This window comes from Achromobacter sp. 1L-A-4-B-C2 (assembly GCF_057291955.1).
Map to the genome: position 1 here is coordinate 570,130 of NZ_JBXAWP010000003.1, position 115,343 is coordinate 685,472.

Sequence of the window (115,343 nt, forward strand, 5' to 3'; positions counted from 1 at the left end):
GACGACACCTCGGCGCACCTGCACGGCGTATACGGGCTAGGGCCGCGCGTGCCGATGTACGTGCTGTCGCCGTGGACCAAGGGCGGCTGGGTCAACTCGCAGGTGTTCGACCACACCTCGGTGCTGCGCTTTGTTGAACAGCGCTTTGGCGTGGCCGAGCCGAACATTTCCGCATGGCGCCGGGCCGTGTGCGGCGACCTGACGTCCATTTTCGATTTCGCCACACCTAACAACAACGACGAGCTGCTGCGCGCCTTGCCGCCCACCGCCGAGCGCGCGGGGCAGGCATCCGCGCTTGCCGGCACGGTGGTCCCACCGGCGCCTGCGCAGCCCTCGCCGGCTCGCCAGCCGCCCGGCACGCGGCCGTCGCGCGCCCTGCCCTATGCGCTTCAGACCCACGCGCGTATCGATGGCGAAAGCGTCACCCTGGAATTCGACAATATCGGGATGGCGGGCGCGGTGCTGCACGTCTATGACCGCCTGCGCCTGGACGACGGGCCGCGTCGGTACACGGTGCAAGCGGGCAAGCGCCTGCAAGGTCGATGGCTGGCGGCGGAAGGCGACCGCCGCTACGACTTGTGGGTGTTGGGGCCTAACGGTTTCCACCGCCACTGCACGGGCCGCGCCGCGCCGGATGCGCCGCCCCCGCTGGAGGTCACGGCTGCCTACGCGGCAGCGGGTGCCGTGTTGCAGCTATCAGTGCGCAACGCGGGCGCCGCGCCACGGGCATTTCGCATCGAAGCGAATGCCTATGATTTCCCGCGCAAGACGAGCGCCAACTTGGCGGCAGGCGAATCGGTCAGCCTGTCCTGGGACATGGGGGCGAGCGGGGGCTGGTACGACATTACCGTGCATGACGAAGACGATCCGTCTTTTACGCGCCGATTGGCGGGCCGCATCGAAAGGGGTGCCCCGTCCACATCCGATCCCGCCATGGGACAGGCGTTGATTCTGCATTGGAAGCCGGCGGCCTGACGGCGCGGTGCGGGACAAGCCCGCGCGCAAAAAAAACCGGGCGCCAGCCTGAGCCGGCGCCCGCTTTCATGTCGGCACAGGCGGCCTATTCTTTCTCGGCGCCCTTGCCCAGGCCCAGATAGCTTTCAATGACCTTCGGGTCGCCCGCCAGTTCACGAGCCGGGCCGTGCAGAATGACCTCGCCCGTTTCCAGCACGTAACCGTAGTCGGCCACTTGCAGCGCCGCGCGGGCATTTTGTTCGACCAGCAAAATCGCCACGCCCGTTTCCCGCAAGCGCGCGATGATGTGGAAGATCTCGCGCACGATACGGGGCGCCAGGCCCAGGCTGGGTTCGTCCAGCATCAGCAGGTTGGGTTTGGCCATCAGTGCGCGGCCCACGGCCAGCATCTGACGCTCACCGCCCGACAGGGTGCCGGCCTGCTGGCCACGCCGCTCGCGCAGACGCGGAAACAGGTCGAACACTTCGTTCAGCGTGTCGCGCCAACCGGCTTCGCGGGCGCGGTAACGACGGAAGCCGCCCAGCAGCAGGTTGTCTTCAACAGACATGGTGCCGAATAGTTCGCGGCGCTCGGGCACCAGCGACATGCCGGCCGCCACGCGCTTTTCGACTTGCCAGCCGGACACATCGGCGCCCGCATAGTGCACGGTGCCGGCGGCATGGCCGGTGTGCGGCAGCGACCCCATCATCGCGTTCAGCATGGTGGATTTACCCGCGCCGTTGGCGCCGATCACGGTCACGATGCTGCCGGCGGGCACGGTCAGCGACGCGCCGACCAATGCGCCGACCTTGCCATAACGGGCCGACAGATTGCTGACTTCCAGCACGGGCGATTGCGTCGCGCTCATTGCACACCTCCTGCCGAAACCGGCTTGGCCTGATCCGCTTCGGGCAGGTCGTCATCGATGCCGCCCAGATAGGCTTCAAGCACCGCCGGGTTCTTTTGCACGTCGGCCGGCACGCCTTCGGCCAGCTTGGTGCCGAAATCCATCACCACCAGGTGGTTGGTCAGGCGCATCACAAAATCCATATCGTGTTCGACCAGCAAAATGCTCATGCCTTCCGAGCGCAGTTGCTCCAGCACGCGCGCCAGGTCTTGTTTTTCCTTGTAGCGCAGGCCGGCGGCCGGCTCGTCCAGCAGCAGCAAGACCGGGTCGGACGCCAGCGCCCGCGCAATTTCCAGAATGCGTTGCTGGCCCAGCGCCAGGTTGCCCGCCTGTTCGTACAAGTATTCGCCCAGGCCCACGCGCTTGATCTGTTCGGCGGCTTCGTGCAGCAGCTGCGCTTCGCGGGCACGGTCCGAATGCAAGGCGCCGGCCAGCACGCCCACGTCAGAGCGCAGGTGCGCGCCCAAGGCCACGTTCTCCAGCACCGTCATGCCCGGCAGCAATTGCACGTGCTGGAACGTGCGCCCCACGCCCAGCTTGGCGATCTCGCGCGCGGAACGATTGTCGATGCGCTGGCCCATGAACGTGACCTTGCCACGGGTCACGGGCAGCACGCCGCTGATGAGGTTGAACGTGGTGCTCTTGCCGGCGCCGTTGGGGCCGATCAGACCCATGATTTCGCCGGAACGGACCTTGAACGTAATGTCATTGACGGCAACCAGACCACCGAATTCCTTGCGGATGGCATCCACTTCCAACACCACCTGCCCGGCTTCAGGACGCATGCGTGTCGGCAGCGCGGGCGCCGGCGCGGGCGGCGCCAGATTGCGGCGCGAACCGTCCGCGCCGGTGATGCGGCTCCACCAGGTAGCCAGGATGGGCCAGAGGCCGTTGCGGGCGTATTGCAGCATCAGGATCAGCAGCACGCCAAAGACGATCATTTCAAAGTTGGCGTTGGTGTCCAGCAGCTTGGGCAGCCAATTTTGCAATTGGTCCTTCAGCACCAGGATGACGCCCGAGCCCAGCAAGGCGCCCCACACGTAGCCCGCACCACCGACCACCGCCATGAACAGGTATTCAATGCCGTAGTTCACGCCGAACGGGCTGGGGCTGACGGCGCGCTGCATGTGCGCGTAGAGCCAGCCCGAAATGCAGGCCAGCAAGGCCGCCCAGACGAAGATCACGACCTTGTACGCCGCCGTGTTCACGCCCATGGATTCGGCCATGCCCGCGCCGCTTTTCAGCGCCCGGATGGCACGGCCCGGCCGCGAATTGAGCAGGTTGCGGGTAGCCCACAACGCCAGCAGCACGAAGATCCAGATCAGGTAATAGATGTTGCGACCGCTGGCCAGCGACACGCCGAAGATGCTGATGGGTTCGATGCCGGCAATGCCGTCATGCTTGCCCAGCCAGTCGATATTGCCGAACAGGAAATACAGCGACAGGCCCCACGCGATGGTGCCCAGCGGCAGGTAGTGCCCCGACAGGCGCAACGTGATCGCGCCCAGCAGGTAGGCCACCACGGCGGTCAGCACCAGGCCTGCGGGCAGGGCCAGCCACGGCGACACGTCGTACTGCGTCGTCAGGAAAGCAGTGGTGTAGGCGCCCAGGCCCACGAACGCGGCCTGGCCGAACGAGGTCAGCCCGCCCACGCCGGTCAGCAGCACCAGGCCCAGCACGACCAGGCTGGCAAGACCGATGTAGTTAAGTTGCGTCACCCAGAATTCGGGCGTGACCGGCACCAAGGGCAGGCCCGCCAGGACGACGATGAAGACGGCAAGCAAAATGCGGTTCATGGCGTTTATTCCTCTTCGTCCACGTGATGGGTGCTGAACGAACGCCAGACCAGAACCGGGATAATCAAGGTAAAGACAATCACTTCTTTATAGGCGCTGGCCCAGAAGGACGAGAAAGATTCCAGCACGCCGACCAGCAGTGATCCGGCGGCGGCCACGGGGTAGCTGGCCAGGCCGCCGATGATGGCGCCCACGAAGCCCTTCAGTCCGATCAGGAAGCCGGTGTCGTAATAAACGGTGGTGATCGGCGCGATCAACATGCCGGACATGGCGCCGATGGCCGTGGCCAACGTGAAGGTCAGGCTGCCGGACATGGTGGTGCTGATGCCGACCAGGCGCGCGCCGCGGCGGTTCACGGCGGTGGCGCGCAACGCGCGGCCGTACAAGGTCTTGCCGAAGAACAACCACAGGGCGGCGATCAGCAATGCGCAGGTGGCGACAACGAACAGGCTTTGCGCGGACCAGGTCATGAAGCCCAGGTCGACTTGCCCGCTGACGAACGCCGGGGTGCGCCAGCCTTCGGCGCCAAAGAACACCAGCGCCAGGCCGGTCAGCGCGAAGTGCACGGCGACAGAGACGATCAGCAGCACCAGCACGGTGGCTTCGGCCAAGGGTTGATAGACGATGCGATAGACCATGGGACCCATCGGGATCACCAGCAGCAGCGTCAGCAGCATGTTCAGCCACAACGAGTTGTCGGGGCCGATGTAGCGTTGGGTCACCCAGAACAGCGCCAGCGGCAGGACGATGCAGGTGACCAGCGTTTTGGGCAGGCCAGCGAAACTGCGGGTGCGCAAGGCGCGCACCAGTTCCATCGCCAGGCACAGGGCGCCCAGCAGCGGCAGCAGGTAGGCGGTGCCCGGCATCTTGCCGTCGACCACCATGGCCAGGGTCAAGGCGCCGAACGCCACGAACTCACCCTGGGGAATGAAAATGACGCGCGTAACGGCAAACACCAGCACCAGCGCCATGCCCAGCAGGGCATAGATGGCGCCGTTGACGATACCGTCTTGCAGCAGGATCAGCGCAATTGAGGAATCCATCTAACAACCTTATTGATTCTTGGTGTTCCGGCCCCGCCCGGGACACTGATACGACACACCGGCCGGAAAGGCCGGTGCGAAGCATTGCTCGGGTGCCGCAAGACACACGCCAGCGGTTGGCGCGGCCTTGCAAGACACATCCGTGGATCGGGCAATCCGAAGGGAATTACAGGCCGGGCTGATAGACCCACTTGCCGCCTTCAACCTTGACGATGACGCGCGAACGCTCGTCAAAGCCGGCGTGGTCGGTGGGCGACATGTTGAACACGCCTTGCGAGGCGGCCAGGTCCTTCACGTTTTCCAGCGCATCGCGCATGGCGGCGCGGAATTCCGGCGTGCCGGGCTTGGCGCCCGTCTTCAGCGCCACGGGCACCGCGGCCACGACCAATTGGCCGGCGTCCCACATGTGGCCGCCAAACGTGTTGGTCGAGTTGGCGCCGTTGGCCTTCTCGTAGGTTTCAACATAAGCCAGGGCCGACTTCTTGACCGGGTTGGAATCGGGCAACTGGGCGGCGACCAGCAGCGGGCCGGCCGGCAGGAACATGCCGTCGCAGTCCTTGCCGCAAACGCGCAGCACGTCGTTGTTGGCGGCGCCGTGAGTTTGGTAGATGGTGCCGCCGTAGTTGCGGGCCTTCAGTTCCTTTTGCGGCAGCGCAGACGGGGTGCCGGCGCCGGCGATCAGGATGGCGTCCGGCTTGGCGCCGACCAGCTTGAGCACCTGACCCGTCACGCTGGTGTCGGTACGGCTGTATTTTTCGATGGCGACGATTTCAATGCCCTTGGCCTTGGCGGCCTTTTGCATCACGTCCAGCCAGCCGTCGCCGTAGGCGTCGGCAAAGCCGATGAAGCCCAGGGTCTTGACCTTGGACTTGGCCATGGCGTCGGCCAGGGCGCCGGCCATCAGCGCGTCGTTTTGCGGGGTCTTGAACACCCAGCGGCGCTTGTCGTCCACGGGTTCCACGATCTTGGCGCTGGCGGCCACGCTGATCATCGGCACCTTGGCTTCAGCGGCCACGTCGACCATGGCCAACGAGCCCGGCGTGACCGACGTGCCGATCAGCACGTCGACCTTGTCGTCGGTGGCCAGCTTGCGCGAGTTCTTGACGGCTTGCGTGGTGTCGGTGGCGTCATCCAGCACGATCCATTCGATCTTCTGGCCGGCCACTTCCTTGGGCAGCAATGCCACGGTATTGCGTTCGGGGATACCCAGCGACGCAGCGGGGCCGGTGCTGGACACCGTGACGCCGACCTTGACCTGCGCGCTTGCCAGGAGCGGCACGGCCAGGGCGAAAGCGGCAGCCGCCGCGGACAAGCCGAAGTGCTTGCGCATATTTTTTGTCTCCTGTGGTGGCTCTTATGTGCCTCGATCGAGGCGAAGCGAGCCTAGTTAAAGTTATACAGAAAAAAATATTATAGGGTTAAAACAGTATCAGATGACGTCACGCAACTACGGTAAATCCCTGATGTGCTATGGAAACCTTGTTTCAGCAAACGCATTCGTTAATGGCGAACTTGATGGCGAACTTGTACTAGAAAATCTTTCGGCGCGTCAGTTGGGGGATTCCCTTGTAATGGGCAGCATGCCCCAAAGCGCATCGCCAGCTGGTTACCTTACTGTCACGGAGCACTGACAAATCTGTCAGCGGCCCAACATCGGCCACACCCTTTCCACGCGCGAAGCCACCCAGGCGGCGATCACGACTTTGATCAGGTCGCCCGGCAGGAACACCGCCACGGCGGCGGCCGCCTTGGGCAGACCCATCTTGGTCACCGAGGCCAGCCACGGCACGCCAAACGCATAGACGACCACGATGCCGCCCACCCCGCAGGCCACGACATACGCGCCCAGCTTCGCCCAGTCGCGGTGGGCCCGGCCCACCAGCGTGCGGGTCAGCCAGCCGATGACAAATGCGCCCACCACCATGCCCACCAGAAAGCCGCCCGTGGGCCCCATGAACGCGCCCAATCCGCCACGACCGCCCGGCAGCACCGGCAGGCCGATCGCCGCCAGCAGCAGGTAAAGCAGGCAGGCCAGCGCGCCACGCACGGGGCCCAGCATGGCGCCCGCCAGCATGACGCCCAGCGTCTGCAAGGTGATCGGCACCGGAATGCCGGGCAGAGGTATCGGCGGGATCAGGCTCAGGACGACGATCAGCGCGGCAAACAGCGCAATCAGCACGGTGTTATGGGATTTCATGGCATTACCTATTGGGTGGGGTGGAGGGTGCCCGGCTGAGGGGCGCCCGGCTGAGGGGCGCCCGGCTGAGGGGCGCCCGGCTCAGGGGCTGCGCGCGTCGATGGCTTCGGCCACTTCCTGGGCGCGCTTTAATGTCAGCACGATCAAGGGCACGATCAGGGCAACCGGATGGGCGCCCAGCCCGCGCGCCGCCTGGGCCTCGCGGATGTCTTGGAAATTGCGCCAGATTTCAGGCACGAACCGCAAGGTCAGCGCCAGTGCCAGCGCCACTTTGCCGGCGTCGACCAGCCCGATCCGCTCAAACGGCGTCAAGGCCCGTTCGCAGACGGCGATCAAGTCCGACGTACGCGTGGCCAGCGTGACGGCCAGCGCCAGCCCCACCATCGCGCCCACTCGCAGCACGACGGCCAGGGCGTCGATCAGCCCCTGGAATACGCCCGTGAACAGCGCCACGGCCAGCAGCACCCACAGCAGCCCGCGCACCTGGCGCCAGACGGCGGCGGCCGACACGCCCGTGGACCAGACCAGAATGGCCGAAACGGTAAACGCCGCGCCCAGCCACCTCGGGTCGCGCAGCATGAACAGCCCCGCCCCGGCGGCCACCAGCGCCACCAGCTTTACCCAGGCAGGCAGCCGGTGCAGCGGACTGCGGCCGGCGACGTAAAGAGGTTCGATCATGCGCAGTGCTCCCGGTACCAGCGCAAGGCCGGCGCGGGCGCGTCGTCGGCGGCAATGACACCATCGCGCACGACCAGCACCCGGTCAAAATCCTCCAGCAGGTCCAGGTCGTGGCTGACGACCACGGCATCATGGGGCAGCGCGGCAATCGCGTCTCGGACCCGGTTGCGGTTGCGCAGGTCCAGCTGTGTAGTGGGTTCGTCAAAGACGACCAGCGCCGGCGCCATGACCAGCACGGCCGCCAACGCCACCAGTTGGCGTTCGCCGCCCGACAGCGTGTGGCTGCTGCGGTCGGCCAGATGCCCGACCCCCAGCGCATTCAATTGGGCGTCGATGCGCGATTCACGCAGCGCCTTGTCCGGTTCCAGCCGCTTCAGCCCAAAGGCCAGGTCTTCGCGCACGATCGGGAAAACAATCTGGTTTTCGGGGTTTTGAAACACAAAGCCCACAAGGCGGCGCACGGCTTTCAAATCGTGCCGAGTGTCCAGCCCATCCACCCGAACACTGCCCGACGATGGCAGCACCAGCCCGTTCAGCAGGCGCGCAAGCGTGCTCTTGCCGGCGCCGTTGGGCCCGACGATGCCGATGCGGCGCTCGGCCAGCGTCGCGCTCACCCCGCGCAACACTTCCGCCTGGGGCGTGGCCACTACCGCCTGGTCAAACTCGATTAACATGGGGCGGGATTATGCCCGAACCATTTCGGGCATCGGGACTCCAAGAGCTGATATGGAAAAAGTACGCAAATCCGACGCCGAATGGCGCGCACAACTTTCCCCCGAAGAATACGTGGTCACCCGCGAAAAGGGTACCGAACGCGCATTCACCGGGCGTTACTGGAATACGACCACGCCGGGCATTTACCGCTGTGTGGGCTGTGGCACGGCCCTGTTCGCATCCGACACCAAATTCGACGCCGGCTGTGGCTGGCCCAGCTACTTCCAGCCGCTGGACCCCGAACTGGTGCGCGAAGAGCGCGACGTCAGCCACGGCATGGTCCGCACCGAAGTCCTGTGCAACGTATGCGATTCGCACCTGGGCCACGTCTTCCCCGACGGCCCGCCGCCCACCGGGCTGCGCTATTGCATCAATTCCCTGTCGATGACGTTTGAACCCATAGAAGACTGAATGAAGAAGTTTCTGTTCGACCTGTTTCCGCTGTTCCTGTTCTTCATTGCCTATCGGTACACGGACATCTTCATCGCCACGGGCGTCGCCATGGCGGCGGCCGTGCTGCAGATCGTGTGGCTCAAGCTCACGGGCCGCGCCACCGAGGCCATGCACTGGATCAACCTGACGGTCATCCTGGTCTTCGGCGGCGCCACCATCTGGTTGCACAGCGATGTCTTCATCAAGTGGAAGCCCACCGTGCTGTATTGGCTGTTTGGCGGTGCGCTGCTGATTTCCCGCTGGGTGTTCGGGCGCAACCTGATTCGTCGGCTGATGGAAAAGCAGATTCAACTGCCCGACGCCGCCTGGGACAAGCTGAACCTGGTCTGGGCAGCCTTCTTCCTGGTCGCCGGCGCGCTGAACCTGTATGTGGCGTTCTCGGGTCATTTCACCGAATCGCAATGGGTCAGCTTCAAGGCATTCGGCCTGATGGGCTTGATGGTCGTCTTCGTGATCGGCCAGTCGGTATGGCTGGGCAAGCATATCCAGACCGACGACACCGCCGGTTCCGGCACGCCGCCGGGCAAGCCCTGACGCGCCAGCCGGCCCGACCACACGGTCCAATCATAGGCGCGCCCACCCTCGTGGGCGCGCCGGAACTTTCATCTAGCCGCCATGTCCGACAACACCGATCGCATCACCCTGATCCGAGAGCGCCTGGCCGCCCTGGAACCTGTAACGCTGGACATCCTGGACGACTCGCATTTGCATGCCGGCCACGAAGGCAGTAAAAACGGCGCCGGCCACTATCGCGTCCATATCGTAGCGCCTTGCTTCACGGGGCTCTCCGCCGTGGCGCGACATAGGCTGGTGTATCATCATTTGCAAGATTTGATCCCCTATCCGATTCATGCGCTTGCGCTAGATGCCCAGGCTCCCAAATAGAAAGTAAAAGGATATTCATGAAACGCATCGTCATGCTGGCTGCGGCCTGCGTCATCGCCGTGCCCGCTTTCGCGCAAAACGTGGCCACCGTCAACGGTAAGGCCATTCCGCAAAAGAATTTGGATCAATTCGTCAAGCTGCTGGTCAGCCAGGGCGCGACCGATTCGCCGCAATTGCGCGAACAGGTCAAGCAAGAAATGATTAACCGCCAGATCTTCGTGCAAGCCGCCGAATCCAGCGGCATCGCCAAGCAAGCCGACGTTCAAACCGAAATCGAACTGGCCCGCCAAGGCATCCTGGTGCGCGCCCTGATGGCCGACTACCTGGCCAAGAACCCGGTTTCGGACGCCAAGGTCACCGCCGAATACGAGAAGATCAAGAAGGAACAAGCCGGCAAGATGGAATACAAGGTCCGTCATATCCTCGTCGAAGACGAGAAGACGGCCAATGACCTGCTGGCCCAGATCAAGAGCAACAAGAGCAAGTTCGACGACCTGGCCAAGAAGAACTCGAAGGACCCCGGCAGCGCCGAAAAGGGTGGCGATCTGGGTTGGGCTCCCCCGACCAACTACGTCCAGCCGTTCGCGCAAGCCGTGACTCAGTTGAAGAAGGGCGAACTGGTCGACAAGCCGGTCCAAACCCAATTCGGCTGGCACATCATCAAGGTTGAGGACACCCGCCCGGTGGAATTCCCGCCGCTGGATCAAGTGCGTCCGCAACTGGAAGAAATGCTGCGCCAGCAAACCCTGGCCGACTACCAGAAGCAACTGCGCGACAAGGCCAAGATTCAGTAAGCCTGCCCTGCGCCAAAATCAAAACTGCCCGCTATCGCGGGCAGTTTTTTTTGGGGCAGGACATTCCCTTTGGGCTAGGACATTCCCAATAGCGCTTTCAACGCATCTTCATCCAACACGGTCACGCCCAGTTCCTGCGCCTTGGTGAGTTTGCTGCCAGCCTCTTCGCCGGCCACCAGATAAGCGGTTTTCTTGGAGACCGAACCGCTGACCTTGCCGCCCGCGGCCTGGATGTGCATTGATGCTTCCTCGCGCGTCCAGTTGGGCAGGGTGCCGGTCAACACGAAAGTCTTGCCCGCCAGCGTCGTGCCTTGCGGCGCGGCGTCGGCCACGGGGTTCACCCCCTGCGCCTTCAATTGCTCGATGACGTCCCGGTTGTGCTGCTCGGCAAAGAAGCGGCGGATGGACGCCGCCACCACGGGACCCACGTCCGGCACGGACGACAAGGCGTCTTCATCAGCGTCCATGATGGCGTCGATGCTGCCGAAATGCCGTGCCACGTCGCGCGCGGTGGTTTCACCCACGTGACGAATACCCAGCGCAAACAACAGGCGGTTCAAGCCCGGGGCGCGCGCCTTGTCGATGGCCGCCACCAGGTTATCGGCCGACTTCTGGCCCATGCGATCCAGGCCCACCAGCTCGAGCGGGCGCAGGCTGTACAGATCGGCCAAAGTCTTGACCCGGCCGCTGTCGACCAACTGGTCCACCAACTTTTCGCCCAGCCCTTCGATGTCCAGCGCCTTGCGGCTGGCCGCATGCCACAGCGTCTGCTTGCGCTGCGCGGCGCAGAACAGGCCGCCCGTACAGCGCGCAATGGTCTCGTCTTCCAGCCGTTCAATGGCCGAGCCGCAGACCGGGCAGGCCGTGGGCATGACGAATTCCTGGGCGTCGTCGGGCCGCTTTTCAAGCACAGGGCCCAGCACTTCGGGGATCACATCGCCCGCGCGGCGCACGATGACGGTGTCACCCTTGCGCACGTCCTTGCGGCGGATTTCGTCTTCGTTGTGCAGCGTCGCGTTGGTGACGGTCACGCCACCCACGAACACGGGCTTCAGGCGTGCCACGGGCGTGATCGCGCCCGTGCGCCCAACCTGGACTTCAATATCCAGCAGCGTGGTGGTGGCTTCTTCGGCGGCAAATTTGTGCGCCAGCGCGAAGCGCGGCGCGCGCGCCACGAAGCCCAGCACTTTCTGCGCGGGCAGCGAATCTACTTTGTAGACCACGCCGTCGATGTCGTAAGGCAGGCTGGCACGCAGCTCGCCCACCTTGGCATAAAAGGCCATCAAGCCTTCGGCGCCCGTCGCGCGATGGTTGTGCTTCAAGTTGACCGGCAGGCCCAGCTCGTGCAGCCACGCCAGCATGGCGCCATGCGACGCTTCGGGCAGTTGCGAGGCCTGACCGGCGCCGGCCGTGGCCTCGTCGAACAAGCCGCTTTGCTTGCCGGGCAGGCCCAGCACCTCGCCCCAGCCATACGCAAAGAAGCGCAGCGGCCGCTTGGCGGTGATGCGCGGGTCCAGCTGACGCAGGCTGCCGGCGGCGGCATTACGCGGGTTGACGAAGATCTTTTCGTCACGCTTGGCCTGCGCCGCGTTCAACTTTTCAAAGTCGGCGCGATTCATCAACACCTCGCCGCGCACTTCCAGCACTTTCGGGGCGGACCCTTTTAGTTGTAGCGGAATGGCCTTGATGGTGCGGATGTTGGAGGTGACATCTTCGCCCGTCTGGCCGTCGCCGCGCGTGGCGGCCTGCACCAGACGGCCGTCCTCGTAACGCAGGCTGATCGCCAGCCCGTCCAACTTGAGCTCACAGAAATAATCGGCTTGCTGCGCCGGCCCCAGCAGGCCCGCGCCGCGCAACGTGTCCGTGACACGGCGGTCGAACGCCACCACTTCTTCTTCGGCAAAGGCGTTGTTCAGCGACAGCATCGGCACGGCATGACGCACGCTGCCAAAGGCGGAGACAGGCGCCGCGCCCACGCGTTGCGTGGGCGATTCCGGGGTGATCAGTTCGGGATGTTCGGCCTCAAGGGCTTCAAGCTGCCGCATCAGCCCGTCGTACTCGGCATCCGAGACGGAGGGCTCGTCGTAGACGTAATAGCGGACGTTGTGCTGTTCCAGCTCGGCGCGCAGGCGCGCCGCGGTTTCCGCCGGGTTGACTTCACCAGACGCGCGGCTCATTTACGCAAACACCCGTTGAGCACGCTCGCTTCCGGCGGGCAGGCCCGCTTGTTCAAGCTGTTCGAACAGCACTTGGAGGCGTTCGTCGATAACCGTTTCGGAACCATCCGCCAGCGGCTTGCCCTGGTCGTCGACCAGCTCGGCGCGCAGGCGCGCGGCCAGGTCGCGGCCCACGTCCACCATGCGGCCAAAGGCACGCGTATCGGCCGGCGCACAAGGTACGTCAAGCAGCAGGTACAGGCGTTCGACGCCACCCATGCCGGCGTCGAAGGCGGCGCCATCGGCGCGCGACAGCGTGAAGCGGGTCACACCGTTTTCGGCGGGCCACGCCAGGCGATTGCCATCCGCCACGAAGCCCGTGTCGCGGGCCACGGACAGCACTTCGGCGGCAGGCTGGGCCGCGCCCAGCAGCAGCGTCAGGCCAACCTGGGTATCCAGCGCGGCGCAGGTGTCGTCCAGGCGGGCGCCCTGCTCCAGCACGGCTTGCTGGTCGGGGCCTTCGATGGTGGCGTCGAAACGTTCGGCCATGTCCTGGGCGCGAGCCCAGGCTTGCGACCATTCAATGGCAGTCAGGGGGCCGCTGCGATTGGCCAGCAGCACCGCCAGTTGCATCGACGCATACGACTCACCGGCATGCACGCGGGCACGATGGCGGCGCTGGTCGGTTTCGGCGAATACGCGCATCGGCTTGCGGCCCACGTGGCGCAGGCTTTGCATGTAAGGCAGCAGGTCGGCGCCACGCACGGGTTCGGCGAAATTGATTTCGATGACCACTTCGCAGGCGGGGTCGGGTTCTTCCGTGTCGTCGGCATCGCTACCCGGGTCCACCGGCGCGGGCTGGCCGGGGTGCGCGCGCGGCGCATCGCCGCCCATGCCGGGCTCGCGACGGCTCGCGCCCGCGGCAGTCGCCGAAGCGGCTGCGCCGGCAGCGCCGGCGCCCAGCAACGGATCCTGTTCAGACGTGGGGAAATGGCTTTGCATCTTGCGCCGGACGCGCCGGTCCTGCCACCAGTTGAATCCCAACACCAGCAGTATCAGCAAGACGCCCAGGGCTATCAGCCCGATCTGCAAATCACTCATGTGTACATCCCGCGCCAGGAGGGCGGCGCCTTTCTAAATATGGGGTTTATGCCGCTTCGGAGGCCATCATTTGCACGGCCGAATCTATGTCTACCGCAACGATACGCGAAACCCCTTGCTCTTGCATGGTTACGCCGATCAGCTGCTTGGCCATCTGCATGGCGATCTTGTTGTGCGAAATAAATAGGAATTGGGTTTGCTCGCTCATGTTGGCGACCAGGTTTGCGTAGCGTTCGGTGTTGGCGTCGTCCAGCGGCGCGTCCACCTCGTCCAGCAGGCAGAAAGGCGCCGGATTCAGCTTGAACAACGCGAACACCAGCGCGGTCGCGGTCAGCGCTTTTTCGCCGCCGGACAAGAGGTGAATCGTGCTGTTGCGCTTGCCGGGCGGCTGGGCCATGACCTGCACGCCCGCGTCGAGAATTTCCTCGCCCGTCATGCTGAGCTTGGCTTCGCCCCCACCAAACAGCTTGGGGAACAGTTCGCCAAAGTGGCCGTTCACGATGTTGAAGGTTTCTTGCAGCAGCTCGCGCGTTTCGCGGTCGATCTTGCGGATCGCGTCTTCCAGGGTTTCGATGGCGGTCATCAAATCCTGGTGCTGGGAATCCAGGAAACCCTTGCGTTCGCGCGACGTGTTCAATTCGTCCAGCGCCGCCAGGTTGACCGAGCCCAACGATTCAATCTGGCGCGAGATCCGGCCCACTTCCTGTTGCAGCCAGCTGGCGCGGCGCCACTCTTCGGGGCGGGTGGCCAGGTCCTGGGCCAGCGCCTCGCGGTCGACTTCGCGGGCGTTCAGCTGTTCGGTGAATTGCTCTTCAGCCAGGCGCGCGGCCTGCTCTTGCAGCTGCAATTCCATGATGCGCGCACGGCGCGGTTCCAGCGTCTGTTCCTGCTGTTGCCGGTCTTCATCGGCGCCGCGCAACAGAGCGGCCAGGTTTTCCATTTCCTGGCGCGCGCGCGACAGCGCTTCTTCGCGCTCGGCACGGGCTTCCAGGGCATCTTGCAACCCGGCCTGCGACGCGGACGCGTCCAGCTCGGCCAGATCGCCCATCAGTTGTTCAAGCTCGACCGTGCCGCGCTGGCTTTGGTCGGCGGCCAATTGCTGGTTGCGTTGCAGGTCGGTAATGCGGACCTGAATGCCGCGTTCGGCAAATTCGGCTTCTTGCGCGGCACGCTCAAGCTCGCGCAGGCGCGTACGGGCGGCCTCGGCCTGGGCGGCCAGCGTTTCGCCGTCCATTTCGGCATCGGCAAAGCGGGATTGGTGCTCGGCCAGTTCTTCGTCCAGCGTCTCGAAGCGGGCTTCGGCTTCTTCGCGGGTGGCGCACAGGTCTTCTTCCTGGACCTTGATTTCTTCCAGATCCTGGCGCAGGCGCGAGGCCCGTTCGCCGGATTGCTCGGCCTGCTGTTGCAGCCGGGAATGTTCAAGCTGGATGTCGTGCACGCGGCGCGTGACCTCGGCCACGCGCGTGCGCGCCGGGGCGATGGCCTGCGAGACCTGCTGCCAGGCCGCTTCGGCGCGGGCAACCGCGGCACGCGCCTGGTCGGCGATCAGCTGCTGGGCCTTGATCTCGCGTTGCAGGTTTTCAATTTCCTGCTGGCGGGCCAGCAGGCCGGCCTGCTCGGAATCCGGCGCGTAAAAGCGGACGCTATGGGCATCGATCAGGTGGCCGGCCTTGACCACGCAGGCGCTGCCGGCGGGCAAGGTCGCGCGCATGGCCAGAGCCTGCGTCACGTCGGTCGCGGTGTAGATGCCGGCCAGCCAGTCGTTCAGCAGCGTGCGCAGGTCCGGGTCGGTGATGCGCAGCAGGCTGGCCAGCGGCGTCAGGCCGGCCGGGGCGGCCGGCGCGGGCGCCGCGACGGGCAATTGATAGAAAGCCAGCCGGGCGGGCGGCGCGTCTTCGGCGAACGCGCGGGCCCAATCCAGATTGCGCACTTCCATGGACGCCATGCGCTCGCGCAGGGCGGATTCCAGGGCGGTTTCCCAGCCCGGCTCCACGTGCAGCTTTTGCCACAGACGCGACAGCCCGGCCAATTCGTGCTTGGCCAGCCAGGGTTCCAGCGCGCCCTGCTTCTGCACGTCTTCCTGCAGCTTCACCAGCGCGGACAGGCGGGCTTCCAGACGGGCCAGGTTCTGGGCGTCGGTCTGGGCGGCGGCCTGGGCGCGGCTGCGCTCGGCATCCGCTTCCGGCACGCGGCCTTCCAGCGTGGCCAGTTCTTCCTGGGCTTCTTGCAGCTGGTCTTCGCCGGCTACCCGGTCGCCGGCCAGTTGCTCCAGGCGGACGGGGTCTGGCGCATGCAGCTCGCGTAGCTCTTGTTGCAGGCGTTCGCGGCGCTGCTCCAGCACCTGCATCTGGCGGTCGGCGTCGCGCTGGGTCTGGGCGACCAGCGCCAGGTTCTGTTCGACCCGGGCCAGGGCGGCGCGCATTTCGTCGCGGCCCGAGGCGGCCTCGCGCACACGCTGCTCGACGGCGGGCAACCCCGCCTGAGCGTCTTCGGCGGCGGCCCGCGCCTCTTCGGTGCGGGCGGCGGCGGTGGCCAGGTCGTCTTCGGCCTGGGCGATTTGCTCAGTGCAGTGCTCGCGCTGGCTGGTCCATTCCGCGATCTGCTGCTGCAACTGGTCGCGGCGCGATTGCAGACGGTTGCGCGAATCCACCACGTGGCGGATCTCGGCTTCCAGGCGGCTGACCTGCGCGTTGGCTTCGTACAGCGCGCCCTGGGCGGTGTGCACGGCGTCGCTGGCCGCGTAGTGGGCCTGACGGCGCGATTCCAGCGCCGCTTCGCCCGCACGCAGGCCGGCGATGGCGGCTTCCAGCTCGTTTTGCGCCTGCGCCATTTCCTGGGCTTTCTTGGCGCGCTCTTCGCGAGCCCCGGTTTCCTTCAGGAACCACAGGGAATGCTGTTTCTTTTCGCCGTCGGCCTGAAGCCCGCGGTATCGCGTGGCGACTTCGGCCTGGGCTTCCAGCTTTTCAAGCTGGCTGTTCAGTTCGCGCAGAATGTCTTCCACGCGAGTCAGGTTTTCGCGCGTGTCCGACAGGCGGTTTTCGGTCTCGCGGCGGCGTTCCTTGTAGCGCGACACGCCGGCCGCTTCTTCCAGGAATACCCGCAGTTCTTCAGGGCGCGCCTCGATCAGGCGGTTGATCATGCCCTGCCCGATGATGGCGTAGCCACGCGCGCCCAGGCCGGTGCCCAGGAAGATGTCGTGGATGTCGCGGCGCCGGACCTGCTGGTTATTGACGAAATAGCTGCTGGTGCCGTCCCGGGTCAGAACCCGGCGCACGGCGATTTCGGCGTAGGTGCTCCATTGGCCCGCAGCCCGCCCTTCGCTGTTGTCGAACACCATTTCCACCGACGCACGGGCCGCTGGCTTGCGGTTGCCCGAGCCGTTGAAAATGACGTCCTGCATGGACTCGCCGCGCAGTTCCGAGGCCTTGGCCTCGCCCAGCACCCAGCGCACCGCATCGATGATGTTCGATTTCCCGCAGCCGTTCGGACCCACCACGCCAACCAGTTGACTGGGCACGGGAATCACGGTGGGATCGACGAAGGACTTGAAGCCGGCGAGTTTTAGCTGAGTAAGACGCACAGTACGATGACGACGGGGTGGGTTGACGAAAGGCGTTAACGGACCTGCCGCACAGATTGCAAACCGGCCCACGAAGGGCCGGCTCACATATGGGTCGTATGATACCGCAGGCAGTCTGTCGCTAAACGTCAGTAATGGTCAACCCACGGGCAAACGCTCAATGGTGCGCCTTCGGGCACCGGCTATACTCCCTGACACTTTTTGGCACGACACATAATTTTCACGCGGACTGGCCGGGCTCAGGCCAAAGAACGGGGACATTCTTGAAACGTGGTTTCTATCTGGTCATGGCCGCGCAGGCCTTCTCGTCATTGGCGGACAATGCGCTGTTCATCGCAGCCATCGCCTTGATACAGGAGCTGCACGGCCCCGACTGGTTGGCGCCCATGATGAAATGGTCGTTCGCGCTGGCCTACGTGGTGCTGGCGGCCTTTGTCGGCGCCCTGGCGGACTCTTTCCCCAAGGGCCGTGTGATGTTCTCCACCAACGCGCTGAAGGTGGCCGGCTGTCTGCTGATGTTCTCGTACGCCAGCATCGGCGTTGCCCCCGAATACCAGACCTACCTGGTCTGCGCCGCCTATGCCGTGGTCGGGATCGGCGCGGCGGCCTATTCGCCCGCCAAGTACGGCATCGTCACCGAAATGCTGCCGCCGCACATGCTGGTCAAGGGCAACAGCTGGATCGAAGGGCTGACGGTGTTTTCCATCATTTTGGGCACGGTGCTGGGCGGCCTGTTGATTTCGTCCTCGGTGTCGACCGCCCTGTTGAGCCATTCGTTCATCGGCAGCCTGGTGCACACCCCCGCCGAAGCCGCCATCCTGGTCATTGCGTTCGTCTACCTGCTGGCGGCGCTGTGCAACCTGATGATTCCGCGCACCCATGTGCGCTACCCGCCGCAGCAGAAAAACCCGGTGCGCCTGATCCGCACGTTCTGGGGCTACGTCTGTGTGCTGTGGAAAGACAAGCTGGGCCAGATTTCACTGGCGGTCACCACCCTGTTCTGGGGCGCGGGCGCCACGCTGCAACTGATCGTTATCGAATGGGGCCGCAGCCACCTGGGCTATCAGCTGGACAAGGCGTCGATGCTGATGGGCGTGGCGGCGCTGGGTACCGTGGTCGGCTCGATCCTGGCCGGCCGCATCCCGCTGCGCCGCGCGCTGGCCGTGCTGCCGGTAGGCGCCGCCATGGGGCTGGTCGTGTTGCTGATGCCGCTGGTCTATTCGCCCTGGAGCGTCTACCTGCTGCTGCTGATCACGGGCGGGCTGGCCGGTTTCTTCGTGGTGCCGATGAATGCGCTGCTGCAACATCGCGGCCACGTGCTGCTGTCGGCGGGCCATTCCATCGCGGTGCAGAACTTCAATGAACAGCTCAACATCCTGCTGATGGTGGCGATGTACACGCTGCTGCTGTGGCTGCAACTGCCGATCAACATCATCATCGTGATTTTTGGCTCGGTGGTGGCGGTGCTGATGGTGGTGTTCATGCGCTGGAGCAAGCGCAACATGCAGGCCAACCCCGATCTGCACGACCAGATCGGGCAGGAAGGCCATGGGCGTGCGCTGGATTCGAACACCCACTAAGACGCCAAGCCGTTGATCGGAAACGAAAAACGGACGATAAAGGCGGGCAATACAAGATGCGCAATACAGGACGCGCAATACAAGACGCGCAATAAAAAAAGCCGGGCCCAAGCCCGGCTTTTTATCGTCCGCCGCCAGCGGCAAGCCAGCGCGGTCAGATCTGGCGGGACGCCAGCTTAAGGTCTTGCCAGGCCCGCGCCTTTTCGGACGGGCTGCGCAGCAGGTACGCCGGGTGATAGCTGACGATCAGCGGAATCTGGCTGCCGTCCTCCGTCTTGAGCGTATGCACGCGGCCACGCAGGCTGCCGATGGTGGCGTCCGTACCCAGCAACGTCTGCGCGGCAAACCGGCCCAGGACCAGGATGCGCTCCGGCTTCAGCAAGGCGATCTGGCGCATCAGATACGGGCTGCAAGCGGCAATTTCCTCGGGCTTGGGATTGCGGTTGCCCGGCGGGCGGCACTTGATGACGTTGGTGATGAAGACGTCGGTGTCGCGGCTCATGCCCACGGCGGCCAGCATGGCGTCCAGCAGTTGGCCGGAGCGGCCGACAAACGGGTGGCCCTGCCGGTCTTCTTGCTCGCCCGGGGCCTCTCCCACGACCAGCCAGCGGGTAGGCGTTGCCCCATGGCCAAAGACCGCGTGGCGGCGCCCCTGGCACAGCCCGCACGCCGTACACGCCACCACCTGCTCGCGCAGTTCGTCCAGATTGGCGTTTTTCACCGCCTCGGCCACGGGGATGCGAGGCGCTTCGACGGCTTCTTCTTCGGCCGTCTTGGGAACCGGACGCGGCGGCGGGCCGGTGCGGTTCAGGATGGAAGCGGGAATGCCCGGGCGTCCAGAACTGCGTTCGCTTGCGACGGCGGCCGGAGCAGCGACCGGCGCGGCAGTCGACGCAGCAGACGAAGCAGACGAAGCAGTAGCCGATGCGGCAGCCGGCATCGGGGCGGAAGCCGGCACCGCGGCGGGCGGCAGGGCCGCCACCGGGGCCTGCACAGCGGCAGGCTGACCGGACACGTTGACATGCCCGACGGGGGCATTCGGGGCACGGGCCGCCACCCCGGAATCCAACAAAACCGGTTTTGAAACAGGGGCTTGCGGCGCAACGGGCGCACGAGCATCGGCCGGAGCCGGGCGCAGCCACAGCCTTTCCATGCCAATTTCGCGCAGCCAGATGCGCTGAAGCGGATTGACGCGGGGCGCCACGGCGGGCGTCGGCACGGTCATGCGAGCACCTCCGGCGTGGCGTCAAAGCGTTTTTGCATGACCAGAGCGTCTTCGCGCGTGCCTTTTTCAGCGGGGTAGTACCCACGGCGCACACCGATCTGCAAATAACCGTGGTCGCGGTAAAAGCTGACGGCGGAGACGTTGGACGGGCGCACTTCCAGCAGCACGCCCTCCAGCCCCCGTTCCCGCGCCTGCGCCTCGCACCATTGCAGCAGGATGCCGCCCAGCCCTTGCCGATGCAGGTGTTTGGACACGGCAATGACGAGCAAGTGCGCGACGTCCGGCGCAAACATCAAAATGCAGAAGGCAGCGACTTTGCCGTCGCGGCGAAGTACCCAAGCGCCGTAGCCCGCCGCCAGTGCGTCGACGAAGTTGCCGCGCGTCCAGGGAAACGCCTGCACGTGGGCCTCCAGCGCGGCCACCTCGTCCAGGTCGTCGTGCGTCAAGGGCTGGGGTTGTTCGGCGGGCGCAAGGTGCCCGGAACGTTCCGCCACGCGGCCCTGCTGCGGCCGATCGGCGGGCTCTGGCTGTGCACCACGCTGCGATGAGTCGGTGAGCTGGGATGGGTCGTTGCGCGGTGATTGCTTGGCCTCCGACGCCAGGGACGGCGCGGCTTTCGGGTTGCCGCCTTCGCCCCGCATGCGCTCGGCGGTGGTAAAGGCAACCTTGTCGCGCACATAAAGCGGCGCGGCCTCTTCCGGAGGCAGCGCTTCACCGCGCAGCCAGCCTTGTCGCGCCAGACGCGCCACGCTGGCGGCCTCGGGGCGTAACGCATCGGCGGCGCGCGCCCACCCATCCGGCGCAATCATGTCGGACGCGTAGGCATCCCAGGCGTCGCCCGCCAGCAGCGGGCGCAAAGCCTGGCCCGCGGAATCCGACCATTGGGCAAGGTGATGCGCCGTCCAGGGCACGACCTCGGCAGCCGCGATCAACAGCGGGGCTTGCAGGACCTGCCAGGCGGACTCTTCGGCCCCCTGCGCACCCAACGGGCGATAAACCGCCAGATAGACCTCGTTCATGCGCGCGTCCAGCGCCACCACGATGGCGTTGGCGGGCGTGGCCCCTGCCACCTGCGCGGCGACCGCCTGGTGGGACACCACAGGCAGCACCGGAATCCCCAGCCCCAGGCCCATGCCCTGGGCCACGCCACAAGCGACACGCAGGCCGGTAAAGCCGCCCGGCCCCTGGCCAAACGCCACGGCGTGCAGGGCCGTGGGCGCAATGCCGGACTCGGCAAGCAGCTCGTTCGCCATCGGCAAGAGTCGTTCCGCATGCTCTTGGGACCCCTCGTGCTCGCGGGTAATCACCTGCAATCGGCCATCGACCGTTCGCAGTAAAGCCACCCCGCAACGGGACGAAGACGTTTCCAAAGCCAGCAGGTTTAGTTCCATAGGTGCAGATTGTACGAAATACGCGGCTCCGCCCCCGGTTGTAAGGGGGATTTCAACCATGGTTCGCAATGTGTAATATCTTGTGAACGCCCACTAGCCGCTGGTTCTTGTCACTGTTACATTTCCGGCCATGAATACGCAAAACACCACCCCCACCCGAAAAATCCTCGTCGTTGACGATGATCCGCGCTTGCGCGATTTGCTGCGCCGGTATTTGTCCGAGCAGGGATTCAACGTTTTCGTCGCCGAAGACGCCAAAGAGATGGGCAAACTCTGGCAACGCGAGCATTTTGACCTGCTCGTGCTGGATCTGATGCTGCCCGGCGAAGATGGTCTGTCCATCTGTCGCCGGCTGCGCGGTGGCCACGACAATACGCCCATCATCATGCTCACGGCCAAGGCGGAAGAAATCGACCGCATCGTGGGCCTTGAAATGGGCGCGGACGACTACCTGTCCAAACCGTTCAACCCCCGGGAACTGCTGGCACGGATCAACGCGATCCTACGCCGTCGCGGCACGGAAGAACATCCGGGCGCTCCCAGCCAGGAAAACGAGTCGATCGCTTTCGGCCCCTACGTGCTGAACTTGTCCACCCGTACGCTGACGCGCAACGGCGAACAAGTGCCGATCACCACCGGCGAATTCTCGGTGCTCAAGGTGTTTGCGCGCCATCCGAAGATTCCCCTGTCCCGCGACAAGCTCATGGAACTGGCTCGCGGCCGCGAATACGAAGCTTTCGATCGCAGCCTCGACGTGCAGATCTCGCGCCTGCGCAAACTGATCGAACCCAATCCGTCCAAGCCCGTGTTCATCCAGACCGTTTGGGGTCTCGGATACGTGTTTGTGCCGGACGGTGGTAGCTGATCGGCTCGCCCGCCCTGGGCAGGAGCGCAGCCTCGTGCCCCGCTTGCGCAGAACCTTCAGGAACCTGACTTCACGTTTGCGGCTCGGCTTGTTCGGCCGCACGTTCCTGCTGCTCGCAGCGCTGATGCTGGTCAGCCTGGGCGCGTGGCTACAAGTATTTTTCAGCATGGAGCTGGGACCGCGCGCCAATCAAATGGCGCAGCGGGTGATCACGGCCGTCAATATCACGCGCACGGCCCTGATCTACTCTCATAACGGCGAACGCAGCAAGCTGCTGCTGGACCTGGCCACCAACGAAGGCATTCAGGTCTACCCGCGCGAAGTCACCGACTTTGCCGAAGCCCTTCCCGACGACGACTACTGGCAGCGTGTGGCGCAGCATATCCGCACGCGCTTTGGCCCGGAAACGCAGATCGCCTGGGGCGTCAACCAGGTGCCCGGCTTCTGGGTCAGCTTCCAGATCGAAAAAGATCTGTACTGGCTGGTGTTCGAGCGAGAACAGATTGGCTTGACGGGTGGTATCGAATGGCTGGGATGGGGCGCCACGGCGTTGCTGCTTTCCCTTGTCGGTGCGGCGGTCAGCGTGGGGTTCGTGAACCGGCCCCTGTCCCGGCTTGCCCGCGCCGCGCAGGTGTTGTCGCGCGGCGAGACGCCCGCGCCACTACCCGAACAGGGTCCTTTGGAAATCCGCGACCTGAACGCCTCGTTCAACCGCATGGCCAAAGACCTGCGGCAGGCCGAGGCCGACCGAGAGCTGATGCTGGCCGGGATCTCGCACGACCTGCGCACCCCGCTGGCCCGCATGCGCCTGGAAATCGAGCTTAGCGGCGTGTCGGAAGACGCCCGCCAGGCCATCGACGAAGACCTGGGCCAGATCGACCACAGCATCGGCCAACTGATGGAATATGCGCGGCCCGCCGGCACCCTGCCGCAGCTGGCCACCGACATTTCCGCGGTACTGGCCGAGCTCTATGAACGTGAACGCAGCCACACCGCGTCGTTGGGCGGCGAGCTGGAAGCGTCGCTGGAACCTGGGCTGCGTGCCCGGATCACGGCGCTGGACCTGAAGCGGGTGGTCAGCAACCTGATCGAAAACGCGCGGCGCTATGGTCGGTCCAGCGACGGCATGGCGCACCTTGTCATGACGCTGCAAGCCGAAGGCGGCATGATCGTGATCGAAGTGTGCGACCGCGGACCGGGCATCGCGCCCGAAGACGTCGACCGGCTGCTGCGGCCTTTCTCGCGTGGCGAAGCGGCGCGTACCGGTGTCAGCGGCGCGGGCCTGGGTCTGGCCATTGTCGAACGCCTGCTCAAGCACGTGGGCGGCACGCTGCGCATGCTGCCTCGCGAAGGCGGCGGGCTGACCGCGCGCATAGAGTTGCCCAAAGCCAAGTTTAGGAATTATCAATTAGACAACGATAATCCATAGCGTAGAATTTATGGTTTAAGGCACTGCCTTATCTCCACCAACAACTACTGGGAGTAAACATGAAAACTGTTGGCGACAAACTCGAGCCCTTCAAGGTCACCGGCGTCAAGCCCGGCTTCAACCAGCACGAAGAGAATGGCGTGTCGGCGTTTGAAGACATCACCGAAAGCTCGTTCCCCGGCAAGTGGAAGGTGATCTACTTCTACCCGAAAGACTTCACGTTTGTGTGCCCGACCGAAATCGTCGGCTTCAACAAGCTGGCCAAGGATTTCGAAGACCGCGACGCCGTTCTGCTGGGCGGCTCCACCGACAACGAATTCGTCAAGCTGGCATGGCGCCGTGAGCACCCGGACCTGAACAAGCTGGGCCACTACCAATTCGGCGACACCACCGGTGCCCTGATCGACCAACTGGGCGTCCGCGAAAAGGGTGCTGGCGTTGCTCTGCGCGCCACGTTCATCGTTGACCCGGACAACACGATCCAGCACGTTTCGGTGAACAACCTGAACGTCGGCCGTAACCCGGAAGAAGTTCTGCGCTTGCTCGACGGTCTGCAAACCGACGAGCTCTGCCCGTGCAACCGTACGGTTGGCGGCGCTACGCTGTAATTTCCAGCCCGGCCCAGGGCCTGTACGCAGGCCCGGCGCCGGGCTTTACTTGCTCTAGATTATAGGTAAAAACTATGGAATTTCTTACGACCATTAAGGAACAGCTGCCGGATTGGGCCAAGGACATCCGCCTGAATCTGGACGCCGTCATCGCCCGTTCCACGCTGGCGCCTGAACATGCCGTTGGCGCCGCCCTGTCCGCCGCTTACGCCGCGCGCAGCCCGGTGCTGGTCGAAGCCTTCAAGAGCGGCCTGTCGGAAGGCGACGCCAATGCCGCCCTGACGGCTTCCGCACTGATGGGCATGAACAACACCTGGTATCCCTACGTCGAAATGACGGGCGACGCCAACCTGAAGAGCCTGCCCGCGCAGCTGCGCATGAACGCCTACGCCACCCATGGCGGCGTCGAGAAAAAGCGCTTTGAACTGTTCGCGCTGGTTGCTTCGATCATCGGCAAGTGCCATTTCTGCGTGGCCTCGCACTATGAAAACCTGAAGAACGACGGCCTGTCGACCGAACAGCTGCGCGACGCCGGCCGTATCGCCGCCGTCGTCAACGCCGCCGCTCTGGCGCTGGCCGCCCAAGGCAAGTAAGCCTCGGTCTGAAGACGGAAAAAAGCCCGCCTGTGCAAACAGGCGGGCTTTTTATTGCCGCGCGCCAAGGTGATGGCGCCGACGGGGACTGCTCGATTAGTTCTGCGCCGGCTTCACGGGCGAGGTCGGCAAGCCGTTGGCCACCCAGGCTTCCAGGCCGCCGCGATACCAATAGGCGTCCCAGCCCAAAGTGCCGACGCGCAACGCCGCGTTGTACGACGAACGGTCGTTCATGCCGGCGCCCATCAATACGATCGGCACGCCCCGGTTGCCGCCCGACTTCTTCATCAGCCAATCGTCCAGCGGACCTTGCAGGCTGTCCTTGACGCTGCCGTCCGATCCCGCGTCGGCCAGCGGATAGGCGATGGGCAAGGTGTCGCGCAGCCCGCTGCTGTCCACGATGATCAGATTCTTGTTGTTCTTGATCAGCTGAACCAAATCGCCGGTGGTGATGACCTTGGCGCGGTAGTGCTGGACCGGCGTGGGTCCCTTGTACGGCGCCGAGAACAGCAAGGTCGTGGCCGGCACGCCGCTGTCCTTCAATTCATCGAAGCCGCCGGTCGGGGCGGCGGCGCCCTGCCCTTGTCCCGCCGGCGCCTGCTGCTGGCGGGCAGGCGGCGCCGAGCCGTCCTTGGCCACGATTTCACCGCCCACCGTGCCCATTTCGATGTCCGAAATCATCACGGCAATGTTCTCGATCAGCTCATAGCACATGGTGATCGAGCCTTCGCGCGGGCTGTACCAGGCGTTGAGCTTGCCGCAGTCCTTGAAGACCACGTTCACCGGCCGGGGCAACACATACGTCTTGCCCAGCAGCTTGATGTTTTCGCCGATGGCGGCGGACAGGTTGTTCGCGAACAGGTTGCCGATCTTGCGCTTGGACGGTTCGAACACCACGTTCACCGGCGCGCCGGGCGCGTTGGCCGGTTGCTCGCCGTCCGGCGTCCAGGTACCGACGCGCGTGTACGGCGCCAGAATCTTGCGCCACGCGCGGTTCTGCTTGTTGAATTCGTCCGTGCAACGGGCCTTGGTGCGGTCTTCGAATCCGGTTTGTTGAACCACCGTTTCGAACACAGCGGGGTTGCCGCCGTACATGATGCAAAGCATGTTGCGGAAGCGCTTCAGGTCGCCCGTGTGTTCGTCCTGCCATGCCGAGGGCGCCTGGCCGCGGCTTTCCGACAGCTTGCCGCTGTAATACCACTGCAGCGCGGCGTAGGTGGCCGCTTCGCGCGCCATGCGGTCCACGTCCTTGCTGCCCGACGGGTACATCGTGGGCTCCACGATCTGCAACGCCGCGTAGATATCCACCGCATCCTCTTCGGCGCCGGTGGACGGCAATTGCAGTTCGCCGATCAGCGCGTGGCCGAACTCGTGCATGAAGATGCTTTTCATCAAGCCGATATACACGGCGACGATGCGTTCGGTATCGCCACCGAAACGGGGATACGGACCCGAGCCCGGCAAGCCGGAATTATTGCCGCCCGGCGACGGCGCAGCCTGCGGCGTATTGACGCGCGGCTGTGTGTTCTGCGGGCTGGCGCCCGTGGCGCCCCCGCGCGGGGGCAGGCCCGCGGGCGGCGGGCTGGTCGCGCCACCGCCACGAGGCGGCAAGCCGGTGGACGGCGGTGCCGCCGGCGGCTGCTTGGACCCTTGATTGGTCGTGATGGAAAAATCCGCGATGCCGAACGTGCCGACGTCATACGCCATGATGCCGATATCCGCGCCCAGCGCCGACACGTCCGCCACGTCGCCGATCTTCTGGCCGTTCACGATGAAGCGCGCTGCGCCCGGCACCTCGACCACCTTGATGCGGTCCGACCCGTCCAGCTTGGCGACATTCGGCACAGAGCCGAAATCACGGCGGTTCTGCCCTTCCAGGCAAAACAGCTTCGTGTTTTTGTCGGCCATGATTTCAAGCAGGCACAGGCTCTTGGTGGCGCGGTTGTTCATCACAACGCCGATGGACGCCTTGGGATTCTGCGAATTGACGACCACATTGACGTCGGTGATGCGGCCGGCGTCCGGCGCGGGGCCTGCCGTGACGTACAGCGTTTGCTCACTGCCCGGCGTGCCCTTGTTCTGCAAGGTGAACCAGCCGTCTTGCAGGCCCGCCGTCCACCCCTGCAACAGCTGCTGTCGGACCCCGCCAGCCAGCGGACCCAACTGCTGTTCAAACTCCGCGTGCGCGGGCGCACATACTGCGGCAAGGGCTAAAAGCAGGGCTGCGCCACGTAGATGCATCCGAATATCTCATGTGATCCGATTTAGATAGCGCGCAGAATATTCCGAATCATATGGACCCGCTTATTTATTTGTTAAAGATGTATGCCAAAGTAAATGACGCCCTTGCAAGGGGCCGGCACACGCCTCAACTGTCGACACGCGCCAACAACGTCACCACGGTCGCCGCGATGCCTTCCTTGCGGCCCAGGTAGCCCAGGCCCTCGTTGGTCTTGGCCTTGATGTTCACGTCGGCTTCGGGCAGACCGGTGTCGGCGGCAATGTTCTTCACCATGGCAGGCGCGTGCGGGCCGATCTTGGGCGCCTGCGCGTGCAACGTCGCATCGATATTGACGGGCGCCCAGCCTGCCGCGCGCACACGCGCCATCGCTTCGCGCAGCAGCACGCGGCTATCCGCGCCCTTGAAGGCCGGGTCCGTATCCGGAAAATGCCGGCCGATATCGCCCAAGCCCGCCGCGCCCAGCAGCGCATCGGTGATGGCGTGCAACAGCACGTCCGCATCGGAATGGCCCAGCAGGCCGTGCGTGTGCGGGATCGTCACGCCGCCGATGATCAGCGGCCGGCCGGCCACCAGCGCGTGCACGTCAAAGCCCTGCCCGACGCGAAAAGGAATGCTCATAGCCATTTTTCCATCAGTTCAAAATCATCCGGCCAGGTCACCTTGAAGTTGCGCAGGGCACCGGGGACCAGCAGCGGCGCATAGCCGGCGGCCTCCAGGGCCGAGGCCTCGTCGGTGACCGTGACGCCATTTACAGAGGCCGCCGTCAGCGCATCGCGCAGCACGCCGGCCCGAAACATTTGCGGGGTCTGCGCCAGCCACAGCCCATTGCGATCCAGCGTGCGTTCGACCCGGTCGCGCCCGCCCTTGACGGTGTCGGCGACCGGTAACGCCAACAAGCCGCCCACGGGGTCGGCCAGGCAGGCGTCAATCAGGCGGCGCAAGGCGGCCTGGGGCAGCCCGGGCCGCGCCGCATCGTGCACCAGCACCCAGGTGTCGTCGGCCACGCCGCTTTCGGCCAAGGCGCCCGCCACGGTGTCGGCTCGCGTAGCGCCGCCGCAGGCCCGCCACACCGTGCGCGGCAAGCCGGCCAGCGCCGCGTCGACCCAGCCGTCGCCGGGCGTCACGGCCACGCGTACCTGCGATACGCGCTCATCGGCCAGCAGCGCACTCACCGCATGGCGCAACATGGGCTGTCCGGCCAATGGACGGTATTGCTTGGGAACGGGTTCGACGCCGGGCTGGCTGGCGCGGGCGCCAACGCCCGCTGCGGGAACGATCGCAATGATTGAGTCAGACATGGTGCGGTGATTTTATAATCTTCCGCTTGATGCCTGCTTCCACCCTGATGCCCACCGCCACTTCCCCCGTCACCGCCGCGCCGCCCGTCCCCGCGACCGCCCCTACTTTGTCCGCGCTGAAACCCGGCGCGCGCTATGCGCAGCCCCGGCCGCCCGGCTCCGGCGACGCCTGGTTGCTGGCAGACCTGGCCCGGCAGGCACAGGCGCCGCTGGTCATCCTGACGGCCGAACCGGTAGAGGCCCAGCGGCTGGCCGAAGAGATCCAGCTGTTTGCCCCCGACCTGCGCGTGCGCCAGCTGCCCGACTGGGAAACCCTGCCCTACGACGCGTTTTCGCCCCACCAGGACTTGATTTCCCAGCGCTTGCATACCCTGCATTCGCTGATGATGAAAACGGTGGACGTGCTGACGGTGCCGATCACCACCGCGCTGTATCGGCTGGCGCCGCCCTCGTTCCTGGCGGCCTACACGTTTTCGTTCAAGCAGAAAGACAAGCTGAACGAAGCCGCCTTGCGCGCGCAACTGACGCTGGCCAACTACAACCACGTCACCCAGGTCACGGCGCCGGGCGAATTCTGCCTGCGCGGCGGGCTGATCGACCTGTTCCCGATGGGGTCGGTGGTGCCCTACCGGCTGGACCTGTTCGATGACGAAATCGAAACCATCCGCAGCTTCGACGTGGACACGCAGCGCAGCCTATACCCCGTGCGCGAAGTGCAGTTGCTGCCCGGGCGCGAATTCCCGATGGACGAAGATTCGCGGACCCGCTTTCGCGCGCGCTTCCGGGAAGTGTTCGAAGGCGACCCGTCGCGCGCCCTGCCCTACAAGGACATCGGCAACGGCATCCCGTTCGCCGGCGTCGAATACTACCTGCCGCTGTTCTTCGAAGAAACCGCCACGCTGTTCGACTACCTGACCACGGGCACGGTCACCGTCACCGTCGGCGATATCGATGACGCCATACAGCGCTTCAACCAGGACACGTCTAGCCGCTACGGCTTCTTGAAGAGCGATCGCGAGCGCCCCGTCCTGCCGCCTTCGGCTCTGTTCCTGGATAGCGAAACGCTGTACACGCGCTTGAAGGAATTCCGCCGCCTGTCGTTGACCGCCGGCGACCCGCACCCGGACTTTCGCGCCGTGCCCGATGTGAGCGTGGCGCGCCGTTCCGACGACCCCATCGCCAAACTTCGTGCCCTGGTGCAAACGCGTCAGACCCGGGTGCTGCTGTGCGCGGACTCCGCCGGCCGGCGCGAAACGCTGGTGCAGATGCTGAACGAGTTCGGCGTTACGCCCGATGCGCAGCCCGACACCATCGAAGCGTTCCTGGCGTCCGACGCCAACTTCGGCATCGTGGCCGCGCCGCTGGCCACGGGCTTCGGCCTGCCCCAGGCGAATCTGGCCTTCCTGACCGAAAACGACCTGTACCCGGGCCACGCCGGCACGGGGCGCCGCGGCAAGCGCGACCAGGAACGGGCCAGCAACGTCGAAGCCATGGTGCGCGACCTGTCCGAACTGCGCGCCGGCGACCCCGTCGTCCACGCCCAGCACGGCATCGGCCGCTATCACGGGCTGGTCAACATGGACATGGGCGAAGGCGAGATGGAATTCCTGCATCTTGAATACGCCAACGGCAGCACGCTGTACGTGCCCGTATCGCAGCTGCACGTGATCGCCCGCTATAGCGGCGCCGATCCCGATGCCGCGCCGCTGCATCAGCTGGGTTCGGGCCAGTGGGACAAGGCTCGCCGCAAGGCCGCCAAGCAGGTGCGCGACACGGCCGCCGAGCTGCTGGCGCTGTATGCGCAGCGCGCCGCGCGCGAGGGCTTTGCGTTCAACTTGCCGCTGAACGACTACCAGGCCTTTGCCGAAGGCTTCGGCTTTGAAGAAACCGTTGACCAGGCCGCCGCCATCGAAGCCGTGATTGCCGACATGACCTCGGGCCGCCCGATGGACCGGCTGGTGTGCGGCGACGTCGGTTTCGGCAAAACGGAAGTTGCCTTGCGCGCCGCCTTCCTGGCCGTGGCCAACGGCAAGCAGGTCGCCCTGCTCTGCCCGACCACGCTGCTGGCCGAACAGCACGCGCAGACGTTTTCCGACCGCTTCGCCGATTGGCCGGTGCGCGTCGTTGAGCTGTCGCGTTTCCGTTCCGGCAAGGAAGTGGCGGCCGCCGTCGAAGGCATCAACGACGGCCGCGTCGACATCGTGATAGGCACGCACAAGATCCTGTCCAAGGACGTGAAGTTCAAACGCCTGGGCCTGGTCATCATCGACGAAGAGCACCGTTTTGGCGTCCGGCAGAAAGAAGCGCTGAAGGCGCTGCGAGCCGAAGTCGACGTGCTGACGCTGACGGCCACGCCGATTCCGCGCACGCTGGGCATGTCGCTGGAGGGCATCCGGGACTTCTCCGTGATCGCCACCGCGCCCCAGAAGCGCCTGGCCATCAAGACGTTCGTGCGCCGGGAAGACGGCAGCACGCTGCGCGAAGCGCTGCTGCGCGAGCTCAAGCGCGGCGGCCAGTGCTACTTCCTGCATAACGAAGTGGAAACCATCCACAACCGGCGCGCCCGGCTGGAAGAACTGGTGCCCGAAGCACGCATCGCGGTCGCGCACGGGCAGATGCCCGAGCGCGAGCTGGAACAGGTAATGAAGGGCTTCTACCAGCAGCGCTACAACGTGCTGCTGTGCACCACCATCATCGAGACGGGCATTGACGTGCCCAGCGCCAACACCATCGTCATCCACCGCGCCGACCGCTTCGGGCTGGCGCAGCTGCATCAGCTGCGGGGGCGCGTGGGCCGGTCGCACCACCAGGCGTACGCCTACCTGCTGACGCCGGGCGAAGACGCCATCACCACCAATGCGAAGAAGCGCCTGGAGGCCATCCAGGCCATGGAAGAGCTGGGGTCCGGTTTCGACCTGGCCATGCACGACCTGGAAATCCGCGGCACCGGCGAAGTGCTGGGCGATTCGCAGTCGGGCAACATTCAGGAAGTGGGCTTCTCGATGTACAACGAGATGCTGAACGAAGCCGTGCGCGCGCTGCGCGTGGGCGAAGAGCCCGACCTGGACGCGCCGTTCAACCTGGCGTGCGAAGTCAACCTGCACGCCCCGGCCCTGCTGCCGTCCGACTATTGCGCCGACGTGCATGCGCGCCTGGGCATCTACAAGCGCCTGGCCCACGCGGCCGATGAAGACGACCTGATCCACATCCAGGAAGAACTGATCGACCGCTTCGGCAAGCTGCCCGAAGCCGCGCAAACGCTGCTGACGACGCATCGCCTGCGTCTGGCGGCGCAACCGCTGGGCATCGTCAAGATCGACGCCAGCGAGACGCAGGCACTGATTCAGTTCGGCCCCAAGACCAGCGTTGACCCCGCGCGCATCATTGAACTGGTGCAGCGCCAACGCAACATCAAACTGGCAGGACAGGATAAATTGCGCGTTGAGATCAAAGCCGCGCAGATCCCCGCCCGCTCAGACGCCATCCGCGCCGTGCTGCGTGCCTTGAAGTAATTCCCCGGACCCTTCCTTTTTCTTATGACCACCCATCACTTAGTCGTCCAATCCCCCGGCCTGACCGTCGAACACGCGGAACAGCTGGCCGCGTTGGCCCAGGCCCAGGGCGTGGCGCGCATCAGCAACACCGCCGCCCGCCTGCTGGACGTGCAGCACGATGCGCTGACCCGCGCCGAAGTGGTGGCCTGGGCCGACCGCAACGGTGTCGACGCGGCGTTCCTGCCCGCCGGGCTGAAACTGTCGCAGTGCAAAGTGCTGGCGATGGACATGGACTCGACGCTGATCAACATCGAATGCATCGACGAGATCGCGGGCGTGGTGGGCGTCAAAGACAAGGTGTCGGAAATTACCGAAGCCGCCATGCGCGGCGAAATCAAGGACTTCGCGGAAAGCCTGCGCCGCCGCGTCGCGCTGCTCAAGGGCGTGCCGGCCGCAGCGCTGGAACAGGTCTATGTGGAAAAGCTGCGCCTGAACCCGGGCGCCGAACGCCTGGTTTCCACCGCGCAAGCCGCGGGCATCAAGGTCCTGCTGGTTTCGGGTGGCTTCACCTTCTTCACCGATCGCCTGCGCGAACGCTTGAACCTGGACAGCGCCCACGCCAACACGCTGGAAATCGACAACGGCGTGCTGACGGGCCACGTGCTGGGCGACATCCTGGACGCCCAGGCCAAGGCTGTCTACCTGCGCGAATTCGCGCGCACGCACGGCGCCACCAAAGACCAGATCATCGCCATCGGCGATGGCGCGAACGACCTGCTGATGCTGGGCGCCGCGGGCTTCCCGGTGGCCTATCACGCCAAGCCGGTCGTGCGCGAGCAGACGCGCTTTGCCTTGAACGTCACGGGGCTGGATGGGGTGTTGAACTGGTTTGAAAGCTGATCGGGCCAGAAGCTGATCGCGCCATAGCGCCAGGCAGCAAAAAAATAGCCACCTTCCGAGGTGGCTATTTTTCATCCCAGCGTCTGATTTTCGCGTTTGATTTCGCGTCTGATCAGTAACGCATCTTCAGCGTCAGCAACGCCGCGCGCCCCGTACCCAGCGCCGCATAGTGCGCCGCGTAGGCCTTGGTGTAGTACGTTTCGTCGAACAGGTTCAGCACGTTCAGCTGCGCCGAATAGTGTTCGTTGAATTCGTACGCCGCCATGGCGTCAAAGCGCCAGTACGACGGCACCCAGCGCGCCTTGGGCGTGCCGTCCGCGTTGCGGGTGGCATCCGAATTGCCGTAGACCTTGTCCACGTAATAGGCGCCGCCGCCCACCGTCAGCTTGGGCAGGACCTTGTAGGTGGTCCACAGGCTGAAGGCGTTGCGCGGGGTGTTGGGCAGGTCCTGGCCGACGGCGCCGCTGTTGTAAGCGCCCTTGGTCATTTCGCTGTCCATGAAGGTATAGCCGCCAAACACGTTCCATCGGGGCGTGATGTTGCCCGAGAAGCCCAGTTCGATGCCGCGCACCTTGGCCTCGCCCACCTGCGCGACTTCGGTGGCCGACACGGCCACGCTGGTGTTCTTGCGGGTGTCGTGGAAAGCCGCTGCCGACAAGGTCAGCCGGTCGTCGAAGACCTGCCACTTGGTGCCCACTTCGACGGTGCGGCTCTTTTCGGGTTCAAGCGACGAATTGCTGATCGACGTGGCATCGCTGATCGCGCCGGCCGCAATGGCCGATGGCGTGGACGAGGTGCCGTAGGTGGCGTAGATGGTGCCGTTGGGCACGGGCTTGTACGCCAGGCCGACCTGATAGTTGAACAGGCTGTCGTCGCGGCTGGTGCTGTAGAAGTCCGGGGTGCCGGCCGGGTCGTTGCGGCCGGCGGCGATGTTGCTGCCGCTGGTGCGGTAGTTATCCCAGCGCGCGCCCAGGCTGGCCTGCCACTGTTCGTTGAACTTGATGGTGTCGAAGCCGTACAGGGCCAGCGTGTCGGTGTTGTAGCGGGCGGGGTTGTTGTTGCGGTTCAGCTTGCCCGGATAGTCGGTTCCCGGGTCCGGGTCCCACAACGACGCGCACAACGCCGGGTTGGCGTAGGTGTTGCGGCCATTGGTGGTGGCGGTCACGCAGTTGCTGCCGCCGGCGGGCACGCCCGACTCGGTGTAGCCGTCTTTGTTCTGCTTGATGTTGCTGTATTCGAAGCCCAGGTCGAACGAATGCTTGAGGCTGCCCGTCTCGAATTCACCCGTCAGGTCGGTCTGATTGGCGAAGCTCTTGGTGACGTAGTAACCCGACTTCAAGGCACGGTACACCAGCCCATTGGGCACATTGCCCTTGCTGTCGTCCGGGTTGGTGGCGGCGAAGTCCGTCGTGCCACGGCCATAGCGGGTCACGTTGCGCAGTTGCAGCTTGTCGGAAAAATCATGCTGGAAGTCCACGGTGGCCACGTCGTCGCGCGTCTTCATGAAGTCGCGCCCGGTCAGGCCGTAGAACGACTTGCGGCTGACGCCCATGGTCTCCGTCACCGGCTGCCCCGTCTTGGGGTCATACGGGATCGAGTAATCCGGCATGCTGTCGTCTTGATAGTGGTAGTAGCTCAGCGTGATGCGCGTCGGCGTACCCACGCCCAGCATCAAGGACGGTGCCACGCCCCAGCGTTCGAAATCCACGGCATTGTCGCGGCCGGCCACATCGCCCTTGTTGCCCATCACGTTCAAGCGGAACGCGGCCTTATCGGCCAGGCGCCAGTTGCTGTCGATGGTGGCGCGATAGTTGTTGTCGGTGCCGATCTGCGCGGTGGCTTCGGTGAAGTCCGTCACCTTGGGCGCCTTGCTGACCATGTTGATGCTGCCGCCCGCGCCGCCCCGGCCCGAATACACCGAGTCCGGGCCCTTGATGACTTCCACCTGCTCCAGGTTGAAGGTGTCGCGCACCTGCGTGCTGCTGTCGCGGATGCCGTCCAGGAACAGGCTGCCCGCGGAATTCTGACCCCGGATAATGGGCAAGTCGCCGCCCGGACGGCCGCCTTCGCCAGCGCCGAACGTGATGCCCGGCGAATTGCGCAGCACGTCTTGCAGCGTTGATGCGGCCTGGTCCTGGATCACCTGCTTGGGCACCACCTGCACGGTGCGCGGCGTGTCGAGCAGCGGCGCCGTCATTTTGGGCGACGGCACCGTGCTGGTCTGGTACGAAGACCCTTCGCCCTCCACCCGAACCGGCGAAAGCTGCGTCACCCCGGAATCCGCGGACTGCGCGGCGGCGTACGGGCTGATGAACAGGGCGGGCGCCGCAATGGCCGCGGCAAGCGAGGTAGCGAGCGTATTCAGCGAATACGAATCTTGGGGCTTCAAACCAGCTTCTCCAGAATGTGAATAGCAACGATTCTTGTTTTTTTACAGGTTGCGATTTTGATCCTGGCGGCTGAATGACACCTGAATGAAAGCTGACTGGCGCGCGAAAAGATGAAAAAACAACAGTGGCGGCCCGTAGGGGGACACGGTCGCCGCCGCCGCCATAGCCTCTCCAAGCCGCGAGGCCCGAAGTGTGATGAGTTTCAAGCACCCAAAAGAAAAACGCCCCGTAGGGCGTTTTCAAGGCACTGGCGGGGCTTTTACACCCGCAAGCGAGGGTGACGCTTGAACAAATAGCGGTACACAAAGCCTGGATAGGCCAGCACCAGATACAGGCTAAGGGTAATCGCGTAGAACTCCCACGTCTGGGCAAACCGATTGCCCAGCGTGGACTCGAAGGCGAAACCCAAGGCGCCAACCAGCGCGTAGAACACCAGCACTTCCACCAGTCGCATCCAGAACGGCTTGACCGTCACCGCCCCGCCCTGCTTGAAGGGCAAGACGGCGAACACGCGTTCGGTCAGGAACGGCAGGTTGGCGCTGACCAAAGCCAGCGCGATCAACAGCCATACCGCCAGCGTCTGGTTCATGGCCGGGTTCCGCTTACAGGCTCAGCGACGAGCGAATCGCCTGCACGCACAGCGCCATCAGACCACCAGGCAACAGGCCCAGCAGCAGCATCATGGCGCCGTTGATGGACAGCAGACCGCGCTGGCCAACCGTGGCGACGATCGGGGCAACATCAGCCACCGGCTCGTCGAAGTACACCACCTTGACGACACGCAGGTAGTAAAACGCACCGATCAGCGAGAACAGCACGGCCACCACGGCCAGCGTCACGTGGCCGGCGCTGATCAACGCTTGCAACACGGCCAGCTTGGCGTAGAAGCCCACCAGCGGCGGAATGCCGGCCAGCGAGAACATCAGCAGCAGCACGATGAAAGCGTGCCACGGGCTGCGGCGGTTCAGGCCCTTCAGGTCGTCGATGTGCTCGCACTCGAAACCCTGGCGCGACAGCAACAGCACGATGCCGAAGCTGGCCAGCGTGGTCAGCACGTAGGTCAGCATGTAGAACAGCGACGCGCCATAGGCGGCGGACGACAGTTCCGGCTTGCCCGCGACCGATCCCGACATCAGGCCCAGGAGCACGAAGCCCATGTGCGAAATGGTCGAGTAAGCCAGCATGCGCTTGAAGTTGGTCTGCACAATGGCGGTCAGGTTACCGATAGCCAGCGACAGCACCGCCAGGATCATCAGCATCGGCTGCCAGTCGGCGGCCAGGCCATGCAGGCCATCCACCAGCAGGCGCAGCGTGATGGCAAAGGCGGCCAGCTTGGGCGCACCGCCCAGGATCAGCGTGACGGCGGTCGGCGAACCTTGGTAGACGTCCGGCACCCACATGTGGAACGGCACGGCGCCCAGCTTGAAGGCCAGGCCCGACACCAGGAACACGATGCCGAACACCAGCGCCATCTTCTCGGCCTTGCCGGCGGCGATGACCTTGGACACTTCGGCCAGGTCCAGGTGACCCGTGGCGCCGTAGACCATCGACATGCCGTACAGCAGGAAGCCCGAGGCCAACGCGCCCAGCACGAAGTACTTCATGGCGGCTTCGGTGGCCACGACGTCGTCGCGACGCAGCGCGATCAACGCGTACAGCGCCAGCGACATCAGTTCCAGGCCCAGGTAGATGGAAATCAGGTTCCCGGAGGAAATCATGACCATCTGACCCAGCAGCGCAAACAACGTCAGGACGTAGAGCTCGCCGCCCTTGAGCATGTCACGCACTTGCGCATAGACGCGGCCGTACACCAGCGTGGCGCCCACGGCGATGTAGGACGCGATTTTCAGCAGGTGCGACAGTTCGTCGGTGACGTACAGGCCATTGAAGGTTGCGCCCGCAACGCCGTTCTTCCATTGCACGGCCGACACAACGGTCAGCACGCCCAATACCAGCATGGTCAGCAGGAACGTCGGCTTGCGCTCGGGGTGATTGCTGACCGCGTCGACGAGCAGGATAGCCAGGCCGGAAACCAGCAGAAGGATTTCCGGCGCCGCCAGGGCGAAATCGATTTGGGATTGCATCATTGTCTTGTCTTACAGTTTCGAGACGGCAACGTGTTGCAGCAGGGCCTCGACCGACACGTGCATGACGTCGGTAAAGGGCTTGGGATAGATCCCCATGTACAACACGGCGATCGCCATCACGCCAAGAATCACAAATTCGCGGCGGTTGATATCGGTCAGCTCGCGGACGTGGTCGTTGGCGATGTCGCCCAGGACCACACGCTTGACCATCCACAGCGAATACGAAGCACCCAGGATCAGGGCGGTAGCCGCCAACAGGCCGATCCAGAAGTTGTGTTCGACGGCGCCCATGATCACCATGAACTCGCCGACGAAACCGCTGGTGGCCGGCAGGCCGCTATTGGCCATCGAGAACAGGATGAAGAACGTCGCGAAGCGCGGCATCACGTTGACCACGCCGCCGTAATCGGCGATGCGGCGCGAGTGCATGCGGTCATAGAGCACGCCGATACACATGAACATGGCGCCCGACACGAAGCCGTGGGAGATCATCTGCACGATGGCGCCTTCGACGCCGGCCGTGTTGAAGATGAAGAAGCCCAGCGTCACGAAACCCATGTGGGCCACGGACGAATAAGCCACCAGCTTTTTCATGTCTTCCTGGATGATCGCGACCAGGCCGATGTAGATCACCGCGATGAGCGACAGCGTGATCATCAAGCCCGCCAGGCTGTGCGAGGCGTCGGGCGTGATCGGCAGCGAGAAGCGCAGGAAGCCATAGGCACCCAGCTTCAGCATGATCGCGGCCAGCACGATGGAGCCGCCCGTGGGCGCTTCCACGTGAGCATCCGGCAACCACGTGTGCACGGGCCACATCGGCACCTTCACCGCGAACGCCGCCAGCAGCGCCACGAAGATCAGGATCTGCGGGGTCTGGCCAAGCTTGACCTGGTGCCAGGTCAGGATGTCGAACGAACCGCCCGATGCGTGCCACAGGTAGATGAACGCGATCAGGGTCAGCAGCGAACCCATCAACGTGTACAGGAAAAACTTGAATGCCGCATACACGCGGTTCGGTCCGCCCCAGACGCCGATGATGATGTACATCGGGATCAGTGTGGCTTCGAAGAACACGTAGAACAGCATGCCGTCCAGCGCGGCGAACACGCCCACCATCAGACCCGACAGGATCAGGAAGGCGGCCATGTACTGCGACACGCGACTGGTGATGACTTCCCAGCCGGCCAGCACCACGATGATGGTGATGAACGCGGTCAGGAGGACGAACCACAGCGAAATGCCGTCGATGCCCAGGTGGTAATTGACGTTGAAGGCTTCGATCCACGAGGCCTTTTCCACGAACTGCATGGCGGCCGTGGTGTTGTCAAAACCGGTGTAGAGCGGAATCGTGACGAGGAAGCCGGCAAAGGCGCCGACCAGCGACAGGCCGCGCGTCAGACCGGGACGGTCGTCACGGCCCACCGCCAGCACCAGCAGGCCGAATACGATCGGGACAAAGATCGCAAGCGTGAGCCAGGGGAAAGTGTTGGATGCCATCTCGCTTGCCATCATTGGGGAATCAGCACAAAGAAAGTCACCAGCGCCATGATGCCGATGATCATCGCGAACGCGTAGTGATAGATGAAGCCGGATTGCAGGTGGCGGCTGACCGCTGCCACCCAACCCACGACGCGGGCGCTACCGTTGACCAGCAGGCCGTCGATGATGCCGCGGTCGCCGGTATTCCACAGGCCACGGCCCAGGGCGCGCAGGCCGCGAGCGATGATCTGCTCGTTGACCCAATCCACGTAGTACTTGTTTTCAAGCACTTTGTTGACGCCGGACAGGCTGGACTTGATCGCGGCCGGAACCTTGGGATTGATCAGATAGCAGTACCAGGCAATGACGAAACCGGCAACGACCAGCCAGAACGGCAGCGTCTGGAAGGCATGCAGGCCATAGGCGACCCAGCCGTGCCATTCTTCGTGCAGTTCGTGCATGGCCGGATGCTGCGGCAGCACCGTGATCACGCCGTTGAAGAACTTGCCGAACAGCATCGGGTCAACCGCCCAGGCGCCAACCAGCACCGACGGAATCGCCAGCAGGATCAGCGGCAGCGTCACCACCCAGGGCGACTCATGCGGCTTGCCGCCATGATGGCCGTGGCCATGGTCGTCGTGACCGTGGTCGTCATGCCCATGCGCGTCGTGGCCATGGCCGTGACCGTGGTCGGTGGTGTCAAAGCGTTCCTTGCCGTGGAAGACCAGGAAGTACACGCGGAACGAGTAAAGCGAGGTCACGAACACACCGATCAGCACGGCGTAGTACGCGAAGCTTGCGCCCCAGACGTTGGCGTGACCAGCGGCTTCGATGATGTTCTCCTTCGAGTAGAAACCCGAGAAGAACGGCGTGCCGACCAGGGCCAGCGTGCCCAGCAGGAACGTGATCCAGGTGATGGGCATGTACTTGCGCAGGCCGCCCATGTTGCGGATGTCCTGGTCGTGGTGCATGCCGATGATGACCGAACCGGCGCCCAGGAACAGCAGTGCCTTGAAGAACGCGTGGGTCATCAGGTGGAAAATGGCCACCGAATAGGCCGAGGCGCCCAGCGCGACGGTCATGTAGCCCAGCTGCGACAGCGTGGAATACGCGACAACGCGCTTGATGTCCGTCTGGATGATGCCCAGGATGCCCAGGAACAGCGCGCCGATGGCGCCGATCACGATGATGAACGACAGCGCCACGTCTGACAGTTCGAACAGGGGCGAGAAGCGCGCCACCATGAAGATACCGGCCGTCACCATGGTGGCGGCGTGGATCAGCGCGGAGATCGGGGTCGGGCCTTCCATCGAGTCAGGCAGCCAGGCGTGCAGCGGAACCTGGGCCGATTTGCCCATGGCGCCGATGAACAGGCAGATACACGCGACCGTCAGCAGCATCCAGTCGGAACCCGGCAGGGTCATCGTGGCCAGCTTGTCGGCTTGGGCGAAGACGTCGCCGTAGTGCATCGTGCCGGCGTACGCGAACAACAGGCCGATACCCAGCACGAAGCCGAAGTCGCCGACGCGGTTGATCAGGAATGCCTTCATGTTGGCGAAGATAGCCGTCGGGCGGGTGTACCAGAAACCGATCAGCAGGTACGACACCAGGCCCACCGCTTCCCAGCCGAAGAACAGCTGCACCATGTTGTTCGACATCACCAGCATCAGCATGGAGAACGTGAACAGCGAGATGTACGAGAAGAAGCGCTGGTAGCCGGGGTCATCGGCCATGTAGCCGATGGTGTAGATGTGCACCATCAGCGATACGGACGTGACCACGACCATCATCATGGCCGACAGCGGATCGATCAGGAAGCCGATTTCCAGCTTGGTCTGGCCGATCAGGCTCCAGGTGTAGACCGCGCCGTCAAAGCGCAGGCCGTTGAGCACGTCGCCCAACACCACCACCGAACCGATGGCGGAGATAAGTACGCCAAGAATGGTGATGACGTGGGACGCGCGGCGGCCGATGGGACGGCCCAGGAAGCCGGTGCCGAAAAGGCCCGCGAGAATTGCTCCGGCCAGCGGTGCCAGCGCGATGAGCAAGTAGAGATTGGGTGAGCTAGACATTTTCTTCCAATACCCCGTCAGCCCTTCAGGCGATCGAGTTCGTCAACGTTGATCGTGTTCAGGTTGCGGAACAGCAGCACCAAAATGGCCAGGCCGATCGCCGCTTCAGCGGCGGCCACGGTCAGGATGAAGAACACGAACACCTGGCCGGCGGTATCGCCGAACCAGCTGGAGAACGCCACGAAGTTCATGTTGACGGCCAGGAGCACGAGCTCGATGGACATCAAGAGAATGATCAGGTTGCGGCGGTTCAGGAAGATGCCGAAGATCCCGATGGCGAACAGGATCGCCCCAAGGATCAGATAGTGAGCCAGCGTCAGCGTCATTGTTTTTCTCCTTCGGGCGCAGCGGCGGCGGCGGACGTTCCGTCACGCTTGGCCTGGGCACGCTCGCTTTGGGCGGGCATGTTGACCATGCGGAAGCGGTCCTTCGAACGGACGCGCACGGCGGCTACCGGGTCGTTGTACTTCACGTCGCGGCGGCGGCGCAGGGTCAGCGCAATCGCGGCGACCATACCCACCAGCAGCAGCGCGGCGCCCACTTCAATGGCGTAGACGTACTGCGTGTACATGACTTCGCCAAGCGCGCGAGCGTTGTTGTAGTCGCCCGCAACCGGGGCTTGCGGACCCGAACCGTACCAGGTGGAACCCAGCACGAAGGACATTTCCAGCACCAGCACCAGACCGATCACCAGGCCCAGCGGCAGGTAGGTCTTCATGCCCTGGCGCATGGTGTCCATGCGGATGTCCAGCATCATCACGACGAACAGGAAGAGCACCATCACGGCGCCCACGTACACCAGGACCAGCAGCAACGCCAGGAACTCGGCGCCCAGCAGCATCCACAGCATGGCTGCGTTGGAGAATGCCAGGATCAGGTGAAGTACGGCGGTGACCGGGCTGCGCGCGGTGATCACGCGGAACGCCGCGATCACCAGCACGGCGGCCAGTATGTAGAAAAGGACAGTGGTAAAAGTCATGGATCAGACCCTGGGCTTCAACGGTAAGGAGCGTCGTCGGCCCGGCGGCGGGCGATGTCGGCTTCGTAGCGATCGCCCACGGCGAGCAGCATGTCTTTGGTGAAATACAGGTCGCCGCGCTTTTCACCGTGGTATTCGTGGATATGGGTTTCCACGATCGAGTCCACGGGGCAGCTTTCCTCACAGAAGCCGCAGAAAATGCACTTGGTCAGATCGATGTCGTAACGCGTGGTGCGGCGGGTGCCGTCCTCGCGCTGGTCCGATTCGATGGTGATCGCCAAGGCCGGGCACACGGCTTCACACAGCTTGCACGCAATGCAGCGCTCTTCCCCGTTGGGGTAGCGGCGCAACGCGTGCAGGCCGCGGAATCGCGCCGACGTCGGCGTTTTTTCCTGCGGATAACGCAAGGTGACCTTGCGCTTGAAAAAGTACTTGCCCGTCAGGCGCATGCCTTTGAGCAACTCGGTCAGCATCAGGCTGCCGAAGAAATCTTTGATCGCTTCCATATCCTGCCTCTGCCTGGCGGCTTAGCGCCAAATGTTCCAGGGCGTCTGCATCCAGATCGCCACCACGACCAGCCAAACGCCGGTCAGCGGGATGAAGATTTTCCAACCCAAACGCATGATCTGGTCATAGCGGTAGCGCGGGAACGAAGCGCGGAACCACACAAACAACGAGACCACAACGAACGTCTTCAGACCCAGCCAGATCCAACCCGGAATCCAGGTCAGCGGCGCGATGTCGATCGGGGAAGCCCAGCCGCCCAGGAACATGATCGACGCCATGCAGGACAGCAGGATCATGTTGGCGTATTCACCCAGGAAGAACAGGGCGAAAGCCATACCCGAGTACTCGACCATGTGGCCGGCCACGATTTCCGATTCGCCTTCGACGACGTCGAACGGGTGACGGTTGGTTTCAGCCACGATCGCCACGACGTAGATCACGAACAGCGGCAACAGCGGCAACCAGTTCCAGGACATGAACGTCAGGCCCTTGTCGGCAAACCAGCCGCGGTTCTGAACGTTGACGATCTCGGACATGTTCAGGCTGCCCGACACCAGCAGCACCGTGACAAGCACGAAGCCGATGGCCAGTTCGTAGGACAGCATCTGTGCCGAAGCGCGCAACGCGCCCAGGAACGCGTACTTGGAGTTCGATGCCCAGCCCGCCACGATCACGCCATACACGCCGATCGACGTAATAGCCATGATGTACAGCAGGCCGGCGTTGACGTTGGCCAGCACGACATCGGGACCAAAAGGAATCACGGCCCAGGCAGCCAGCGCGGGCATCAGCGTGACCACGGGGGCCACGACGAACAGCACCTTGTTGGCTTCGCTGGGGACGATGACTTCCTTGGTCAGCAGCTTGAACACGTCGGCAAACGGCTGCAACAGCCCCCTGAACCCGACACGGTTCGGACCCACGCGCACATGCATGGCGCCAATCATCTTGCGTTCCCAGTACGTCAGGTACGCAACGCACAGAATGATCGGCACGGCGATGATCACAATCTTGATGAGGGTCCAGAGGACCATCCAAACCGTCGGGCCCAGCAATTGCTGCCCGTGGCTCTCAAGAACATTAAGCCATTCCATCAGGCACGCTCCACGCTGAGTTGACCGAATGCGCCACCCAGGGCTGCGGTGTTTTCAAAGGCCGCGGAGATGCGCACGGCGCGGTCGGCCACGGCATCGTCCTGCACGGTTTCGAGTTCGACGGCGCCTTCGGCACCGGCCACACGCACCTTGACTCCGGCCGTCAGGCCGAGGCTGGCGAGCGTACGGCCGTTCATGGCGGCGGCGGGCTTGCGGGATGCGGGGGCCGCTTGCAGCGGTTCCGAGCGACGGACCATGGCGTCGGTGCGGTAGATCGGCACATCGGCCACACGTTCCAGGCCGGTCAGCGGTTGGCCCAGGCCCAGCGGCGCCTTGACGTCGTTGGACAAACGGCCTTCGATGCCGCCGGCCAGCGCGGCATCGCGCACCGATTCCGACGTTTCATCGTCAAAGCCGGCCAGATGCAGCACGTTGCCCAGCACGCGCAGGACCTTCCAGCCCGGACGCGTCTGGCCCATCGGTGCAACCGTGCCCTTGAAGCTTTGGGCCAGGCCTTGCGCGTTGACGAAGGTCCCCGACGTTTCGGTGAACGGCGACACCGGCAACATGACGTCGGCCCATTCGGCGGCTGCCGAACGGTACGGCGTCAAGGCCACGGCGAACTGCGCGCCGCGCAGCGCGGCGATGGCTTGCTGGCCGTTATCGGCGTCCAGCAGCGGTTCGGCGTGCAACACGATGTAGGCCTTGAGCGGCTCGGCCAGCATGGCGGCGGCGGTCTTGCCGCCCTTGCCCGGAACAGCGCCGGCCAGGTAACCGCCGACGGTGTTGCCGCCAGAGGTTAGGAAGCCGAACTTGCCGCCGGCCAGGTTCGCCACGGCGCGGCCGTTGGCGGCCAGCGTCGTCGCTTGCGCACTGGCCACGGCCATGTTGCCCAGCAGCACGGCGGTGTTGGCGCCGGAAGCCAGGCTGGCGGCGATGAGCTTGGCGTTTTCGCCCGGGGTGACCGAGGCGAATTCGGCCGGCACGCCTTGTTCCTTGGCTTGCGCCAGGGCAACGGCCACTTCGGCCAGCGCGCGCGGCAGCTCGGACGGCGCCACGGTGATGCGGGCGGCGACGGGCAGCAGGGGATCGTCAGCGGCGCTGTCGACCATCAGGATTTGCGTGCCGCGCTTGGCGGCCTGGCGCAGGCGTTGCGCCATCAGCGGGTGGTCCTTGCGCAGGAACGAGCCGACGACCAGGACGCGGTCCAGGTTGTCGAGTTCAGCGATGGGCATGCCCAGCCACGGTGCGCCGGTCAACGCGGCGTCAAAGGCCGGGTCGGTCTGGCGCAGGCGGAAGTCGATGTTCTCGGAACCCAGCGCGCGGACCAGGCGGCCCAGCAACGCATATTCTTCCGTGGTGGCGTATTCGGAAGCCAAGGCACCGATCTGGCCGGCGCCGAAGCTGTCGCGAACGCGCGACAGGCCTTGCGCCACGGCTTGCAGCGCGTCGGCCCACGAGGCTTCCTGCCACTTGCCGTCGGTGCCCTTGATCATCGGGGCGGTCAGGCGGTCGTCGCTGTTCAGGCCTTCGTACGAGAAGCGGTCGCGGTCGCTGATCCAGCATTCGTTGACGGCGTCGTCTTCGAAAGGAACCACGCGCATGACGCGGTCGCCCTTGACCTGAACCACCAGGTTGGCGCCCAGGCTGTCGTGCGGGCTGACCGAACGGCGGCGGGCCAATTCCCAGGTACGCGCGCTGTAGCGGAAAGGCTTGGAGGTCAGCGCGCCCACCGGACAGATGTCGATCATGTTGCCCGAGAGCTCGGACTCGATCGAGCGGCCGACGAACGTCGTGATCTCGGAGTGTTCGCCACGGCCCAGCATGCCCAATTCCATGACGCCGGCAATTTCCTGGCCGAAGCGCACGCAGCGGGTGCAGTGGATGCAGCGGGTCATTTCCTCGGCGGAAACCAGCGGACCCAGGTCCTTGTGGAACACGACGCGCTTTTCCTCTTGGTACCGCGAGGAAGAGCCACCGTAGCCCACGGCCAGATCCTGCAATTGGCATTCGCCGCCCTGATCGCAGATCGGGCAGTCGAGGGGGTGATTGATGAGCAAGAATTCCATCACCGACTTCTGAGCGGCGCGAGCCTTTTCAGAGCAGGTGTGGACGACCATGCCGTTGGTCACGGGCGTGGCGCAGGCGGGCAGCGCCTTGGGCGCTTTTTCCACTTCAACCAGGCACATCCGGCAGTTGGCCGCGATGGACAGTTTCTTGTGGTAGCAGAAATGCGGCACGTAAAGCCCGACTTTCTGAGCGGCATGCATGACCATGCTGCCTTCGGGCACTTCGACCTGATTGCCGTCGACGGTTAGTTCAACCATTGCTGTTCCTGAGACCTACAGATATTGCGGGACCACACAAGACTTATGCTCGATGTGGTGCGCGAATTCGTCGCGAAAATGCTTGAGGAAGCCACGGACGGGCATGGCGGCGGCGTCACCCAGGGCGCAGATGGTGCGGCCCATGATGTTGCCTGCCACGTTGTCCAGCAAGTCCAGATCTTCCGGACGGCCGTGACCGTTTTCGATGCGATGCACCATGCGGTAGAGCCAGCCGGTGCCTTCGCGGCACGGCGTGCACTGGCCGCAGCTTTCCTCGAAATAGAAGTACGACAGACGCAGCAGCGACTTCACCATGCAACGCGTTTCGTCCATGACGATCACCGCGCCAGAACCGAGCATCGAGCCGGCCTTGGCGATGGAGTCATAGTCCATCGTGCATTCCATGATGATGTCGGCCGGCAGCACCGGGGCGCTGGACCCGCCAGGGATCACCGCCTTCAGTTTCTTGCCGCCGCGCATGCCGCCCGCCAGTTCAAGCAGCGTCGAGAACGGGGTGCCCAGCGGGATCTCGTAGTTGCCGGGGCGTTCGACATCGCCGGTGATCGAGAACAGCTTGGTGCCGCCGTTGTTCGGCTTGCCAACTTCCAGGTAGGCCTGGCCGCTGTTACGGATGATCCACGGCACGGCCGCGAACGTTTCCGTGTTGTTGATCGTGGTGGGCTTGCCGTACAGGCCGAAGCTGGCCGGGAACGGCGGCTTGAAGCGCGGTTGGCCCTTCTTGCCTTCCAGCGATTCCAGCAGCGCGGTTTCTTCGCCACAGATGTAGGCGCCGTAACCGTGGAACGCATGCAGCTGGAAGCTGTAGTCCGAACCCAGAATCTTGTCGCCCAGGAAGCCGGCGGCGCGCGCCTCTTCCAGCGCTTCTTCAAAGCGTTCGTACACTTCGAAGATTTCGCCGTGGATGTAGTTGTAGCCGACGCTGATGCCCATGGCGTAGGCCGCGATCGCCATGCCTTCAATCACGATGTGCGGATTGAAGCGCAGGATGTCGCGGTCCTTGAACGTGCCGGGCTCGCCTTCGTCCGAGTTGCAGACCAGGTACTTCTGGCCGGGGAACGCACGCGGCATGAAGCTCCACTTCAGGCCGGTCGGGAAACCCGCGCCGCCACGGCCGCGCAAGCCCGATGCCTTGACTTCGGCGATCACGTCCTCCGGCTTCATGCCGGTGGTCAGGATCTTCTTCAGGGCTTCGTAGCCGCCGCGCTTGACGTAGTCTTCGAGGCGCCAGTTGGCGCCGTCGACGTCGGCCATGATCTGCGGCTTGATGTGCCGGCCATGCAGGCACATCGAATTGGACAGGTCGTTCAGCGGGTTGGGATCGAGCCCTTGCGCGAACTGCTTGTACAGGTCGGGCGCGTTCATGCCGACTCTCCTTGGACCTTGAGGGCCGCGACCAGCGCGTCCAGCTTCTCGTCGGTCATGCGCACGCACATATGCTTGTTGTTCACGATCAGCACGGGGGAATCGCCGCAAGCGCCCATGCATTCGCCTTCAACCAGCGTGAACTGGCCGTCGGCGGTGGTTTGACGGTAGTCGACACCCAGCTTGCGCTTGAGGTATTCGCCGGCACGGTCGCCATCGCGCAAGGCACAGGGCAGGTTCGTGCAGACGGCGATCTTGTTCTTGCCGACGGGCTTGACGTCGAACATGTTGTAGAACGTGGCGACTTCCTGCACCGCAATGGGCGGGACGCCAATGTAATTGGCCACATCTTCAATGGTTTCGGTAGCCAACCAGCCCTTCTCTTCTTGCGCGATGGCAAGCGAGGCCATGATGGCGGACTGCCGCTGGTCGGCCGGGAACTTCGCGAGTTCTCGGTCGATTTTCTGGTAGGCCTGTTCGGAAAGCAGCATAGTTTGAATCCGGGTTATGCGGGCGTGCTCGTGACTGTCTGGGCGGATCAGCGATCGATCTCGCCGAAAACGATGTCCTGCGTACCAATGATGGTGACGGCGTCGGCGATCATGTGACCGCGCGACATTTCATCCAACGATTGCAGGTGGACAAAGCCGGGGGCCCGAATCTTCAGGCGGTAAGGCTTGTTGGCGCCGTCCGACACCAGATAGATGCCGAACTCGCCCTTGGGATGCTCCACCGAGGCATACGCCTCGCCCGGGGGCACGTGGAAACCTTCGGTGAAGAGCTTGAAGTGGTGAATCAGCTCTTCCATGTTGGTCTTCATGGCGGTGCGCTTGGGCGGGGCGATCTTGTGATTCTCGATCATGACCGGGCCCGGGTTGTTGCGCAGCCACTCCACGCACTGGCGGATGATGCGGTTACTTTCACGCATTTCAGCGATGCGGACCAGATAGCGGTCGTAGCAGTCGCCGTTGACACCCACGGGGATGTCGAAATCGAGCAGATCGTAGACTTCGTAGGGCTGCGTCTTGCGCAAGTCCCAGGCGACGCCGGAGCCGCGCAGCATCGGGCCGGTAAAGCCCAGCGCCTTGGCACGGTCAGGGTCGACCACGCCGATGCCCACCAGGCGCTGCTTCCAGATACGGTTGTCCGTCAGCAGCGTTTCGTACTCGTCGACGCAGCCCGGGAAGCGGTTGGTGAAGTCTTCGATGAAGTCCAGCAGCGAGCCCGAACGCGCGTCATTCATGATGCGCATTTCTTTGTCGCCACGGTATTTGCTGGTGTCGCCGTACTGCGGCATCGTGTCCGGCAAATCGCGGTAGACGCCGCCCGGACGATAGTAGGCCGCGTGCATGCGCGCGCCCGAGACCGCTTCGTAGCAGTCCATCAGGTCTTCGCGTTCACGGAAGGCGTACAGGAACACCGCCATCGCGCCCACGTCCAGCGCGTGCGAACCCAGCGACATCAGGTGGTTCAGCAGACGGGTGATTTCGTCGAACATCACACGGATGTACTGCGCGCGCAGCGGGGCTTCAACGCCCAGCAGCTTTTCGATGGCCATGACGTAGGCGTGCTCGTTGCACATCATGGACACGTAGTCCAGGCGGTCCATGTAGGGCAGCGCCTGGATGTAGGTCTTGTGCTCGGCCAGCTTTTCAGTGGCGCGATGCAGCAGGCCGATGTGCGGGTCGGCGCGCTGGATGACTTCGCCGTCCAGCTCAAGCACCAGGCGCAACACACCGTGCGCGGCCGGATGCTGAGGACCGAAGTTAAGCGTGTAGTTCTTGATTTCTGCCATGATTTAACGCCCCAAGCCGTAGGAGTCTTCGCGGACCACGCGCGGAGTGATCTCGCGCGGATCGATCGTGACCGGCTGGTAAATGACGCGACGTTGTTCGGGGTCGTAACGCATTTCGACGGTACCCGACAGCGGGAAGTCCTTGCGGAACGGATGGCCGATGAAGCCGTAGTCGGTCAGGATGCGGCGCAGGTCGGGGTGACCTTCGAAGACGATGCCGTACAGGTCGAACGCTTCGCGCTCGAACCAGCCCACGGCCGGCCAGCATTCCATCAGCGACGCCACGATCGGGAATTCGTCATCGGCGGCCCAGGTACGTACACGCAGGCGCCAATTGTGTTCGATCGACAGCAGGTGGATCACCACGGCGAAACGCGCGCGGTGCACCTTGGCGCTGGGTTCCTCGGGCAGCTGGCGCGTGCCGTTGCCCCAGGTCAGGTAGTCGACGCCACAGAGGTCGATACAGGTTTCAAAGCGCAGGCCGGCTTCGGTGCGCAGCTTGTTGCAGACCGAGAACCATTGCTGCGCGGGCACTTCGAGCGTGAGCTCGCCCAACGCCTCGGTCAGCGCAATATCGGCGCCGAGGGTGGTCTGCAAATTGTTTTTCAGGGTTTCGAGCCTGGTCATCATCTTGTACGCTTAGGTGAACCGATACGCTGGTATCGCAGGGCCGGCGGCAAGGACTGCCGCGGACGGGGCGAGAGATCAGCGCGCAATCGTGTTGGTCAGGCGGATCTTGTTCTGCATTTGCAGCAAGCCGTAGACCAGCGCCTCGGCCGTGGGCGGGCAGCCCGGCACGTAGACGTCTACCGGTACGATGCGGTCGCAGCCACGAACCACCGAATACGAGTAGTGGTAGTAGCCGCCGCCATTGGCACAGGAGCCCATGGACACGACCCAACGCGGCTCGGGCATCTGGTCGTAAACCTTGCGCAGCGCCGGCGCCATCTTGTTGCACAGCGTGCCAGCAACGATCATCAGATCGGACTGACGCGGACTGGGACGGAAGATGATGCCGAACTGGTCCAGGTCATAACGGGCTGCGCCCGCGTGCATCATCTCAACCGCGCAACAGGCCAGACCGAAGGTCATGGGCCACATGGAGCCGGTCTTCGCCCAATTAAGGAACTTGTCGGCGCTGGTTGTGATGAACCCTTGCTTGAGAATGCCGTCTATAGCCATATTCGTCTCTGATAGCGTGCGGTGAAGAAAAACCCGTGGGGGTTTATTCCCAGTCCAGCGCGCCCTTTTTCCATTCGTAGATGAAGCCGACGGTCAACACGGCTAGGAAAACCATGACCGTCCAGAAACCGACGAGTCCGACTGTGCCTTGGGCGATGGCCCACGGGAACAGGAACGCGATTTCCAGGTCGAAAAGAATGAACAAAATCGCCACCAGGTAGTAGCGCACGTCAAACTTCATGCGGGCGTCTTCGAACGCTTCGAAGCCGCACTCATAGGGCGACAGCTTCTCAGCGTAGGGACGCCGCGGGCCAAGGAGGGAGCCGGCCGTTAGAAGCGCGAACCCGATAAGGGTGGCCACTACGATAAACAGCAGGACGGGAAAATACTGTTGCAGGTTCATTCAGGCGTCCGTCAAATGCGCAAACCTTAGGATTGTAGCATTCGCGTGGTTACTTCCGGCTGAACTCTGTAGCTTGAACAAGGGGTGAAAGACTGCATTCCTCAAATGGAACAATCGCAGTTTTCTGACCAGAAGCGCAAGCATACAGGACTCAGCTGACAAGCTCCCGAGCGTCATAAAAAATCAGAACAAAGCACGAAAAAAAAGCCACCCCGAAGGGTGGCTTTATACGAACGAGCCGCAGCCCGTTCGTTCGCTTGCGCTTTATATCCAGACAGGGCTTGCGCCCTGCATTGGATTAGAAGCGGTGACGGACGCCCACGCCGACGGCGGTCGACTTCAGATCGTCGATGAAGGCGTAGTTCTTGGCGTACGAACCGTAGGCGTACAGGTTGGTGCGCTTGGACAGGTCGTAGGTGTAGCCCAGCGAGTAGACTTGGGTCGACTCATCGCCGCCGGTCAACTTGGTGTTGCTGGGATCAACCATTTGCCACGAACCGAACAGGCTGCTTGCGCCGCCGATCGGGGCGGACAGGCCGACCATGTACGAGTTGGCCTTGAAGCCGTCAGCGAAAGCGTTAGCACCGAAGTTCACGCTGCCGATGTTGGTGTCGACGCCTTGACCAGCGAACCAGCCGTCGGTCGTGCGAGCGTAGGCCAGAGCCAGCTTCACAACTTCGAAGTCGTACGAACCGCCGATGGCGTACTGACGCGGGGTGGCGTCAACCGAAGCCGACGACAGCTTGTTCGAGGCGTTCAGTTGGTCGTACGTCAGGGCGACGTTCAGGGGGCCGTTGACGTAGCGCAGACCGGTCGTGATGGCGCGGGTGTTGTCGGCGGTCTTGAAGCCGGTTTGCGAAGCGTTGGTGTCGTTCACGTTGAACGAGTAGCCGACGCCGAACTGGAAGCCGCTGAACGACGGGGTCTGATACATGACCATGTTGTCGTAGCGGTTCGTGTTGGCGGCGCTCAGAGCCACGCCGATGTTAGCTTGACCGAAGCCAGCGCCGAACGGGTCGATCGAGCCGAAGTACTTCGACGCGATGTTGGTTTGGCGACCGAAGTCCAGTTGACCCCAGCTGTCGCTGGCCAGACCGACGGTGGCTTGACGACCGAACAGGCGGCCGCCTTGAGCGGAGTTGCCGTTACCGGAGTTGAAACCCGATTCCAGTTGGAAAACAGCGCGCAGGCCGTCACCCAGGTCTTCCGAACCACGCAGACCCCAGCGCGAACCGTTCTGGACGCCGTTGATCATGCCGAAACGGCTGCCGTTCGCCGCATCGTTCGGGGCGCCGCTGATCTTGTTGTAGCCGAGGCCCGTGTCGATGATGCCGTACAGGGTGACAGACGTTTCTGCCTGGGCGACACCGGCAAAACCGGCGAGCAGGGCGGCAGCGAGCAGAGTCTTTTTCATTTAAGAAATCTCCGTTGATTTGAGTGACAAGAGCAGCAATCCAGCAAACCAGCCTGCCGCCCCCCTAACTCCGCGAAGGGAAGTTGACGCTATTGCATCAAAAATCGAGGGGACTGGCTATGGTCGGCATCAGAAAAGTGCAGGTTTGCGACACCCCTGTTGGGATCTTGCAACATCGCGAGGATGTCGCTCCAGTGGTGTTAGGGCTAACCCGAGCCCAAACGGGTAAGCACGTATCCATGCGACTTTCAGCCCTGCCCCTAATTATTCGGGGCGTTTTCCCGGCGGTCTTTCAGGCACCTTTCGCATCCCGCTGCATCGGCTTTGTACACGGATATCGGTTTTCCCCCAATGAACGGGCGTCGTATCGACCGCTGGCACGTTCAATTCCAATAACATTGTTATTACTAAAAATCGTCGATATTGTCCCCCCACCGTCTCCCCCACCCTTTCCCGCTTTTTTTCTTCTGCCCATGCCCGTTTCCCCTTCCGATCATCCCGAACGCAATGAACGCAACGAGCGCAACGAGCGCCTGAACGCGCTGCGGCGACAGATGGTCCTGGATGCCGCGCAGCGCGTCTTCGCGCGCGACGGCCTGGAAAAGACCACGATCCGGGCAATTGCGAAGGAAGCCGGCTGCACCACCGGCGCGATCTACCCCTGGTTTGCCGGCAAGGAAGCGCTTTATGGCGAACTGCTGGACGAGTCGCTGCTGGGCCTGCACGAACATCTGGCTGACGCGGCGGCCTGGCCCGCTTCCGGGGCGGCGCGCAAGACCATTCACGCCTTTTTCGAGTACTACGCCCAGCGGCCGACGGATTTTTCGCTGGGCCTGTACCTGTTCCAGGGGCTGGGGCCGCGCGGCCTAGGCAGGGACATGGACGAAAAGCTCAACGCCCGGCTGCGCCAATGCGTGGACCATATCGGCGCCGCGCTGGCGCGTACCAAGTCCTGGGACCCTGCCACCGTGGCGGTCGAACAGATGAACGTGTTCACCTATCTGATGGGACTGCTGCTGTTGCAGCACACGCATCGCCTGAAATCCCTGGGCCAGCAGGCCGACGCCCTGCTGGACCACTATTGCCTTGCCCTGGAGCAACGATGACCGCCGCCCTACCCGCCACGGACGCCGACGCGCCGCTGATCAGCCTGGCCGACTTTCACATCCTGCTGGCCGACCAGCATCCCTTTTCGCTGCTGTTGGGCATAGACGTCGTGCGCATCGGGCGGGGCACCGCCCGCGCCGTGCTGCCGGCCCGCGAGGCGCACCAGCGGCTGGGCGGCATCGTGGCCGGGCCTATGCTGATGGGGCTGGCCGATCTGGCCATGTACGCCGCCGTGGTCGGCGCCACGGGCCAGACGCACGCGGTCACGGCAAGCCTGACCATCAATTTCCTGCGCAAAAGCCCCGCCGGCGCCATTCATGCCGATGCACGGCTGCTGAAGGTGGGCAGATTGTCCGCCGGCGAAGTCATCCTGACCGGCGAAGGCTCGGCCGAACCCGTGGCCCATATCGTCAGCACGTGGTCCGTGCCCAAGCCATGAACCTGCGTATCAGCATCGTGGGCATGGGCGACACCGGCACCCTGGCCGCCCGGCGCTTGCTGGAGGCCGAGCCCGACATCGCGCTGACCGTGTACGACCTGGACCCGGAACGCTGCGAACCTTTTCGCGGCTCGGCGACGCTGGCCACTTCCGCGCGCGAAGCCTTGGCGGAATCGGACACGATTGTGCTGGCCCTGCCGCGCGAACGGGAGATTGACCGCACGCTGGAACGCTTCAGTGATGGCGCGGTGACCGCGCCGATCCGGGGCAAGCTGATCGTAGACCTGGCGCCGCCCCCGCCGGAACGCGCGCACCGGTTGGATCGCGCGGTCGCCCTGGCCGGCGGCCGCTATACCAGCATCCCGGGGTTGGTCATCGACGATGCCGGCAGCATGGCGGGCGGTATTGCTGGCGGTATTGCTGGCGGTATTGCGGGCGGCATTGCGGGCGGCATTGCCGGCAATCCGGCAGGCAACGCGCAGCGCCGACTGCTACGCCTCTTGTTGTGCCCCGCCTGATCGGCAATAGCGTTCGGCCAGGGCTACGCACAGCGCCAGCCACGCCAGCGTGACGGCAAAGCCTGCCACCACGTCGCTGGCGAAATGCACTTGCAGCAAGATGCGGCTAAGGCCGATGGCCATGATCAGCGCACCCGCCGCCGCCACGCACGGCCAGCGCCACTGGGCCGGCGCCAAGCGCCACACCAGGTAGCAGGCGGTGCCGTAGACCGCCATCGCCGCCGACGCATGGCCGCTGGGAAAGCTCCAGCCCGCCGCTGCCGCGAAGCCGTGATCGTGCACCGGCCGCACGCGTTCAAAGCTGTGCTTGAGCACCCAATTCAGCGCGCCGCCCAAGCCCGTGGCAAGCGCGCAGAACACGGCCAGGCGCCACCACCCTGTCCATAGCAGGTAAAGCGTCATCAACACGCTGAGCACGGTCAGGAAATTGCGGTCGCCCAGATACGTGAACCACGACAGCAGCCACAGCAGCGACGCGTTCATCGACATGCTCAATGCCTCGGCCAATGCGCCATCGAAGGCCACCACATCGCCCTGGCTATGCACTGCCCACGCCAGCACTCCAAAGATGGCCAACGCCAACATCACGCCTGCCGCGATGGCGCCGCGCCGGGTGTTGGTCGGCTGGCCCGCCACGATACGGACCGTGAGCAGCGCCAAGGCGCCCGTCAATAACGGCAACGCAATAAACAATTCCAGGGCATGGGCCGCAGCCCATTGCGCGTACGAATCTGTCATGGCGCGGTCACCGCTCGACCGTGCTGACCAGCGTCTTGTCGACCGGTGCGAACACGTGGGTTGCCTCGGCATAGTCCCAGCGTTCGACATGGCACATCTGCTGGTCGCCCTCGCCTTCTCGCGTGATCACGTTGACGGAATTGGGCACGCTGCCACGCACCCGGCTTGAGCATGCCGTGCCCGCCTGCACGATCCAGCCCGCCGGCTTGCCCGCCGCCGACAGCGGCAGCACATACGGCAAGTGAATATGCCCGCCCAATACCAGATCAATACCCGACTGCGCCCAGGCCGCCAGCGCGCGTTCGCGCCCGTTAAGCAGGTTGGACAGGTCGGATTCCACCTTGGCGCGCACCGGATGATGCGCGACGACCACCCGCAATTGCCCAGGGCGCGCCTGCCGCAGCCGCTGCGCCACGCGCGCGATCTGCGCGTCGGAAATTTCGCCGTCCTTGTGGCGGCGCGGCCGCGTGGTGTTCACGCCAATGGCCAACAGGCCGGCGTTTTCGAACACTGGCTCCAGCACCGCGCCCAGCGCCCGCTTGTAGTTGCCGTAAGGATTCAGCGCGCGTGCAAACACGTTGATCAGCGGTATGTCGTGGTTGCCCGGCACTGCCAGCACGGGCAGCGACAGGCGTTCGATGAACTTGCGCGCCGCCGCGAATTGCCCGCGCCGCGCGCGCTGCGTGATATCGCCGCTTAGCACGACCAGGTCCGGGTTCAGCGAGCGCGCCAGGTCCAGCGCGGCCTCGACCACAGGTTTGCGCTCGGTGCCGAAATGCGTGTCGGACAGTTGCAATATCCGCGTCATGAGCGATCCAGGTATTGCGAGTCCGCGGGCACCACCAGCGGCAGCCTGTCGTCGGCCACCTTGAATTCCAGCGGGGTGTTCATCCAGGAAATCTCGCCGTCCATCGCGACCTTGACCCGATGGCGCCCCCGGATGCGCACCGTCATGCGATGAAAGCCGAAGCTGATGACGTGCTCGGCCTCGCCCAGGCGGCTGAAAAGGCCACGCACCAGCAGGCCGTAAAGCGCCAGCGTGCCGACCGGTTTGACCGTCATGGCCACCAGCCGGTCACGATCCAGATCCTGGGATTCGATGCCGACGTGTTCCAGCTGCAACTTGTTGTTGCCCACCACCAGCGTCGGTGTGCGCAGGTCGCTTACCTGGCCCTTTTCTTCCAGTTGCAGCCGCAATTGGCGCGGCGCTCGCAGCAGGGTCACCACGCCCGACCACAACGCCACCAGCCGGCTGCGGCCAAAGCGCTGCTTGTAGGCCTCGCGGTCTTCCAGCAGCGTGGGATACAGCCCCAGGCTGGCGTTGACAAGGAACGGCCGGCCGTTCAGCTGGCCGACGCGTACCGGCTCGATATGGCCTTGCAGAAAGCCGCGCAGCGCAACGTCGGTGTCTTGCGAGATACCGTAGGCACGGCCGAAGTAATTGAACGTGCCTTGCGGCAGGATGCCGAACGGCACGCCCTTGCCCAGCACGGTGGCGGCCACCGCGTTCAGCGTGCCGTCGCCGCCGGCCGCGATGACGACGCCTTGCTCGTCTTGCGCGCGCTTGACGGCCGACTGCGCCGTTTCGGTAAGGCGGGTGGGGTCGTCCACCGGCATCAGCGTGTAACGCCTGCCCGCTTCATCAAGAATGCCGCGGATAGTGTCTTGCAGGACCTGCGCGTCGCCGCGCCCCGATCCTGTATTGAGGACGATGAATAGCGGCTCTTGTCCCGTCAGGGATTGCGCTTCGGTGCCTGGGCGCTGGTCGGATGAAGTCATGGGAGAAAGATAGCCCATGCCGGTAAAACGCCGCAAGGCGGCATGCACGCCCGGTCCGAATCAACGGGCCTCGCGCGGCCGGGCCCGTTCCCCCAGGATCAACGGCCGATGGCGTACGCCTGCATCAGGCGCGGCGTTGCGGCTGCATGTAGCAGCCCGTCTTCATCGCGCGAGGCCGCCGTCAAGCGGCCAACCGACCACTCCGGCAATTCCTCGATTTGATGACCGCGTTGACGCAGGCCGTCGATCACGTCGGCGCCAAAGCTTGCCTCCAGCGCCAGATGGCCCGGCTTGCGATCACGCGGATAAAACGATGTCGGAAAGTGCATGGTGTGCGACATCGGCAGGTCGATGGCTTCCTGCAAATTCAGCCCGTGATGCACGTGACGCAGGAAGAACAGCAACTGCCATTGTTCCTGCTGATCCCCGCCCGGCGTGCCGAAGGCCAGGTACGGCTTGCCATCGCGCAGCGCCAAAGACGGCGTCAGCGTCGTGCGCGGGCGCTTGCCCGGCGCCAGCGTGCCCGGCAAGCCCTCTTCCAGCCAGAACATCTGCGCGCGCGTGTTCAGGCCAAAGCCCAGTTCGGGTATCACCGGCGACGACTGGAACCAGCCGCCCGACGGCGTGGCCGAAATCATGTTGCCCCAGCGATCGATCACATCCACATGCGTCGTGTCGCCGCGCTTGGCCGATGCGCGCATATCGGCCAGCGTGGGCTCGTTGGTGGCGCTGCCAGGCGCGGTCACCGGGGACAGGCGTTCCAGCGTGTCCATCACGCGCGCCACCTGCGCCTCGAAGCCAGGCACCTGGCCGGGCAAGAGATCGTGCGAGGCCGTCTCGCCGATCAATGCGCGGCGCTCGTCGTTGTAGGCGTCCGACAGCAGGTGCGCCAGCGGCACGTCGATGAAAGCCGGGTCGCCGTAATAGGCTTCGCGGTCGGCGAAAGCCAGCTTCATCGCCTCGGTAACGCGGTGGATGAATTCAACGCTGTTCGGCCCCACGCCCGCCAGGTCCATGTTCTTCAACAACGCCAGCGTTTGCAGGAATACCGGGCCCTGGCTCCAGGCGCCGGCCTTGGCGACCGTGTAGCCGTGGTAGTCGTAGGTCAGCGGCGTGTCGTAGCTGGCCGACCAGCCGGCCAGATCGTCGGCCGTGATGACGCCTCGGTGCGTCGTGCCGCTTTCGTCCATGACGTCGGTATTGCGCGCGAATCGGTCGATTTCCTCGGCGATGAAACCCCGGTAGAAGGCGTCCCGCGCCGCCTCGATCTGGCGTTCGCGGTCAGCGCCCACGCTCTCCGCCTCTTTCAGCACGCGCGTCCACGTGCGCGCCAAGGCCGGATTGCGAAACAGCTTGCGCGCTTCGGGCACCTTGCCGCCGGGCACGTAGACCGCCGCGGTAGTGGACCAATGGGTTTCAAAGAAATCCTTCAGGCCCGCGATGGTGTTGGAGATGCGCGGCATCAGCGCATGGCCGTGCTCGGCGTAATAGATGGCCGGTTCCAGCACATCGCGCACGCGCATCGTGCCGTGGTCGCGCAGCAGCAGCATCCAGGCGTCGAATGCGCCGGGGATCACGGTGGCCAACAGGCCGTTGCCCGGAATCAGCTTCAGCCCTTCGGCGCGGTATCGCTCAAGCGTGGCCGCCGCCGGCGTCGTGCCCTGCCCGCACAGCACTTCCAGCTTGCCCGTGCGCGCCGAATAGAAGATGGCCGGCACTTCGCCGGCGGGGCCGACCAGATGCGGCTCAACCACTTGCAGCACGAAGGCCGACGCCGCGCAGGCGTCGAACGCGTTGCCGCCGCGTTCCAGCAGCGACATGCCGGTCGCGCTGGCCAGCCAATGGGTAGAGGTCACGACACCAAAGGTGCCAAGGATTTCCGGGCGAGTCGTAAACATGATGCTTCCTGTAGCGGCGGCGCACGCCGCCCGCAAGTAAGAAAAACGGGATCCGATTCCGGATCCCGTCGTTGGCCGCCCGGCTTACTTCTTGGCGACGGTCACGCCCTTCAGGCGGATCAGGCCATCGGGGTAAGGCACAAAGCCTTCAACCTTCTTTTGCACGCCGAAGGTCCACGGCAGATAGAACAGGTAAACGATGGGACGCTGGTCCTGCATGCTGGTCAGCACCTGGTCGTACAGCGCGCGGCGCTTGGCCGTGTCGGCCTCGCCGCGCGCATCGTTCAGCAGCTTGTCCACGCCTGCGTCGCAGAACTTGCCGTCGTTCAGGTTGCCCTTGCAGCTGACGTATTGATGGATATTGCCGCTGGGATCGACCCGGCCCGACCAACCGCTTTGACCCACTTCAAAGTCGCCGCGCGCCAGCGACGATTGCAACGACGCGAATTCCACCGGGCGCAACGTAATGTCGAAACCGGCTTCGGCACCCATGGCCTGCACCAGTTCGAACACTTGCTGCATGGTCGTATTGTTGCCGAAGGTGATTTCGAACTTCACGCGGTCATAGCCGGCTTCCTTCAACAACGCCTGCGCCTTCTTCGGGTCGCGGCCCTTGTGTTCGAAAGCGGTGTTGTAGGCAAAGCTGGCGGGCGGGAACGGCTGGTAGGCCGGTTGGAACATGCCTTCACCGATCACCCGGTTCAGCACGTCGCGGTCAATGGCCAGGTCCAGCGCCTGACGCACGCGCTTGTCCTTGGCCAGCGGGTTGTTGGCGCGCGCGCCGTTGCCCAGGTTGACCGAGATCGACTGGAAGCCCAGGCCCGTTACCGGCGCCAGGCGCAGGTTGCCGTCGTCCTTGACCGCCTTGGCGTCGCTGGGCGCCACGCGTTCGATGATGTCCAGGTCACCGGCGCGCAGATTGTTCAGGCGCACGGTGTTGTCGGGGATCGGCGTGTAGACCAGACGGTCGAAATGGAAGTTGGCGGCGTCCCAGTACTTGGGAAATTTCTCCAGCACGATGCGGTCGTTCTGCACGCGCTCCTTGAATTGATACGGGCCGGAACACACCGGCTTGCCGCCAGGATCCTTGTCGAAACTGGCCGGCGACATCATCATGCCCGCGCGGTCCGACAGCTGCGACAGCAGCGAGGCATCCGGCTCGGACAGGGTCAGCACCACGGTGTTGGCATCGGGCGCGTCCACGCTGGCGACGGTGGCCAGTTCGCTCTTGCGGTTGCTGTCCGGCAGCGTGCGGGCGCGGTCCAGGTTGGCCTTGACGGCCGCGGCATTGACCGGCGTGCCGTCGTGGAACACGGCATCGGTACGCAGCTTGAACGTCAGCGTTTTGTTGTCCGGGCCGATCGTCCAGGACTGCGCCAACTGGGGCACGATCTTCAGGTCGGGGGTGATGTCGACCAGCTTGTCGCACAGCGAGGCAAAGACGATGCGGCCCACGAAGGTGCGCGCACGCACCGGGTCCAGCACGTCCGGGTCGTCTTGCAGACCGATACGCAGGGTGGACTGGGCTTGCGCCAGACCGCTGGCCAGCATTCCCGCCATGGCCATGGCGAGGCAAAGTTTACGCATGAGTGTTCTCCGTCGTTGCATCTGTGGAATTCTGCGCCAGGCGCGCGGCGATTGTATAGAGCGGCGGCTGTCTGGCTGGTAAACACGGCCCATGACCGGCCGCCTCGCGGACGCCGGGTGGCGGGGAAATCAAGGCAGGCGGCAGGGTGCGGAAAAGTCCACCGCCGCCGTCACGGACTCGCGCAACCGGGCAACCAGCGGCCGCGCGTCGTCGCGCCGGTACTGGAACGAATACGGCAAGGCGGCCGGTTCGGGGTCGCCTTGCAGCACGCGCAAGCTGCCTTCCGCTTGCAGGGCCTGGGCCCAGTGTTCGGGTATCAGCCCTACCCCGGTGCCTTCGATCAGCAGGCCGACAATGGCACCCCAGCTGTTGCAGCAGAGCCGTTCGCCCGCGGCATCGCGCCCGGCCAGCCAGTCATCGATGATGCGGGTCGTGCCCGCGCCGGCCGGCAACGTCACCAGCGGCAGGCGGGCCAGCAGCGCGGGCGTCATGCGGGTGTCCGAGCCCAAGGCGGCGGGCGCCGCCGCCCAGGCAAAGCGGGCCTGGCCGATCGGGGTCGACGCGATATTCGCTCGCGAAGACCGGCCGGCGATGACGGCAAAATCCAGCTCGCCATCGGCCACGCGCTGCTCCAGCACCTGCCCGATGTCCACATACGGCTCCAGCACCAGGTCGGGATAGGCGGCCCGCACCACGCCGATCAGGCGTGGCAGCCAGGTCAGGGCGGTCAATTCGCCCACGCCGAAGCGGCAGCGGCCGCGCAGCCCGGGTGTTTCCGCCATGGACGCCCGCACCTGGTCGGCGGCGGCCAGCAATTCCCGAGCCTGCGGCACAAGGCGCTGGCCGGCGTCGGTCAGCGCGGCCTTATGGCCGCTGCGGTCAAATAACGGCCGGCCCAGCGCGTCCTCAAGTTCGGTGATGCGTTTGGATAGCGACGACACCGACAGGTGCAGCCGTTCAGCGGCCACGGCAAAGCTGGCGCAGGTAGCGGCCCAGTAGAACGCTTCAAGTTGCTTGAGAGTCATGCGCGGATTGTAGGGCGGGCCCTTGCTGGCGCACGCGGTAGGCGCAGCGGCGCGCGCCGCTCAGGATATGTTCTTCGCGATCCACCTGCACGTCCGTGCCCAGCACTTTCCGAAACAGATCCAGCTCGCTGCGGCAAAAGCCCATACAGGCCTTGGCCGCCGAACAGATCGGACAGTGGTTTTCGATAAACAGGAAGTCGGCGCCGTCCTTGCGCAATTCGGCCATATAGCCTTCGGACGAGCGCACCTGCACCAGGCGGTCCAGACGGGATGGCAGGTCGTGCGCGCCCGCCATCGCGCGTTGGTAGCCTTCCAACATGGAGGCCTCGCGCGCCTGGATCAGCTTGTCCACGCCGTCCTCGCCGAACACCTGGCGCACGGCCCCGATCATCTGCACCGTCATTTCGGCGTGCGTGTCGGGAAAGCGGCCATGGCCGGCATCGGTCAGGAACCAGATCTGGGTAGGCCGACCGCGCCCGGCGCTGTGGCTTTCGGAGTCGACCAGCCCGTCTGCATGCAGCCTCGCCATTTGCTGACGCACCGCTTCGGCGGTCACATCCATGGCCTTGGCGATGACCGCAACCGACTGCGGGCCGCGCGTCTTCAAGGTCATCAACACGCGGTCCGCCGGCTGATGCGGCATCCACGTGACGGGGTGGGACAGGCTGTCGGACATGACGATAACGATACTCCGGGCGTAAGGTTCCTATGGTGCCATGAACTTGGCGGCCCATCAGCGGGTTGCGTCAGCGCCGGCCTTCAGCGCCAACGTCGGGAGGCAACCTCGGGAGCCAACCTCCGGCTCCCCCCTCCGGCGTCAAATTCAGCGCCTCAGGTCAGCGCCTCAGGTCAGCGCCTCACGTCAGCGCCTCACATCGCCGCCTCCGCCTCCCAGCCGCCTCCCAGCGCCTTGTACAGCGCCACCAGACGGGTATAGGAATCCGTTTCGGCAACCGCCACGGCGTCCTGGGCGCGCAAAAGCGTACGCTGCGCGTCCAGCACCGTCAAATACGGCGCACTCCCCTCGCGATAGCGCAGCTGCGCCAGTTCCGCCGCGCGCCGGCTGTGCGCCGCCGCCTGCGCCAGATTGCCCAAGCGCTGTTGGGTCTGGCCAAACTCGGTCAGCGCCGACTCCAGTTCTTGCACCGCTTGAAGCACCGTTTGCTGGTAGCGCGCCACCACCCCGTCGGCACGGGCGACGGCCGCGCGCTGTCTGGCCAGCGCCGTCGGCAGGTGCAAGGCCGGCCAGTTCACGCCCGATGCCACGCTGAACGCCCGGCTGGACGCCGCGCCGAAATCGGCACCACGCAACGCCACAAAACCCAGGAACCCGCCCAGGTCGATGCGGGGATAAAGCTCCGCCGTGGCCACTCCTATGTCTGCATTGGCGGCGGCCATATTGCGCTCGGCAGCGGCAACGTCCGGCCGACGCGACAGCAGCGCCGCCACGTCCCCGATCGGCAGGCGTGTCGCCAATGGGGTCAACGGCTTGCCGGCATCCAGTTCGGCCAGTTGAACCGGCCGCAGCCCAGCCAATACCGCCAGCCGATAATGCGCCAGCCGCTTGGCCGTGACTTGCACGGGCACACTGGCCTGCACGGTTTCCAGTTCGGCCCGCGCGCTGGCCAGATCCCCCTCGTCGCCCCGCCCGGCCTGCACCAGCGCCTGGGTCACACGCAGGCTGTCGCGCTGGCTTTCCAGGTTGGCGCGCGCCACGGCCAGGCGCTGCTCGGCGCCGCGCAGTTCGAAGTAATTGCGGGCAACCTCGGCCGCCACCACGATGCGCGTCTGGGCCAGATCCGCCGCCTGCGCCTGGCTGCGCGCCGCCGCGCCGGCGGCCGCTTGGCGTAGCCGCCCCCACAGGTCCAGTTCCCAGGTGGCGTCAAAACCGGCCCGATAACTTTGGGCCAGGTTGCGCTGCCCGGCCGTGCCCGCGTTGGCCTGCGACAGGCCGCGTTCATAGCGCCCGTCCAGCGTCACGGCGGGCAAGCGATCCAGTTCTTTTTCGTCCAGCACGGCGCGCGACTCCGCCAGGCGAGACTGGGCGATCCGGATGTCGTGATTACGGTTCAAGGCCAGGTCCACCAGCTGGTCCAGCTGGGGGTCTTGCAGTTGCTTCCACCAGTCGCGTTGCAGCGCGTCGGAGGAAAACAGCGCCTGCTCGGGGCTGGCCAGCACCACCGGCGCGTCCTGCGGGCGTTGGTAGTCGGGGCCCACGGCGCAGCCGGCCAACGCCAGCGCCAGTGCCAGTGTCAGCGCCAGCAGCGTTGATCGCAGCACGGCGCTCGGGCGGCGCGGACGATCGAGTCCAAAGACGAAGGCTGGGCGAATCGCGCGTTCGGGGCCGGCACCGAGGGCCGGGCGGCGCAGCGGTGCGGATGCGGAAACTTCAATCATGGTTGGCTCCTTAATGCGAGATGGCAGCGCGGCCGTCTTCGGCTTGCGCCACGGCCAGTTCCCGCGCGCGCGGCGTGTCGCTGGCGGCGCGGTGGTCACGCGCGAGCACGGTGTAGACGGTAGGCAGCACGAACAACGTGAACAACGTGCCCACCAGCAAGCCCACCACGATGACCAGGCCCAGGCTGTACCGGCTGTGCGCGCCCGCCCCCGTGGCGAACAGCAACGGGATCAGCCCCATCACCATCGCCGCCGTCGTCATCAGGATGGGACGCAAGCGGATGCGGGCGGCCTGCTCCATTGCCGCGCGCCGATCCAGCCCGTGGCTGACCTGCATTTCGTTGGCGAATTCCACCATCAGGATGCCGTGCTTGCTGATCAGGCCGATCAGCGTCACCAGCCCGATCTGCGTATAGATGTTCACGGTGGCCATGCCCAGCGCCAGCGGAATCAGCGCGCCGCAGATCGACATCGGCACGCTGACCAGGATGATGAATGGGTCGCGCAGGCTTTCGTACTGCGCGGCCAGCACCAGATAGATGACGATGATGGCGAACAGGAACGTAATCATCAGTGCCGACCCTTCCTGGCTGAACTGGCGCGCATCCGATTGCCAGTCATAGCTGAAGCCGGCGGGCAGGTTTTTTGCCTGCTCCGACAGGAATGTCACCGCGTCGCCCATGGTGACGCCGGGCATCGGGATGGCCTGGAACGTGGCGGCGTTCAACTGGTTGAACTGCGTCAGCGAATTGGGCTCCACGCCCATGGAAACCGACACCAGGTTCGACAGCGGCACCTGTGCGCCGCTGGCGCTTTTGACGTGGAACTGCGCCAAGGCCTGTGGCGACATACGCAGATCGCGACGGCTTTGCGGAATGACGTCATACGAGCGCCCGTCCATGCCGAAGCGGTTGACATAGTTTTCGCCCACCAGCACCGCCAGCGTATCGCCGATGTCTTTCATGGTGACGCCCAGGCTGTTGGCCTTGGCGCGGTCCACCGTCAGTTGCACCACCGGGTTGTTGTAGTCCAGGTCGCTGTCCACCACCATAAACAGCCCGCTGGCCCGCGCCGCCTGCTTCAAGCTTTCCATGGCCTCGTAGACGACGCGGTAATCGGCCGCGCTCATCAGCACCATCTGCACGGGCAGGCCGCCCGTGGACCCGGGCAACGACGGCAACTGGAACGCAAAGATGTTGCTGCCTTCTACCTGATTGGCCAGCGATTGCATGTCGGCCTGGATGGCATCGGCGTTGCGCTTGCGGTCTTGCCAGTCCACGAAGTCCACACCGCCGATGCTGTTGGACACGCCGTCCGACCCGTTGATCAGCCAGCGCCCTTTTTGCTCGGGCACCGTCTTCATCACGTCGTCCCACTTCTTGCCGAACTTTTCTACGTAGTCGATATTGGCGTGCTGCGGCGACTTGATGGCGGTCAGCACGGTGGATTGGTCTTCGACCGGCGCCAGCTCGCGCTGCGCGGCGTTGTACAGGAACGGCAGGCTGACGAGCACCGCCACGGCGATCAGCCCCGTCACCCAACGATGCCGCAACGACACGTCCAGCACGCGCCCATAGGCCTTGCCCAGCCGGCCGAACATCAGCTCGGCGTTGCGCGCCATCTTGCCTTCCGACACGTCGCGGTTCAGCAGGAACGAACTCATGACGGGCGACAAGGTCAGCGCAATGACGCCGGACACCACCACCGCGCCGGCCAGCGTAAAGGCAAACTCCTTGAACAGCGACCCGGTCAGCCCGCCCATCAGCCCGATGGGCGCATACACGGCAGCCAGCGTGATGGTCATGGCGATCACCGGCCCGGCAACTTCTCGCGCGCCGATCAACGCCGCGCGCACGGGCGATTTTCCTTCTTCGATGTGGCGATGCACGTTTTCCACAACCACGATGGCGTCGTCCACCACCAGCCCAATGGCCAGCACCATCGCCAGCAAGGTCAGCAGGTTCACGCTGAAGCCGAACAGCGCCATGATGGCCGCCCCGCCCAGCATGGAAAGCGGGATGGTGACCACGGGGATCAGCACCGCGCGCAACGAACCCAGGCAAAGAAAGATCACCACCACGACAATGGCGATGGCTTCCAGCAGCGTCTGCATCACGCCATCGATCGACGCGCTGATAAAGCGGGCCAGCTCGAACGGCACTTGCACGCTGGTGCCCGGCGGCAGGTTCTGCTTGATGTTGGGCAACAGTTCCTGCAAGCGCTTGACGATGACCAGCGGGTTACCCACAGGCGTGGCGTTCAGGCCGAAGTACACGGCGGGTTCGCCGTCCATCAAGCCGCTGGAATCGGTGGATGCCGCGCCCAATTCCACGGTGGCCACGTCGCCCAGCCGCACGATGGCGTCGCCGTCGCGCTTGACGACCAGGTCGCGAAATTGCGCCACATTGACCAGGTCGGTATTGACCTGGATGTTGGACACCACGTACAGGCCCTTGGCCTGGCCCGGCGCGGCCTGCACGTTGTTATCGCGCAGCGCCTGCGCCAGTTCGCCCGCCGAGATACCGCGCGCGGCCATGCGGTCCGGGTCCAGCCAGACGCGCATGGCCAGCTTTTGGCCGCCATACAGTTCCACACTGGCCACGCCGTCAATCGAGGACAGCTGCGGCTGCACCACGCGCGACAAATAATCGGTCAATGCCGCCAGCGACAGCGTCGAACTGGCAAACCCCACATAGGCGACGGCGGTCGCCTCGCCCGCCGACTTGACCAGCACGGGGTCGTACACGTCCTGCGGCAGCCGGTACTTCACCTCGTTGACCTTGGCCATCACTTCGGTCATGGCTTTGTTGGAATCGGCGTTCAACTTCATCCGCACCGTGATCACGCTGCGGCCCTGGGTGGACGAGGACGACAGGTAGTCGATGCCTTCCACCGTAGCGACTGATTGCGCGATGGGCTGCGTGACGAAACCTTGCATCAGGTCGGGCGAGGCGCCCGGGTATTGGGTGGTGATGGTGATGGTGGTGCTTTCGGTCAGCGGGTACTGCCGCACCGGCAGGCCGCTTAACGCCTTGATGCCCAGCAACAGGATCAGCGTGCTGACCACCAGCGCCAGCACGGGCCGGCGCACGAAAAGATCGGTGAATGTCATGATGCCTCCGCCGGTGCGCCCAACGCGACGGTGTCTGTGCCGGTCACGTCAACGGCCGCGCCGTTGTGCAGGCGCAGTTGGCCCGACGTCACCACCTGATCGCCCGCGTTCAGGCCTTCAGTGACAACGACCCGGCCATGCAGGCGCTCGGCCGTCTTGACGTAGGCTTGCCGCACCGTGGCCGGCGTGTCGGGCGCGGCGGCCGCGCCCGGCTTGGGCGGCGTCAGCACGTAGACGGAATCGCCGTAAGCGCTGTAGCTGATGGCCGTTTCCGGCACCGTGATCACATCGGGCCGGTCGGGCAAACGGATGCGGCCGTGCGCGAACATGCCGGCGGCCAGCGCGCCATCGGCGTTGGCCAAGGTCGCCTGCACGCGCACGGTGCGCGATCCGGCGTCCACCTGCGGTTCCACGGTAGTGACCTGACCGGGAAATTGCCGGTCGGCATACGCATCCACCGTCACCGTCACCGTCTGGCCGGCGCGCACGGCGCCCAGCGCCTGTTCGGGCAGGGTGATATTTGCGTACAGCGTGGAAGCGTCGGTCAGCGACACCAGCGGATCGCCGGCGCGGGCGAATTGGCCCAGATGCACACGGCGCACGCCCAACATGCCGTCGAACGGCGCCTTGACGCGCTTTTGCTCGATCAGCGCCTGTACGCGCCGGATATCGGCGGCGGCCTGGTCGTAATCGGCCTGCGCCTGATCCAGCTGTTCCCGCGTGGCGGCCTGTTGCGGCAGTAGCCGGCGCGTGCGTTCCAACAAGGCGCGCGCATTGCGGGCCTGCGCCTGCAGCCGCGCCAGCTCGCCGCGTTCCGGCGCGTCGTTCATCTGCACCAGCAGTTGGCCGGCCTTCACCGTTTGGCCTGCCGTGAAAAGAATCTGCGTGACCCGGCCATCCACTTCGGCGGGCACCTGCACCTGGCGCGTGGCCTCTAACGAGCCGATGCCGGTCAGCGCCATCGGAAAGTCCGCCTGCACGGCGGGCGCCACCGCAACCTTGGCCGGCGCCATCGCCCACCCGCCCTGCTGCGGCGCGCGGCCCGCCTTCCACGCCCACCCACCTGCCAACGCCCCCGCCAGCACAAGGGCCCCTACGGCCCAGGCTCCAGGTTTCGCCTTCATGATCTTCTCTTTATTTATCCAAGAATAAGCTTGGATAATCCTTGATTCGCCCCATTTCGTCAAAGTGGACATTGCAATACGCCGCATAGCGCGCCGCTATCGGCCTTCAGCGGCGGCAGATGGGCGAAAAAAAACCGCCAGGCGAGGCTGGCGGTTTTCAGGGTTGGCGTGTCGGCCGGGTAGTACGTGGCCGGCCGACGGTCAGGTGCGGACCATGTGCAGGTAATGGCGATGGCGTTCGTACTGGTCCAGGATGTCGCCGATGACGGCGTCGCGGCTCCAGCCCATGATGTCGTAGTCCTGCCCGCCTTCGCGCAGGTGGACTTCGGCGCGGAAGTACTTGCGTTCTTCTTCGTCGGCCGCTTCGTCCGGCGTCAGGCTGGGGCGCACGAACGCCTCGGGCTGCACGGCATACGAGAAGTCCAGGTGCTCGCCGTGCGAGACCTCAAGAATGGCGCTGCCGTCGGCTTCGACTTCGCGCACTTCTACCGCATAGCCCTGCTTGCGCAGTTCCTCGGCCACGTCGTCCAGCGCAGGCCGCACCACGTCGCTGATAAAACGCTGCACGTGCGAGCGGCGCGGCATCATCACCATGTTGCGCAGCCGACGTTCCCACGATTGGCCGCCACGCGCGGGGCGCGACAAGGTCAAGGACTGATAGCGAATGCCGCGCTTGGTGGCGTCCAGTTTCAGCGCCTTGAACAGCCCCCACAGGGACAGCAGCAAGATGATGGAAAACGGCAGCGCGCTGGCGATGGTGGCCGTCTGCAAGGCGGTCAGCCCGTCGGCGAGCAACAGCGCGATGGCAACCGCGCCCATCAGCACCGACCAGAAAATACGCTGCCACACAGGCGTGCGGTCCGACCCGCCCGAGGCCAGCAGGTCAACCACCAGCGCGCCCGAGTCGGCGGAGGTCACGAAAAACACCGCGACCATTGCAATGGCCACCACCGACAGCACGCTGCTCCAGGGCAGATGTTCCAGGAAGGCGAACAGGGCCAGCGACGAATCGGCTTCGACCACCTCGGCCAGGCCCTGCACCTTGTCCACCAGGATCATGTGGATGGCCGTGTCGCCAAACACCGTCATCCAGAACAGGGTGAACCCCGCCGGCACAAGCAGCACGCCGGTGACGAATTCGCGGATGGTGCGCCCGCGCGAGATGCGCGCGATGAACAGGCCCACGAACGGCGACCACGCAATCCACCAGCCCCAGTAGAACAAGGTCCAGCCACCAATCCAGTCGGTGGGCTCGTAGGCATACAGGTTGAAGGTCTTGTTGACGATGTCGGACAGGTACGCGCCCGTGTTCTGCACGAAGGTCTGGAACAGGAACACGGTGGGGCCGACCACCAGCACGAACAGCAGCAACACGGCCGCCAGCACCAGATTGGTCTCGGACAGGATGCGGATGCCCTTGTCCAGACCGCTGGCCACCGACAGCGTGGCCAGGCCGCAAGTGACGACGATGAGGATGATCTGCGTCGTCACCCCGACCGGGACGCCGAACAGGTGGTTCAGCCCGCTGTTGATCTGCGCCACGCCCAGGCCCAGCGACGTCGCCACGCCCAGCACCGTGCCGATGATGGCGAAGATGTCGACGGCATGGCCGATGGGGCCGTGGATGCGGTTGCCGATCAGCGGATACAGGGCCGAACGCAGCGTCAGCGGCAGCCCATGGCGGTAGCTGAAGAACGCCAGGATCAGCGCCACCACCGCATAGATCGCCCACGCATGCAGGCCCCAATGGAAGAACGTGATCTTCATGGCCTCGCGCGCGGCGATGGCCGTGCCGCCCTCGCCGACCGGCGGCGACACGAAGTGCATCACCGGTTCGGCAACTCCGAAGAACATCAGGCCAATGCCCATGCCCGCGGAAAATAGCATCGCAAACCAGGTGAAATTGCGGTAATCGGGTTCGCTATGGTCCGGCCCGAGCTTGATGTCGCCGTAGCGGCTCAAGGCCAGGAACACCACGGCCAGCAAGATGATGGCCACGACCAGGATGTAGAACCAGCTGACGTTGCCCAGGATCCAGCCCTGCACGGATTCAAAAAGGCTTTGCGCCCGCTCGGGCGCAAGAATCGCGAATCCGACCAACAACAGCGTGAAGATCGCCGCCGGGAAGAACACCGGGCGGTTGATGGTGGATGGTCGGGTTTCTGAAGACATGCAGCAGCTCCTTTCGCCCAGGGTTGCGAATTTCGGCGCCGGCCCCCTCAGCCCGACCGTTGCGCCGCGGTTATTACTATCACGGCCGGCATGCGGCTGACAATCTGTATCGGCGATCTGTATCGGTGATTCGTGGCCGCCATGCAGCGGCCAGGGCAAGGCTATCCGACCGAAGTTGGCGCCCCGGGCGGCAAGGCGGCGGGCGCCGCGTCGGGTTGCGAGTCACCAAACACCACCCGGCGGAAAAAACCAGCCAGCACGGCCTCGGTCATTTCCAGGCTCACGCCTTGCGGATCAAAGGCGTAGCTAAATTGCATGCCGTCCGACAGGGCCAGGAGCCCGATCGCCAATTGTTCGGCCGGCATGGGCAGCGGAGTGCCCACATGCGCGGAAAACTGGCGGACGTATTCCGTGGTGGCCGCGCGCAATTCGCGCAGGCAATCGGTAAAACCCACACGGAAATCGGGGTCGCGCGCGGCCTGGAGCTTGCCTTCCATCCAGAGCAGGAAGCAATCGTTTTCGCGGTGGTGCGTGCTGTAGTACTGCACGACGCTGGCTTCCATCTGCTGGCGCGTTTCGCCTTCTTCGAAGATGGCGCGCATGTCGGCCATCACTTTTTCGTGATCGCGTCTGAGCAATTGCAGGAAAAGTTCGGTCTTGCTGCCGAAATTGGAATAGAAGGCGCCGCGCGTGTACCCCGCCAGTTCGGCGATGTCCTCGACGCTGGCGGCCACGAAGCCCTTGGTAAGGAATACCGATTGCGCAGCGTCCAGCAGACGCTGACGCGTCTGGTCTCTGCTTTGCTCTCGGGTTAAGCGCACTTTTGACATGGCGGGAGTTTAGCACCGGCCACGATTTCAAATACAGCCTTGTATCCGAATACATATGCGCATTAGAATTCAGCCCGTATCGAGTTTGACTCGCCGATGCCTTCCCCTTTTTCGCCCCTATCGCGCCGCGAGGTATTTCGTGAATTTTCCTGGCTCCAGCCCACAACCGTCGGCGCGCCCCCTTGCCGCAACCGTGACAACGCCCGCTCCGTCCCCATGGACTCGCCGCATCACGCTGCCCGCGCTACTGGCGCTGGCGCTGGCCCTCTCGGCCTGCGGCCGCAAAGAAGAACCGGCCCCGGCGCCGCGTCCCGTGGTCGCCATGCCGACGCAGGCGGATGAACGGCTGCCGGCGTGGACGTTGCCGGGCGAAGTGCAGGCGCGCTACAGCACGCCGCTTTCCTTCCGCGTAGGCGGCAAGATCATCGAGCGGCAGGTTCGGCTGGGCGATAGCGTCGTGCCCGGCCAGGTCGTCGCCAAGCTCGACCCGGCCGACGCCACCAAGAACGCCGCGGCCGCCAAGGCCCAGTTGTCGGCCGCTCAGCATCAACTGGACTACGCCCGCCAACAGTTGGACCGCGACCGCGCCCAAGCGCGCGAAAACCTCATCGCCGCCACCCAGCTGGAACAGACCCGCAACGCCTACGCCTCGGCCCTGGCCCAACGCGATCAGGCCGCCCAGCAGGCCGCGCTGTCGGCCGACCAGCTCAAGTACACGACGCTGCAGGCCGACCATGCGGGCGTCATCACCGCCGAACAGGCCGACACCGGGCAGAACGTGGCGGCCGGCACTCCCGTCTACCAGCTGGCCTGGGCAGGCGACATCGACGCCATTTGCGACGTGCCGGAAAGCGTACTGGCCGGTTTGACGATCGGCCAACGCGCCAACGTGACGCTGGGCCCGCTGCCCGGCCAGAACTTCACGGCCACGCTGCGCGAGATCGCGCCGGCCGCCGACCCGCAAAGCCGCACTTACCGCGTGAAGCTCACGCTGGAATCGCCGTCGCCGCAAGTGCGGCTGGGCATGACGGCCAACATCAGCTTCGACAACCACGGCGCGGCCAACCAGGCCACCTACACCGTGCCCGCCACCGCGCTATTCCATGACGGCAAGGACCCTGCCGTATGGATCGTCAAACCGAAGGAAGACACGCTGGAGCTGCGCCGCGTACAGGTGTTGCGCTTTGACGCGCGCACCGTAACGCTGACCGGCGGCGTGTCGGCGGGTGAACGCGTGGTCTGGCAAGGCGTGCACACCGTGACCGCCGGTGAAAAGGTGCGCCCCGTGGCGCCCCTGCACGCCGAGGACTTCGCATCATGAGCGCACCCGCCGAAGATCCCGGCCACGACCACAAAGAAGGCAAGTTCAACCTGTCGGCCTGGGCGCTGCGCCACCAGCCGCTGGTCATTTTCCTGATCACGCTGGTCACGCTGTTTGGCGTGCTGTCGTATTCCAAGCTGGCCCAGTCCGAAGACCCCCCCTTCACGTTCCGCGTGATGGTCATCAAGACCTTATGGCCGGGCGCGACCGCCAAGCAGGTGCAGGAACAAGTCACCGACCGCATCGGCAAGAAGCTACAGGAGACCGCCAACAGGGACTTTCTCCGCAGCTATTCCCGCCCCGGTGAATCGCTGATCTTCTACACCATGAAAGACTCGGCGCCCGCCAACACGGTGGCCGACCAGTGGTATCAGGTGCGCAAGAAGGTCGGCGATATCCAGGCCACGTTGCCGCAAGGCGTGCAAGGCCCGTTCTTCAACGACGAATTCGGCGACGTCTATACCAACATCTACACGCTGCATGGCGACGGCTTTTCGCCCGCGCAACTGCACGATTACGCCGACAATCTGCGCACCGTGCTGCTGCGCGTGCCGGGCGTGGCCAAGGTCGATTACTTTGCCGACCAGGCTGAACACGTGTATGTCGAAATCTCCAATACACAGCTAAGCCGTCTGGGCGTGACGCCTCAGCAGATCGCGCAGGCCATCAACACGCAAAACGCGGTGTCCAGCGCCGGCACCCTGACCACGGCCGACGACCGCATCTTCGTGCGGCCGACCGGGCAGTTCGAAAACAGCCGCGCGCTGGCCGACACGCTGATCCGCGTCAACGACAAGTCGATCCGCCTGGGCGACATCGCCACCATCCATCGCGGCTATGACGACCCGCCCACCGAGCAGATGCGCTTTAACGGCAACCCCGTGCTGGGCATCGGCATCACCATGCAGCCGGGCCAGGACGTGGTGCGCCTGGGCGAAGCGCTGGACAAGACCTTTGACAAGCTCCAGGCGCAATTGCCCGCCGGCCTGACGCTGACGGAAGTGTCCAGCATGCCGGACGCGGTATCGGATTCCGTTGACGAATTCCTGCGTTCGGTGGCAGAAGCGGTTGCCATCGTGCTGATCGTCAGCCTGGTGTCGCTGGGCCTGCGCACCGGCATGGTCGTCGTGATTTCGATCCCGGTGGTGCTGGCCATCACCGCGCTGTTCATGGACATGTTCGGCATCGGCCTGCACAAGGTGTCGCTGGGCACCTTGGTGCTGGCGCTGGGCCTGCTGGTGGACGATGCCATCATCGCCGTGGAAATGATGGCGGTGAAGCTGGAACAGGGCTGGAGCCGCGCGCGCGCCGCCGCCTTCGCCTACACCAGCACCGCGTTTCCCATGCTGACCGGCACGCTGGTCACCGTGGCCGGCTTTCTGCCGATTGCGCTGGCCAAGTCCAGCACCGGCGAATACACGCGGTCCATTTTCCAGGTGTCGGCCATTGCGCTGATCACTTCGTGGTTTGCCGCCGTGGTGCTGATTCCGCTTCTGGGCTATCGGCTGCTGCCCGAGCGCAAGCGCGAAGCCCATCAGCCGCACGACCACGAACACGATATCTACAACACCCGCTTCTATCAGCGTCTGCGCGGTTGGGTGGCGTGGTGCGTGGACCGCCGCTTCTGGGTGCTGGCGGGCACGGTGGTGATCTTCGTCGTGGCGATGGCGGGGTTCAAGCTTGTGCCCCAGCAGTTCTTTCCCAGCTCGGACCGTACCGAGCTGATGGTGGACGTGCGGCTGCAAGAGGGTGCGTCGTTCGCGGCCACGCTGCGCCAGGTCGAACGGTTGGAAAAAGCGCTGGAAGGCCGGCCCGAGATCGACCATTCGGTCAGCTTCGTGGGCACCGGCGCGCCGCGCTTCTACCTGCCGCTGGATCAGCAACTGCCCACGCCGAACTTCGGGCAGCTTGTCATCACCGCGCACTCCGTAGAAGAGCGCGAACAGCTGGCCCAGTGGCTTGAGCCCATGCTGCGTGAAAAATTCCCCGCCATACGCACCCGCCTGTCGCGCCTGGAAAACGGCCCGCCCGTCGGCTATCAGGTGCAGTTTCGCGTCAGTGGCGACAAGATCTCGGAAGTGCGCGCGGTGGCGGAAAAGGTCGCCGCCGAAGTGCGCGCCGACACGCGCTCGGTGAACGTGCAATTTGATTGGGACGAACCCTCGGAACGCTCGGTGCGATTCGACATCGACCAGCAAAAAGCGCGCGAGCTGGGTATCAGCGCCAGCGATGTGTCCGACTTTTTGGCGATGACGCTGTCGGGCTACACCGTGACGCAATACCGCGAACGCGACAAGCTGATCAATGTCAGCCTGCGCGCGCCGAAAGAAGAACGCGTGGATCCCGCCCGCATCGCCACGTTGGCCATGCCCACGCCCAATGGCCCCGTGCCCTTGGGCAGCCTGGGCCAGGTGCACTACGACCTGGAATACGGCGTCATCTGGGAACGCGACCGCCAGCCCACCATTACGGTGCAGGCGGATGTGACCAGCGGCGCGCAAGGCATCGACGTCACCCACGCCATCGACAAGAAGCTGGACGCCATCCGCGCGGACCTGCCGGTGGGCTACCGCATTGAAGTGGGCGGCCCGGTCGAGGAAAGCGGCAAGGGTCAATCGTCCATCAACGCGCAAATGCCGCTGATGGCGGTGGCGGTGCTGACGCTGTTGATGGTGCAGCTGCAAAGCTTCTCGCGCGTGCTGATGGTGGTGTTGACCGCGCCGCTGGGGCTGATCGGCGTGGTGGCGGCGTTGCTGCTGTTCGGCAAGCCATTCGGCTTCGTGGCCATGCTGGGCGTCATTGCGATGTTCGGCATCATCATGCGCAACTCGGTGATTTTGGTGGACCAGATCGAGCAGGACATCCTGAACGGCCACAAGCGCGTGGACGCCATCGTGGGCGCCACCGCGCGGCGTTTCCGCCCCATCGTGCTGACCGCCGCCGCCGCCGTGCTGGCGTTGATTCCCCTGCTGCGCAGCAACTTCTTCGGCCCGATGGCCACGGCCTTGATGGGCGGCATTACCAGCGCCACGGTGCTGACGCTGTTCTTCCTGCCGGCCTTGTACGCGGCATGGTTCCGCGTGCGCCATGACGAGCGCGACGAGCCCGAAGGCGTGCCGCCCGGCGCCAACGCGGCCGATACGCTGCAACGAGGAGCCTGATGATGAAGTCCCATCCCACGCGTTATTCCAGGCTGCCGCTGGCGCGGCCCTTGTTCCGGCCCTTGTTGCGGCCCCTGTTGCCGGCTCTGTCGCTGGCCTTGAGCGCCTGCGCGTTCGCCCCGGACAGCAAGCCCCCGGCAACCGCCTCGCCCCCGCAATACGGCGTGGAAGCCCCGCCCCCGCAGGGCGCCACGGCCCAGGGCGTCGCACAGCAATTCGAACAGGGCGCGCGGCCCGTGCCCGAGTGGTGGAAGCGCTATGGTTCCGACGCGCTGAACGCCCTGGTGCAGGAAGGGCTGGCCAACAGCCCGAACCTTGCCGCCGCCGAACGCAACCTGGCCGGCGCGCGCGAACAACTGCGCGCGCAGGTCAATTCATCACTGCTGCCGTCGGTGGACGCGGGCGCAAGCGGCACGCGCAACCGCGCACTGACCATGCCCGATCTGCCCGAGTCCACGGCGCTCTACAACGTGTTCACCGGCCAGATCCAGGCCACTTACGACCTGGACCTGTTCGGCGCGGCGCGTTTCGCCAACGCGTCCCTGGCGGCGCAGGTTGAGCAGCAGGCGTTCCGGCTGGAATCGGCCCGGCGGTCGCTGGCCGGCAATATCGTCACCGGCGCCATCACGTCGGCCTCGCTGGCCGAACGCGTGGCGCTGACCGAAAAGCAGGTGGTGCTGCTGCGGCAAGTGGCGCGCGATACGCAGCGCCGCTACGAATTGGGCTCCGCTTCGCAAAACGATGCGCTGGACGCCGACCAGGACGCTGCCACGCTGGAAGCCTCGCTGCCCGGCCTGCGCGCGCAATGGCAGGCCACGCGCCACGCGCTGGCCGTGCTGTTGGGCCGCCGCCCGGACCAGGCGCCGGACGACCTGGCATTCAGCACGCTGGCCGTGCCACCGCAGGTGCCGGTGGTGGTGCCGTCCGAGCTATTGGCATCGCGCCCCGACATCCTGGTGGCGGACGCCGTGGTGCAGGCCGCGTCGGCCGACGTGGGCGTGGCCACCGCACAGCTGTTCCCCAGCCTGTCGTTGTCCGCGTCGATGGGCAAGGGCGGCTTCAGCTGGCCGGCCGCGCTGTCCGGCGCGGGGTCGATCTGGGCGATTGGCGCGTCCTTGACGCAGCCCATTTTCCACGGCGGCGCCTTGCTGGCCGAGCGCCGCGCCGCCAAAGAACGCTACGAAGCGGCGGTGCTGCAATACAAGCAAACGGTACTGACGGCGTTCCAGGACGTGGCCGACACCCTGGCGCGTCTGGACGCGGACGGACAGGCACTGGCCTCGGCCGAGGCCTCGCGGCGCGCGGCCGAACAGTCTTACCGCAACACGGCCAGCCGCGTGCGCCTCGGTGCGCTGGCGCCCTATACCGAATACGCGGCCGAACAGCATTACGTCGCCGCGCGCCTGCGCGAACTGGAATACGCCAACGCCCGGCTGACGGAAACAGCGGCGCTGTTCCAGGCCATGGGGTCGCCCACCCGCGCGCCGGAGGTGGCTGCCGGCCAACTCTGAACTGCTTGCTGTTGAACGGACAGCGCCGGCCCCCGCGATGGATTCGCGGGGGCTTTTTCATGCCGGTTCGCGCGAGCGTCCCTGCTGCGGCACCCGCCGTGGCACTCGCTGTGGCACCCGCTGTAGCACCCGCCGTGGCAAGCCCTTTGCCAACCGTCGCGCCGTGGGGATCTTCGCCCGCATTGGGTAAACCCTGAGCAATATTGGCGCCAAAATAAGCTAACATTTTTGCAGCTTGCTTCCCTGCCTTTTTCCCCTTCCACCTCCCCGACCCCACGGCGCGCGGCGCCGCCTCCCCGTCCATGACCCAGATTTCCCAATTTCCTTTCGTATCGGTTTCCGGCACTCCCGAGGCCCGCGGCCGTTCCTACGGCCAGCAAGCTGCCGCGCGCGTGCGCAAAAGCGCCGCCATGTATGGCCAGACGCTGGTCGACCTGGGCTACGACGCCATGGCGCGCACCGAGCTCATCGCCCATTTCGCGCGCGAGATCGAAGCCTTTGCGCCGCACTACCTGGAAGAGATGCGCGGCATCGCCGCGGGCGCCGACGTGCCGTTCGAAGACATCGTGATGGTCAACGCGCGCACGGAAGTGGTGGCCAAGGCGCGCGCCGAAAAGAAGAAGGCGGCCGAACTGGAACCCGGCGACGGCTGCACCGGCGCGTTGATCCTGCCCACGCGTTCGGCCAACGGCAACCTGATCCATGGGCAGAATTGGGACTGGCGCGCGGAATGCGCCGAGACGGCCATCGTGCTGCGCGTGCGCAGCGACAACGGCCCTGACATCCTGACGTTCGTCGAAGCCGGTGGCCTGGCCCGCAGCGGCTTGAACAGCGCGGGCGTATCCATTACGGCCAACTATCTGGAGTCCGACCGCGACTTCCGCCAACTGGGCGTGCCGCTGTCGCTAATTCGTCGCAAGGTGCTGGAGCAGCAGCATTTCGCGCTGGCGATCAAGGCCGTGGCCACAACCGCCAAGTCCTGCTCGAACAACATCATGCTGGGCATGGCGGCTGGGTTTGGCGTGGACTACGAATGCACCACCGATGAAGCCTTCCCCATCTATCCGGGCAGCGACGACCTGATCGTGCACGCCAACCACTGGGTCAGCGAAGTGGCCTTGTCCAAGCTGCGCGACACCGGCCGCGCCAGCACGCCCGAAAGCGCGTACCGCGACTGGCGCGTACGCCGCCTGCTGAACGAGAAAACGGACTTGACGCGCGAGGACCTCAAGCGCGCGCTGTTCGATGATTTTGGCGCGCCCTATTCCGTGTGCCGCCCGCCGCGCCCCGGCAGCCACGACAATCTTTCCGCCACGGTCGCCATGGTGGTCATGGAGCCGGCCGTCGGCCTGATGGAAGTGGCGCCCCTGCCCGCGCTGAATCGCACGTTTACGCGCTATAGCCTGACCGCCGAACCCGAACTGCTGGCCGCCGCCTGATCCTTGGCGCGCCGGCGCAACCGAAGGAAGTTCCAATGAAAAACCCCAATCTTGGCGCCGCGGTTGCGCTGGCGCTTGCCGGGCTGTCCGGCGCCGCCGGCCCCGTCAGCGCGCAGCCCGCCCCGCCGCTGCGCATTTCGATGACCGCCGACATCCGTTCCACCGAACCCGGCGTCAACCGCGACAGCAACAGCGACGCGGTCGTCATGCACATTGTTGAAGGGCTGGTGGCCTATGGCGAAGATGCCGAGGTGCGTCCGCTGCTGGCCAAATCGGTGGACATCAGCCCCGACGGCAAGACCTACACATTTACCTTGCGCGATGGCGTGACGTTTCACAACGGCAAGCCGATGACATCGGCCGACGTGCTCTGGAGCTGGCAGCACTACACCGCCGCGAATTCAGGCTGGCGCTGCGCCAGCGAATTCGATGGGCGCGGCGGCGTCAAGGTCACCCGCGTCGAGGCGCCCGATGCGCGCACCGTCGTCTATCACCTGGACAAGCCCACCAGCCTGTTCCTGGCATCGCTGGCGCGCATCGACTGCGGCGGCACCGGCATACTTTCGCGAGATTCAGTGGGCGCGGACGGCGCCTGGATCAAACCCATCGGCACCGGCCCTTTCGAGCTGGCCGAATGGAAGCGCGGCGAATACATCCGCCTGACCAGGTTCGCCGGCTACGCCAACCTGGACGGCAAGCGCGACGGCTACACCGGGTCCAAGCGCCCCCTGGTGGACGAAGTGCGCTTCATGATCGTGCCCGACGACTCCACCGCCAAAGCCGCCCTGCAACGCGGCAACATCGACATCATTGAAGACGTCTCCAACAACGACGTGCCGGTGCTGCAAAACACGCCGAACGTGAAGGTGGCCTATGCGCCGGTGATGAGCATGACGGCGCTGTTGTTGCAGACCAAAGACCCGGTGCTGGCCAACCCCAAGTTACGCCTGGCGCTGGCCCATGCCATCGACTACAAACAGCTGGCGGCCGCCGTCACCGAAGGCCTGGCGCAGCCCAACAATTCCATCGTGCCGCTGGTGTCGCCTTACTACGATGCCGCGCAAAAGCAGGGGTGGGACTACGATCCGGCGCGGGCGGCCAAGCTGTTGCAAGAGGCGGGCTACAAGGGGCAGCCGCTGACGATTCTGACCACCAAGCGCTATCCGCAGTCGTATAACTCGGCCGTGATCGTGCAGGCGATGCTGCAAGCCGTGGGCGTCAATGCGCAGTTGTCCGTTGTTGAATGGGCCACGCAGCTGGACCGCTATAACGCGGGCACCTACCAGATGATGACGTTCCCGTATTCGGCGCGCCTGGACGCGGCATTGAACTACGAGATGGTGACGGGCGACAAGGCCAAGCAGCCGCGCAAAGTGTGGGACAACGCTGACGCCCTGAAGCTGGTGGAAGCCGCCTCGGTGGATTCCGACCGGGCCAAGCGACAGGCTTCATTTGATCAGCTGCACAAGCTGTTCCTGGCCGATGTGCCCAGCATCCCGCTCTACAACGGCCTGGACATCGGCGCGTTTCGCAGCAACATCAAGGGCTACCAGCCTTGGGCGGTGAAAAAGCCGCGCGCGTGGGAAGTCGAACGCGTCGGGCCGTAACGCTACGCAGGGATGGGGCGGCGCAGCAAGGCCGTAGCGCCGCGCCGCCTGCCCGTTATCAGGGGCCTACGCCCTTAATGGGCGCCGGCCCCTGCCCCGCTTACTTGGCGCCGACCACCTTGGTCTCCCAGGCGCGCGGCTTGCCTTCCCATACCGAAAACCCCTCGACGCGCTTATTCGTTGCCCACGCGTCGGCGCCGTTATACAGCATCAGCATCGGCGTCTGTTCCAGCATCAACGCATGCAGCTGATCGAACAGCGCCTGCCGCTTGCCCGGGTCGGACTCCAGGAAACTTTCGTCGATCAACTTCTGCGCCGCCGGGTCATCCCAGACCTTGCGCGGCTGCTTGGTCTTGTCGCCCGAGAACTGCTCGAAGCTTAACGAGGGGTCCAACCGCGACGAAAACGAGAACGAGCTGATCTGGTATTTGCCGGTGTTGTAGCGGTCCAGCTGCGTTGCCCATTCCAGCACTTCGATCTTGGCGTTGATACCCACCGACTGCATCATCGCCTGCGCGATCACCGCCACCTGGTAGCTGGGCACGTGGGCGCGCTTGTTGGCATAGATCACCACCGGCTCGCCCTTGTAGCCCGCTTCTTTCAGCAGCTGCTGCGCCCGCGCCGGGTCGTACTTGTAGCCCTTCTTCTCGGCGTCCTTGTAGTAGGCCGAGCCCGCGTAGACCGCGGAATTGTTCAATTGGCCCAGCCCTTCCGACGCGGCCGCCACCACTTGCGGAATGTCCAGCGAAGCAGCAATCGCCTGCCGCATCTTCACGTTCTTGAGCACCGGGTCCTGTGTCTGGAACAACAACACATGCTTGACGGCGTCATGCGGGCTGAACACGGTCAGCGTCTTCACGCTTTTCAGTTCGCCGACGTCGGTGTTGGTGATCTGGCTGGCGTCAATGGCGCCGGACATCAGCCCGGCCTTGGACGTGGACGGGTCCGGCACCACCAGGAACTTCACCTCGTCCACCAGCGGGCGCTTCGATCCCACGTACCCATCCGGCTTCTCGCCCGAGGGCGACACGTAGTCCTTGAACGCGCTCAGCAGCGTGTATTCGCCGCGCTTCCATTCCTTGAACATGTACGGGCCGGTGCCGATCGGCTTGACCCACGTGCCGTCCGCCGCCACCGAGTCCCTGGAAATAATGGCGGTCATGCCGCAGTCCGTGCGCGCCAGGGAATCCAGGAACACCGCCGACTTGCGGTCCACCTTCATCACCACGGTCTTCGCATCCGGCGCGGTTACGTCGGTGACCTTCAGGCCATTGCGGCCGTCGAAGTCGCTGCGGCAGCGCCAGTCCGTCTTGGCATCCATGTAGCGCTGCCAGCTCCACAGCACATCCGCCGAGGTCAGCGGGGCGCCGTTATGGAATTTGACGCCGTCGCGCAATGTGAACGTATAGGTCAACCCGTCCGGCGACAAATCGACCGATTTGGCCAGCAAGGGGCCAACGGTGCCGTCTTCGCGGTAGCCGACCAGCCCTTCAACAATATTGAGCACCACGCCGTCGGTCGTGTTGTCGCGGTTGACACCCGGATTGGTCGAGCGGATGTCGGCCGGTTGCGCGATGGTCAACACGGCGGCGTGGACCGGAACGGCGGTGGCGCCAAGCGCCAGGGACAGCGCGAGCGCTCTGGGTACGAAATGGTGGTGCATGCAGAAGACTCCCCGGCGTGCGGCGCAGACGTCACGCGTATTTTTGGCGCCAAAATAATCTGCTAATTATGGCGGCTCTGGCTTGTGCCGCCATACGGGGTATCCCTGAAGCAAAGCCACGGGCAAAAAAAATGGCGGCCCCTTCGCAGGAAGGGCCGCCGCGATTCACGCCGCCGCAAGCAAACAGTTCAGCAGACAGCGATCAAGAAATATCCTGCCCGACGTGCTGCGAGATGATTTTCTGCAACCGCTTCACATCGCGCGCTTCCAGCGCGTCGACCATGTCGAAGTGTTCACGCGCCGAGATTTCGATGCGCGATCGCGTCACCCATTCCTTGGCCGGCGCGGCGGGGCCGCGCGCCCGCGTGTCCTGGATCAACGCGGCCAGTTCGCGGTTGCGGCACATGTCGTACATGGCCGCGTGAAACGCCAGGTTGACCTCGTACTGTTCCAACAAGGTGCCGTCTTGCAGCAGCTTGGCGAAACGTTCGGCCAGCGTGCGCAGCGCGCGCACCTTGGCGGCGGTGACGTTCGGCATCAAGTCCGCGGCCGCGCCGCTTTCCAGCAGGATGCGGATATCGCGGATCTGGTGATGCACGTCCGGGTCCATCGCGTAGACGTGATAGCCCCGGTTCGGGATGTGCGCAATCAGCCGCTTGGCGGCCAATTGGTCCAGCGCCCGCCGCACGTCCAAACGCTTGGCGTCATAGCGCTCTTGCAGGTCGATCTGTTTCAACCAGGCGCCAGGACCATACACGCCCGACTGAATATCATGGGCAATACGGTCGACCAGGCCGGGTTGCGTCGCTGCCGTTTTCGGCATGGACCACTCCCGTCTATCAATTCCAAAGCGCGTATTTTAGGCGTAAGTCCTTGCAGGGAAAGCGAGGAGTTCCCCGCCCGCCATCAGGCGATGGCGCGCAGGGGTTCCTGCCCGTCCAGACGCCACCGCAGCCGCACGCCGCCGCTTTCGGTTGATTCCAGGGCGGGAATGGCTTGCAACAGGCTGCGCGTGTAGTCCTCTTGCGGGCGGTCGAAGACCGCGTCGCGCGAGCCTTGCTCCACAATCGCCCCGTTGCGCATGACCACCACGCGATCCGCCACCTGTTCCACCACGCCCAGGTCGTGGCTGATGAACAGACACGAAAACCCGTGCCGTTCCTGCAAATCGGCAAACAGGTCCAGCACCTGCGCGCGCACCGTCACGTCCAGCGCCGACACGGGCTCATCGGCAATCACGAACGCCGGCCGGCGCACGATGGCGCGGGCAATGGCCACGCGCTGGCGCTGGCCGCCCGACATTTCGTGCGGAAAGCGCTTGGCGTATTCCGACCCCAGGCCCACTTCGGCCAGCACCTCGTCCACGCGGCGGCGCTTGTCCGCCGCCGACAGGTCGCCCACCATGCGCAGGCCCTCGCCCACCAGCTGGCCGATGGTCATGCGCGGGTCCAGCGACGAATACGGGTCCTGGAACACCATCTGGCAGTTCAGGCGATAGTCGCGCCATGCCGCCGAGCGGCGATCCACCGGCTGGTTGCGAAACAGGATCTGGCCGGACGTAGGCGCAAGCAGCCCGGCAATGGCGCGGCCCAAGGTGGTCTTGCCCGAGCCCGATCCGCCCACCACGGCCACCACTTCGCGCGGCTTGACGTGCAGGTCGATGCCGTCCAGCGCGCGCTTGGCGCCGGTGCGCGAGAACAGGCGCTGATGGCCCGCGTAGTCCACCACCAGGTTCCTGACTTCAACAATGGGCGCTTCCTGCGTCAGCTTGCGGGCCGGCAGGCGGCGCGGCATGGCGTCCAGCAACTTGCGCGTGTAGGGGTGCCGGGGGCGTTCCAGGATGCTCGCGGTCGTGCCGGCTTCCAGCACTTTGCCGTGCTGCATGACAACCATGCGCTCGGTGTAGCGAGCCACCATCGGCAGGTCGTGGCTGATCATCAGCACCGCCGTGTTGTGTTCGCGGGTCAGGTCAACCATCAGTTCCAGCACGTCGCGCTGCACCACGGCGTCCAGCGCGGTGGTGGGCTCGTCGGCGATCAGCAGCGCTGGCTCCAGCAACATTACCGAGGCCAGCATCATGCGCTGGCGCATGCCGCCGGAAAACTCGTGCGGCCAAGCGTCCATCGCCCCTTTGGGGTCGCTGATGCCCACGCGGCGCAGCATTTCAAGAATGCGCTCGCGGCGTTGCGCGGGCGACATCGCGCGGCGATGCAGTTTCAAGCCTTCGTCCAGTTGCCGGCCGATGGGCATGGACGGGTTCAGCGACGTCATCGGTTCCTGGAACACCATGCCGATACGGGCGCCGCGCAGCTTGCGCAGCACTGCCGCCTGGGCCTGGGTGACGTCCACGCCTTCGAACAGGATGGCGCCGTCCGCTACCACCAGCGGCGCGGGCGTCAGGCCCATGATGGCGCGCGCGGCTTGCGTCTTGCCGCTGCCCGACTCGCCCACGATGCCGACCATTTCGCCGGGCGCGACGTCAAACGACACCCCGCTGACGATCTCGCGGCCGCCCTGCCCGACCGTCAGCGTCAGGTTCGATACGGATACCAGTGCGCTCATTGCACGCCCCTCATGCGGGGGTCGAGACGGTCTCGCACCGCGTCGCCCAACAGGTTGATGCCCAGCAGCGCCAGCGCGATGGCCAGGCCGGGAAGAATGGACAGATAGGACGCCTGCGCCATGAACGGGCGCGCGGCGGCCAGCATATTGCCCCAGGTGGGCGCGGGCGGCGGCACCCCCAGGCCCAGGAAGGACAGCGCGCTTTCGGCCAGGATCACCCAGCCGAACATCGACGTGGCCAGCACGGTCAGGGGCGCCACGCAGTTGGGCAGCACGTGGCGAAACATCGTGTAGAGCTCGGAATTGCCCAGCACGCGGGACGATTCGATGAACTCTTTTTCACGCAGCGACAACACCGTGCCGCGCACGATGCGCGTTACCGACGGCGTGTACGCCAGGCCCAGCGCCAGGATGATGCCGTACTTGTTCGCGCCCACCACGGCCAGCAGCCCCAACGCCAGCAACAGGCCGGGAAAGGCCAGCAGCGCATTGTTGAAGGCCATGATGATGCGGTCGGTCCAGCCGCGCACAAAGCCGGTCAACGTGCCGATGGCGGTGCCCACGACGATGGCGAAGGTCACCGTCAACAGGCTGATCCACACACTGCTTGATGCGCCGGCCAACAAGCGCGAAAGCTCGTCGCGGCCGAACTCGTCGGTGCCCAGCAGGAAGTCGCCGCCGGGCGGCTTCAGGCGCGAGAGGAAGTTGATCTTCAGCGGGTCATGCGGCGTCCAGAAAGTGCCCATCAGCGCCGCGACGATCATCGCCCCGACGATCAGGCCACCCAGGAGCGCGTTGGCGGGAATTCGCCTTTTCGGAATTCGCGTTTTCATTCGGCGGTTACTCTCGGGTCGAAGAGGGGATAGCACAGGTCGATCAGCAGGTTCACCACCACGTAGACCACGCCCACGAACAACAAACAGCCCTGGATGACGGGGTAGTCGCGCGCAAAGATGGAATCGACCAGCAGACGCCCCAGCCCGGGGATGGTGAATACCGTTTCCACCACGGCGATGCCGCCCAGCAGATTGCCCAGCACCAGGCCGATCAGCGTCCAGGTCGGGCCGAACGCGTTGCGAAACGCGTGGCGCATCAGCACGGCGGATTCGGACAGCCCCTTGGCGCGCGCGTGGGTGATGTAATCCAGCCGCAGCACTTCCAGCGTGCTCGCGCGCGCCATGCGCATCAGCACACCGATCTCGTGCAGGAACAAGGTCAGGATCGGCATGGCCAGGTACAGCAGGCCGGCCTTCCAGTCTTCCCCGATCGACACATAGCCCACCACGGGCAGCCACTGCAATTTCAGGCCGAAGAAGATCAACAGCAGCAGGCCGAGCCAGAACGTCGGGATCGACACCAGTAACGTGGCCGAGCCCACCAGGAACAGGTCGGGCCATTTGTTCTGCTTCCAGGCGGCGATCATGCCGGCCGGCACCGCGACCAGTGCGGCGAATACCACGGCCACCAGCACCACGCGGCCGCTGATCAGGAAGCGGTCCCACACCAGCGCCAGCACGGGCTGCCCGGTGTTGATGGACGCCCCCAGGTCACCGTGCAGCATGTTGCCGAACCAGATGCCGAACTGGGTCAGCCAGGTCTGGTCCAGGCCCAGCCGCGCCCGCAGGTCCGCCAGCGCGGCCGGCGTTGCCAGGTCGCCCAGCAGTAGTTGGGCGGGGTCGCCCGGGATCAGCCGGATCATCACGAACACCGCCACCGCCACGATCAGCAGGGTCGGCACAGCCATGACAATTCGGGATAGCGCGAAACGCAGCATGGCCCTCTCCTATTCCTGGACACGACGGCGCGGGCAGCCAAGGCGCCCGGCTTGCGCGATTTCAGTTTTCTGCATTGCGCCGCTTGCGCAGCGCGCGCGCCAGAAAGTCCTGCACGTGGCCGACACACTTCAGGCCGTCGTGCGGCACGTTGTCCACCAGGTCCAACACAGCTTTCACACCGGCCGATTCGAATGAGCGGCGCAGCGATTCCAACCGTTCGGGGCGCGTCTTGCCGGCGTCGTTGGCGCCGGCCATGAAGAACTTGCCCCCTTCGCGGTGCGTGATTTCCCACGTTTCCAGGTCCGCCTTGCCGACAATCATGTGCACCGCCACCTGCTTGAGCGCTTCGATGTCCACACCCTTGCCAAAGCGCGTCTCGGCATCGCGCACGCCCACCCACCAGTCCTGGCTGGGGTCCAGCAGCGTCACCGAGCCCGGTGCGCCAATCGACACGGCCCACAGGCGTTCGGGATGCAGGTAGGCAAAGCGGTTCACGAATTGGCCGCCGCCGGAATAGCCGAACAGGCCGAACTTGTCGAAGCGCATGCCGAACTTCTCGCCCACTTCGGCCACCATGTCCAACAGGATCTGGTCGTAGCGGATGTCGCCTTCACGCAGTTGCTTGAAGCCGTCGCGGTTACCGTCGCCCAGCGGTCCCACCGGAAACAGCGGGCACAGCACGATGCAGTCGTTCCAGCGGGCGAACTCCGAGAAGGCGTCGCGGTATTCCACAAAGGCGCGGCCCGTACCGTGCATGATGACGACGAGTTCCATGGGGTGCCTGGCCGTGTCGATATGCGGCGGCACGTACATGCAATAGGAAAAACGCGGGTCGGTGCGCGCGGCGAACACCGTGCTGTGGCCCAGGTCGTAGATGGCCCGAGCCATGGCGGCGTCGGGAGTCAGAGCGATAGCTGCGTTGGACTGCATGATTTCCTCATCTCCATGGCCGCTAGGCGCGGGCGCATGGTGGCTGCCAGATCGAAATAATGATCACATAAATTGGCGCCAATTTTAGGAGGATGCGGTTCAAGGCAACAAGGCAGGGGATTCCCTAGGCTTGGGAGATGGCGCGCGGGTTTGCAATCCCGGCGATCGCGCCGGTGGCGACTGGCGACTGGCGGCTGGCGCTGGCGCTGGCGCTGGCGCTGGCGCTGGCGCGTGGCGCGTGGCGCGTGGCGCGTGGCGCGTGGCACGTGGCGGCAGCGCGGGCGCCACGCGCCCGGCACGCTGCCTTCGCCGCGTCAGGTCAGTGCTTTTTGAAGATCCGCTTGACGGCGGTGACCACGCCCAGCACCACGGCGCCGGCCACCACGCCAAACAGCGCGTTCAGCACGGTGGACGTCAGCGCCTGCACCATGGCGCCGCCGCCGACAGCGGCCGCGGCGTGTTCGACGGCCGCGTGCACGGGGGGAATGCCGTGCGTGAGAATGGCGCCGCCCACCATGAACATGGCCGCGGTGCCTACCACCGACAAGGTCTTCATCAGATACGGCGCGGCGCCGACGATGCCGCGCCCCAGCCATGCCACGGCTTGCGCGCGCTTTTGGCTCAGGTGCAGGCCCAGGTCGTCCAGCTTGACGATGCCGGCCACCAGGCCATAGACGCCTATCGTCATGGCGATGGCAATGATCGACAACACGGCCACCTGGCGCGTGAAGTCGGCGCCGGCCACCGCGCCCAGGCTGATCACGATGATTTCCGCCGACAGGATGAAGTCGGTTCGCACCGCGCCCTTGATCTTGCTGCGTTCGAACGCCACCATATCCACCGACTCGTCCTGCAAGGCCTGGGCACGCGCGGCGTGGCTGCCTTGGTCGGACTCGTCATGCGGCAGAAACTTGTGCGCCAGTTTTTCAACGCCCTCAAAGCAGAGAAATGCGCCACCCAGCATCAGCAGCGGCGTCACCAACCACGGCACGAACGCGCTGATCAGCAGCGCCGACGGCACCAGGATCAGCTTGTTGATGAACGATCCCTTGGCCACTGCCCACACCACAGGCAGTTCCCGGTTGACCGGCACGCCGGTTACTTGCTGAGCGTTCAGCGCCAGGTCGTCGCCCAGCACGCCGGCGGTTTTCTTGGCCGCCACCTTGGTCATCACCGACACGTCATCCAGAATGGTGGCGATGTCATCGAACAATGCGAAGAAACTGCTACCGGCCATCAAGCATCCCCTGTGCTTTTTAGGTGTTCAGAGTTTACAGGCGGCCGTACAAATGAAAAGGCCGCCCATTGGGGCGGCCGGTCGGCAAGCGGGCAGCGTCGCACTGCGGGGAATCAAGATGGCCGGGCATGGGCGTCAACGACAAGCCGTCCGTGGTTGATCGCCGCATCCACCGCCATGCCGGGGCTGGATACAAACCCGCCCGATTCAAACAGCGGTACGGCGTGATGTTCGTTGAGCTGGTCGCGGTCAGCGGCCAATTCCACTGCCACGGTAGCCGTAAATGCAGGGCTGCCGGTGCCGCCAACGACGATCCGCGACACGTTCGCGGTCAGCCGATAGCCCTTGTAAACCATATTATTGTGAAACATATAACCCCCTAATTGGAAAAAAGGCCCAATGGGCCTTTATTCACAGAGCGCGGATTTGAGTGGCGTGGGGGCCCTTGGCGCCCTGTGCGGTCACGTAGCTGACGCGCTGGTTTTCAACCAGCACTTTGTGTCCGTCGCTCACGATTTCCGAGAAGTGTGCAAATAAATCCTTGCCGCCGTTCTCGGGCATGATGAAGCCAAATCCTTTTGCGTCGTTAAACCACTTCACGATTCCGGTTTCCATAATCTCATTCCTTTAAATGCGGGCACTGCCCGCGAAGATGAGCCTATCAAGGAAAGGACAGCGAACAATGTAGCGCCACGTGGGCAGCAAGACCGGACGAAAATCACGATGCTCGAAAAGCTTCAATCCCACTATGGGTGCAGCGGTCGGCAAAGTCAATTAGCGTTTCCAATTACTGGATTCATCCCGCACGCGTTGAATAATGCTCGATTAACGACAAAATGATGCCAACGGTTAGCCGCGTATTAAGCGGCTTTTTCCCCCATGGGCACACCGGCAAATACGCGTGAACGATAAAGCGCGTATGCTCGCGCCATGGTGCTTTGAACGTGCGTTGCCTCGCCGTATCGCCATACAGGAGTATGGCCTTGCGTCATCATTGCCCGCGCACCGCGCACATTTGCTCGCCTGCGGAATTTTCCGCGTGCAAAATCGCCACCGGCTCAGCTCGCACAATTGTGCGAATCGTGAATCCCGCGTGAGCGCCATCAAAAAGTCGATCGCCCGATTCGCCAACGCCTTCGTCAAGCTGCTTCCGTCCGCGCCCCCGCCCCGGGGCAACCCTCCGCAACGCGACGGCCAGCGCAATGTGGCTCGCGACCATGCCGCGGTGTCCTCGCCGTGGCGCATCTACCGGATCTATGCACGCCCCGGGCATCTGCTGATGCGCAACGAACAAGGCCGCATTCTTGATCTGGGCGTCATGAAGGGCGAAGAGCCCAACCTGACTTACCGCCTGTTCGCGCGCGACCTGCAAGGCAAGGGTTTCGCCACGCGCACGCTGCTGCTGGACGACATCGCGCGCCGCATCGAAGCCGGCGAAGTCAGCACGGAACTCTTGGACCTGTCCGACTGGGACCAGCCACTGGGCGCTGACCTGGACCGAGGCACCCACACCGACGTGTCGATGAAGCTGGGCCGCTAGGCCGTCAGGCCGGCACGCGCCCTGCCCGGCGCGCCCGCTTATTTCTTCAGCTGCGCTTCCACGCACATATTGATGACGCCGTTGACCAGCTTTTCGATGCGGTCACGCTCGGGACCTTTTTCGTCCGTGACCAGCATGCGGTCATACGCGGTGTAGTCCTTGATCGGCACCGACTTCTGCAAACCGTCCAGCACGCAGCTGCAATACGTTGCCGAACGCGCGTCCACATCCGGCAGCGCCCCGGCGCTTTTCTTCAAGCCTTCCACGCACGAGCTATACGTCACAAGGCGTATGCCTTCGGGGTACTCGTTCTTCTTGCCACAACCGGCAAACCCGGCCAATACCACAACCCCCGCCACTGCCCACCCCATACGCCGCATGAACCGCCCCTGTTGAACTATTGAACGGCGTGCATTTTGGCATAGGGCTGTCATTACACCAGGACCTGTTTGTCCCAGTTGGCGACCTTTTCAACTTTCCGATGTGTATGGTACGCATCATGGACAGCCGCGAAATCATCAGACAGCTCCGCCTGGCGGGTTGGGTCTACCGCAACGCGAGAGGCTCGCATCACATTTATGTCCACCCGCCAAAGCCCGGACATATCAGCGTGCCCCATCCGAAAAAGGATTTGGGAATCGGCTTGGTCGCCAAGCTGCCGACGCAGGCAGGACTGAAGCAGACCGCTCGCGGCGCTACGGCTGGCGCCTTTGGTTTCTTCAAGGTTTACCAAGGAAACTCATGAAATACCCCATCGCCATAGAGCCCGGCAGCGACACGCAAGCGTGGGGCGTGGTCGTACCGGATCTGCCTGGCTGCTATTCCGCATCCGACACGGGCATTGACGATGCCATCGAAAATGCCAAAGAAGCGATAGCGCTCTGGATCGAAACAGCACTGGACACTGGCGCCGCCGTGCCACCGCCAGGAAGCATCGCGGCTCATCAAGCCAATCCGGAATTCGCCGGGTGGGTCTGGGCCATAGTCGACATCGACCCCGCCGTGATGGACGACACGATCGAACGCGTCAATATCACGCTGCCGCGCCGCATCCTGGCCAGAATCGATGCGAAGGCGCGCGCCGCCGGCGAAAGCCGATCGGGCTACATCGCGCAGCTGGCCTTGACGCACTAAGCCCGGTCACGCCCGGGCCAGACTTGCAAGCTGGCCCGGCCGGGGCTGTCCGGCGCGCGGGCCAACGTCAACTCAACTCATATAAACGCCGCCGTTGATGGCGTAGTTGGCGCCCGTTACGAAGGCGGCCTCGTCCGAGGCCAGCCAGGCGCACAGGCCCGCCAGGTCCTGCGCGGTGCCAAGCCGGCCGACGGGCACGCTTTCGATGATGCGGTCCAGCAGCGCCGGGGGAAATGCCTTGACGGTGTCGTCGGCGATGAAGCCGGGCGACACCAGGTTTACCGTCACGCCGCGCGCCGCCACTTCCTGGGCCAGCGATCGCGTGAAGCCGATCACCGCGCCTTTGGCGGTGGCAGTGTTGATTTGCCCGATCTGGCCTTTTTCCGCGGCGACCGAGCCGATGTTGATGACGCGCCCCCAGCCCCGGTCCGCCATGCTGTCGACCACCTGCTTGGTGCTGTTGAACAGCGTGTCCAGGTTGCTGCGCAAAACGGCCGCCCAGTCGGCATAGCTCATCTGGCGAAAGCGCATGTCCAGCATGGAACCGGCGTTGTTGACCAACACGTCGATCTCGCCGACTTCGCGCCGCACCTTGGCAAACGCCGCTTCGGTGGATGCCCAGTCCGTGGCGTCGCCCTCGGACGCCACGACGTCATACCCCAGGGACTTCTGCTCTTTCAACCAGCTATCGCGGCGCGATGAACGCGGTCCGCAGCCGGCCACCACGCGGTGTCCGGCGCGATGCAGCGCCTGGCAGATCGCGGTGCCCGTGTGGCCCATTCCGCTGGTGACATAAGCGATACGCAAAGCCATGACCTTCCTTTATCAACGTGCGGCGTGCGCCGCGAATCAGCCGACCGATCCCATCAACGGGAACAGGCCGAACGCCAGGGCGGCAGCCAGCATCACCATGCAGACCAGGGTGGCCCACTTGAGCGCATAGCGCTGGTGATCGCCGAATTCCACGCCCGCCAGGCCCACCAGCAGGTAGGTGGACGGCACCAGCGGGCTAAGCAAATGCACCGGCTGGCCAATGAGGGACGCCCGCGCCATTTCCACTGCCGAAATGCCATAGCCCTGCGCGGCTTCGCTCAGGATGGGCAGCACGCCGAAGTAGAAGGCATCGTTCGACATGAAAAACGTGAACGGCAGGCTGACCAGCGCGGTAATGCCCGCCAGATAGGGACCCATCGCGTCCGGGATCACGGCCAGCAGGCTGCGGGACATGGCTTCCACCATGCCCGTGCCGGACAGGATCCCCGTGAAGATCCCCGCCGCGAAAATCAGCGACACCACCGACAGCACATTGCCCGCATGCTGCGCAACGCGGCGGCGCTGCTCGGCCAGGTTCGGATAGTTGATGATCAGCGCAATCGCAAACGCAATCATGAACAGCACCGGCAGCGGCAGGACGTTCATCACCAGGCTGACCATCAGCGCCAGCGTCAACCCGGCATTCACCCACAGCAGCTTGGGGCGGCGCAGGTCGTGATCGACTTCGATCTCGGGCAGGTTCTTGGGGCCGTCCTCGTCATAGCCGGCATGCAGCGAGGCGCCGTCCGGCAGCGACAGCACGCCCAGGCGGCGCCGTTCTTTCAGACCCAGGAAGAACGCCAGCATCAGCAGCGACACGATGGCCACGCCCATCACCGGCACCAGCGGAATGAAGATATCGCCCGCATCCACGTGCAAGGCGCTGGCGGCGCGCGCCGTCGGCCCGCCCCACGGCGTCAGGTTCATGATGCCGCTGGCCAGCATCGCCAGGCAGGTCATGGACAACGCGTTCATCTTCAGGCGGCGGTACAGGGGCAACATCGACGCCACCACGATCATGTAGGTGGTCGAGCCGTCGCCGTCCAGCGAAATCACCAGCGCCAGCACCGTGGTACCCACCACGATTTTCAACGGGTCGCCCTTCACGGCGCGCAGGATGCGGCCGACGATGGGGTCGAACAGCCCCGCATCGATCATCACCCCGAAGTACAGGATGGCAAACATCAGCATCACGCCGGTAGGCGCGATCTTGCGGATACCGTCCAGCATCATCTTGTCGATGCCGGCGCCAAAGCCGCCCAGCAACGCAAAAATAATAGGGACGAGGATAAGGGCGACCAACGGCGACAGGCGCTTGGTCATGATCAGCGTCATGAACGTGAGCACCATGCCGAAGCCAAGCAGGGTCAGAAGCATGAGGGGGTATCTCCGACTAATCGTTGTTATGTTTGACGCTGCCTCCAGCAAGGGAAGCAGGAGCCGAAGACTAGGAATAAAAGCTGTCTGGAACCTGTCGTTTTTGGAAATCCGGCGCCCTGTTTCAACCCGCCGCCCCCCCCCGCGAAGCCCGAAAATCGGCCGGCTCCGGGCAGCTACAATCGGCCGATGCGCATCCTGGTAATCGAAGACGACGAGGATCTGGCCGACGCCCTTGTCCGCCGGTTGCGCCGTCTTGGCCACGCCGTGGACCTGCAACGCGACGGGCTTAGCGCCGATGGCGTGCTGCAATACGAAACCTTCGATCTCGTCATCCTGGACATCGGCCTGCCGCGCATGTCGGGCTTTGACATCCTGCACCGGCTGCGCGACCGTGGCAGCAAGACGCCGGTATTGGCGTTGACCGCCCGCATCGACATCGAAGACCGGGTTCACGCCCTGGATACCGGCGCCGACGACTACCTGGCCAAGCCGTTTGATTTCCGCGAACTGGAAGCCCGCTGCCGCGCCCTGCTGCGCCGCCCCATTGCGCAGGCCACGGGCGTGCAGCGCTTTGGCGAGCTTGTCATCGACAGCGCCGCGCGCCACGTGTCGCTGGCCGGACAGCGCATCGACCTGCCCAAGCGCGAATACAGCCTGCTGGAGATCCTGTTGGCCGGGATGAAACGCGCCGTCAGCAAAACAGAAATCGCCAACAAGCTGTTCGCCTTCGATGACGATGCCGCGCCCAACGCCATCGAGGTCTACATTGCCCGCCTGCGCCGCAAGCTGGAAGGGTCGCCGCTACGCATCGAAACGCAGCGCGGCACGGGTTACCTGCTGACCTCGACAACGCCGCCGGACAGCCCCTCGCCCCACTCGCAGCAGGATTGACCGTGCAGCCTGGCCGCATTTCAGTCCGCCGCCGTCTGCTGGCCATGCTGCTGGGCTTGTTTGCCGTCGGCCTGGCCGCGCTGTACCTGCTGGTACGCGGCTACGCCCAGCAAACCGCCGACACGACTTACGATCAACTGCTGCGCGCCTCGGTCCTGTCCATGGCCGACAGCCTGCAACTGGTGCAGGGCGAATGGCAGATGGACATGCCCTATGCCGCCCTGGCCTTGCTGGAGCAGGCCCCGCGCGACCGGGTGTTCTATCGCGTTGCGACCGGCGCCGGGTCCCTGGTTTCCGGTTATGACCTGCCCGCCGCGCCCGAACGTACCGAGGCGGCCGATACGCCGCAGCTGTACACGTCCCGCTACCAGGGCGAGCCCGTGCGCGTCGCGTGGATGGAACGCAAGATCGCCGGCCCGCGCAACGCCGAGGCCGCCGTGATTCAGGTGGCGCAAACGCGCGAAGCGCGCAACGCATTGGCCGACAGCATCTTGTGGCAAGGCACCCTGGCGCTGATCGGGTTCACCGGTGCGGCGCTGGCGCTGGCCTATTGGGGGCTACGGCGTTCCTTGTCGCCCATCCAGCGCATCGAACGGGAACTGGCCGCGCGCAGCGCGTCCGACCTGCATCCCATCGCGGCGCCCGTGCCCGAAGAGCTGGACACGCTGGTGCAATCGCTGGACGGCTTCATGGCGCGCCTGTCCGACAACCTGGACACGCTGCGCCTGTTCATCGCCGAAGCCGCGCACCAGTTGCGCACGCCGCTTGCCGCGCTACACGCCCAAATGGAAGTGGCACTGGACGAAGAAGACCCAGGCGAGCAACGCCGCAGCCTGTTGGCGGTGCTGCGCAACGCCGAAAAGCTGTCGCGGCTGGTCAACCAGCTGCTTAGCGACGCCAGCGTCATCCACCGCAGCAACGTCAAGCAGTTCCAGCCCGTGGACCTGGCCGAGCTGCTGCGCCAAGCGACTTACGACACCGTGCCGCAAGCCGATCCCGTTCCTGATGTGCGCCTGCACCTGCCTGCCGCCGGCGCAAGCCCGGCACCGCGCGTCCCGGGCGACAGCCTGATGCTGCGCGAAGCCTTCAAGAACCTGATCGACAACGCGCTACGCCACGGATCGGTTGGCAAGGGGGATGCCGGCGTAGCGCGGGGCGAGGAGGGGGACGGGAGCATCGACGTATCCAAAGACGGCCGCGTCGACAGCCGCATCGAAGGCCACATCGACAGCCGCATAGAAAGCCGCATCGAAGACTCCGCCCACGACCACATCGACATCACGCTGGACCAACATGGCAGCGGCTGGCGCGTCACCGTTGCCGACCACGGGCCGGGCATCCCACCCGCCCTGGCCAACACCGCTTTCGAACGTTTCGCCCGCGGCCCCAACCCCCGCACGCCCGGGGCGGGGCTGGGCCTGTCCATCGTCAAACGCGTCGTCGACATCCATCAGGGCACGCTCAGCCTCAGCAACCGCGTGGGCGGCGGCCTGGAGGCGGTGATCGTTTTGCCGGCGGAGCGTCGCGATGCGTAACGCACGTACCTGGCACTGGGCCAAAAGGCTGCTTGGCGCGGCCGCCCTGCTGCTGCTCAGCGGGGCTCATGCCGCCACGCAGGCCGCCGAAGTCAGCCGCGACGGCCTTACGCTGGGGCCGGCCGACAGCAGGCAGGTGCTGGTGCTGCACGCGTCCAACAGCGTGCAGGTCTTCAAGGGCGTGCTGGAAGACTTCAGCCAGATGAACCCTGGCATCCGGCTGGAATACACCGAACTATCCACGCAGCAGCTTTACCAGGACACGGTGCATCGCGCCAAAGAAGACGCCTTGACCAAGCGTGGCCCCGATCTGATCATCAGCAGCGCGATGGATTTGCAGACCAAGCTTGTGAACGACGGCTACGCCCAAGCCCATGTCTCGCCGCACACCCGCGCCCTGCCCGCCTGGGCGAACTGGCGCGACGAGGTGTTCAGCATTGGCACCGATCCCATCGTCATGGTCTACAACACCGACAAGCTGGATGCCGCGCGCGCCCCGCACACGCGCCGCGAGTTGCTGTCCCTGTTGCAAGCGCCCGACCGGCCGTTGGCGCAAAGCATATCGACGTACGACGTGCAAGGCAGCGGCATCGGCTATCTGGCCGCCACGCAAGACACGCGGCTGGACAGCATGGCGGGCGCACTGCTGGCCGCGTTCGGCCGCAACGGCGTCACTACGCATCAGTCCACCGAAGACGCGCTGGACAAGCTGGAGCGCGGCGAGGTCACGCTGGCGTACAACCTGCTGGAATCCTATACGCGCCACCGCATCGACCAGGGCGCCAGGCTTGCCATCATCTATCCGCAGGACTACACGCTGATGCTGTCGCGGTCTGCCATCATTCCCAAACAGGCGCCGCGCGGCGACCTGGGAGCGTTGCTGCTGGATTACCTGCTGTCGCCGCGGGGGCAGGAGATGCTGGCCAAGCAATCCGGCATGCGGCCCGTCAACGCGTCGGTCATCGCCGAAGCGGGCGTGCGCCCCATGGCGCTGGGCGTCGGGCTGATGGTGTACCTGGATGCGCTGAAAAAACGCCACTTCCTGGATCTCTGGCGCGCGGCCATCCTCGCGCCCACCGACGCGCGCTGAACGCCTGGTGATGGAACTGACCCGGTGCGCTTGCACCGTTGGCGCGGGCATGCCGTCGCCACGGCCACGCAGGCACATGGAATTTTCCCACTATCGCAAATTCGCGAGCATAATTTCCGTTGGGGCCAACGGCATCCGCCTGCTTTCTCCAACGCCGTCCCCGCACTGATCCGGTTTCCGCCAGCGCATCGCCGCTGCGCGATGGCAAGGCAGCACCGTACCGGCTCCCGTAGCCGCGCCCGTTTTCGCACCTGTAGCCGCACCCGTAGCCGCGCCGCGCAGCCGCTCCCTGGTGGTACGCAGCAACGCCTTTGCGATTCAGCCCCGTTGGAGACACCATGGTCGAGCATCAGCTAGCCTTCACGCGCGCGATGGACGCCGTACAACACCTGGCCGATCCCAATCCCCCCTGGCAAGACATTCTGCGCACCGCGCGCGATCTGGTAGGCGCGGACAGCGGCACGTTGATCGTCTTTGACGCGCGCAACCGTCTTTCAAACCTGTCCGCGATCGGTTTCTCGGACGCCTGCTTTGCCGACTACCAGGGGCACTACTACCGTCACGACGTGCTGGAGCGCGATTCGCGTCACGCCCCGGCCGGTACCTGGCTGGACACCGCGCGCATGTATAGCCGTTCGCAGCTACAACGCACCGAGTTTTACGCCGACTTCATGCTCAAGCACCGCATGGCGCAAATCCTGTCGCTGATCGTCGAATCCAACGCCGTGCTGCACGCATCGATCGGGTTCCAGCGTTCCACGGTTGACCCCAAGGCCAGCGAACGCTTGCAGTCCGGCAATTTCGGCCAATATTTCCGCACCCTGCAAAGCCAGTTGGGTCAACGGGAAAAAGCGTTGTCCATTGGTTGGAAGTCAGTGGAAAGCGCGTTCTCGGAAGTCAACGAGGCGGTGCTGCTGATCAACCAGGACGGCATGGTGAACAAGATGTCGGCGCTTGCCCGGCAGCTGCTGGACGAGGCGCGCGGCTGGCGGGTCCAGGGCGGCAAGCTGCGCCACGCCGATTCCAAATGCCAGCGTCTGTTCGACGCCCACTGCGCCGCGGCGTTTCGCGATGGCCATTCCCGCTCGCTAGCCACCACCACGGGCTGGGGCGAATTTCATTGGATGGACATCAGCGTCGCGCCCGAGTCATTGAGCCTGATCGGCGGCCGCCTGCTGCTGGCCCGCCTGCGCCGCAAAAGCGCGTTCGCCATGCCGGACGTCGACAAGCTGGAATCCGTGTTCGGCATCACCCACGCCGAAGGCGCCGTGCTGGCGGGCCTGGCCGCCGGCCACAGCGTCGAAGAAATCGCCACGCTGCGTCAGTCGTCGGTGCTGACGGTGCGCAAGCAGGTCGCGTCCCTGCTCAACAAGATGGAATGCAGCCGGCAGGCGGAACTCGTCAGGCTGGCTTCACTGCTGTAACGCGCCCCGCCCGCCCGGTAGCCGTCCGGTCGGCCCGAGCAGGCGTAATCAATCTTGGGTATGCGGTGGGCACCCATGCGGCCCTACGATGAGTCCGAAGCCATGAGAGGGAGGGGTCGCTCTCGTTATTAAGGATTCATCATGAAGACGATTCATTTGTTCAGCGCCCTTGCCCCCACCGCCTTGATAGTGGCCACGCTGCTATCCGGCCCCGCCCACGCCCAGCAGGCAGTTGCGCCCACCACCGCCACGCCGGGACCCAATATCGTCCTGACCCGCGACGACGTCATGCGCGACCTGGCCGCGTGGCGCGAATCCGGCGTCGAAAGAAACTGGAATAGCGACAACACGCCGGACATCAACAGCCCGGAATACATCGCCAGCTACAGGAAGTACGTGGACATGGTGCACCCGAGCAATGCCGTGCCGCCCATGCAGTCGCAGAGTACGGGCAAGTGGTAGGGCAGCAAAAAGCCATTCCCACGATGACGCTCAAGCCAGGTAAGACGCGACTTCTTCCGTCGTCAAATACCGCTTGAACGTCATCGATGGCGCTTGCGCGTCGTGAATGGCGCCGTTGAAGCCGGACCAGTTTCGCTTTGTGCCTTCGTCCGTTTCCAGTGCGATCAGCACGGGCCTGCCGTGCCGGGCCATGTTGTGACGCAAGGCCGCTTCGCCCCAGGCCCACAGCATGGGCTGAGTCAGTTCGCCGTTGGTGTAGGCGCCGGCTTGCAGCCATTGAAAATCCGCCGAGTCCCGGTCCATGTCTGGCTGACGGGCAGGAATGTCGCGTTTGACTTGCAGGGCTTGTGCATGCTCGCCAATCAAGATTTGCAGCAAGGTGAAAGCGTGAAAGCTGTTGTTGACGCCATGCGCTCGCGCCACGAATCCGGTTTTTGACGTGGGCAAGACCACCACAAGCTCGTCGACATAACTGATTTGCGACGCCAGCCACAAAAAATGCAGCTCTTCAAACGGAAAACTGTCGTTGGTCGTGGCCATGGGATGCAGCAGCGCCATCAGGCTGGTGTCCGCGATAAATGCTTCATGGTTGCGCTGACTGCGCATCAGCATCGCCATCATCGGCAGGACAAGCACGTCAACGGCCTGCTGCAAGGATTCCAATTCCCAACGCGTGTCCAACGGCACGGCGGCCAGCTCTGCCTGCGCGTCAACCCACGCCTTACGGTCGGCCTGGTCCACCTCTTCATCGTCCTCTTCCACTTCCTGCGCGCAGTAGGGCCGCAACGTGCGCAACCACTGGCGAAGCAGCGCATGCAGGCTGTCGAACAGAATGGCCGGATCGGCGCCATCCTCGACCATGGACCCGCATAGCAGGGCCAGGGCCGACGCCCGGTTCGGGTGCAGTTCGGGAAGAAGCGTGGCGCACGCCAACAGGTTCGCCGACGTGTAAGCCGGGTCCTGGCTCTGCGCATAGAAGGCGCGGACTTCGGAGTGGTCGAAGAACTGCTCCAGGGTGTCCAGGTCGTCGGCGGATTGGACGGGCACGGAAAGGACGCTGGCGAGATCGGCGAAAGGGGTCGGCATGCGCAGCCTTTGGAATATTCGGAAGGGGTCGCGGAAACATAGACGAGGATTCCTCCATTGGCAACACCGCGCTTGATGTCGCACACGACGCGCATCCGCAGGCAGCTCTCCGACACCTATTTCCCGACCTTTCCTCCGTGCGTGTCCCTATCCCTACTCCCCCCTGATCCCCGCCCCCTCCACCACCTGGGCCCAGTTCTCGATCTGCGCCGATACCCATTGCCTGGCTCCTGCGCTTCCCGCGAACGGCGCGCCCAGACCCAGGCTTGCAATGCTGCGTGAAAACTCCGGCATGGCGTAGACGGCCGCCAGGCTTTCATCCCATTTGCGAGCGATGTCGGGCGGCATGCCTTGCGGCGCCATGATGAGGAAAGCGAAGGCGGCGTCAAAGTCTTTCAGCGATTCCACGCCCACGCTGCGCAGGGCCGGCACGCCCGGCAGGTCGGGGTCCGGTTCGCGAGCCGAGATGGCCAGCGCGCGCATCTTGCCTGCCTGCACATGAGCCTGCACCGCCGAGGCGGCCAGGAAGCCGGCCTGGATCTGGTTGCCCAGCAACGCGTTGACCGCGCCGGCGCTGCCCCGGAACGGGATGTGCGTGGTATTGATGCCGGTGGCCAGCTTCAGTTTTTCAAAAGCCAGGTTGCCCGGGCTGCCGTAGCCGGCCGACGAATAGGTCACCGCGGTGGCCTTGGCATAACGCAGGAACTCATCCACGGTGGCAACGCCCAGGTCGGGCCGCACCGTCAGCGCCAGGCCGAAGCTGCCGGCGATGCTCAGCGGCTCAAGCAGCCGCAAGTAGGTCGCGCCGGCGTCCTTGAAAACGTGCGGATTGACGGTCATCAAGGTGTCCAGCGTCATCAACAGCGTGTAGCCATCGGGCGCGGCATTGGCCACCGCCTTTGCGCCGACGTTACCGGACGCGCCGGGGCGGTTTTCGACAATGATCGTCTGGCCCATCAGTTTGCCGGCGTGCATCGCGATGGCACGGGCGCCGATGTCCAACGGCCCGGCGGGCGAGGAATTGACGATGAGCCGGATGGGCCGGGACGGGTAGTCGGCCGGGGCGGCCCAGGCCGTTGACCCAGGGGCTGCAACAAGCATTGCCGCGACAAGCAAGGCGACAACACGGGCTGCAAGAGACGAGACTGCGACAAACCACAAGCGCTTGAACGGGTGACTCATGTTGCTCTCCGGTGTGGCGGCGGCCGGCTGGCCACCGCCTTTGGTCATGCTTCAGGCAATGGCCGTGGGGTGGGGGCTGGTTTCCGCAAGGCGGATCATTGTTTGCGACAGCGCAATCAGCAGTTCGCCGCGCCGCGCCTCGGCGGCGGGGTCGTGCCACAGATTGCGAAGCTCGTGCGGGTCTTCGTGCAGGTCGTACAGTTCGCCCCAGTCCGCGTCGGCATACACGCTGAGGCGATAGCGGGCCGTTTGCAGCGTGCGCATCCGCGTGCGCCCCGGAAAACCGAACATCGTGCGCTGACCTTCTTCTTCGATCAGCACGGCGTCGCGCAGCGTGTCGACCGCAGCCGACATCAGCGGCAGCAGGGACTGGCCTTGCAGGCCGTTGTAGGGCGGCAGCCCCACGCGGGCCAGCACGGTGGCGGCGATATCGGGCGTGGCGCATAGCGCCTGGCTGCGCGGGGCGGCGGGCGCGGCCTGCGGGTCGCGCCAGATGAAGGGGGTGCGAATCAGCCCTTGGTAATGGATAGGGCCCTTGAACAGGAGTTGGTGATCGCCGAAGAAGTCTCCGTGGTCGCTGGTGAAGATGACCACGGTGTTGTCGTCCAGCCCCGTCTCGCGCAGCGCCTGCATGACCCGGCCGATCGTGGCATCGATATGGCTGATGGACCCGTAGTTCAGCGCGATGGCTTCACGCGCCTCGCGCTCGGTGCAGGCGAACACGGCCGGCGTGTGCTTGACCGCCATGTTCAGATCGCGCTGCCGATACAGCCACGCCACATGCGGCGGCGGGTGGTGGTGGACGGCCCGGCTGGCGTGAAACGATACCGGCAGCGTTACGTCTTCCGGCCGATATTGGTCCCAGTACGTGCCCGGCGGCGTGTACGGGTGATGCGGATCGGGAAACGAGCATTGGATGAAGAAAGGTGCACGGCCGCCCGCCAGCCGCCGCAGTTGCGCAATGGTTTGATCACCGATGTAGGCGGTGGACGAGCATTCTTCGGGGACGCGCGTGCGCCACGCCTGCCGGTGTTGCGTCAGCACAAAGTCCGGTGTGGGCAGCGCATGCTCGGGCCCCCACTGCCGCCGCGCCTCGGGATGCTGCTGGGCAAGCCAGCGTGCGTAATGGCCGCCGATCTGATCGCCGTGGTCCAGCGCCAGTCGCACGTAATCAAAGCCGTAGAACGGCGTCTGCACTTCGTGGCCGGGATCGGCTCGCCATTTGGGCGCCCACTCTTGATCGTAGTCACCGCGGTCAAGCCGCCAGGCCTCGCCTTGCGACGCGGCGGCGCCTGCCGGTGGCCATGCGGGACCAATGCCCGTCATGTTCTGCAAATGCGATTTACCGATCAGCGCCGTGGAATAGCCCGCGTCGCGCAGCCGATCCACAAAAGTCGTTGCGCGCTGCGATAGCGCGATGCCGTTGTGGCGCACGCCGTGCACCGACGGCATGCGGCCCGTCATCAGGGTCGCGCGGTTGGGCATGCAGATCGGCGAGGCGACATAGAAGCGGTCGGCGGACCACCCCTGCCTAGCCAGGGCGTCCAGCGCCGGGGTGCGCAGCACGGCGTTGCCGTAACTGCCCACGTGGTCCGCACGTTGCTGGTCGGTGATGAATAGCAGAAAGTTGGGCTGCATCAGGTCTCCTTGCCACCGGCTCATACCGGCTTGGCTGTGTTGATGCGGCCATTGTGCGTAGCGGTTTTGGCGTCGAACAGAGATATGCCCCGGTTGTCGGACCCATTCACCGGTCCGCTCACCCTGTGTTTTGCCGCCCACACATGTATCCATCAGATTCGATCGGCGTGCCAACCGACCACGGCGTTACAAGCCATCCCAAAACTCAACAAATAAAACAGCTTTGCCGCGTTAACTGCTTTAGTTCTAGCAGTTGCTTGCGCGGTTGACCCGGCGGCAGGAGGCCCCGGGGCCCACAGGCATAAAAAAGCAATAAACCTGGAGGAGGAGCCATGCGTTTGTTTAATCGCAGGATCGCCGCACTGCTGGCGAGCGGGCTGATTGCCTTGACGGCGGGGTGCGCGTCAACCGGCAAGAAGGACACCATCAACATGGCCGGGCTGAGCCAGCCCGTGGAAATCGTGCGGGACCGCCATGGCGTGTCCCACATCTATGCACAGAACCAGAATGACCTGTTCTTCGCGCAAGGTTTTTCCGCCGCGCGCGACCGGCTCTGGCAGCTGGACCTGTGGCGCCGGCAAGGCGAAGGCAAGATGGCCGAGCAATTCGGGCCGCGCTTCGTCGAACAGGACCGCGCCGCGCGCCTGTTCCTGTTCCGAGGCGACATGCAGGCCGAATTCGCCAGCTATCACCCCGAGGGCCAGGCGATCCTTACTGCGTTTGCCGCCGGCATCAACGCCTACGTGGATTGGGTGAAGGCCAACCCCGACCAGTTGCCGCCCGAGTTCAAGCTGACCGGCACACTGCCCGGCTATTGGCGCCCCGAGACCTCGCTGATCCGCATTTACGGGCTGACGCGCAACCTGAATGAAGAAGTGAAGATGGCGCAGCAAGTCGCCGGGCTGGGCCTGAACGCCGTGCAAGGCCTGAGCACCTTCGAGCCGCCTTTGGCGTTGCAAGTGCCGGCTGGCCTGGACGTGCGCCAGATCGACAAGTCCGTCCTGGCGAACTACACGCTGGCGCGCAATGGCCAGAAGTTTGTCGCGGCGGACTTCCCCCAAAGCCCGCTGGCGCTGGACAAGCGCGAAGCGCTTGCCAGCGCGCTGTCCGAAGGCAAGCTGGCGTCGCTGGATCCGAACTTTGATCCGATGGCCACGCGATACGAAAGCAACAACTGGACCATCGGCGGGCAGCATACCGACACCGGCAAACCCATATTGGCCGGCGACCCCCACCGGTCGATCACGATGCCGTCGTTGCGTTACATGGTGCACTTGAACGCGCCGGGCTGGAACGTGATCGGCGCCGGCGAACCGTCGTTGCCGGGCGTGTCGATGGGCCATAACGACCGCATCGCGTTCGGCTTGACGATCTTCGCCTTCGGCGACGAAGAAGACCTGTACGTCTATGACACCAACCCCGCCAATCCCAACGAATACCGCTATCGGGGCGGCTGGGAAAAAATGCGGCAGATGGACGAATCCATTCCCGTGCGCGGCCAGGCGGCGGCGGTGCGCCAGCTGAAATTCACGCGTCACGGTCCGGTGATTCACGAAGACCCCGTACGCCACAAGGCATACGCACTGCGCGCCGCCTATCTTGAATTTCCGGGCACGGCGGCCTACCTGGCCAGCCTGCGCCTGAACCAGGCGCAGAACTGGAATGAATTCGTGGCCGGCATGGAAAAGCACTACACGCCCAGCGAAAACATGGTGTACGCGGACGTGGACGGCAACATCGGCTGGTTCGGCGGCAGCATCGCGCCGATACGCCCGCGCAACGACTGGTCGGGCATGTTGCCCGTGCCCGGCAATGGCGATTTCGAATGGCGCGGCGTCTTGCCCGGCAGCGCCCTGCCCCGCGCGTACAACCCGCCGGAAGGCTATGTTGCGACCGCCAACGAATACAACCTGCCGGCGGACTACGTCTACAAGGACATGTCGGCGCGCACCTGGGCCGAACCTTATCGCGTCCAGCGGATCCGCGAAGTGCTGGCCGATGGCAGCCGGCTGACGGTGCAGCAATCCCAGGACTTGCAGTACGACAACCTGTCGATACCCGCGCGCACGCTGGGCGGCTATGCCAAGGCGCTGAATTCCGCCGACCCGGCGCTGAACGACGCGCTGGGCCTGTTGAAGGATTGGGATTACCGGATGGACACCGATTCGCGCGCCGCCACGGTCTACGCGTTCTGGCTGCCCGAGGTCGTCAAGCGGGTGTCCGACCTTTACGTGCCCGCGAATGGCCGCGCGGCGTTCGGTGACTTGTCCACCCGCAAGACGCTGGAAAAGCTGGCCACGCCGGATGCCGCCTTTGGCACGCCGCCGGATCGGGGCCGCGACGCGCTGTTGCTGCAAGCGCTGAACGATGGCGTACAGAAACTGCGCGCCAAGCTCGGGCCGGATTCCACCCAGTGGCAGTGGGGCAAACTGCATCACATCCAGTTCGAACACAGCCTGGCCAGCCTGCTGCCGCCGGACACCGCCAAGGCCTGGGGCACCCCGCGCTATCCGGTGGGCGGCGACAACGACACGGTGCATCGGGCGACGTTCCGCAAGAGCGATTTCCGGCAGATCAGCGGGTCGTCGTATCGGCAGGTGATCGACGTGGCCAACTGGGATAACTCACGCGTGCAGAACGTGCCGGGCCAGTCCGCTGACCCACGCAGCCCGCATTACCAGGACTTGCTCAAGGGCTGGGCAACCGGCGAGTACTTCCCCATGGCGTTCAGCCGCGCCAAGGTGGATAGCGAACGCGCCGATACGCTGACGCTCAAGCCGTCGGGGAACTGACGGGCGGGCCACAAAAAAATGCCGGGTCGCTTGGGGCCCGGCATTTTTTTTGGGGTTTTGGTTGGGGTTTTTCTTGGCGTTTTGCTTGGCGTTTTTGTTGCAGTAACCGCGACTACTCGCGACTACTTTTTCGACGCGTCCTGCTCCACCACCATATCCAGCACATACACCTTGGACGGCGCGTCCGCCGGCGGGTTCTTCCAGTCGTAGCGCTTGACGCGCAACACGGTACGCACGCCTTCCTGGTGCTTGAACCCTTCGATGGATTGATAAAGCGGATGCCATTTATCCTGCGTCGGCTGCTGCACGCCCGCTTCGTTGTAGCGGCGCTCGCGCACCATCAGGCACTGGTAATCGGGAATCATGGGGTGGCTGCATTCGGCCTTTTTCGCGGCCACTTCCAGGAACATGATCTGGCCGGCGCTGCCGTACAGCGTTTCGGGCGTGGGTTCGCCAACAAACTTCAGCACGGTGCCGTCCTTACCCACCAGTTCCAGCGCGGGCTCGTGCGTGTCGCCCGACAGCGTGGCCCGCAGATCGCCTTTCAGGCGCGCATTGATCTCGGCATCCAGCTGCATCAAGCTCTGCTCGCACGCCTTCATCGTGGACGCCAGGTTATCCACCGTCAACACGCCGTTCTGGTAGCGGTAACCGCCAAATTGCGTATTGCAACCGCCCCGGATATTCAACGCATCGTTCGTGAAGGCCAGGCGCAGCTGATGCTCAACGCCCGGCTGCAACGTCGGAATCGACTTGCCGGATGCATCGGTGGCAGAAACCAGGCGCCAGTAATACGCGGGCAAGGTCAGCTGGCTGGCGGGCGAGGCGGCAGTGGTGTCGGGCATGGAAGAGGATCCTACGCTGGGAGAGGAAACCGGAGCGCAAGCGGAAAGCAGCGCGGCGCATGCGGACGCAAGAAGAATTATTTTTTTCATGGTTCGTTCCTGGAAGCCGAATGGCACTTAAAGCAAAGCGGCATTCTACGTCCGTGATGTGGACGGGTCTGGCGAAGCGCCGGGCAGAGGGTTTCAAAATCTTGCTGAGGGATGGGATTGGCGGACCCGCTATTTGCCCGCCTGAGGGGCAGTGCTTTCATACGGAGGTCGAAGGACTAACACATCCGGGTCACTAACCCCGCCATCTCGCCCCGGTGATTACAGACTGACACCTTACGTCCCGGCGATAGGGTTTCATGCCCTCCTACCCCACCTGCAACATCCCCATTTCCTCCCGCACCACGCCCCGTTGCGCCAACCCCGCTATCGCGTGTCCGATGCGTGCTTCCGCATCGGCCAAGGTACGCGACATGCCCAGCAGCCGGCACACGGACTTGATCACATCCGCTTTCGGCGCGTTGCCGGTCATCGCCAGTACGTGCAGGACGCCATTCGCCAGTTCTTGAACGCAGACATCGTCCACGCGGCGGCGCGTGGCGTCGTCGTCGCTTGCGCCGCGAAAGCCGCTCCAGGTTTCGGGGGTGACGCCGGCGGGCCAATAGAAGGTGGCCTCGCCTTCGTCTGTCTGACCCACGTCCATTGGCGTCAACGTGCGCAACCGTTCAATGATCCGAACGCCCGTGCGCTCCAGGCCCCACGCGCGAGCCACTTTACGGTGCAGCACCGTCTCGGCGATGGGGCCTTCCGTGTCGATCACCAGGCGTAATTGTTCCGCCAGCAGCGCGTTGTTGGCGCGGTTGTAGAACGCGTCAGCGCCCTCCGGGGCCGTGCTCAAATCCGCCACGCGATAGGGTGCAACCCCATGCGCGGTCACGCCGTCTGCCGACGGCCAGGCGGTATCGCCTTCTTCTGTGGTGATCACAAATTCGACGGGCGATTCATCCTGCACCGTGCGTTCCAGTTCCGCGTTCAAGCGGGCCAGGATCTTCTCGACTTCGCGTTCGGGGTTGATCCACCAATCGGTGGACCACACCCGATGCAGCGTCCAGCCCAGCCCTTCAAGCACCACCTGCCGCAAGCGATCGCGATCGCGCGCGGTGGCGCCCGAGTGGTACGCGCGGCCGTCGCACTCGATACCCATCAGATAGCGGCCAGGCGCGCGCGGGTCCACCACGCCCATGTCAATGCGGTAGCCCGAGCAGCCCACCTGCGGATGCACCACCCAGCCATGATCGCGCAGCACCTTGATGACTTGCGTTTCAAATGGGCTGTCCGGTTCGCGGCCGGTCGGCAGCGACTGCTCGACCAAGGCGCGCGGCCCTTTCAGCGCAAATTCCAGGTAATGCTTCAAGTCGCGCACGCCCGTGGCGCGCACCCGCGACAGGTCGATCTGTTCCGGCATCAGCGTGCTGTAGATCACCACGCCTTCGCGCGCGCGGGAAATGGCCACGTTCAGGCGGCGGTGTCCGCCTTCGCCGTTCAGTGGTCCGAAGTTCATCGTCATCTTGCCGGCGGCATCCGGGCCGAAGGTGATCGAGAAATAAATGACGTCACGCTCGTCGCCCTGCACGTTCTCCAGATTCTTGATGAAAAGCGGCTCGCGGGATTGCGCCGAAATCGCCTTGTCCAGTTCGGCATTGGCGCGGCGGCGGGCGTCCAGCAGCGTTTCGATCAGGGCTTGCTGCGGCTGGTTGAAGGTCACAACGCCCAATGTCTGGCGGCGGCGCGACTCGTCCAGATAGTGCTGCTCGATGCCCTGCACGATGGCTTCGGCTTCGAGGCGATTGGTGCGGCTACCGCCCCGGTCGTAAATGCCCGCAACCTTTTCCAGACGCACGGCCACGTCATCCGTCACGGGCGACGGGAAGGTGATCAGCTGCGAGTCATAATAGGTCACGTTGCTGAACGTGATCAGGCTTTCATGCTTGCTGCGGTAATGCCACTGCAAACGCAGGCGGTTCATGTCGGCGCCCAGGCATTCGTCCAGAATGCTTTCCAGGTCTTCGACCTGTCCGTCATCCCCCGCGCCGTCGTCTTCGGGCGTGGACTTGCTGAAGAAGCTGGTGGGCGGCAACTGCTTGGTGTCGCCCACCACCACCACTTGCTGACCACGCGCGATGGCGCCCACCGAATCCCACACCGGAATCTGCGAGGCCTCGTCAAACACCACGACATCAAACTGCGAATGCCCGGCGTCCAGATACTGCGCCACCGATAACGGCGACATCAGCAGGCAGGGCTTGAGCTTGGGCAGCAGCGACGGCAAGCGCTGCATCAACTGGCGCACGGGCACGTGGCGCGTCTTTTTTTGCAGTTCGCGGCGCAGTAGGCCAAGCTCGCTATCCGGGCTGACCAGCACGCCGTTGCCATCGGGCACTTTGGCAGCCAGCACGGCGGCGATGTAGGCAGACGTCAGCTTCTGGAAGCGGTCGTCGGCGTCGCGGAATTCTCGGATCTTGCGCTCGTGGTCGGCACTGGAAAACGCGCGCAGCACGGGCGTATGGTCAATGACCTTCTTTACCCACCAGTTGCGATAACTGAATTCAAAATGCGCTTCGACCTGCTCCAGCGGCACGCGGCCCTGCTCAAGCGATGCGACCAAGCCTTGCAGCTGCATCGCAATGGCCTGCTCGCGCGCCTGACGCCACACGCACCACGGCATCAGCAATTGTTTGTTGTGACGCCAGCCCGCCAGCACACCCAGGATGCGTTCAAGCGCGCCATTAGCCTCCGGCTCGCCCACCAGTGCTTCGGGCGGTTTGGCCAGCGCGTCCACTTGCGCCAAGCAGTCTTGCAGACCGCGCCACGCATCCCGATAGCCCAGCAAAGCCTTGCCCAACGGTGCCCCAGGTTGCAGCAAGGCGCGGTTTTCGCCCACCAGTGCTTGGAGCCGGGTGCGCAGGTCCGCTGCGGAAACCGGGTCGCCCGCCGCCTGCGTGACCGCATCGGCAAAGCGTTCGGCCCATTGCTCATGCCGCTGCACCTGCTCCCAATCCGTGGCCAGTCCCGTGTAGCGGTCTTGCAGCAAGCGCTGCGCGTCCGCCTTCAACGCAGCCAGCTCGCGGTCTTCGATGTTCACCAGCGCCAAGGGCGCCAGCATGGCGGTAATCGACCCCTCGTCCGGCCGCTGGCTGTCCGTGCGATAGCCCGCCAGCCGCTTGCGGATACCGCCCTTGGCGAAGACAGACTTCGGCCACCATGCCGAGCAGGCAGACAGCCACTCGGCCTTGAGCGTATTGGCGTCCAGCTCGGCCAACCGCGCGGCCCATTGCGCGCCCACCTGTTCCCAATGCGCGTTGCGCGCCTGCCCGTGACGCACCAACGCCTGCACCTGGAAGCGCGCGCCGGGGTCGTGCGCCTGCGTGGCCAAGCCGGCGGGCACCTGCGGTGCGGCGAGCAGCACGTCAGCCAGCGTATCCAGACGCGCGTAGGCGTTCAGGCTCAAACCCTGCGCCGGCACACCCAACCCATCGCCCACGGTGGCCGCCTGCGTCTGCAAGCCTGCCACCGCCTGCTCCAGCGCATGCGCCGCAGCCAGCAACGCGTCTTGCCAGCTGGGGCTCCATTCGGCCATGCCGATATGCGCCAGCGGATGGCCATGCAGCACGCCAAGCTCCTTGGACAAGGTCGACATGCGGCGCGCGGTCTCGCGCAGCTGCGCAAGGTCTTGGTATTGATGCGCCTGCGCGTCGGCCCAGAACATCGGCGACGGCTCCTTGCCCGCATTCTGAATGCAGGTGCCAATGGCGTCATAAACCGTCAGGCCGTTGGCATGCGCGTGATGCAGCGCGTCGACCAGCCCGTTCAAGTCCTGGCGCAGCACGCTCACGCGTTCGGCCTCGCGCGCCCAATCGTCGCTGGTGCGTTGCCCGCTGTGATCCAACGCACGCCCCAGCTGTTGCAACACCTCGGCTTTACGCGCCTTGGATGAATGCAGTTCCAGGCAGAACGGGCCCAGCCCGATATTGGCCAAACGGCGATGCACCACTTCCAGCGCGGCCATCTTTTCCGAGACGAACAGCACCGTCTTGCCGCGCGCCAGCAGATGCGCGATCAGGTTCGTGATGGTCTGGCTCTTGCCCGTGCCGGGCGGCCCTTCCAACACCAGGTCGCGGCCCGCGTCCACCGCACAAATCGCTTTCAGTTGCGACGAATCGGATAGCAGCGGGGTCAGCAGGTCTTGGGGCCGATAGCTGTCGTCCAGGCGGTCAAAGCGCTGATCCAAAGGCTCTTTGGCAAACGCCTGACCGGGGTGGTCAATCAGATGCTTGACGACGCGGTTGGCTTTCAACTGCTCGGTGCGGTCCTGCAAGTCCTTCCACATCAGGTACTTGGTGAACGAAAAAATGCCCAGATGCACCTGTTCCAGTACCTCCCACCCCGCGATTTCCCGCACGGCCAAGCGGAACGCCTGCAACACCCGGGCCACGTCCACGCCCTTGTCGTCCGCGGGCAAAACGTCCAGCCCCGGAATGCGCAGCTCGTAGTTGTTGCGCAGCATTTGCAGCAACGTGGGGTTGATGATGGTCTCGTCGTCGTGGCGAACCAGGCGAAAGCCGCTGCGCACCGACTGCCGTTGCAGCGAGACCGGCACCAGGATCAGCGGCGCCAGATGCGCGCTTTCCGCGCCGGGGCTTTCCGTCCAGCGCAGCATGCCCATCGCCAGGTACAGCGTGTTGGCGCCGCCCTCTTCCAGGCCGATGCGCGCCGCGCCGAAGATGGTCAGCAGGTTGGCGTCCAGCGCTTCCTGCGTAACGCGTGCGATCAGTTCCTTGTTGCCCAGCGCGTCCAGCGCCATGTCGTCCAGCGGCGCGCGCCCGCCCCGGCCCACATGCACCTCGGCCACGCGCGGGTCGCTGCCGTCCATCAGCGCGGCGGGCAGCGGACGAATACGGAATTCGCTGCCGTCGGCAATGGCGTCTTCCAGTTTTGCCAGGTCCGGCACAACAAGCGGCAAGGTGGATTTGGTCAGCTTGAAGTTCAGCAGCCGATTGCGCAGCGTCAGGTCCAGCAGGCGCGACTTCCACTTGGCCAGCCGGCCTTCCGGCGTGTCATCGGCGGGCTCCAGGCTGATCACGAATTCCGGGTCCAGCGGCGGCAGTTCGGGCGTGGGCTCGATGGCGGCAGGGAGTTCGGTGTCGTCGGCGTCCGTGGGCGCCACCGACACCCCGCGCGAAGGCAGCGGTTTGATTTGCAATTCGCGCGCGCGATGCACGTCGATGGCGTAGCGGAAGGTATTTTCTTCGCGCAGATGCGTCGCGCCCTGCTCCAACGCGCGCCGCAACGACGGCCGGAAGTTGGGATGCTGCGCGATGCCGGTGGTTTCGAAGACCAGGAATTCGCCGCTGTCCACGCGCTTTCTTACCGCCTGCACGTCATCGGTCAGCGGGTCTGCAAAGCACGCTTGATGCAGCCACACGCCCACCCAGGCGTGCCCGTCTTTCATCAGAATCACCGGACGCAATCCCGCCTGCTCCAGGCAGGACGAGAACAGCATCGCCAGGTCCAGGCACGTTGCCACCCGCGCGTCCATGATGCGATCCGGTGTGCGAATTTTCTGCCCGTCCACGCCGAACGAGGCGGGCGGTTCGGCATAGTGCAGCGATTCCGCAGCCAGTGTGCTGTAGATGGCGGACACCTGCTTCCAGACGACGTCGCGGCTTTTGGACTGGTAGCCGTTCATTTGCAGGTCGGCGTACTGCGCGCGCAGAAGCTTGGACGCCTTGCCGATCAGCCCATCCACGGCCGGATTGTTCGGCATGGAAAACGCCGCCAGCAATTCCGGCAAGGCGCGCGTGCCGGCCCATTGGTCATACGCCAACACGGATATCGGTTGCGAGGCCCGACCCAGTTCCTGCGAGCCTGACTGCACCACCACGTCAATACTGGCGCGCACGGCCTCTTGCAGACCGGCCACGTAGCTGTGGTCAGGCGTCAGGTCCAGCGGGGAAATACGGCGAATTTCTCCCGGCACCAGCACGTCAAAGCGCAGCGTTACGGGTTGGGCAAAGGCGGGGTTGCAGCGCAGCCGCACCTCGATGTTCTCGAATGTGTGCTCGGAACGGTTCGTCAGGCGCAACGTACGCACGATGGGCACCGCGTTCTGAATCGAGGCGTAGCCCAGCGTAGGGTCAGCTTCGATGTCGATGGCGATGGCGTCGATGGCATCCCGCGCGCCAGACGCCGTGGCATGCACCAGGTCAGCATGCACCACGTCGATCAGCAACGCGCGGGTTTGCTCCACGCCGGTCTGGGCCGCGCCGGTCTGGGCCGCGCCCTCCTGGATCGCCGGGGGTTCCAGGTCTTGTCGCTTATCCATCGATATCTCTCGGTTCGTTCCGCGCGGGCCGATGCCGGCAGCGAAAATCTGCAATGCCGGATTTTAAGACGCGATGGCGCCTCTGCCCTCGGGAAACAGCAAGTTTTGCGTATCGGTTTGAATATCGATGGCATGAGGCCCGAGGACCCCATGCGTGCGCCATGCCAGCCCCCGCCGCCTGGCTATTGCGCCGGCGGATACGCCGGGTCGGTCAGGCAGGCCTGCACCCATTCTGCATCGTCCGACGCATCGATCTCGCCATCCAGCTTGGGCAGCGGCGTGTCGGCATACACGTACTGGGGCGCCTCGGGATGCCGGTTCCAGTTCGCCTTGGTGTCCGCGACGGTCGCGCAGGCTTCGTCGGCGCTATTGAACGAGCACGACGCGATGACGCGCGGTTTGCCGTCAACCACGTTGGCGACGTAGCGCTTGGTGTAGACGGCGCCCGACGCCCAGGATTCGTCCACCGTGCACACGCGGTCGTTGTTCTGGTAATGACGAATCGCAAAGCACTCGTAGTCGACATAATCGTGCGGCAGCACGTCGCAAGTCGTCCAATAGCCGGCGAACGCGCCGCCCGTGAATTGCGATTGAAACTTCTGCTGCTGAACCGCCCTGCTAATGATCGTGGGCGTGGTGGCGCCTTTGCCGGTTTCCTTGAACTGCGCGCTGCGGTTCTCGATCAGCTCGCGCGCAATCTCGCCGGCGGTCTTGTCATCGGGCACGGTGTCCGGGTCGCCCAGCAAGCGGTCCAGCGCACGATCGCGCGCGGCCAGCCACCGCTTCTGGCTTGCGACCAGCATCGCGCGGATGCTGTCGTCGGGCGCCTGCTTCAAGATCGCCTGGTAAGCGCGATTCAAGTTCGCATCGGCCGCGACGGTGGCCTTGTCGGCGCAGATCAGCTTTTCGACGGCGGTAGCCGCCTTGGCGCAATTGATGGCCATCGCCGGTGCGGACAGCGCGAACACGCCGGCCAGAAAAACGCCCTTCACCGCGTTCAGTGTGAAACGTGCCAATGTCATTGCGTCTTCTCTCTTTGCGTAAGCCGGCGGGGCCAGCGTGGCGCCGGACACCCGGCGTGCCATTCTGCATGAAATCAACTTACAGAATAGAAACAGAGTTCAACGTTCTGAAACGTGCACCCGCGCTATCCTGCGCCGGCTTCCTCAACCCCTAACACGCTTCCCTTACCCATGCGCATCCGATTCGCCTCGCTACTGTTGCCCCCCCTGTTGGCCTGCGCGTCATATGTGCCGCAAGCATGGGCAGACACGACGGTGCCGTCGCTGGACAAGGCGCGCGGCGCCATCCAGACGGAAGACGCCCGCCGGATGTACGACAGCCAGATGAGCGGCGCGCCCCAACCGGACGGGTTGGGCGTTGCGCTGCCCGACGGCTTCACGCGTGAATTCCTGGTGCAGCAACTGGCCCCGGGCCAGGATCCCAAGCGGCTGCTGGTCGCCGGCGCAAAGCCGTGGGGGCAGCGCCCGGGCACGTTTGTCGCAATGGTCTGCCTGGCGTCCACGCCCGAACGCGCGGCGCAGCTGATCAAATACGGTGGCGGCGAATGCGCCGACCTGTCCAGCGACGACGACAAGAACGGCGTCTGGTTTGGCGTGTTCGGCACGACGCCGGGCGCCGCCCCCACGCTGCTGGCGCGCACCAACGGCCCGGTCAAGACACCCACCGACTGGCGCGATACCGATATCGACCTGCCCCAGGACGTGGCATCGGAAGACGCCAACGCGCCGTTGCTGTCGGTGCCCACCGAATGGAAACGCTTCGATCTGGCCGCCTACAAGATCGCCCCCGGCGCCGTGGCCTTCGGCGTGCGCGCCGGATGGAGCGAAGGCTATTCAGGCGGCGGCGCCAACTTCGAGGCCCTGTACCTGTTTCACATCGACGGCCCCACGCTGCGCGTGGTGTTCGCGCAGCCCATGTCCTTCTTCAAGTCCATCGCGGGCGACTGGCATCCCGACGGCACGCGCGATCACGACATGTCCGACGCCAGCAACCTCCTGATTGTGCTGCCCGAGAAAACCGACGGCTACTTTGACCTGCAACTGCGCCAACAAGGCGGCAAGTGGCGCAAGACGTTGAAGTGGTCGGCGGCCGAGCGGGCGTATCGGTGATGCTTAATGGATCGTGCGCGCCCCTTTGCGCGCGCGCTTGATCTCGTACATGCGCGCATCGGCCAGGCGAACCGCCGCTTCGGCATCCAGGCCGCGCGGGTCCACGGCCACCACACCCACGCTGGCTCCTTCGTAAGACACCACGGCATCGCCTAGCTGGTAGCGCCCTGCCGTGGCCGCCGTGGCGCGTTCTTCCAGCGACCGCGCGGCTTCCATGGCGTCACCCCGTTGCGCGGCGGCGCCCGCCGTGGCGTCCATGCGATCCAGCTCGGGGCCTGGCCCCACCAGCACGAATTCGTCGCCACCGATGCGGCCCAGCATGTCGGACGTGCGCAAGGCGGCGGCGACGCGGCGTGCGATCTCCTGCAAGAACACATCCCCTTGCTGATGGCCGTACGTATCGTTGATGCCCTTGAAACCATCCAGGTCGATCACGCCCACCAACACGCTGCCGCCTTCGCGCAGCGCACGCTGCTCCAGACGTTCCAGCTCTTCGTACAGGGCACGGCGATTCGGCAGGCCCGTCAGCGGGTCCGTCATCGCGTAGGACATCAGCTGGACGTTGGCCGAGTGCAGTTGTTCCATCAACATTTCGCGTTGCAGGAAGTTGGCAATCACATTCGAGAACAGCTTCAACACGGACTCGGCCTGCGGCGCCAACTGCAATTGGCGCGCGCTGGCGGCGCACAGCGTGCCCAACAGCTGGCCTTCGTCGGTACGCACCGGCGCGCTGACGTAGGTCTGGATGCCCAGCTGGCGCGCGGCTTCGGAATCCGGCCAGCAATTGGCCACGTCGCTGGTGCACATGCGCCCGTCTTCCAGGGCGCGCTTGCACAGCGTGTCCGACCATGGCACGGACAAGCCTTCGGGAATCTGCAAATCGCCCACGTTGCGGGCGTAGCGCACATGCTGCAAATCGGCCTTCAGATCGATCTCGGTCAGGTACGTGGATTCCAATCCCGTCACGCTGCCCAACATGTCCAGCAAGGGGCGGGTCAGTTGCTCGACCGTTTTGGCTTGGGGCAAGGATCTGGACAGCCCGGCAAGTATCGGATCCATACGGCATCTCTCCTTCAAGCGCGCTTGCTGCCGCGCGGCAGC

The 115,343-nt window shown here is 64.6% G+C and carries 91 protein-coding genes and 2 pseudogenes (1 of these 93 running past the window's edge); 30 read left to right on the forward strand and 63 right to left on the reverse strand.

Annotated features, from left to right (window positions below):
- Window positions 1-975, forward strand: the 3' portion of a protein-coding gene (locus AC0Z35_RS16090; protein ID WP_485132496.1) for a phosphocholine-specific phospholipase C. Its footprint begins 1,182 nt before the window's first position; the window shows 975 of its 2,157 coding nt (coding positions 1,183-2,157); its start codon lies off the left edge, out of view; its stop codon occupies window positions 973-975.
- Between the two features lie 85 nt (window positions 976-1,060).
- Here the strand turns inward: AC0Z35_RS16090 and AC0Z35_RS16095 are convergent, their stop codons facing one another.
- The 7 genes from AC0Z35_RS16095 to AC0Z35_RS16125 all read right to left on the reverse strand — a co-directional run bounded on the left by AC0Z35_RS16095 (window position 1,061) and on the right by AC0Z35_RS16125 (window position 8,249).
- The gene (locus AC0Z35_RS16095) at window positions 1,061-1,822 is read right to left on the reverse strand and encodes an ABC transporter ATP-binding protein (protein ID WP_046802568.1); all 762 of its coding nucleotides are present in this window, start codon (window positions 1,820-1,822) and stop codon (window positions 1,061-1,063) included.
- Window positions 1,819-3,657, reverse strand: coding sequence for a branched-chain amino acid ABC transporter ATP-binding protein/permease (locus AC0Z35_RS16100; protein ID WP_052945917.1), 1,839 nt, complete (start codon window positions 3,655-3,657; stop codon window positions 1,819-1,821). Before AC0Z35_RS16100 ends, AC0Z35_RS16095 begins: the two co-directional genes overlap by 4 nt.
- Before the next feature lie 5 nt (window positions 3,658-3,662).
- Entirely contained in the window at window positions 3,663-4,700 is a 1,038-nt protein-coding gene (locus AC0Z35_RS16105; protein WP_485132319.1) for a branched-chain amino acid ABC transporter permease, read from the reverse strand.
- A gap of 166 nt (window positions 4,701-4,866) precedes the next feature.
- Window positions 4,867-6,030, reverse strand: coding sequence for an ABC transporter substrate-binding protein (locus AC0Z35_RS16110; protein ID WP_046802566.1), 1,164 nt, complete (start codon window positions 6,028-6,030; stop codon window positions 4,867-4,869).
- A gap of 309 nt (window positions 6,031-6,339) precedes the next feature.
- Window positions 6,340-6,897 carry a biotin transporter BioY gene (locus AC0Z35_RS16115; protein ID WP_104142990.1) on the reverse strand — a complete coding sequence of 186 codons (558 nt, stop codon included), beginning with the start codon at window positions 6,895-6,897 and terminating at the stop codon, window positions 6,340-6,342.
- A gap of 81 nt (window positions 6,898-6,978) precedes the next feature.
- A complete protein-coding gene (locus AC0Z35_RS16120) occupies window positions 6,979-7,575 on the reverse strand; it encodes an energy-coupling factor transporter transmembrane component T family protein (RefSeq protein ID WP_046802564.1) in 597 nt (198 codons plus the stop codon).
- Window positions 7,572-8,249, reverse strand: a complete 678-nt coding sequence (locus tag AC0Z35_RS16125) for an energy-coupling factor ABC transporter ATP-binding protein (RefSeq protein ID WP_485132318.1) — start codon at window positions 8,247-8,249, stop codon at window positions 7,572-7,574. The genes AC0Z35_RS16120 and AC0Z35_RS16125 overlap by 4 nt, the downstream gene beginning before the upstream one ends.
- A 52-nt stretch (window positions 8,250-8,301) precedes the next feature.
- Between AC0Z35_RS16125 and msrB the strand changes: the two genes are divergently transcribed.
- From msrB to AC0Z35_RS16145, 4 genes are all read left to right on the forward strand, one after another.
- Window positions 8,302-8,700: a peptide-methionine (R)-S-oxide reductase MsrB gene (gene msrB / locus AC0Z35_RS16130; RefSeq protein ID WP_046802562.1), complete on the forward strand. Its 399-nt coding sequence runs from the start codon at window positions 8,302-8,304 to the stop codon at window positions 8,698-8,700.
- Entirely contained in the window at window positions 8,701-9,276 is a 576-nt protein-coding gene (locus AC0Z35_RS16135; RefSeq protein WP_046802561.1) for a septation protein A, read from the forward strand.
- Window positions 9,277-9,357: 81 nt separating this feature from the next.
- Window positions 9,358-9,627 carry a BolA family protein gene (locus AC0Z35_RS16140; protein ID WP_046802560.1) on the forward strand — a complete coding sequence of 90 codons (270 nt, stop codon included), beginning with the start codon at window positions 9,358-9,360 and terminating at the stop codon, window positions 9,625-9,627.
- Between the two features lie 17 nt (window positions 9,628-9,644).
- Window positions 9,645-10,421: a peptidylprolyl isomerase gene (locus AC0Z35_RS16145; RefSeq protein WP_046802559.1), complete on the forward strand. Its 777-nt coding sequence runs from the start codon at window positions 9,645-9,647 to the stop codon at window positions 10,419-10,421.
- Window positions 10,422-10,495: 74 nt separating this feature from the next.
- Here AC0Z35_RS16145 and ligA read toward each other — a convergent pair whose 3' ends face one another.
- The 3 genes from ligA to smc are packed head-to-tail and all read right to left on the reverse strand — an operon-like array spanning window position 10,496 to window position 17,258.
- Window positions 10,496-12,598: an NAD-dependent DNA ligase LigA gene (gene ligA, locus AC0Z35_RS16150; RefSeq protein WP_104142986.1), complete on the reverse strand. Its 2,103-nt coding sequence runs from the start codon at window positions 12,596-12,598 to the stop codon at window positions 10,496-10,498.
- The gene (locus tag AC0Z35_RS16155) at window positions 12,599-13,678 is read right to left on the reverse strand and encodes a cell division protein ZipA C-terminal FtsZ-binding domain-containing protein (protein WP_104142985.1); all 1,080 of its coding nucleotides are present in this window, start codon (window positions 13,676-13,678) and stop codon (window positions 12,599-12,601) included. It abuts the gene before it with no gap.
- 46 nt (window positions 13,679-13,724) lie between these two features.
- Entirely contained in the window at window positions 13,725-17,258 is a 3,534-nt protein-coding gene (smc, locus tag AC0Z35_RS16160) for a chromosome segregation protein SMC (RefSeq protein WP_485132317.1), read from the reverse strand.
- A 263-nt stretch (window positions 17,259-17,521) separates the two neighbouring features.
- On the opposite strand from smc, the gene lplT reads away from it, so the two are divergent.
- A complete protein-coding gene (gene lplT, locus AC0Z35_RS16165) occupies window positions 17,522-18,838 on the forward strand; it encodes a lysophospholipid transporter LplT (RefSeq protein WP_046802555.1) in 1,317 nt (438 codons plus the stop codon).
- 154 nt (window positions 18,839-18,992) lie between these two features.
- Here lplT and AC0Z35_RS16170 read toward each other — a convergent pair whose 3' ends face one another.
- Together AC0Z35_RS16170 and tsaB are read right to left on the reverse strand one after the other, a co-directional pair.
- Window positions 18,993-20,063, reverse strand: a complete 1,071-nt coding sequence (locus AC0Z35_RS16170) for a uracil-DNA glycosylase (protein ID WP_120154235.1) — start codon at window positions 20,061-20,063, stop codon at window positions 18,993-18,995.
- Complete coding sequence (gene tsaB / locus AC0Z35_RS16175) at window positions 20,060-21,454, reverse strand: tRNA (adenosine(37)-N6)-threonylcarbamoyltransferase complex dimerization subunit type 1 TsaB (RefSeq protein ID WP_485132316.1); 1,395 nt, start codon at window positions 21,452-21,454, stop codon at window positions 20,060-20,062. The genes AC0Z35_RS16170 and tsaB overlap by 4 nt, the downstream gene beginning before the upstream one ends.
- A 130-nt stretch (window positions 21,455-21,584) precedes the next feature.
- On the opposite strand from tsaB, the gene risA reads away from it, so the two are divergent.
- From risA to AC0Z35_RS16195, 4 genes are all read left to right on the forward strand, one after another.
- Window positions 21,585-22,319 (forward strand): response regulator transcription factor RisA, encoded by a 735-nt coding sequence (gene risA, locus AC0Z35_RS16180; protein WP_003813882.1) that lies wholly within the window; start codon window positions 21,585-21,587, stop codon window positions 22,317-22,319.
- Window positions 22,320-22,353: 34 nt separating this feature from the next.
- The gene (risS, locus tag AC0Z35_RS16185) at window positions 22,354-23,748 is read left to right on the forward strand and encodes a sensor histidine kinase RisS (protein ID WP_006217983.1); all 1,395 of its coding nucleotides are present in this window, start codon (window positions 22,354-22,356) and stop codon (window positions 23,746-23,748) included.
- Window positions 23,749-23,807: 59 nt separating this feature from the next.
- Window positions 23,808-24,356, forward strand: a complete 549-nt coding sequence (locus AC0Z35_RS16190) for a peroxiredoxin (RefSeq protein ID WP_006217982.1) — start codon at window positions 23,808-23,810, stop codon at window positions 24,354-24,356.
- A 74-nt stretch (window positions 24,357-24,430) separates the two neighbouring features.
- On the forward strand, window positions 24,431-24,949 hold the full coding sequence (locus AC0Z35_RS16195; RefSeq protein WP_485132315.1) for a carboxymuconolactone decarboxylase family protein: 519 nt from the start codon (window positions 24,431-24,433) through the stop codon (window positions 24,947-24,949).
- Between the two features lie 96 nt (window positions 24,950-25,045).
- Here the strand turns inward: AC0Z35_RS16195 and AC0Z35_RS16200 are convergent, their stop codons facing one another.
- The 3 genes from AC0Z35_RS16200 to ispD form a co-directional block, all read right to left on the reverse strand.
- Window positions 25,046-27,112 carry a DUF4344 domain-containing metallopeptidase gene (locus AC0Z35_RS16200; RefSeq protein ID WP_485132314.1) on the reverse strand — a complete coding sequence of 689 codons (2,067 nt, stop codon included), beginning with the start codon at window positions 27,110-27,112 and terminating at the stop codon, window positions 25,046-25,048.
- A 205-nt stretch (window positions 27,113-27,317) separates the two neighbouring features.
- Window positions 27,318-27,809, reverse strand: coding sequence for a 2-C-methyl-D-erythritol 2,4-cyclodiphosphate synthase (ispF, locus tag AC0Z35_RS16205; RefSeq protein WP_319309087.1), 492 nt, complete (start codon window positions 27,807-27,809; stop codon window positions 27,318-27,320).
- Window positions 27,806-28,489, reverse strand: coding sequence for a 2-C-methyl-D-erythritol 4-phosphate cytidylyltransferase (gene ispD / locus AC0Z35_RS16210; protein WP_104142975.1), 684 nt, complete (start codon window positions 28,487-28,489; stop codon window positions 27,806-27,808). The genes ispF and ispD overlap by 4 nt, the downstream gene beginning before the upstream one ends.
- A 29-nt stretch (window positions 28,490-28,518) precedes the next feature.
- On the opposite strand from ispD, the gene mfd reads away from it, so the two are divergent.
- Window positions 28,519-32,001, forward strand: coding sequence for a transcription-repair coupling factor (gene mfd / locus AC0Z35_RS16215; protein ID WP_485132313.1), 3,483 nt, complete (start codon window positions 28,519-28,521; stop codon window positions 31,999-32,001).
- 24 nt (window positions 32,002-32,025) lie between these two features.
- A complete protein-coding gene (serB, locus tag AC0Z35_RS16220) occupies window positions 32,026-32,883 on the forward strand; it encodes a phosphoserine phosphatase SerB (RefSeq protein WP_104142974.1) in 858 nt (285 codons plus the stop codon).
- A 112-nt stretch (window positions 32,884-32,995) separates the two neighbouring features.
- Here serB and AC0Z35_RS16225 read toward each other — a convergent pair whose 3' ends face one another.
- From AC0Z35_RS16225 to AC0Z35_RS16305, 17 genes are all read right to left on the reverse strand, one after another.
- Window positions 32,996-35,272 (reverse strand): TonB-dependent receptor, encoded by a 2,277-nt coding sequence (locus AC0Z35_RS16225; protein WP_219991855.1) that lies wholly within the window; start codon window positions 35,270-35,272, stop codon window positions 32,996-32,998.
- A 260-nt stretch (window positions 35,273-35,532) separates the two neighbouring features.
- Window positions 35,533-35,862 carry a DUF2818 family protein gene (locus tag AC0Z35_RS16230; protein WP_046802547.1) on the reverse strand — a complete coding sequence of 110 codons (330 nt, stop codon included), beginning with the start codon at window positions 35,860-35,862 and terminating at the stop codon, window positions 35,533-35,535.
- Between the two features lie 13 nt (window positions 35,863-35,875).
- Window positions 35,876-37,360: an NADH-quinone oxidoreductase subunit NuoN gene (gene nuoN / locus AC0Z35_RS16235; protein WP_046802546.1), complete on the reverse strand. Its 1,485-nt coding sequence runs from the start codon at window positions 37,358-37,360 to the stop codon at window positions 35,876-35,878.
- 9 nt (window positions 37,361-37,369) lie between these two features.
- Entirely contained in the window at window positions 37,370-38,872 is a 1,503-nt protein-coding gene (locus AC0Z35_RS16240) for an NADH-quinone oxidoreductase subunit M (RefSeq protein WP_046802545.1), read from the reverse strand.
- Window positions 38,869-40,911, reverse strand: coding sequence for an NADH-quinone oxidoreductase subunit L (gene nuoL / locus AC0Z35_RS16245; protein ID WP_485132312.1), 2,043 nt, complete (start codon window positions 40,909-40,911; stop codon window positions 38,869-38,871). Before nuoL ends, AC0Z35_RS16240 begins: the two co-directional genes overlap by 4 nt.
- Before the next feature lie 17 nt (window positions 40,912-40,928).
- Window positions 40,929-41,237 (reverse strand): NADH-quinone oxidoreductase subunit NuoK, encoded by a 309-nt coding sequence (gene nuoK, locus AC0Z35_RS16250; protein ID WP_006217969.1) that lies wholly within the window; start codon window positions 41,235-41,237, stop codon window positions 40,929-40,931.
- On the reverse strand, window positions 41,234-41,890 hold the full coding sequence (locus AC0Z35_RS16255; RefSeq protein WP_120154225.1) for an NADH-quinone oxidoreductase subunit J: 657 nt from the start codon (window positions 41,888-41,890) through the stop codon (window positions 41,234-41,236). The genes nuoK and AC0Z35_RS16255 overlap by 4 nt, the downstream gene beginning before the upstream one ends.
- Before the next feature lie 17 nt (window positions 41,891-41,907).
- Window positions 41,908-42,396, reverse strand: a complete 489-nt coding sequence (gene nuoI, locus AC0Z35_RS16260) for an NADH-quinone oxidoreductase subunit NuoI (RefSeq protein WP_006217967.1) — start codon at window positions 42,394-42,396, stop codon at window positions 41,908-41,910.
- Between the two features lie 21 nt (window positions 42,397-42,417).
- Window positions 42,418-43,491, reverse strand: a complete 1,074-nt coding sequence (gene nuoH / locus AC0Z35_RS16265) for an NADH-quinone oxidoreductase subunit NuoH (protein ID WP_046802542.1) — start codon at window positions 43,489-43,491, stop codon at window positions 42,418-42,420.
- Window positions 43,491-45,818: an NADH-quinone oxidoreductase subunit NuoG gene (gene nuoG, locus AC0Z35_RS16270; RefSeq protein ID WP_485132311.1), complete on the reverse strand. Its 2,328-nt coding sequence runs from the start codon at window positions 45,816-45,818 to the stop codon at window positions 43,491-43,493. The genes nuoH and nuoG overlap by 1 nt, the downstream gene beginning before the upstream one ends.
- Window positions 45,819-45,833: 15 nt before the next feature.
- A complete protein-coding gene (gene nuoF, locus AC0Z35_RS16275; RefSeq protein WP_046802540.1) occupies window positions 45,834-47,201 on the reverse strand; it encodes an NADH-quinone oxidoreductase subunit NuoF in 1,368 nt (455 codons plus the stop codon).
- Entirely contained in the window at window positions 47,198-47,692 is a 495-nt protein-coding gene (gene nuoE / locus AC0Z35_RS16280; RefSeq protein WP_006217963.1) for an NADH-quinone oxidoreductase subunit NuoE, read from the reverse strand. The genes nuoF and nuoE overlap by 4 nt, the downstream gene beginning before the upstream one ends.
- Window positions 47,693-47,739: 47 nt before the next feature.
- Window positions 47,740-48,996 (reverse strand): NADH-quinone oxidoreductase subunit D, encoded by a 1,257-nt coding sequence (locus tag AC0Z35_RS16285; RefSeq protein WP_046802539.1) that lies wholly within the window; start codon window positions 48,994-48,996, stop codon window positions 47,740-47,742.
- 3 nt (window positions 48,997-48,999) lie between these two features.
- Complete coding sequence (locus AC0Z35_RS16290) at window positions 49,000-49,626, reverse strand: NADH-quinone oxidoreductase subunit C (RefSeq protein WP_046802538.1); 627 nt, start codon at window positions 49,624-49,626, stop codon at window positions 49,000-49,002.
- 75 nt (window positions 49,627-49,701) lie between these two features.
- Complete coding sequence (locus AC0Z35_RS16295; RefSeq protein WP_006217960.1) at window positions 49,702-50,178, reverse strand: NuoB/complex I 20 kDa subunit family protein; 477 nt, start codon at window positions 50,176-50,178, stop codon at window positions 49,702-49,704.
- Between the two features lie 43 nt (window positions 50,179-50,221).
- Window positions 50,222-50,581 carry an NADH-quinone oxidoreductase subunit A gene (locus AC0Z35_RS16300; RefSeq protein WP_006217959.1) on the reverse strand — a complete coding sequence of 120 codons (360 nt, stop codon included), beginning with the start codon at window positions 50,579-50,581 and terminating at the stop codon, window positions 50,222-50,224.
- 298 nt (window positions 50,582-50,879) lie between these two features.
- The gene (locus AC0Z35_RS16305; protein WP_104142964.1) at window positions 50,880-51,995 is read right to left on the reverse strand and encodes a porin; all 1,116 of its coding nucleotides are present in this window, start codon (window positions 51,993-51,995) and stop codon (window positions 50,880-50,882) included.
- Window positions 51,996-52,468: 473 nt separating this feature from the next.
- Here AC0Z35_RS16305 and AC0Z35_RS16310 point away from each other — a divergent pair, with 473 nt between their 5' ends.
- The 3 genes and pseudogenes from AC0Z35_RS16310 to AC0Z35_RS16320 all read left to right on the forward strand — a co-directional run.
- On the forward strand, window positions 52,469-53,101 hold the full coding sequence (locus tag AC0Z35_RS16310) for a TetR/AcrR family transcriptional regulator (RefSeq protein WP_046802536.1): 633 nt from the start codon (window positions 52,469-52,471) through the stop codon (window positions 53,099-53,101).
- Window positions 53,098-53,541, forward strand: a complete 444-nt coding sequence (locus AC0Z35_RS16315) for a PaaI family thioesterase (protein WP_104142960.1) — start codon at window positions 53,098-53,100, stop codon at window positions 53,539-53,541. Before AC0Z35_RS16310 ends, AC0Z35_RS16315 begins: the two co-directional genes overlap by 4 nt.
- A pseudogene (locus AC0Z35_RS16320) lies at window positions 53,538-53,907 on the forward strand (NAD(P)-binding domain-containing protein); the annotation flags it as partial. The gene AC0Z35_RS16315 and the pseudogene AC0Z35_RS16320, both read left to right, overlap by 4 nt.
- A 125-nt stretch (window positions 53,908-54,032) precedes the next feature.
- Here the strand turns inward: AC0Z35_RS16320 and AC0Z35_RS16325 are convergent.
- The 12 genes from AC0Z35_RS16325 to AC0Z35_RS16380 all read right to left on the reverse strand — a co-directional run bounded on the left by AC0Z35_RS16325 (window position 54,033) and on the right by AC0Z35_RS16380 (window position 70,722).
- Window positions 54,033-54,797, reverse strand: coding sequence for a phosphatase PAP2 family protein (locus AC0Z35_RS16325; RefSeq protein WP_485132310.1), 765 nt, complete (start codon window positions 54,795-54,797; stop codon window positions 54,033-54,035).
- A gap of 7 nt (window positions 54,798-54,804) precedes the next feature.
- Window positions 54,805-55,605, reverse strand: a complete 801-nt coding sequence (locus tag AC0Z35_RS16330) for a metallophosphoesterase family protein (protein ID WP_046802533.1) — start codon at window positions 55,603-55,605, stop codon at window positions 54,805-54,807.
- The gene (locus AC0Z35_RS16335; protein WP_162941164.1) at window positions 55,602-56,576 is read right to left on the reverse strand and encodes a diacylglycerol/lipid kinase family protein; all 975 of its coding nucleotides are present in this window, start codon (window positions 56,574-56,576) and stop codon (window positions 55,602-55,604) included. The genes AC0Z35_RS16330 and AC0Z35_RS16335 overlap by 4 nt, the downstream gene beginning before the upstream one ends.
- 98 nt (window positions 56,577-56,674) lie before the next feature.
- Window positions 56,675-58,474: a gamma-glutamyltransferase family protein gene (locus tag AC0Z35_RS16340; protein WP_485132309.1), complete on the reverse strand. Its 1,800-nt coding sequence runs from the start codon at window positions 58,472-58,474 to the stop codon at window positions 56,675-56,677.
- Window positions 58,475-58,558: 84 nt separating this feature from the next.
- On the reverse strand, window positions 58,559-60,061 hold the full coding sequence (locus AC0Z35_RS16345; RefSeq protein ID WP_485132308.1) for an ABC transporter substrate-binding protein: 1,503 nt from the start codon (window positions 60,059-60,061) through the stop codon (window positions 58,559-58,561).
- A gap of 129 nt (window positions 60,062-60,190) precedes the next feature.
- Window positions 60,191-61,087, reverse strand: a complete 897-nt coding sequence (locus AC0Z35_RS16350; protein WP_485132307.1) for a LysR family transcriptional regulator — start codon at window positions 61,085-61,087, stop codon at window positions 60,191-60,193.
- The gene (locus AC0Z35_RS16355; protein WP_485132306.1) at window positions 61,068-61,763 is read right to left on the reverse strand and encodes a helix-turn-helix transcriptional regulator; all 696 of its coding nucleotides are present in this window, start codon (window positions 61,761-61,763) and stop codon (window positions 61,068-61,070) included. Before AC0Z35_RS16355 ends, AC0Z35_RS16350 begins: the two co-directional genes overlap by 20 nt.
- Window positions 61,764-61,957: 194 nt before the next feature.
- Window positions 61,958-63,484, reverse strand: a complete 1,527-nt coding sequence (locus AC0Z35_RS16360; protein WP_485132305.1) for an efflux transporter outer membrane subunit — start codon at window positions 63,482-63,484, stop codon at window positions 61,958-61,960.
- A 10-nt stretch (window positions 63,485-63,494) separates the two neighbouring features.
- The gene (locus AC0Z35_RS16365) at window positions 63,495-66,596 is read right to left on the reverse strand and encodes a MexW/MexI family multidrug efflux RND transporter permease subunit (RefSeq protein WP_485132304.1); all 3,102 of its coding nucleotides are present in this window, start codon (window positions 66,594-66,596) and stop codon (window positions 63,495-63,497) included.
- Window positions 66,593-67,720: an efflux RND transporter periplasmic adaptor subunit gene (locus AC0Z35_RS16370; RefSeq protein ID WP_485132303.1), complete on the reverse strand. Its 1,128-nt coding sequence runs from the start codon at window positions 67,718-67,720 to the stop codon at window positions 66,593-66,595. The genes AC0Z35_RS16365 and AC0Z35_RS16370 overlap by 4 nt, the downstream gene beginning before the upstream one ends.
- 201 nt (window positions 67,721-67,921) lie before the next feature.
- Window positions 67,922-69,892 (reverse strand): BCCT family transporter, encoded by a 1,971-nt coding sequence (locus AC0Z35_RS16375; RefSeq protein WP_046802526.1) that lies wholly within the window; start codon window positions 69,890-69,892, stop codon window positions 67,922-67,924.
- Window positions 69,893-70,053: 161 nt separating this feature from the next.
- Window positions 70,054-70,722 carry a TetR/AcrR family transcriptional regulator gene (locus AC0Z35_RS16380; RefSeq protein ID WP_046802525.1) on the reverse strand — a complete coding sequence of 223 codons (669 nt, stop codon included), beginning with the start codon at window positions 70,720-70,722 and terminating at the stop codon, window positions 70,054-70,056.
- 193 nt (window positions 70,723-70,915) lie between these two features.
- On the opposite strand from AC0Z35_RS16380, the gene AC0Z35_RS16385 reads away from it, so the two are divergent.
- The 5 genes from AC0Z35_RS16385 (at window position 70,916) to AC0Z35_RS16405 (ending at window position 79,761) form a co-directional block, all read left to right on the forward strand.
- A complete protein-coding gene (locus AC0Z35_RS16385) occupies window positions 70,916-72,043 on the forward strand; it encodes an efflux RND transporter periplasmic adaptor subunit (RefSeq protein ID WP_485132302.1) in 1,128 nt (375 codons plus the stop codon).
- Complete coding sequence (locus AC0Z35_RS16390; RefSeq protein WP_485132301.1) at window positions 72,040-75,204, forward strand: efflux RND transporter permease subunit; 3,165 nt, start codon at window positions 72,040-72,042, stop codon at window positions 75,202-75,204. The genes AC0Z35_RS16385 and AC0Z35_RS16390 overlap by 4 nt, the downstream gene beginning before the upstream one ends.
- The gene (locus AC0Z35_RS16395; protein ID WP_485132300.1) at window positions 75,204-76,715 is read left to right on the forward strand and encodes an efflux transporter outer membrane subunit; all 1,512 of its coding nucleotides are present in this window, start codon (window positions 75,204-75,206) and stop codon (window positions 76,713-76,715) included. The genes AC0Z35_RS16390 and AC0Z35_RS16395 overlap by 1 nt, the downstream gene beginning before the upstream one ends.
- A gap of 302 nt (window positions 76,716-77,017) precedes the next feature.
- Window positions 77,018-78,154, forward strand: a complete 1,137-nt coding sequence (locus AC0Z35_RS16400; protein WP_120154203.1) for a C45 family autoproteolytic acyltransferase/hydrolase — start codon at window positions 77,018-77,020, stop codon at window positions 78,152-78,154.
- 35 nt (window positions 78,155-78,189) lie between these two features.
- Window positions 78,190-79,761, forward strand: coding sequence for an ABC transporter substrate-binding protein (locus AC0Z35_RS16405; RefSeq protein ID WP_485132299.1), 1,572 nt, complete (start codon window positions 78,190-78,192; stop codon window positions 79,759-79,761).
- 100 nt (window positions 79,762-79,861) lie between these two features.
- On the opposite strand, the gene AC0Z35_RS16410 is transcribed toward AC0Z35_RS16405, so the two are convergent.
- The 9 genes from AC0Z35_RS16410 to AC0Z35_RS16450 all read right to left on the reverse strand — a co-directional run bounded on the left by AC0Z35_RS16410 (window position 79,862) and on the right by AC0Z35_RS16450 (window position 88,543).
- The gene (locus AC0Z35_RS16410) at window positions 79,862-81,424 is read right to left on the reverse strand and encodes an ABC transporter substrate-binding protein (protein ID WP_485132298.1); all 1,563 of its coding nucleotides are present in this window, start codon (window positions 81,422-81,424) and stop codon (window positions 79,862-79,864) included.
- 202 nt (window positions 81,425-81,626) lie between these two features.
- The gene (locus tag AC0Z35_RS16415; protein WP_104142941.1) at window positions 81,627-82,247 is read right to left on the reverse strand and encodes a GntR family transcriptional regulator; all 621 of its coding nucleotides are present in this window, start codon (window positions 82,245-82,247) and stop codon (window positions 81,627-81,629) included.
- A gap of 83 nt (window positions 82,248-82,330) precedes the next feature.
- The gene (locus AC0Z35_RS16420; protein WP_485132297.1) at window positions 82,331-83,986 is read right to left on the reverse strand and encodes an ABC transporter ATP-binding protein; all 1,656 of its coding nucleotides are present in this window, start codon (window positions 83,984-83,986) and stop codon (window positions 82,331-82,333) included.
- On the reverse strand, window positions 83,983-84,819 hold the full coding sequence (locus tag AC0Z35_RS16425; protein WP_046802517.1) for an ABC transporter permease: 837 nt from the start codon (window positions 84,817-84,819) through the stop codon (window positions 83,983-83,985). The genes AC0Z35_RS16420 and AC0Z35_RS16425 overlap by 4 nt, the downstream gene beginning before the upstream one ends.
- A complete protein-coding gene (locus AC0Z35_RS16430; protein WP_120154195.1) occupies window positions 84,816-85,760 on the reverse strand; it encodes an ABC transporter permease in 945 nt (314 codons plus the stop codon). Before AC0Z35_RS16430 ends, AC0Z35_RS16425 begins: the two co-directional genes overlap by 4 nt.
- Window positions 85,761-85,821: 61 nt before the next feature.
- Window positions 85,822-86,691 carry an alpha/beta hydrolase family protein gene (locus AC0Z35_RS16435; RefSeq protein WP_104142935.1) on the reverse strand — a complete coding sequence of 290 codons (870 nt, stop codon included), beginning with the start codon at window positions 86,689-86,691 and terminating at the stop codon, window positions 85,822-85,824.
- Between the two features lie 319 nt (window positions 86,692-87,010).
- Window positions 87,011-87,928 carry a DUF808 domain-containing protein gene (locus tag AC0Z35_RS16440; protein WP_485132296.1) on the reverse strand — a complete coding sequence of 306 codons (918 nt, stop codon included), beginning with the start codon at window positions 87,926-87,928 and terminating at the stop codon, window positions 87,011-87,013.
- 113 nt (window positions 87,929-88,041) lie between these two features.
- Window positions 88,042-88,299: a hypothetical protein gene (locus tag AC0Z35_RS16445; protein WP_046802513.1), complete on the reverse strand. Its 258-nt coding sequence runs from the start codon at window positions 88,297-88,299 to the stop codon at window positions 88,042-88,044.
- Between the two features lie 40 nt (window positions 88,300-88,339).
- Window positions 88,340-88,543 (reverse strand): cold-shock protein, encoded by a 204-nt coding sequence (locus AC0Z35_RS16450; protein ID WP_006217928.1) that lies wholly within the window; start codon window positions 88,541-88,543, stop codon window positions 88,340-88,342.
- Window positions 88,544-89,021: 478 nt separating this feature from the next.
- Here AC0Z35_RS16450 and AC0Z35_RS16455 point away from each other — a divergent pair, with 478 nt between their 5' ends.
- On the forward strand, window positions 89,022-89,468 hold the full coding sequence (locus AC0Z35_RS16455) for a hypothetical protein (protein ID WP_319306207.1): 447 nt from the start codon (window positions 89,022-89,024) through the stop codon (window positions 89,466-89,468).
- A gap of 38 nt (window positions 89,469-89,506) precedes the next feature.
- On the opposite strand, the gene AC0Z35_RS16460 is transcribed toward AC0Z35_RS16455, so the two are convergent.
- Complete coding sequence (locus tag AC0Z35_RS16460) at window positions 89,507-89,848, reverse strand: hypothetical protein (protein WP_485132295.1); 342 nt, start codon at window positions 89,846-89,848, stop codon at window positions 89,507-89,509.
- 119 nt (window positions 89,849-89,967) lie between these two features.
- Between AC0Z35_RS16460 and AC0Z35_RS16465 the strand changes: the two are divergent.
- Both AC0Z35_RS16465 and AC0Z35_RS16470 read left to right on the forward strand, forming a co-directional pair.
- Window positions 89,968-90,147 (forward strand): annotated as a pseudogene (locus AC0Z35_RS16465) (type II toxin-antitoxin system HicA family toxin); the annotation flags it as partial.
- A gap of 62 nt (window positions 90,148-90,209) precedes the next feature.
- A complete protein-coding gene (locus AC0Z35_RS16470) occupies window positions 90,210-90,602 on the forward strand; it encodes a type II toxin-antitoxin system HicB family antitoxin (RefSeq protein WP_104142930.1) in 393 nt (130 codons plus the stop codon).
- Between the two features lie 72 nt (window positions 90,603-90,674).
- On the opposite strand, the gene AC0Z35_RS16475 is transcribed toward AC0Z35_RS16470, so the two are convergent.
- Entirely contained in the window at window positions 90,675-91,415 is a 741-nt protein-coding gene (locus AC0Z35_RS16475; protein ID WP_485132294.1) for an SDR family oxidoreductase, read from the reverse strand.
- A 36-nt stretch (window positions 91,416-91,451) separates the two neighbouring features.
- Window positions 91,452-92,792 (reverse strand): CitMHS family transporter, encoded by a 1,341-nt coding sequence (locus tag AC0Z35_RS16480; protein WP_485132293.1) that lies wholly within the window; start codon window positions 92,790-92,792, stop codon window positions 91,452-91,454.
- A 189-nt stretch (window positions 92,793-92,981) separates the two neighbouring features.
- Here AC0Z35_RS16480 and AC0Z35_RS16485 point away from each other — a divergent pair, with 189 nt between their 5' ends.
- From AC0Z35_RS16485 to AC0Z35_RS16505, 5 genes are all read left to right on the forward strand, one after another.
- Window positions 92,982-93,686 (forward strand): response regulator, encoded by a 705-nt coding sequence (locus AC0Z35_RS16485; protein ID WP_485132292.1) that lies wholly within the window; start codon window positions 92,982-92,984, stop codon window positions 93,684-93,686.
- 2 nt (window positions 93,687-93,688) lie between these two features.
- A complete protein-coding gene (locus AC0Z35_RS16490; protein WP_485132291.1) occupies window positions 93,689-95,221 on the forward strand; it encodes a sensor histidine kinase N-terminal domain-containing protein in 1,533 nt (510 codons plus the stop codon).
- Window positions 95,214-96,311: an ABC transporter substrate-binding protein gene (locus tag AC0Z35_RS16495; protein WP_485132290.1), complete on the forward strand. Its 1,098-nt coding sequence runs from the start codon at window positions 95,214-95,216 to the stop codon at window positions 96,309-96,311. The genes AC0Z35_RS16490 and AC0Z35_RS16495 overlap by 8 nt, the downstream gene beginning before the upstream one ends.
- Before the next feature lie 338 nt (window positions 96,312-96,649).
- Window positions 96,650-97,735 carry a helix-turn-helix transcriptional regulator gene (locus tag AC0Z35_RS16500; protein ID WP_485132289.1) on the forward strand — a complete coding sequence of 362 codons (1,086 nt, stop codon included), beginning with the start codon at window positions 96,650-96,652 and terminating at the stop codon, window positions 97,733-97,735.
- 141 nt (window positions 97,736-97,876) lie between these two features.
- Window positions 97,877-98,197, forward strand: a complete 321-nt coding sequence (locus AC0Z35_RS16505; protein ID WP_485132288.1) for a DUF4148 domain-containing protein — start codon at window positions 97,877-97,879, stop codon at window positions 98,195-98,197.
- A gap of 30 nt (window positions 98,198-98,227) precedes the next feature.
- Here AC0Z35_RS16505 and AC0Z35_RS16510 read toward each other — a convergent pair whose 3' ends face one another.
- The 3 genes from AC0Z35_RS16510 to AC0Z35_RS16520 all read right to left on the reverse strand — a co-directional run bounded on the left by AC0Z35_RS16510 (window position 98,228) and on the right by AC0Z35_RS16520 (window position 102,103).
- Entirely contained in the window at window positions 98,228-99,283 is a 1,056-nt protein-coding gene (locus AC0Z35_RS16510; RefSeq protein WP_485132287.1) for a hypothetical protein, read from the reverse strand.
- A 153-nt stretch (window positions 99,284-99,436) separates the two neighbouring features.
- Window positions 99,437-100,465: a Bug family tripartite tricarboxylate transporter substrate binding protein gene (locus AC0Z35_RS16515; RefSeq protein ID WP_485132286.1), complete on the reverse strand. Its 1,029-nt coding sequence runs from the start codon at window positions 100,463-100,465 to the stop codon at window positions 99,437-99,439.
- A 51-nt stretch (window positions 100,466-100,516) separates the two neighbouring features.
- Window positions 100,517-102,103, reverse strand: a complete 1,587-nt coding sequence (locus AC0Z35_RS16520) for a sulfatase family protein (RefSeq protein WP_485132285.1) — start codon at window positions 102,101-102,103, stop codon at window positions 100,517-100,519.
- A 332-nt stretch (window positions 102,104-102,435) separates the two neighbouring features.
- On the opposite strand from AC0Z35_RS16520, the gene AC0Z35_RS16525 reads away from it, so the two are divergent.
- Entirely contained in the window at window positions 102,436-104,895 is a 2,460-nt protein-coding gene (locus tag AC0Z35_RS16525; protein ID WP_046807043.1) for a penicillin acylase family protein, read from the forward strand.
- Window positions 104,896-105,017: 122 nt separating this feature from the next.
- Here AC0Z35_RS16525 and AC0Z35_RS16530 read toward each other — a convergent pair whose 3' ends face one another.
- From AC0Z35_RS16530 to AC0Z35_RS16540, 3 genes are all read right to left on the reverse strand, one after another.
- Window positions 105,018-105,740, reverse strand: a complete 723-nt coding sequence (locus AC0Z35_RS16530; protein WP_240434041.1) for an META and DUF4377 domain-containing protein — start codon at window positions 105,738-105,740, stop codon at window positions 105,018-105,020.
- Between the two features lie 355 nt (window positions 105,741-106,095).
- Entirely contained in the window at window positions 106,096-112,110 is a 6,015-nt protein-coding gene (locus AC0Z35_RS16535) for a DUF3320 domain-containing protein (protein WP_485132284.1), read from the reverse strand.
- Between the two features lie 182 nt (window positions 112,111-112,292).
- Window positions 112,293-113,132: a lysozyme inhibitor LprI family protein gene (locus AC0Z35_RS16540; RefSeq protein ID WP_046807040.1), complete on the reverse strand. Its 840-nt coding sequence runs from the start codon at window positions 113,130-113,132 to the stop codon at window positions 112,293-112,295.
- A gap of 171 nt (window positions 113,133-113,303) precedes the next feature.
- On the opposite strand from AC0Z35_RS16540, the gene AC0Z35_RS16545 reads away from it, so the two are divergent.
- Entirely contained in the window at window positions 113,304-114,242 is a 939-nt protein-coding gene (locus tag AC0Z35_RS16545) for a hypothetical protein (protein WP_485132283.1), read from the forward strand.
- Between the two features lie 3 nt (window positions 114,243-114,245).
- Here AC0Z35_RS16545 and AC0Z35_RS16550 read toward each other — a convergent pair whose 3' ends face one another.
- Window positions 114,246-115,301 carry a sensor domain-containing diguanylate cyclase gene (locus tag AC0Z35_RS16550; RefSeq protein WP_104142906.1) on the reverse strand — a complete coding sequence of 352 codons (1,056 nt, stop codon included), beginning with the start codon at window positions 115,299-115,301 and terminating at the stop codon, window positions 114,246-114,248.
- Between the last annotated feature and the right edge of the window lie 42 nt (window positions 115,302-115,343).

Excerpts from the sequence above, each read along its gene's own strand:
- AC0Z35_RS16195 (WP_485132315.1), top strand. The coding sequence starts at position 24,431 with ATGGAATTTCTTACGACCATTAAGGAACAGCTGCCGGATTGGGCCAAG.
- AC0Z35_RS16445 (WP_046802513.1), bottom strand. The coding sequence starts at position 88,299 with ATGTTTCACAATAATATGGTTTACAAGGGCTATCGGCTGACCGCGAAC.
- AC0Z35_RS16485 (WP_485132292.1), top strand. The coding sequence starts at position 92,982 with ATGCGCATCCTGGTAATCGAAGACGACGAGGATCTGGCCGACGCCCTT.
- AC0Z35_RS16440 (WP_485132296.1), bottom strand. The coding sequence starts at position 87,928 with ATGGCCGGTAGCAGTTTCTTCGCATTGTTCGATGACATCGCCACCATT.
- AC0Z35_RS16540 (WP_046807040.1), bottom strand. The coding sequence starts at position 113,132 with ATGACATTGGCACGTTTCACACTGAACGCGGTGAAGGGCGTTTTTCTG.
- AC0Z35_RS16420 (WP_485132297.1), bottom strand. The coding sequence starts at position 83,986 with ATGAGCGCACTGGTATCCGTATCGAACCTGACGCTGACGGTCGGGCAG.
- AC0Z35_RS16310 (WP_046802536.1), top strand. The coding sequence starts at position 52,469 with ATGCCCGTTTCCCCTTCCGATCATCCCGAACGCAATGAACGCAACGAG.
- AC0Z35_RS16390 (WP_485132301.1), top strand. The coding sequence starts at position 72,040 with ATGAGCGCACCCGCCGAAGATCCCGGCCACGACCACAAAGAAGGCAAG.
- AC0Z35_RS16380 (WP_046802525.1), bottom strand. The coding sequence starts at position 70,722 with ATGTCAAAAGTGCGCTTAACCCGAGAGCAAAGCAGAGACCAGACGCGT.
- AC0Z35_RS16345 (WP_485132308.1), bottom strand. The coding sequence starts at position 60,061 with ATGCGTAAACTTTGCCTCGCCATGGCCATGGCGGGAATGCTGGCCAGC.
- AC0Z35_RS16120 (WP_046802564.1), bottom strand. The coding sequence starts at position 7,575 with ATGATCGAACCTCTTTACGTCGCCGGCCGCAGTCCGCTGCACCGGCTG.
- AC0Z35_RS16240 (WP_046802545.1), bottom strand. The coding sequence starts at position 38,872 with ATGATGGCAAGCGAGATGGCATCCAACACTTTCCCCTGGCTCACGCTT.
- nuoN (WP_046802546.1), bottom strand. The coding sequence starts at position 37,360 with ATGATGCAATCCCAAATCGATTTCGCCCTGGCGGCGCCGGAAATCCTT.
- nuoL (WP_485132312.1), bottom strand. The coding sequence starts at position 40,911 with ATGTCTAGCTCACCCAATCTCTACTTGCTCATCGCGCTGGCACCGCTG.
- AC0Z35_RS16475 (WP_485132294.1), bottom strand. The coding sequence starts at position 91,415 with ATGGCTTTGCGTATCGCTTATGTCACCAGCGGAATGGGCCACACGGGC.
- AC0Z35_RS16375 (WP_046802526.1), bottom strand. The coding sequence starts at position 69,892 with ATGTCTTCAGAAACCCGACCATCCACCATCAACCGCCCGGTGTTCTTC.
- AC0Z35_RS16415 (WP_104142941.1), bottom strand. The coding sequence starts at position 82,247 with ATGCCGAAAACGGCAGCGACGCAACCCGGCCTGGTCGACCGTATTGCC.
- AC0Z35_RS16350 (WP_485132307.1), bottom strand. The coding sequence starts at position 61,087 with ATGACTCTCAAGCAACTTGAAGCGTTCTACTGGGCCGCTACCTGCGCC.
- AC0Z35_RS16500 (WP_485132289.1), top strand. The coding sequence starts at position 96,650 with ATGGTCGAGCATCAGCTAGCCTTCACGCGCGCGATGGACGCCGTACAA.
- AC0Z35_RS16425 (WP_046802517.1), bottom strand. The coding sequence starts at position 84,819 with ATGAAAACGCGAATTCCGAAAAGGCGAATTCCCGCCAACGCGCTCCTG.
- AC0Z35_RS16405 (WP_485132299.1), top strand. The coding sequence starts at position 78,190 with ATGAAAAACCCCAATCTTGGCGCCGCGGTTGCGCTGGCGCTTGCCGGG.
- AC0Z35_RS16340 (WP_485132309.1), bottom strand. The coding sequence starts at position 58,474 with ATGTTTACGACTCGCCCGGAAATCCTTGGCACCTTTGGTGTCGTGACC.
- AC0Z35_RS16155 (WP_104142985.1), bottom strand. The coding sequence starts at position 13,678 with ATGAGTGATTTGCAGATCGGGCTGATAGCCCTGGGCGTCTTGCTGATA.
- AC0Z35_RS16105 (WP_485132319.1), bottom strand. The coding sequence starts at position 4,700 with ATGGATTCCTCAATTGCGCTGATCCTGCTGCAAGACGGTATCGTCAAC.
- AC0Z35_RS16400 (WP_120154203.1), top strand. The coding sequence starts at position 77,018 with ATGACCCAGATTTCCCAATTTCCTTTCGTATCGGTTTCCGGCACTCCC.
- AC0Z35_RS16545 (WP_485132283.1), top strand. The coding sequence starts at position 113,304 with ATGCGCATCCGATTCGCCTCGCTACTGTTGCCCCCCCTGTTGGCCTGC.
- AC0Z35_RS16135 (WP_046802561.1), top strand. The coding sequence starts at position 8,701 with ATGAAGAAGTTTCTGTTCGACCTGTTTCCGCTGTTCCTGTTCTTCATT.
- tsaB (WP_485132316.1), bottom strand. The coding sequence starts at position 21,454 with ATGGAACTAAACCTGCTGGCTTTGGAAACGTCTTCGTCCCGTTGCGGG.
- AC0Z35_RS16095 (WP_046802568.1), bottom strand. The coding sequence starts at position 1,822 with ATGAGCGCGACGCAATCGCCCGTGCTGGAAGTCAGCAATCTGTCGGCC.
- AC0Z35_RS16125 (WP_485132318.1), bottom strand. The coding sequence starts at position 8,249 with ATGTTAATCGAGTTTGACCAGGCGGTAGTGGCCACGCCCCAGGCGGAA.
- AC0Z35_RS16435 (WP_104142935.1), bottom strand. The coding sequence starts at position 86,691 with ATGCAGTCCAACGCAGCTATCGCTCTGACTCCCGACGCCGCCATGGCT.
- AC0Z35_RS16305 (WP_104142964.1), bottom strand. The coding sequence starts at position 51,995 with ATGAAAAAGACTCTGCTCGCTGCCGCCCTGCTCGCCGGTTTTGCCGGT.
- AC0Z35_RS16230 (WP_046802547.1), bottom strand. The coding sequence starts at position 35,862 with ATGAACCAGACGCTGGCGGTATGGCTGTTGATCGCGCTGGCTTTGGTC.
- AC0Z35_RS16360 (WP_485132305.1), bottom strand. The coding sequence starts at position 63,484 with ATGATTGAAGTTTCCGCATCCGCACCGCTGCGCCGCCCGGCCCTCGGT.
- AC0Z35_RS16430 (WP_120154195.1), bottom strand. The coding sequence starts at position 85,760 with ATGCTGCGTTTCGCGCTATCCCGAATTGTCATGGCTGTGCCGACCCTG.
- AC0Z35_RS16520 (WP_485132285.1), bottom strand. The coding sequence starts at position 102,103 with ATGCAGCCCAACTTTCTGCTATTCATCACCGACCAGCAACGTGCGGAC.
- nuoG (WP_485132311.1), bottom strand. The coding sequence starts at position 45,818 with ATGGTTGAACTAACCGTCGACGGCAATCAGGTCGAAGTGCCCGAAGGC.
- AC0Z35_RS16145 (WP_046802559.1), top strand. The coding sequence starts at position 9,645 with ATGAAACGCATCGTCATGCTGGCTGCGGCCTGCGTCATCGCCGTGCCC.
- AC0Z35_RS16450 (WP_006217928.1), bottom strand. The coding sequence starts at position 88,543 with ATGGAAACCGGAATCGTGAAGTGGTTTAACGACGCAAAAGGATTTGGC.
- AC0Z35_RS16300 (WP_006217959.1), bottom strand. The coding sequence starts at position 50,581 with ATGAACCTGCAACAGTATTTTCCCGTCCTGCTGTTTATCGTAGTGGCC.
- AC0Z35_RS16315 (WP_104142960.1), top strand. The coding sequence starts at position 53,098 with ATGACCGCCGCCCTACCCGCCACGGACGCCGACGCGCCGCTGATCAGC.
- AC0Z35_RS16290 (WP_046802538.1), bottom strand. The coding sequence starts at position 49,626 with ATGATGACCAGGCTCGAAACCCTGAAAAACAATTTGCAGACCACCCTC.
- nuoK (WP_006217969.1), bottom strand. The coding sequence starts at position 41,237 with ATGACGCTGACGCTGGCTCACTATCTGATCCTTGGGGCGATCCTGTTC.
- AC0Z35_RS16365 (WP_485132304.1), bottom strand. The coding sequence starts at position 66,596 with ATGACATTCACCGATCTTTTCGTGCGCCGGCCCGTGCTGGCGCTGGTG.
- AC0Z35_RS16470 (WP_104142930.1), top strand. The coding sequence starts at position 90,210 with ATGAAATACCCCATCGCCATAGAGCCCGGCAGCGACACGCAAGCGTGG.
- AC0Z35_RS16395 (WP_485132300.1), top strand. The coding sequence starts at position 75,204 with ATGATGAAGTCCCATCCCACGCGTTATTCCAGGCTGCCGCTGGCGCGG.
- AC0Z35_RS16110 (WP_046802566.1), bottom strand. The coding sequence starts at position 6,030 with ATGCGCAAGCACTTCGGCTTGTCCGCGGCGGCTGCCGCTTTCGCCCTG.
- AC0Z35_RS16525 (WP_046807043.1), top strand. The coding sequence starts at position 102,436 with ATGCGTTTGTTTAATCGCAGGATCGCCGCACTGCTGGCGAGCGGGCTG.
- AC0Z35_RS16355 (WP_485132306.1), bottom strand. The coding sequence starts at position 61,763 with ATGTCCGACAGCCTGTCCCACCCCGTCACGTGGATGCCGCATCAGCCG.
- AC0Z35_RS16335 (WP_162941164.1), bottom strand. The coding sequence starts at position 56,576 with ATGACTTCATCCGACCAGCGCCCAGGCACCGAAGCGCAATCCCTGACG.
- AC0Z35_RS16330 (WP_046802533.1), bottom strand. The coding sequence starts at position 55,605 with ATGACGCGGATATTGCAACTGTCCGACACGCATTTCGGCACCGAGCGC.
- AC0Z35_RS16510 (WP_485132287.1), bottom strand. The coding sequence starts at position 99,283 with ATGCCGACCCCTTTCGCCGATCTCGCCAGCGTCCTTTCCGTGCCCGTC.
- mfd (WP_485132313.1), top strand. The coding sequence starts at position 28,519 with ATGCCTGCTTCCACCCTGATGCCCACCGCCACTTCCCCCGTCACCGCC.
- AC0Z35_RS16140 (WP_046802560.1), top strand. The coding sequence starts at position 9,358 with ATGTCCGACAACACCGATCGCATCACCCTGATCCGAGAGCGCCTGGCC.
- AC0Z35_RS16170 (WP_120154235.1), bottom strand. The coding sequence starts at position 20,063 with ATGACCGTGCCGACGCCCGCCGTGGCGCCCCGCGTCAATCCGCTTCAG.
- AC0Z35_RS16115 (WP_104142990.1), bottom strand. The coding sequence starts at position 6,897 with ATGAAATCCCATAACACCGTGCTGATTGCGCTGTTTGCCGCGCTGATC.
- AC0Z35_RS16460 (WP_485132295.1), bottom strand. The coding sequence starts at position 89,848 with ATGCGGCGTATGGGGTGGGCAGTGGCGGGGGTTGTGGTATTGGCCGGG.
- msrB (WP_046802562.1), top strand. The coding sequence starts at position 8,302 with ATGGAAAAAGTACGCAAATCCGACGCCGAATGGCGCGCACAACTTTCC.
- risA (WP_003813882.1), top strand. The coding sequence starts at position 21,585 with ATGAATACGCAAAACACCACCCCCACCCGAAAAATCCTCGTCGTTGAC.
- AC0Z35_RS16505 (WP_485132288.1), top strand. The coding sequence starts at position 97,877 with ATGAAGACGATTCATTTGTTCAGCGCCCTTGCCCCCACCGCCTTGATA.
- nuoI (WP_006217967.1), bottom strand. The coding sequence starts at position 42,396 with ATGGAAGCGATCAAAGATTTCTTCGGCAGCCTGATGCTGACCGAGTTG.
- serB (WP_104142974.1), top strand. The coding sequence starts at position 32,026 with ATGACCACCCATCACTTAGTCGTCCAATCCCCCGGCCTGACCGTCGAA.
- AC0Z35_RS16255 (WP_120154225.1), bottom strand. The coding sequence starts at position 41,890 with ATGACTTTTACCACTGTCCTTTTCTACATACTGGCCGCCGTGCTGGTG.
- AC0Z35_RS16285 (WP_046802539.1), bottom strand. The coding sequence starts at position 48,996 with ATGGCAGAAATCAAGAACTACACGCTTAACTTCGGTCCTCAGCATCCG.
- AC0Z35_RS16370 (WP_485132303.1), bottom strand. The coding sequence starts at position 67,720 with ATGAAGGCGAAACCTGGAGCCTGGGCCGTAGGGGCCCTTGTGCTGGCG.
- AC0Z35_RS16325 (WP_485132310.1), bottom strand. The coding sequence starts at position 54,797 with ATGACAGATTCGTACGCGCAATGGGCTGCGGCCCATGCCCTGGAATTG.
- AC0Z35_RS16550 (WP_104142906.1), bottom strand. The coding sequence starts at position 115,301 with ATGGATCCGATACTTGCCGGGCTGTCCAGATCCTTGCCCCAAGCCAAA.
- AC0Z35_RS16190 (WP_006217982.1), top strand. The coding sequence starts at position 23,808 with ATGAAAACTGTTGGCGACAAACTCGAGCCCTTCAAGGTCACCGGCGTC.
- ispD (WP_104142975.1), bottom strand. The coding sequence starts at position 28,489 with ATGTCTGACTCAATCATTGCGATCGTTCCCGCAGCGGGCGTTGGCGCC.
- AC0Z35_RS16480 (WP_485132293.1), bottom strand. The coding sequence starts at position 92,792 with ATGCTTCTGACCCTGCTTGGCTTCGGCATGGTGCTCACGTTCATGACG.
- nuoF (WP_046802540.1), bottom strand. The coding sequence starts at position 47,201 with ATGAACGCGCCCGACCTGTACAAGCAGTTCGCGCAAGGGCTCGATCCC.
- nuoE (WP_006217963.1), bottom strand. The coding sequence starts at position 47,692 with ATGCTGCTTTCCGAACAGGCCTACCAGAAAATCGACCGAGAACTCGCG.
- AC0Z35_RS16535 (WP_485132284.1), bottom strand. The coding sequence starts at position 112,110 with ATGGATAAGCGACAAGACCTGGAACCCCCGGCGATCCAGGAGGGCGCG.
- ligA (WP_104142986.1), bottom strand. The coding sequence starts at position 12,598 with ATGAGCCGCGCGTCTGGTGAAGTCAACCCGGCGGAAACCGCGGCGCGC.
- AC0Z35_RS16495 (WP_485132290.1), top strand. The coding sequence starts at position 95,214 with ATGCGTAACGCACGTACCTGGCACTGGGCCAAAAGGCTGCTTGGCGCG.
- AC0Z35_RS16530 (WP_240434041.1), bottom strand. The coding sequence starts at position 105,740 with ATGCCCGACACCACTGCCGCCTCGCCCGCCAGCCAGCTGACCTTGCCC.
- nuoH (WP_046802542.1), bottom strand. The coding sequence starts at position 43,491 with ATGGAATGGCTTAATGTTCTTGAGAGCCACGGGCAGCAATTGCTGGGC.
- AC0Z35_RS16100 (WP_052945917.1), bottom strand. The coding sequence starts at position 3,657 with ATGAACCGCATTTTGCTTGCCGTCTTCATCGTCGTCCTGGCGGGCCTG.
- AC0Z35_RS16295 (WP_006217960.1), bottom strand. The coding sequence starts at position 50,178 with ATGGCTATAGACGGCATTCTCAAGCAAGGGTTCATCACAACCAGCGCC.
- ispF (WP_319309087.1), bottom strand. The coding sequence starts at position 27,809 with ATGAGCATTCCTTTTCGCGTCGGGCAGGGCTTTGACGTGCACGCGCTG.
- AC0Z35_RS16515 (WP_485132286.1), bottom strand. The coding sequence starts at position 100,465 with ATGAGTCACCCGTTCAAGCGCTTGTGGTTTGTCGCAGTCTCGTCTCTT.
- AC0Z35_RS16410 (WP_485132298.1), bottom strand. The coding sequence starts at position 81,424 with ATGCACCACCATTTCGTACCCAGAGCGCTCGCGCTGTCCCTGGCGCTT.